The 115343-nt window shown below is 48.6% G+C and carries 83 protein-coding genes (2 of these 83 cut by a window edge); 54 read left to right on the top strand and 29 right to left on the bottom strand.

What is annotated here, in order from left to right; all coding sequences use genetic code 11:
• Positions 1-18 carry the 5' end (the start) of a Si-specific NAD(P)(+) transhydrogenase gene (gene sthA / locus Enr17x_RS06185; protein ID WP_145306895.1) on the bottom strand. The gene continues 1479 nt to the left of window position 1, outside the view, so the window shows 18 of its 1497 coding nt (coding positions 1-18); it begins with the start codon at positions 16-18; the stop codon falls past the left edge of the window.
• A gap of 318 nt (positions 19-336) precedes the next feature.
• Here sthA and msrP point away from each other — a divergent pair, with 318 nt between their 5' ends.
• Complete coding sequence (gene msrP / locus Enr17x_RS06180) at positions 337-1344, top strand: protein-methionine-sulfoxide reductase catalytic subunit MsrP (RefSeq protein WP_145306893.1); 1008 nt, start codon at positions 337-339, stop codon at positions 1342-1344.
• A gap of 311 nt (positions 1345-1655) precedes the next feature.
• Here the strand turns inward: msrP and Enr17x_RS06175 are convergent, their stop codons facing one another.
• On the bottom strand, positions 1656-2393 hold the full coding sequence (locus Enr17x_RS06175; RefSeq protein WP_232100967.1) for a Bax inhibitor-1/YccA family protein: 738 nt from the start codon (positions 2391-2393) through the stop codon (positions 1656-1658).
• A gap of 324 nt (positions 2394-2717) precedes the next feature.
• Between Enr17x_RS06175 and Enr17x_RS06170 the strand changes: the two genes are divergently transcribed.
• The 3 genes from Enr17x_RS06170 to Enr17x_RS06160 all read left to right on the top strand — a co-directional run bounded on the left by Enr17x_RS06170 (position 2718) and on the right by Enr17x_RS06160 (position 8107).
• Positions 2718-6557, top strand: coding sequence for a hydantoinase B/oxoprolinase family protein (locus Enr17x_RS06170; RefSeq protein WP_232100966.1), 3840 nt, complete (start codon positions 2718-2720; stop codon positions 6555-6557).
• Positions 6558-6767: 210 nt separating this feature from the next.
• Positions 6768-7304, top strand: coding sequence for a peptidylprolyl isomerase (locus Enr17x_RS06165; RefSeq protein ID WP_145306889.1), 537 nt, complete (start codon positions 6768-6770; stop codon positions 7302-7304).
• Positions 7305-7309: 5 nt separating this feature from the next.
• Complete coding sequence (locus Enr17x_RS06160; protein ID WP_145306887.1) at positions 7310-8107, top strand: putative hydro-lyase; 798 nt, start codon at positions 7310-7312, stop codon at positions 8105-8107.
• Between the two features lie 21 nt (positions 8108-8128).
• On the opposite strand, the gene Enr17x_RS29475 is transcribed toward Enr17x_RS06160, so the two are convergent.
• Complete coding sequence (locus tag Enr17x_RS29475) at positions 8129-8416, bottom strand: hypothetical protein (protein ID WP_198000991.1); 288 nt, start codon at positions 8414-8416, stop codon at positions 8129-8131.
• A 339-nt stretch (positions 8417-8755) separates the two neighbouring features.
• On the opposite strand from Enr17x_RS29475, the gene Enr17x_RS06155 reads away from it, so the two are divergent.
• From Enr17x_RS06155 to Enr17x_RS06140, 4 genes are all read left to right on the top strand, one after another.
• Positions 8756-9676: a dihydrodipicolinate synthase family protein gene (locus tag Enr17x_RS06155; protein WP_145306885.1), complete on the top strand. Its 921-nt coding sequence runs from the start codon at positions 8756-8758 to the stop codon at positions 9674-9676.
• 61 nt (positions 9677-9737) lie between these two features.
• The gene (gene mch, locus Enr17x_RS06150; protein ID WP_145306882.1) at positions 9738-10688 is read left to right on the top strand and encodes a methenyltetrahydromethanopterin cyclohydrolase; all 951 of its coding nucleotides are present in this window, start codon (positions 9738-9740) and stop codon (positions 10686-10688) included.
• Positions 10689-10723: 35 nt separating this feature from the next.
• Complete coding sequence (locus Enr17x_RS06145) at positions 10724-11641, top strand: ATP-grasp domain-containing protein (RefSeq protein ID WP_145306880.1); 918 nt, start codon at positions 10724-10726, stop codon at positions 11639-11641.
• Positions 11642-11676: 35 nt separating this feature from the next.
• The gene (locus Enr17x_RS06140) at positions 11677-12597 is read left to right on the top strand and encodes an inositol monophosphatase family protein (RefSeq protein ID WP_145306878.1); all 921 of its coding nucleotides are present in this window, start codon (positions 11677-11679) and stop codon (positions 12595-12597) included.
• Here Enr17x_RS06140 and Enr17x_RS06135 read toward each other — a convergent pair.
• A complete protein-coding gene (locus tag Enr17x_RS06135) occupies positions 12585-13343 on the bottom strand; it encodes a class I SAM-dependent methyltransferase (RefSeq protein WP_145306877.1) in 759 nt (252 codons plus the stop codon). The two genes, Enr17x_RS06140 and Enr17x_RS06135, sit on opposite strands and share 13 nt — an antisense overlap.
• 384 nt (positions 13344-13727) lie before the next feature.
• Between Enr17x_RS06135 and Enr17x_RS06130 the strand changes: the two genes are divergently transcribed.
• The 8 genes from Enr17x_RS06130 (at position 13728) to Enr17x_RS06095 (ending at position 21994) form a co-directional block, all read left to right on the top strand.
• Positions 13728-14837: an arsenate reductase/protein-tyrosine-phosphatase family protein gene (locus Enr17x_RS06130; protein WP_145306875.1), complete on the top strand. Its 1110-nt coding sequence runs from the start codon at positions 13728-13730 to the stop codon at positions 14835-14837.
• 311 nt (positions 14838-15148) lie between these two features.
• The gene (gene rpiB, locus Enr17x_RS06125; RefSeq protein WP_145306873.1) at positions 15149-15604 is read left to right on the top strand and encodes a ribose 5-phosphate isomerase B; all 456 of its coding nucleotides are present in this window, start codon (positions 15149-15151) and stop codon (positions 15602-15604) included.
• A 297-nt stretch (positions 15605-15901) separates the two neighbouring features.
• Positions 15902-16288 (top strand): glycine cleavage system protein GcvH, encoded by a 387-nt coding sequence (gene gcvH / locus Enr17x_RS06120; RefSeq protein ID WP_145306871.1) that lies wholly within the window; start codon positions 15902-15904, stop codon positions 16286-16288.
• Between the two features lie 166 nt (positions 16289-16454).
• A complete protein-coding gene (gene gcvPA / locus Enr17x_RS06115) occupies positions 16455-17810 on the top strand; it encodes an aminomethyl-transferring glycine dehydrogenase subunit GcvPA (RefSeq protein ID WP_145306869.1) in 1356 nt (451 codons plus the stop codon).
• Positions 17811-17876: 66 nt separating this feature from the next.
• Positions 17877-19349, top strand: coding sequence for an aminomethyl-transferring glycine dehydrogenase subunit GcvPB (gene gcvPB / locus Enr17x_RS06110; RefSeq protein WP_145306867.1), 1473 nt, complete (start codon positions 17877-17879; stop codon positions 19347-19349).
• A gap of 51 nt (positions 19350-19400) precedes the next feature.
• Positions 19401-20177 (top strand): lipoate--protein ligase family protein, encoded by a 777-nt coding sequence (locus tag Enr17x_RS06105; protein WP_145306865.1) that lies wholly within the window; start codon positions 19401-19403, stop codon positions 20175-20177.
• A gap of 436 nt (positions 20178-20613) precedes the next feature.
• Positions 20614-21453, top strand: coding sequence for an FHA domain-containing protein (locus Enr17x_RS06100; protein WP_145306863.1), 840 nt, complete (start codon positions 20614-20616; stop codon positions 21451-21453).
• Between the two features lie 328 nt (positions 21454-21781).
• On the top strand, positions 21782-21994 hold the full coding sequence (locus tag Enr17x_RS06095; RefSeq protein ID WP_145212514.1) for a hypothetical protein: 213 nt from the start codon (positions 21782-21784) through the stop codon (positions 21992-21994).
• Positions 21995-22135: 141 nt separating this feature from the next.
• Here Enr17x_RS06095 and Enr17x_RS06090 read toward each other — a convergent pair whose 3' ends face one another.
• A complete protein-coding gene (locus Enr17x_RS06090; RefSeq protein ID WP_145306861.1) occupies positions 22136-22555 on the bottom strand; it encodes a hypothetical protein in 420 nt (139 codons plus the stop codon).
• Between the two features lie 83 nt (positions 22556-22638).
• Entirely contained in the window at positions 22639-23586 is a 948-nt protein-coding gene (locus tag Enr17x_RS06085) for a DUF1559 domain-containing protein (protein ID WP_145306859.1), read from the bottom strand.
• Positions 23587-24126: 540 nt separating this feature from the next.
• Between Enr17x_RS06085 and Enr17x_RS06080 the strand changes: the two genes are divergently transcribed.
• The 4 genes from Enr17x_RS06080 (at position 24127) to Enr17x_RS06065 (ending at position 28064) form a co-directional block, all read left to right on the top strand.
• Complete coding sequence (locus Enr17x_RS06080) at positions 24127-24684, top strand: RNA polymerase sigma factor (protein ID WP_145306857.1); 558 nt, start codon at positions 24127-24129, stop codon at positions 24682-24684.
• Positions 24671-25381: a hypothetical protein gene (locus Enr17x_RS06075; protein WP_145306855.1), complete on the top strand. Its 711-nt coding sequence runs from the start codon at positions 24671-24673 to the stop codon at positions 25379-25381. Before Enr17x_RS06080 ends, Enr17x_RS06075 begins: the two co-directional genes overlap by 14 nt.
• 73 nt (positions 25382-25454) lie before the next feature.
• Positions 25455-27278, top strand: a complete 1824-nt coding sequence (locus Enr17x_RS06070; protein ID WP_145306853.1) for a DUF3352 domain-containing protein — start codon at positions 25455-25457, stop codon at positions 27276-27278.
• Between the two features lie 468 nt (positions 27279-27746).
• Positions 27747-28064 carry a hypothetical protein gene (locus tag Enr17x_RS06065; protein WP_145306851.1) on the top strand — a complete coding sequence of 106 codons (318 nt, stop codon included), beginning with the start codon at positions 27747-27749 and terminating at the stop codon, positions 28062-28064.
• Positions 28065-28165: 101 nt separating this feature from the next.
• Here the strand turns inward: Enr17x_RS06065 and Enr17x_RS06060 are convergent, their stop codons facing one another.
• The 6 genes from Enr17x_RS06060 to Enr17x_RS06035 all read right to left on the bottom strand — a co-directional run bounded on the left by Enr17x_RS06060 (position 28166) and on the right by Enr17x_RS06035 (position 42091).
• The gene (locus tag Enr17x_RS06060; RefSeq protein ID WP_145306849.1) at positions 28166-29860 is read right to left on the bottom strand and encodes a SpoIIE family protein phosphatase; all 1695 of its coding nucleotides are present in this window, start codon (positions 29858-29860) and stop codon (positions 28166-28168) included.
• A gap of 40 nt (positions 29861-29900) precedes the next feature.
• On the bottom strand, positions 29901-31583 hold the full coding sequence (locus Enr17x_RS06055; protein WP_145306847.1) for a SpoIIE family protein phosphatase: 1683 nt from the start codon (positions 31581-31583) through the stop codon (positions 29901-29903).
• A 114-nt stretch (positions 31584-31697) separates the two neighbouring features.
• A complete protein-coding gene (locus Enr17x_RS06050; RefSeq protein ID WP_145306845.1) occupies positions 31698-32978 on the bottom strand; it encodes a glucuronate isomerase in 1281 nt (426 codons plus the stop codon).
• Between the two features lie 197 nt (positions 32979-33175).
• Positions 33176-36469 (bottom strand): c-type cytochrome domain-containing protein, encoded by a 3294-nt coding sequence (locus tag Enr17x_RS06045; RefSeq protein WP_145306843.1) that lies wholly within the window; start codon positions 36467-36469, stop codon positions 33176-33178.
• 93 nt (positions 36470-36562) lie between these two features.
• On the bottom strand, positions 36563-39289 hold the full coding sequence (locus Enr17x_RS06040; RefSeq protein WP_198000990.1) for a pre-peptidase C-terminal domain-containing protein: 2727 nt from the start codon (positions 39287-39289) through the stop codon (positions 36563-36565).
• A 270-nt stretch (positions 39290-39559) separates the two neighbouring features.
• Positions 39560-42091: a DUF1549 domain-containing protein gene (locus Enr17x_RS06035; RefSeq protein ID WP_232100965.1), complete on the bottom strand. Its 2532-nt coding sequence runs from the start codon at positions 42089-42091 to the stop codon at positions 39560-39562.
• Between the two features lie 625 nt (positions 42092-42716).
• On the opposite strand from Enr17x_RS06035, the gene ribA reads away from it, so the two are divergent.
• Complete coding sequence (gene ribA, locus Enr17x_RS06030) at positions 42717-43967, top strand: GTP cyclohydrolase II (RefSeq protein WP_198000989.1); 1251 nt, start codon at positions 42717-42719, stop codon at positions 43965-43967.
• 2 nt (positions 43968-43969) lie between these two features.
• Here the strand turns inward: ribA and solA are convergent, their stop codons facing one another.
• Both solA and Enr17x_RS06020 read right to left on the bottom strand, forming a co-directional pair.
• On the bottom strand, positions 43970-45106 hold the full coding sequence (gene solA, locus Enr17x_RS06025; protein ID WP_145306839.1) for an N-methyl-L-tryptophan oxidase: 1137 nt from the start codon (positions 45104-45106) through the stop codon (positions 43970-43972).
• A 541-nt stretch (positions 45107-45647) separates the two neighbouring features.
• Positions 45648-45923, bottom strand: a complete 276-nt coding sequence (locus Enr17x_RS06020; protein ID WP_145306837.1) for a carbon storage regulator — start codon at positions 45921-45923, stop codon at positions 45648-45650.
• 471 nt (positions 45924-46394) lie between these two features.
• Between Enr17x_RS06020 and rpmB the strand changes: the two genes are divergently transcribed.
• The 4 genes from rpmB (at position 46395) to gatB (ending at position 50091) form a co-directional block, all read left to right on the top strand.
• A complete protein-coding gene (gene rpmB, locus Enr17x_RS06015) occupies positions 46395-46655 on the top strand; it encodes a 50S ribosomal protein L28 (RefSeq protein WP_145212473.1) in 261 nt (86 codons plus the stop codon).
• Between the two features lie 30 nt (positions 46656-46685).
• A complete protein-coding gene (gatC, locus tag Enr17x_RS06010; RefSeq protein WP_145306835.1) occupies positions 46686-46976 on the top strand; it encodes an Asp-tRNA(Asn)/Glu-tRNA(Gln) amidotransferase subunit GatC in 291 nt (96 codons plus the stop codon).
• Between the two features lie 100 nt (positions 46977-47076).
• Complete coding sequence (gatA, locus tag Enr17x_RS06005; protein ID WP_145306833.1) at positions 47077-48534, top strand: Asp-tRNA(Asn)/Glu-tRNA(Gln) amidotransferase subunit GatA; 1458 nt, start codon at positions 47077-47079, stop codon at positions 48532-48534.
• 72 nt (positions 48535-48606) lie between these two features.
• A complete protein-coding gene (gene gatB / locus Enr17x_RS06000) occupies positions 48607-50091 on the top strand; it encodes an Asp-tRNA(Asn)/Glu-tRNA(Gln) amidotransferase subunit GatB (protein WP_145306831.1) in 1485 nt (494 codons plus the stop codon).
• Between the two features lie 102 nt (positions 50092-50193).
• Here the strand turns inward: gatB and Enr17x_RS05995 are convergent, their stop codons facing one another.
• From Enr17x_RS05995 to Enr17x_RS05970, 6 genes are all read right to left on the bottom strand, one after another.
• Positions 50194-50580 carry a metal-sulfur cluster assembly factor gene (locus Enr17x_RS05995; RefSeq protein ID WP_145306829.1) on the bottom strand — a complete coding sequence of 129 codons (387 nt, stop codon included), beginning with the start codon at positions 50578-50580 and terminating at the stop codon, positions 50194-50196.
• A 100-nt stretch (positions 50581-50680) separates the two neighbouring features.
• Positions 50681-50998, bottom strand: coding sequence for a non-heme iron oxygenase ferredoxin subunit (locus tag Enr17x_RS05990; RefSeq protein WP_145306826.1), 318 nt, complete (start codon positions 50996-50998; stop codon positions 50681-50683).
• A 36-nt stretch (positions 50999-51034) separates the two neighbouring features.
• On the bottom strand, positions 51035-52384 hold the full coding sequence (sufD, locus tag Enr17x_RS05985) for a Fe-S cluster assembly protein SufD (protein WP_145306824.1): 1350 nt from the start codon (positions 52382-52384) through the stop codon (positions 51035-51037).
• A gap of 123 nt (positions 52385-52507) precedes the next feature.
• Complete coding sequence (sufB, locus tag Enr17x_RS05980; RefSeq protein ID WP_145306822.1) at positions 52508-53932, bottom strand: Fe-S cluster assembly protein SufB; 1425 nt, start codon at positions 53930-53932, stop codon at positions 52508-52510.
• 139 nt (positions 53933-54071) lie between these two features.
• Entirely contained in the window at positions 54072-54869 is a 798-nt protein-coding gene (gene sufC, locus Enr17x_RS05975) for a Fe-S cluster assembly ATPase SufC (protein ID WP_145306820.1), read from the bottom strand.
• Between the two features lie 76 nt (positions 54870-54945).
• A complete protein-coding gene (locus Enr17x_RS05970; RefSeq protein ID WP_145212447.1) occupies positions 54946-55569 on the bottom strand; it encodes a helix-turn-helix transcriptional regulator in 624 nt (207 codons plus the stop codon).
• 463 nt (positions 55570-56032) lie between these two features.
• On the opposite strand from Enr17x_RS05970, the gene Enr17x_RS05965 reads away from it, so the two are divergent.
• Positions 56033-57736: an alanine/glycine:cation symporter family protein gene (locus Enr17x_RS05965; protein ID WP_232100964.1), complete on the top strand. Its 1704-nt coding sequence runs from the start codon at positions 56033-56035 to the stop codon at positions 57734-57736.
• A 94-nt stretch (positions 57737-57830) separates the two neighbouring features.
• Positions 57831-58268, top strand: a complete 438-nt coding sequence (locus tag Enr17x_RS05960; RefSeq protein WP_145306819.1) for a universal stress protein — start codon at positions 57831-57833, stop codon at positions 58266-58268.
• 44 nt (positions 58269-58312) lie between these two features.
• Here the strand turns inward: Enr17x_RS05960 and Enr17x_RS05955 are convergent, their stop codons facing one another.
• Positions 58313-59095: a 3-keto-disaccharide hydrolase gene (locus tag Enr17x_RS05955; protein WP_145306818.1), complete on the bottom strand. Its 783-nt coding sequence runs from the start codon at positions 59093-59095 to the stop codon at positions 58313-58315.
• Between the two features lie 425 nt (positions 59096-59520).
• On the opposite strand from Enr17x_RS05955, the gene Enr17x_RS05950 reads away from it, so the two are divergent.
• The 7 genes from Enr17x_RS05950 (at position 59521) to Enr17x_RS05920 (ending at position 67911) form a co-directional block, all read left to right on the top strand.
• Entirely contained in the window at positions 59521-60579 is a 1059-nt protein-coding gene (locus Enr17x_RS05950; RefSeq protein WP_145306817.1) for a DUF3500 domain-containing protein, read from the top strand.
• 589 nt (positions 60580-61168) lie between these two features.
• Positions 61169-62056 carry a sugar phosphate isomerase/epimerase family protein gene (locus tag Enr17x_RS05945; protein ID WP_145306815.1) on the top strand — a complete coding sequence of 296 codons (888 nt, stop codon included), beginning with the start codon at positions 61169-61171 and terminating at the stop codon, positions 62054-62056.
• Between the two features lie 289 nt (positions 62057-62345).
• Positions 62346-63059, top strand: coding sequence for a PTS sugar transporter subunit IIA (locus Enr17x_RS05940; protein ID WP_145306813.1), 714 nt, complete (start codon positions 62346-62348; stop codon positions 63057-63059).
• Positions 63060-63439: 380 nt separating this feature from the next.
• Entirely contained in the window at positions 63440-64171 is a 732-nt protein-coding gene (locus tag Enr17x_RS05935) for a PIG-L family deacetylase (RefSeq protein ID WP_145306811.1), read from the top strand.
• Between the two features lie 166 nt (positions 64172-64337).
• A complete protein-coding gene (locus Enr17x_RS05930; RefSeq protein WP_145306809.1) occupies positions 64338-65078 on the top strand; it encodes a PP2C family protein-serine/threonine phosphatase in 741 nt (246 codons plus the stop codon).
• A gap of 84 nt (positions 65079-65162) precedes the next feature.
• Positions 65163-66746, top strand: coding sequence for a hypothetical protein (locus Enr17x_RS05925; protein WP_145306807.1), 1584 nt, complete (start codon positions 65163-65165; stop codon positions 66744-66746).
• A gap of 313 nt (positions 66747-67059) precedes the next feature.
• The gene (locus Enr17x_RS05920) at positions 67060-67911 is read left to right on the top strand and encodes a hypothetical protein (protein WP_145306805.1); all 852 of its coding nucleotides are present in this window, start codon (positions 67060-67062) and stop codon (positions 67909-67911) included.
• Positions 67912-67919: 8 nt separating this feature from the next.
• Here Enr17x_RS05920 and aroH read toward each other — a convergent pair whose 3' ends face one another.
• A complete protein-coding gene (gene aroH, locus Enr17x_RS05915; RefSeq protein ID WP_145306803.1) occupies positions 67920-68291 on the bottom strand; it encodes a chorismate mutase in 372 nt (123 codons plus the stop codon).
• Positions 68292-68707: 416 nt separating this feature from the next.
• Here aroH and lpxD point away from each other — a divergent pair, with 416 nt between their 5' ends.
• Together lpxD and Enr17x_RS05905 are read left to right on the top strand one after the other, a co-directional pair.
• Entirely contained in the window at positions 68708-69805 is a 1098-nt protein-coding gene (gene lpxD, locus Enr17x_RS05910) for a UDP-3-O-(3-hydroxymyristoyl)glucosamine N-acyltransferase (protein ID WP_145306801.1), read from the top strand.
• A 44-nt stretch (positions 69806-69849) separates the two neighbouring features.
• Entirely contained in the window at positions 69850-70740 is an 891-nt protein-coding gene (locus Enr17x_RS05905) for an LpxI family protein (protein WP_145306799.1), read from the top strand.
• An 18-nt stretch (positions 70741-70758) separates the two neighbouring features.
• Here Enr17x_RS05905 and Enr17x_RS05900 read toward each other — a convergent pair whose 3' ends face one another.
• On the bottom strand, positions 70759-71184 hold the full coding sequence (locus Enr17x_RS05900) for an FHA domain-containing protein (protein WP_198000988.1): 426 nt from the start codon (positions 71182-71184) through the stop codon (positions 70759-70761).
• Between the two features lie 628 nt (positions 71185-71812).
• On the opposite strand from Enr17x_RS05900, the gene ppdK reads away from it, so the two are divergent.
• Positions 71813-74545 carry a pyruvate, phosphate dikinase gene (ppdK, locus tag Enr17x_RS05895; protein WP_145306797.1) on the top strand — a complete coding sequence of 911 codons (2733 nt, stop codon included), beginning with the start codon at positions 71813-71815 and terminating at the stop codon, positions 74543-74545.
• A 420-nt stretch (positions 74546-74965) separates the two neighbouring features.
• Positions 74966-77110, top strand: a complete 2145-nt coding sequence (fusA, locus tag Enr17x_RS05890; RefSeq protein WP_145306795.1) for an elongation factor G — start codon at positions 74966-74968, stop codon at positions 77108-77110.
• 29 nt (positions 77111-77139) lie between these two features.
• On the opposite strand, the gene Enr17x_RS05885 is transcribed toward fusA, so the two are convergent.
• Positions 77140-78072 (bottom strand): dihydrodipicolinate synthase family protein, encoded by a 933-nt coding sequence (locus tag Enr17x_RS05885; RefSeq protein WP_145306793.1) that lies wholly within the window; start codon positions 78070-78072, stop codon positions 77140-77142.
• 164 nt (positions 78073-78236) lie between these two features.
• Here Enr17x_RS05885 and Enr17x_RS05880 point away from each other — a divergent pair, with 164 nt between their 5' ends.
• The 3 genes from Enr17x_RS05880 to trxA are packed head-to-tail and all read left to right on the top strand — an operon-like array spanning position 78237 to position 80553.
• Positions 78237-79139, top strand: coding sequence for a triphosphoribosyl-dephospho-CoA synthase (locus tag Enr17x_RS05880; protein ID WP_145306791.1), 903 nt, complete (start codon positions 78237-78239; stop codon positions 79137-79139).
• Positions 79136-79633 (top strand): 6-pyruvoyl trahydropterin synthase family protein, encoded by a 498-nt coding sequence (locus Enr17x_RS05875; protein ID WP_145306789.1) that lies wholly within the window; start codon positions 79136-79138, stop codon positions 79631-79633. The genes Enr17x_RS05880 and Enr17x_RS05875 overlap by 4 nt, the downstream gene beginning before the upstream one ends.
• Before the next feature lie 56 nt (positions 79634-79689).
• Entirely contained in the window at positions 79690-80553 is an 864-nt protein-coding gene (gene trxA, locus Enr17x_RS05870; RefSeq protein ID WP_145306787.1) for a thioredoxin, read from the top strand.
• 6 nt (positions 80554-80559) lie between these two features.
• Here the strand turns inward: trxA and Enr17x_RS05865 are convergent, their stop codons facing one another.
• From Enr17x_RS05865 to Enr17x_RS05855, 3 genes are all read right to left on the bottom strand, one after another.
• Entirely contained in the window at positions 80560-81714 is a 1155-nt protein-coding gene (locus tag Enr17x_RS05865) for a hypothetical protein (protein ID WP_145306785.1), read from the bottom strand.
• Position 81715: 1 nt separating this feature from the next.
• On the bottom strand, positions 81716-83911 hold the full coding sequence (locus Enr17x_RS05860) for a hypothetical protein (RefSeq protein WP_145306784.1): 2196 nt from the start codon (positions 83909-83911) through the stop codon (positions 81716-81718).
• A gap of 67 nt (positions 83912-83978) precedes the next feature.
• Positions 83979-85457 carry a MotA/TolQ/ExbB proton channel family protein gene (locus Enr17x_RS05855; protein ID WP_145306782.1) on the bottom strand — a complete coding sequence of 493 codons (1479 nt, stop codon included), beginning with the start codon at positions 85455-85457 and terminating at the stop codon, positions 83979-83981.
• 584 nt (positions 85458-86041) lie between these two features.
• Here Enr17x_RS05855 and Enr17x_RS05850 point away from each other — a divergent pair.
• The gene (locus tag Enr17x_RS05850) at positions 86042-90034 is read left to right on the top strand and encodes a hypothetical protein (RefSeq protein WP_145306780.1); all 3993 of its coding nucleotides are present in this window, start codon (positions 86042-86044) and stop codon (positions 90032-90034) included.
• Between the two features lie 83 nt (positions 90035-90117).
• Here Enr17x_RS05850 and Enr17x_RS05845 read toward each other — a convergent pair whose 3' ends face one another.
• Both Enr17x_RS05845 and Enr17x_RS05840 read right to left on the bottom strand, forming a co-directional pair.
• Positions 90118-92229, bottom strand: coding sequence for an elongation factor G (locus Enr17x_RS05845; RefSeq protein ID WP_145306778.1), 2112 nt, complete (start codon positions 92227-92229; stop codon positions 90118-90120).
• Between the two features lie 401 nt (positions 92230-92630).
• Positions 92631-93911, bottom strand: coding sequence for a DUF4013 domain-containing protein (locus tag Enr17x_RS05840; protein WP_198000987.1), 1281 nt, complete (start codon positions 93909-93911; stop codon positions 92631-92633).
• Between the two features lie 311 nt (positions 93912-94222).
• Between Enr17x_RS05840 and Enr17x_RS05835 the strand changes: the two genes are divergently transcribed.
• The 12 genes from Enr17x_RS05835 to Enr17x_RS05780 form a co-directional block, all read left to right on the top strand.
• The gene (locus Enr17x_RS05835; RefSeq protein WP_145306774.1) at positions 94223-95860 is read left to right on the top strand and encodes a DUF1549 domain-containing protein; all 1638 of its coding nucleotides are present in this window, start codon (positions 94223-94225) and stop codon (positions 95858-95860) included.
• Between the two features lie 3 nt (positions 95861-95863).
• The gene (locus Enr17x_RS05830; RefSeq protein WP_145306772.1) at positions 95864-97132 is read left to right on the top strand and encodes a DUF1501 domain-containing protein; all 1269 of its coding nucleotides are present in this window, start codon (positions 95864-95866) and stop codon (positions 97130-97132) included.
• A gap of 184 nt (positions 97133-97316) precedes the next feature.
• Positions 97317-98591 carry an outer membrane protein assembly factor BamB family protein gene (locus tag Enr17x_RS05825; RefSeq protein ID WP_145306770.1) on the top strand — a complete coding sequence of 425 codons (1275 nt, stop codon included), beginning with the start codon at positions 97317-97319 and terminating at the stop codon, positions 98589-98591.
• Between the two features lie 120 nt (positions 98592-98711).
• Entirely contained in the window at positions 98712-99593 is an 882-nt protein-coding gene (locus tag Enr17x_RS05820) for a prephenate dehydrogenase (RefSeq protein ID WP_145306768.1), read from the top strand.
• A gap of 73 nt (positions 99594-99666) precedes the next feature.
• Entirely contained in the window at positions 99667-102582 is a 2916-nt protein-coding gene (purL, locus tag Enr17x_RS05815) for a phosphoribosylformylglycinamidine synthase subunit PurL (RefSeq protein ID WP_145306766.1), read from the top strand.
• 349 nt (positions 102583-102931) lie between these two features.
• Positions 102932-104008 carry an AAA family ATPase gene (locus Enr17x_RS05810; RefSeq protein ID WP_145306764.1) on the top strand — a complete coding sequence of 359 codons (1077 nt, stop codon included), beginning with the start codon at positions 102932-102934 and terminating at the stop codon, positions 104006-104008.
• Positions 103974-104885 (top strand): DUF58 domain-containing protein, encoded by a 912-nt coding sequence (locus Enr17x_RS05805; RefSeq protein WP_198000986.1) that lies wholly within the window; start codon positions 103974-103976, stop codon positions 104883-104885. The genes Enr17x_RS05810 and Enr17x_RS05805 overlap by 35 nt, the downstream gene beginning before the upstream one ends.
• 57 nt (positions 104886-104942) lie before the next feature.
• Positions 104943-107210: a BatA domain-containing protein gene (locus Enr17x_RS05800; RefSeq protein ID WP_145306762.1), complete on the top strand. Its 2268-nt coding sequence runs from the start codon at positions 104943-104945 to the stop codon at positions 107208-107210.
• Positions 107207-109663, top strand: coding sequence for a VWA domain-containing protein (locus Enr17x_RS05795; RefSeq protein ID WP_145306760.1), 2457 nt, complete (start codon positions 107207-107209; stop codon positions 109661-109663). Before Enr17x_RS05800 ends, Enr17x_RS05795 begins: the two co-directional genes overlap by 4 nt.
• Before the next feature lie 64 nt (positions 109664-109727).
• A complete protein-coding gene (locus tag Enr17x_RS05790) occupies positions 109728-112208 on the top strand; it encodes a DUF4229 domain-containing protein (RefSeq protein ID WP_145306758.1) in 2481 nt (826 codons plus the stop codon).
• Positions 112209-112421: 213 nt separating this feature from the next.
• A complete protein-coding gene (locus tag Enr17x_RS05785) occupies positions 112422-114170 on the top strand; it encodes a hypothetical protein (protein WP_145306756.1) in 1749 nt (582 codons plus the stop codon).
• Between the two features lie 40 nt (positions 114171-114210).
• Positions 114211-115343, top strand: the 5' portion of a protein-coding gene (locus Enr17x_RS05780) for a hypothetical protein (protein ID WP_145306754.1). It continues 4 nt past the right edge of the window; 1133 of the gene's 1137 nt are visible here — the first part of the coding sequence; it begins with the start codon at positions 114211-114213; its stop codon lies beyond the right edge, outside the window.

Raw genomic sequence — 115343 nt, 5'->3', positions numbered from 1 at the left:
CACAATGTCGTATTTCATAGCACCAATCTCTATGTGACCGATTTAATTCTTCAACATCAGATCGTTTCACCATAATGTTAATCCAAGAAGTCTGAGTAGACTTTTCCGTGTAATCAACCTACTCTTTCTTCGTCCCTCGGATTGCTTAGAGAAGATATAAAGATTGAAGCAATCCTTGAAACAAGCTATTTTGCGTATGTGTTGACGGTTATACTGATTGTCTCGCTCAAGGAAACACCTCACTAACGGGGAAATTCCTCCCGTCAGGAACAACGAGTGCTCCTGTCTGGCCTGAATACTGTTCCGCGTTATGATGACCTGCAAAGGGAACTGCTGATGAACCATCTGAACCGTAAGATCTGGGATGTACCAGAAAACGAACACACACCTGAAGCGGTCTTTCAGAATCGCAAAGCACATCGTCGTGAATTCTTGAAACTCATGGGATATGGATTGGGCATCGCTGGTTTTGCCGACCTGCTCTCTGGTTGTGAACAGGCCACGCAGGAAGAAATCGAAAAAGCGGGCGCCGTTGAGCCACTGCCAGATGCGCTGCAAGGAGTCTATCCGGCTCCGCGCAATGAAGCCTTCAAATATGGACGTCCCGAAACCAAAGAAATCGAAGCCGTCGAGTTCACTAACTTTTATGAATTCACAGGGCCAACGTCCAAGGAATCCTGGAAATACGTCGGGAAGTTCGAAACCTCTCCCTGGGCGGTCACGATCGAAGGAGAATGCGCCAAGCCGCGCACGTTTGACATCGATGATCTGTATAAAGAGATGAAATTCGAAGAGCGGGATTACCGCCATCGCTGCGTAGAAACCTGGGCCATGTGTGTTCCCTGGACCGGCTTTCCCCTGGCAAGTTTATTAAAACTGGTCGAGCCCAAGACAACGGCAAAATTCGTTGCCTTTGAAACCTTCGACAAACCTAAACAGGCCCCTTACATGGAATCCAGCGGCACTGGTACCTGGCCCTGGCCTTACACCGAGGGGTTAAGTATTGAAGAAGCGATGAACGACCTCACATTTATCGCGACCGGCCTGTATGGAAAACCGCTCCTGAAACAAAACGGGGCTCCCATTCGACTGGTCGTTCCCTGGAAATACGGCTTCAAGTCCGGCAAATCAATCGTGAAAATCAAACTGACTTCCGAGCAGCCGAAGACGTTCTGGAACACCATCAATCCTAATGAATACGGGTTTGTCGCCAATGTAAACCCCGACGTATCCCACCCCCGCTGGAGCCAGCGCACCGAATGGATGCTGGGAACCGAAAAACGCTATGACACCAAGATCTATAACGGCTACGGCGAATATGTTGGCGGGCTGTATAACAGCTAAAACAGCTTGGAAATCTAAGTAATAAAGAGTTCTTTCATCACTCGCGAACGAAACAAATCGTCGTAGGAGAGGTGCCTGTGTGCTTGCCCGCCTGGTGAGTTGCTGTTGTTATGGTTCTTGTCATGGGACCGGCGAAAACTTCGCACGTCATTTCGCTTTCAACGTCGATACCGCGGGTCGCCACACAGGGCGACCCCTACATTAAATAAATGGCCATTAATCAACATCGCGCACTAAAAAAGCCGGGGAGGAAAAATTCTCCTCCCGGCTTTGATCGTTTTTTAAATTGCCATCAGCCGACGACAACTGGCTTAGTCGTTTGATGAGAACATCATCACAAGCCGCAGCACATACCAGAAGAGTGTCGCAACAGCAGCAAACAAAGCCAATGAGGCCGACACGTATTGATTGGTTGAGTAGTGATGCAGAATGTTCGATGTGTCATACAGAATGAAACCACTCATCAGAAGGATCATCGCACCGGTAAAGAAGAGTCCCAATGAGAAGCCGAAAAAAGCACTGCCGATGGCAATTCCAATTGCGGCAAACATAGCGATCGTCAGAAAACCGCCCATGAAGGAGAAATCTGCTCCTGTCACAAATACATAGGCAGTCAGTCCACCGAAGATACAGAGAGTCACGACTGCCGCTACCGGAATAACATGGGCCTCAGGGTTAAATTGACTTGCGATCAGTAGGATCGGTACAAAAATGATCGCTTCCACAAAAATATACAGCCCCAGACCAGCATATTGAGTGCCCAGTGATTTGGCACTCGAAGCCATCGAACTGGCAAGCCAACTGGCCCCCAAGAAGGCGATTAGAATCATCCATGGACTAACACTGAACAGTCCCATAATGGGCTGCACTAAGGCAGGCGTATTAAGGATCACAAATTCCAGCCCCATAAAGGCCAGAATCGCCCCTGCCAGGTGCATGTAGGTCTTACGGATAAATGTGGCGCGTTCGGAAGCAATTGCGTCAATGGCAAACATGCCGCCGCCCGCCGTTGTGTCCTGGTCGTAATAATCAGGATTGTAGTTATTCATTGACAGTCTTCTCCAGTATGTGAGATGGGATGTTCCAGACGAACACAGTTTGGTCATCAAATATTATAGTGTCGCGCTCAACAGCTGCATACAAGCAGTTTCCGCGAGGCACGACAATTATAGGTCGCGGTGCACATAATTCAAGCACCAGCTGATTTACTTAAGCTGTTTTGCAGTTTCCAGTGCGACTGACACTCCCGCCGGAGCAACCTGTGGGTTTGTTGTGCCTGCCTGCAAGTTCTGGTATGTCATACAATAGTCTACGTCAGAGATTCCAACGAATTCTAGAAAAATCGTGTGAAAGCTTACGAAATTTTTGATGAAATGAACGATTTAAATTCAAGAAAAAGCAACCAAAAGTGGGAATTCTGGATCGATGTGGGCGGGACATTTACGGACTGTATCGCCCGGTCTCCGGAAAATGAGTTCACTCCCTTTAAGACTCTTAGTTCGGGCATTACCAAAGGGCGAATTCAACAAATCTGCGATCCGACTACAATTGTCGACCCCTCCCGCACCGGAGACCCGGCAGAGTTCTGGCAAGACTATCAAATCGAATTTCTGAATGAAGAGGGACAACCCATTCATTCGGCACAAGTGACGACCTTTGACACCACAACCGGCACTCTCGCGTTGACTGCCCCCCTGCCTGCGACAGTCAAAGAATACGCCGGCTACGAACTCTCGTCAGGCGAAGAAGCTCCGGTCCTGGCAATTCGCTGGATTCTCGGCCTGAAAAAGTCAGACACGATCTCCCATGTCAGTGTCAAACTGGGAACCACGCGCGGCACCAATGCCCTGCTCACCCGCAATGGCGCCCGCACCGCATTCATCACCACAAAGGGTTTTGCCGATGTCCTGTTAATCGGTAATCAAGACCGCCCCCGTCTGTTTGATCTTGTCATTCAGAAACCGGAGCCTTTGTTCGAAACTTCAGTGGAAATCGAGGAACGCATTGACGCGGAAGGCACTGTGCTTCACGCCCCCAATCCTGAACAAATTCGTCAACAACTTCAGGATCTCAAAGCAACGGAAGTAGAATCACTGGCAATCTGCCTCTTGCATTCCTTCGCCAACCCCGACCACGAAGAACTGGTTGCCCGCATTGCAGAAGATATCGGCTTTGAGGAAATCAGTGTTTCCAGCCGTCTCTCCCCGCTGATTAAAATCGTCTCCCGCGGCGATACGACGGTCATGGACGCTTATCTGAATCCGATCCTCAAAGACTACATCAAAAAACTCCGTGCGCCACTTCAGAACTGCGATCTCAAACTGATGACCTCCGCCGGTGGTCTGGTTGATGCCGCACATTTCGTTGGCAAAGACAGTATTCTCTCCGGCCCTGCGGGGGGGGTGATTGGATACTCCCGCGTGGCAGAAATCGCCGGGTTTCCAAAATCGATCGGCTTTGACATGGGAGGCACCAGCACCGATGTCTCGCGTTTCGACGGCACATACGAGCGCGAATTTGAAACCCGTAAAGCGGGTGTGCGTATCGTAGCTCCGATGTTGAGCATCGAAACTGTCGCCGCGGGCGGCGGAAGCATCTGTGGCTTCGACGGCATCAAACTGCACGTCGGCCCCGACAGTGCGGGTGCAAATCCGGGACCGGCCTGTTATGGACGAGGCGGGCCGCTTACCGTAACCGACCTGAATCTGTATCTCGGCAAAATTATCCCCGCCCGGTTTCCTTTTGCCCTGGATCGCAGTGCCGTCGAACAGCGACTCACACAGCTTTGTGAGGAAATCGCTGCGTCCCCCATGGGGAAAACCTACACGCCCCTCGAACTGGCCGAGGGTTTTCTGCAAATCGCCAACGCCAATATGGTTCGCGCCATTCGGAATATCTCCGTGGCCCGCGGCTATGATCCGGCTGACTATGTGCTGGTCAGCTTCGGCGGTGCTGGCTCTCAACACGCCTGTGCGATTGCCCGGGCACTGGGAATCCATGAAGTTCTGATTCACCCCTATTCAGGAATTTTAAGCGCTTTTGGAATTGGACAAGCCGACGTGCGACGGTTCGGCCAACAGTCGGTCCTGAAGCTCTGGTCGGCTGAACTCAAGCAGGAACTGAAGGCCCGCTTTGACACACTTGATCAAAGCGTGCACGAAGAAGTCCGCGTCGAAGGAATTCCCCCCGAACGCATCAACGAACCAGAACATTCGCTCGAAATGCGTTACCTGGGCACCGACGCCACGATTCAGATTCGCTGTCAGGCAGACGCGGATGAATTGACGGCCTTCGAGCAGGAACACCAGCGGCTCTATGGCTACATTCACAAAAGTCGCGCCGTTGAAGTCACCGCACTGCGAACCGAAATTGTGGGACAGATGGAAGAGCCGAACCTGCCTGCTGCGGAACTGATTTCGCGGGTTCCAACTCCACTGGAAACAGTGGAGACCTGTTTTCAGGGAACACTCCAGCAATCGGCCGTCTATCTGCGAGATGAATTGCAACCGGGCGACCAGATCTCCGGACCTGCCATCATTTGCGAGGCGATTTCGACTGTGATCATCGACCCCGGCTTTGATGCCGAAATTTTAGCACGCGGCGAAACGCTGATTCGTGAGACCTCTCAAAACACAGGCACGCATCACGACATCAGCACCGAAGCCGACCCGGTGATGCTGGAGATTTTCAATAATCTGTTCGCTTCGATCGCCGAACAAATGGGGATCACACTTCAGAAAACCTCAATCTCCACCAACGTAAAAGAACGACTCGATTTCAGTTGCGCCGTCTTCTCATCGAATGGCGATCTGGTCGTGAATGCCCCGCACATTCCCGTGCATCTGGGCGCGATGAGTGAAACCGTGAAACGCATCATCGCCGATAACCCGGATCTTGCGACCGGCGATGTCTTCGTCACCAACGATCCCTATCGCGGCGGGTCGCATCTGCCTGACGTAACCGTTATTACTCCCGTGCATCATCCGGAAACCAGCGAGTTATTATTCTTTACAGCCAGCCGCGCCCATCACGCGGAAATCGGGGGCATCGTGCCCGGCAGTATGCCCCCGTTCTCAAAAACACTGGCTGATGAAGGGGTGTTGATTCGCAATTTCAAACTCGTCGATCAGGGTGTTTCGCGAGAAGACGAACTACGTGCATTACTTCAGTCCGGCGAGCACCCGTCCCGCTCGATCGCAGACAATCTGGCTGACGTCTCCGCACAGGTCGCCGCTAATAATTGCGGCGTCACTCTGCTGAACGATCTGGTTCGCCGCTATTCTCTGCCGGTCGTACAGGCCTATATGATTCATATCCAACAGGCGGCAACACAAAAGATGCAACTGGCCCTCGATCAGATTGAAGACGGCGTTTATTCCTTTACCGATCATCTGGATAACGGCGCCCCGCTCTCAGTAAACATCACAATCCAGGGGACATCCGCTACTGTCGACTTTACCGGAACGGGTCCCGTACTCGAAACCAATCTGAATGCAAACCGGGCGATTGTGAATGCAGCGGTGCTGTATGTGTTTCGTTGCCTGATTCAGGAAGACATTCCCCTCAATAGCGGCGTGTTGGCGCCCATCAAAATTATTCTGCCTGAGTGTTTTCTGAATCCCCCTGAACGAGAGACGCCGGCGGAATGTGCAGCGATGGTCGGCGGTAACGTGGAAACTTCACAACGAACGGTCGATACTTTACTGGGTGCCTTGAACAAAGCAGCCGCCAGCCAGGGTACGATGAATAACCTGACGTTCGGCGACGAGACCTTCGGCTATTATGAAACGATTTGCGGCGGCAGTGGCGCAACGGCAGATCATGATGGCACCGATGCGGTACACACTCATATGACCAATACCCGGCTCACCGATGCGGAAATCATCGAACGCCGTTATCCGGTCCGGCTGCACGAATTTTCGATTCGCAAAAACTCAGGAGGTGCAGGACACCATCATGGCGGCGATGGCATCATTCGTCGGATTGAATTCCTCAAGCCTTTAAAAATCTCGCTGATCTCTGAGCGACGCGGTGAATATCCTCCCTTTGGCCTGGAAGGCGGCTTGCCTGGACAGATTGGAGAAAATCTGCTGCAGAAAGCGAACGAAACGTCCCAGGAATCTCTGGGTGGCAAGTTCTCGCTCTCAGTGGAAGCCGGTGATACACTGACGATTAAAACGCCCGGCGGCGGCGGGTTTGGAAATCCGGAATAAATTGCGGGCACTTGCCCCTGGCGGGTTCAACAATTTGTTCACCGGATCAGATCGACGAGACTCGGAATTGGGGTTGTGAATTATGTGGTTCGAGACATTATTGTCCTGATCAGCTTTGTGATTTTCGCTGACAGGCGGTAAGGTGACATTGATCGTTGTAAAACAAATTACTAACCGTTTATATTAATAATCCAAAGAAGGAACAGTACTGTGTCTGAAAACCGTCGCGCAGAAGTCGATGCCGCGTTGGCCGATGTTGATTTCGACAAATTCAATTACCAGGTCGTCTTCGAAACTTCAAAGGGAACGATCAAGATGGACTTGTATCCCGATGTCGCACCGGAACACTGCCGCAATATTATCGGCCTGACCAAGATCGGCTTTTATGATGGAATCATCTTCCATCGCGTGATTCCCGATTTCGTCGTTCAGGTCGGCTGTCCTGAGGGAACCGGAACCGGCGGACCGGGTTATACTATTGATGCCGAGTTCAACAATATTCCCCACGAAACCGGCGTGTTGTCGATGGCCCGGACAAACGATCCCAATTCGGCCGGTTCACAATTCTTCATCTGCCTGGGTCGTGTGCCTCATCTGGATAATTCTTACACGGTCTTCGGAAAGACCAGCGATGCGGATAGCGAAGCCGTCGTCCTGGAAATTGGAAACGTCGAAACCAATCACAGCGATCGTCCGCTGGAAGATGTGAAAATCATCTCATCTGAGGTCATCGCGACTGAAAAGTAAACACGATGAATGACATTCGTTCTTCTCTACACACAGGCGCACTTGTGCGACGGGCATGTCGTGAAGGAACCATCACCGGGCAAACGTCGGGGCTTGCCCCCGGCTTTGCTCAGGCGAATCTCGTGATCCTCCGCGAACAGGATGCCTTCCCGTTTCTCCGCTTCTGTCAGAAAAATCCCAAACCGTGCCCACTGCTGGAAGTCACGGAAGTCGGCGATCCTAGTCCTCACAACCTGGCAGAAAGTGCCGATCTTCGCACGGACCTGCCCCGCTATCGTGTCTGGAAACAGGGAGAGCTCGTAGAAGAACCGACTGACATCAACCACCTCTGGCGGGACGACCTGGTCTCGTTTCTCATTGGTTGTTCGTTCACGTTTGAATCCGCGTTGATCGAAGCGGGACTATCTGTCAAACATGTTGACCTCGGCGTCAATGTGCCCATGTATCGCACGACCATCGATTGTGAATCGGTGGGCATGTTTTCTGGACCACTGGTTGTTTCCATGCGTCCCCTTAAGCCAGCCGATGCGATTCGAGCCGTGCAGATCACCGGCCGTTTCCCTGCCGTACATGGTGCTCCCATCCATCTGGGATTTCCCGAACAACTGGGAATTACCAATCTGGAGCAGCCCGATTTTGGCGACGCGGTCCCCGTTGAACCGGGAGAACTCCCCGTCTTCTGGGCTTGTGGCGTGACTCCTCAGGCAGTATTGATGCAAGCCAAACCGGAATTCGCAATTACGCATAGCCCGGGATGCATGTTCGTCTCAGACCTTAAAGACAAAGATCTGGCGATCGCCTGATTATAGATCAGAAGAATCAACTCACGAATGCGATTCGATCTCGGATGATTCTCTGGCAGTCGCTTCCTGATCAGGTAAATGAATCGAACGGACGCGATAGTCTTCCCACATCAGGGAATAAGCAAAACAAGGCTCACGATCGAGAGTGAAGGCAACAGGCTGACTTTCCCAGAAGCTCATCAGGTTTCCCTGCGGCGGATTCGTATAAAGACGTCGTTTGCACTGCGGACAAACCATCCCAAAAGGAGTGGCTTGATCTTCAGCACACTGGTGCTCCAAACAAATTGTCTTCTTAGGTTCATTGCTCATACGTAACAATTATATCCGGTGGAGGAGACTCCCCTCCAGCTTATTTTTTGTTTCTCGCTCTGGAATTTACGGAAACCGAGCGAGAGCCCCACCTTTTTCAGAATTTCCCGTAAGCTTCGAAACCCCTGCATTCCTTTCAGGCCGTAAAACCCCTCTAAATGTCATGATTCCATCCGAGTTGAGAGGCAACACGGCCCGATTCCTGTAGTCGGGCCCCTTGAATCATCGCATCCTGGAAACCAGTTTGGTATAAAATATGATCTGACTTCAAGTTGCTTGTTGTGTTAGAAAAATCGCTCGTTCCTCACTTTTTGAAATACAGACTCTGGTACACGATTCATGGCAGTCAATCTCTCCGAACAATTAAAGGGTGTTCTCCCTCCCGTTATCACTCCACTAACCCCCGAACGCAGACTTGATCCCGTCTCAGCAGAATCGGTGTATCGTTTTATGCTGAAACAGGGTGCCCATGGGATTTTTCTGTTCGGAACTTCGGGCGAAGGTCCTCTGCTTCGAGAAGACGATCGGCAACAGGCAACAGATATCGCCGTTAAGGTCATCGATGGTTCTGTCCCACTCCTGGTCGGAGTGATTGCCCCAGGTACAGAGCAGATTATTGAACAGGCCAAGGTCGCCAAAGAACAGGGAGCCGACGCCATCGTTGTCTGCCCTCCCTTCTATTACCCGGCAAGTCAGAAAGACATGCTCGTCCATTACCGCACGATTCGCGAATCAGTCGACATCCCGATTTTTGCGTACGATATTCCCGTGATGACAAAAGTCAAAATCGAAATGGACACGTTAATGACGCTGGGAAAAGAAGGCACCATCATCGGCGTCAAAGACTCCAGCGGCGACGCTGTCAGTTTTCATCGACTGGTCGCCAGCAAGCCGCCGGGAATGAAACTGTTTACCGGAGCGGAAATGCTGGTGCATGCAGTCGTACTGGCTGGTGCAGACGGAACCGTTCCCGGCCTGGCAAATGTCGGTCCCGAACTGTTTGTCAAACTGTATGAAGCAGCCGCTGAAAACAATCACGAAGAAGCAGTGCGACAGCAGGAAGCCATCGTGCGTCTGTTTGAAGTTTTTGTCTGCCCTGATGGCACCATGAATGTGGGCTATATTATTGGCGCGATGAAAACGGCCTTGCGACTGCGTGGCGTAATTGAGCACGATACACTGTTCCATCCGTTCCCGGCCTGCACGCCTGAATTGATTGCGCGTACCCAAAGCATCATGCAAGAAGTAGGCTGCCTGTAACAGATCGAACCGGTGCATCGCACACTTTCACTCCCTGAACTGTTGAATTGAATTAAAAATCATGAGCGGAGTTTTAAACGAACGAGCGTGCCAACTTACAGAACACCTGCTGGCGAAAGCGGGTGAACTGAAAGTCATTCCGCATGCATTGGAGAATGGCGCAATCGTAGTCGATTGTGGAATTGAAACTCCTGCAGGAATTCAGGCCGGTCTAATCCTGTCTCGAATCTGTATGGCCGACCTCGGTCAGATTCAACTGGTTCCCGGCACACTGGAAGGACAACCGCTGCCTTATCTACAAGTACAGACAGACCATGCAGTCGAAGCCTGCCTGCTGAGCCAGTATGCCGGCTGGAAAATCGATGTCGAGAAATTTTTCGCCATGGGATCCGGGCCGATGCGGGCAGCCGCGGAAGTGGAAGACCTGTATCGCATCCTCGCATTCGGTGAGTCACCGAAAAAAACGGTTGGCGTGCTCGAAGCGAATACACTTCCCGGCGTGGCAGTAGTCGAAAAAATCTCGAAAGCAACGGGGATCGAACCCCGCAATATCGTTTTGCTTGTAGCCCCCACGTCGAGTATCGCCGGTAATATTCAGGTGATCTCGCGTTCGGTAGAGACCGCCATGCATAAGTTGTTCGAGTGCAAGTTTGATGTGCACCGAGTTCAAGCCGGGTTCGGAACAGCACCATTGGCCCCCGTCGCGAAAGATCATCTGACTGGCATCGGGCGCACCAATGATTCCATTCTTTATGGTAGTGCGGTCACGCTCTGGGTGACCGGCGATGATGCATCACTGCAGGAAATCGGGCCGACGATCCCTTCTAACTCGGCTGCCTGTTTCGGTAAACCATTTCTGGAGGTTTTCGAAGAAGCCAATCACGATTTCTATGAAATCGATCCCAGTTTTTTCAGTCCGGCAATCGTGAATTTTCAGAATCTCGATACGGGGAATATCTTTCAGTTCGGGCAAATGAATACCAAACTCTTACAGCACAGTTTCGGTTTCTAATTTTTCTGCAGACCTCTTTTTGGCGGAACAGTTTCGTGCGGATTGCCATTCTGGGAAATCAGGAAAGCTGGTACTGCGAACAACTGAGTCAAGCCGCCCATTCGCGTGGACATGATGCACGCAAAATCGAATTCCGCGACCTGGCTTCTTTGATTTCGGGAACTGCGCCGGAGCAGTGCTTCAGTTATGACGCCGCCCAGAACCAGATCGAATTGAACCAATTTGATTGTCTGATTATCCGCACGATGCCCCCCGGCTCATTGGAGCAAGTTGTCTTTCGTATGGATCTGTTGGGCCGACTGGAACAGGCAGGCGTCACCATTTTCAATTCGCCCCGCGCCATCGAGTGCGCGGTTGACAAGTATCTGACCACATCCCGCCTGGCTGCTGCGGGCTTACCTGTACCGGCGACCGCCGTTTGTGAATCATCTGAAGCTGCGATGCAGCACTTCGAGACTTTGGGAGGCGACGTCGTCGTCAAACCGCTGTTCGGCTCGGAAGGACGAGGCATCTTTCGCATCAGTGATCCCGATCTGGCCTATCGTTCTTTCCGAACCCTCGAACGCACGCAGGCCGTCATTTATCTCCAAAAGTATATCCCGCATCCTGGCTACGATCTGCGAATTTTGATTCTGAACGGCAACATAATTGGCGCCATTCGGCGGCACGGCATGAATGATTTTCGTACCAACATTTCGCGTCAGGGACAGGCAGAATCTTACCAGCCTTCTGACCAGGAAGTGGAACTGGCCGTCCGCGCTGCGGAGTTGACTCAGGCGACATTTGCCGGCGTCGACCTGCTTTGTCCAGCCGATGCTCCTGAAAATCTGTCTTTGCTGGAAGTCAACGCAGTCCCGGGCTGGCGCGGCTTTCAATCTGCGACAAATATCGATGTCGCTGCGCTGGTGATTGAATATCTGGAGCAGAAACGAAACAATAGGCCTACTGTATAACCATCAATTTTGAGTATTCTGAAAAGACCAACGACATGGAATTAAACGCACTGTTAACCGCCCTGCAAACACATCTGCCCGAGATCCTCCGCTGGTCCGGTGCCATCGCCAAACGTCTGCGACACTTCAATATCGCCGTCGAAAACAAAACGTCGGGAAGTGCGTTGACCGATGCACTTACCTTGGCTGACCTGACGCTGCAGGAATTAATCGTAGCTGCACTACGTGACCGTGATCCGATCTTTCTGCAATGCCGAATCGAAGCTGAAGAAAAGACCGGAGACCTCAATCGGTTTTCAGAAGACGCGCCTTATGTACTCTCGATTGATCCGATTGATGGCACAAAACAGTATCGCGACAAAACAGCGGATGGCTACTGCGTGATGATTCACCTGCGTGACAGTGAAACCGTTCATTATTCACTCGTTTATATTCCAGAAACCGGCGAACAGGGAACCTGGGTCGAAGCCGTTCATCAGCGCGTGGTCTGTGGTCCGGATGATTTCAGCCGCCCCGCCCGTGACGTACTGGATGCAATGCCTGCGATCGATCCCAAATCACGCCCCGATTCTTCTCAGATCTATCTGATCGGATTTCAAGACGAAGATACTTCCAACGCGCAGCTTGTGACAGAAGCCGGTCTGAAGGGAGTCCCCCCGGAAGAAATGCCGGGGAGCATTTACGATCATCTGGCAACCGGCGCATTTGGTGGCTCATTGATTCATACTCCCAACGTTTACGACTTCCCCGTTTCGTTGCACATCGCCCGTATTCTGGGAGGCGACGCCGTCTGGGTACATAATGGGGAACCAGTAAATTTCCACGAACACTGGCTGGATGAGCGGGCCGACATGTTACGGCTGCCGGGGATCACCGCCTGTAGTGCGAACCCACAAACGTTGAAAACACTCTGTGAACTGGCAAAAGACTGGAGCCCGGTTCGTTACAAAGATTGAATGGCTTCTGCCTCCAGAGGCTTGGTAGCTTCAACAATGATGCCGCCCAGCCTGAGGAACTGATGGATTGGCGTAAACCAGTGCTGCTCTTTCCAGGGCAATCCTGAATCTTCAAATGCCTGCTTCAGTTCAACCCGATTGTAAGTACGGCATTTCCAGGTTCGACTATTTAACATGCCTGAGAATTTATCTTCAGTCGCCAGCAGAAACAGACTGCCTCCCGGTTGCAAAACACGATAGATCTCGGAGAGCCCATCGCGAGGATCGGAAACGTATTCCAGCACCCAACCACATGTTACACAATCAAAAGATTCATCACGAAACGGCAGCTTGGTCAGATCGGCTGAAAGATAGTTCGGTCGCGCACTATCCATTCGATTTCGCGCACGTTTCAGCATCTGGTGCGACAAATCACAGGCAACCAGGCGTGCCTCAGGATGAGTTTCACGTAGTAAGTGTCCGAGAATCTGGCCAGCCCCAGACCCGATATCCAGGATGCTGCGAAATTCTGTAACATCAAATCGACGGGTTTTGATAATGCGGCCAACCAGCGGATCGTGTAGCGATAATTTACTCGCCAGATATAACACAGCTCCCGCGGGACCATCATAAAGTTTTCGCGTGGTTGATTGAAACTGGTTTTGATCAATTTGATCTCCACCACCAAACTCAATCAGAGATCGCAAAGATTTTTTTAAGCGTAACCGTTTGGGATTGGGTTTTTCAGGAGAACTTAATGGAGCCATAGTTCGTGATACTTGTGAAACCTGGAGAAAAATTTTGTCGAATAAAAATGAATTTCGAAAATCAAATCGAGATCATCTTAACCAACGGGTCACCAAAAATCGTGATGATTTCCCGAATTCTTAAAAATCGCTAAAGAACACATTCTTCATAAGCATCATAAATGCTCCAATCATAATAACTTAAGAGGGGGTATTATTCCAGCAGCTTGAACAATGCAAATTCGCCGGTTATGATCACTCATATTGAGACATTTTTAAATCAGTCGTTCCCAAGCTGTTACACCTTTATCGTGATTCGTTGCGGGCCTGAAAATCTTATCTTTTTGACCGTTGAATTGCGCCAGATACACAATTTCTGCAAGAAATTTAAGGCTCAAATTGTTCATGACCGAACGGATCAATCTAAAACAGACTGACGATATCCGCGATGTGATTCACCTGGCAGTGCAATACCTGGCAAAAGGCGGGTTAGTCGCTTTTCCGACCGCTACAGCGTATGTGATTGCAGGTCAGTCTCTTAGTACCTCGGCTATGTCGAGTCTGCGTGCGTTTTCCCAGACGGATGAACCATTGGTCCTGTGTGTTAAAGGCTTTGATGAAGCACTGGATTATCTGCCGGATATGCCCCCTATCGGGCGAAAACTGGCAAAACGCTGTTGGCCGGGTCCTGTTGTCATGGATATGGATCGCCCCGGTCCGGACAGTCTGTTCTCTCAATTACCAGAAGAAGTGCAATCGCTGATTTGTCCGGGAGATCGTATCCGTCTACGGGCCCCCGCGCATGAAATCATTTACCAGACTTTACGGCTCTCGCCTTCACCGCTGGTCCTGCTGAATGAACAATCAAAATATCAGACCGCAGATGCCCTCATGGAAGATTTTGAGGACCAGGTCGCACTGATTATTGACGATGGCCCTTCCCGGTTTGGCGATCAATCTACCATTATCTCTATTACCGACAATCAATGGAGCATCCTTCAACCAGGCGTCGTAACGGAAACTACCTTGAAAAGACTATCCAGCGAAATCTATATGTTTGTCTGCACAGGTAACACCTGCCGCAGTCCCATGGCCGAAGGCTTATTCCGCAAAATGCTTTCTAATAAGCTTGGCTGTCAGGAAGATGAATTATCAGATCACGGTTTTATTGTTGGTTCTGCGGGCCTGGCAGCAGCTATGGGGGCTCCCCCCAGCCCAGAAGGCGTGACCATCCTTGCTGAACAGGGAATTGATATTCAGGCCCACGAAAGTCAGCCTCTCACAGAACGTTTACTTGAGCAGGCAGACTATCTTTATATAATGACCCAAGGCCACCGTGCTGCCATTCTGGCGGAACGCCCCGATCTGGAGTCGTCCGTAAGGCTGCTTTCTCCCGAAGGAAAAGACGTTTCGGATCCGATCGGGGGAGGCTTTCAATGCTATGTTGAATGCAAAAAAGAAATTGAGAAATATCTGAAGACGATTATTTCTCAGATCAATGTTCCCGGGAAATAGCAGCCTGTTTTTGTCCTTCTGACTGAACAAATTGTTTTTTCAAACAAAAAAATCGCTATCTGCTATAAGAGCACACTTGCTATAATAGTCTGTAAACCATTACTCTTTACGAATATGAAGAAACTGTTAACCCCCTCTCTCACTTGAACGGGAAATGTGTGTAGCAGAAACCTTACCAGCAGCGCTACACCGCAGAGCTGAAGCCATCGCGATGGGGGATGAGGCCTGAAAATATCAGACAATTATTGAGCACAGGGCTCAAAGTCTTTAGATTCCAATTTCGATCTAACTATCTATACAAAAGAGTTTCGATGAAAATTGCAGTTGCCAGTGATCACCGAGGGTTTGCAACCAAGGTCAAAATCCTCACACTTTTAAAACAATTGGGACATGAAGCGTTTGATTACGGTCCTGAAGACGGAGAAAGTGTGGATTACCCGGACTATGCAATCAAAGTGGCGAAAGCCATCACTGATAAATCCATCGACCGCGGTATTCTGATTTGTGGTACCGGAATGGGAATGTGTATTGTCGCCAACAAGTTCCCCGGCGTGCGAGCAACTCCCTGCCATGACGATATCACCGCACAAATGAGCCGCCTGCATAATAATTCGAATGTGCTCTGCCTGTCTGCGGACCTGCTCGGCGATCGACTCGTCAATCGGATGATTGAAATCTGGCTGAAAGAAGAGTTTGAAGGTGGCAGACACGCCCGCCGACTGGAAAAATTGAACAAAGTCGAAGAAGAAAACATGCCACCTCACTAGGTTACGTCACCGCCTGTGAGTCTAAACGGATCTTCCCTTCTCTTTGTCGCCAAGAAACCAGCGAGCGCCCTCTCTACCACGACTCCCCTACCCGGCCCTACTGCAACTGCGCCCTGGAGCGGGATCGATAAGATATACCGCGGTAGTCATGGAATTTCCCTCACCGATTCCTTTTCAAACCGAACAAATCTCTGTATCGTCAACCAAGAGGAATCAGGGATTTTTTGACATCTTTTCTCAAGGTAGAAGCTGTTCACGACCTTTGAGCAAAGAAATAGAACAGAGGGTTTTGCAAACATGGATCAGGGCAACTTAAAATTCACCAAAACTCACGAATGGGTCAACGTTGATGGCGAGACGGCAACCGTGGGGATCACCGATTTTGCCGTCAATCAATTAACCGATCTGGTTTACATTGAACTTCCAGAAGTTGGCTCGAACTGCGAAGCCGGCAAAGTGTTCGGCGAAGTAGAAAGTGTGAAAGCCGTTAGTGATTTATATTCTCCGGTCAGCGGAGAAATTGCTGAAGTTAATGCGGCACTTGTTGATGATCAGGCACCACTTTCAGACGATCCCTTCGGCGCTGGTTGGATCACAAAAGTCAAAATGTCAAATCCATCAGAGTTAGATCAGTTTATGAATGCTGACGAGTACCAGAAATTCTGTGAGTCGGAAGCCCACTAAATGAAGCCCGGCTCAAGATTTTCGGGTGTTCAGACTGCGGCATGCGATAAATTCCTGCTGCGTTCGAAATAACGGTAAAAAGAGAGTTCCAACGTCTCTCCCGTGACTATAATCAAAACAGTTGAATCACAACGTCCTCAATATCACGCTTATTAGCGAGTGAACCGTGCCTTACCTCTTTAACACATCAGAACAGCAGCAGGAAATGCTGCAAGCCATCGGCGTTGACTCTACGGAAGATTTATTTTCTAACATCCCACAAGAGCTGCGTCTGGATCGCCCACTGAATGTCCCCCCTGCCTTAACCGAAATGGAGCTGCAGGCACACGTCTCGAAGCTGGCAGCAGACAATGTCGGACCGGGCTCTCGTGTTTGTATGCTGGGCGGCGGAGCTTATGATCACTTCATTCCGGCTGCTGTCGATGAAATTGCCCGTAGAGGCGAATTTTATACCGCCTACACACCGTATCAGGCGGAAGCCAGCCAAGGCAGCCTGCAGACCTTCTTCGAATTCCAATCGCTAATCTGCCAGTTAACCGGCATGGATGTTTCCAATGCCAGCCTGTACGAAGGAGGCACCTGCGTCAGCGAAGCCGCCTTCATGGCGATGCGGGTCACCAATCGTCACGATCGAGTTGTATTACTCGGGTCGCTGCATCCGGAATACAGACAGGTCGTAGAAACCTATTTGAAACACTTAAACTGTGAAGTGGTCGTGGTTCCCTGTGTCAATGGATCAGTCGATCCGGCCGACGTTGATGCGGCGATGAACGATCAGACTGCATGCCTCGTCATCCAGCACCCCAACTTCTTTGGGACTCTGGAAGAAGCAGAACAACTGACGGAAATTGCACACAAATATGGCGCCTTGTCTGTTGTGTCCTATGATCCGATCAGTCTCGGAATTTTAAAACGTCCCGGTGATTATGGTGCTGACATCGCCATCGCGGAAGGGCAATCTCTGGGAACCCCTCTGCAATTTGGCGGCCCGTATCTCGGACTGTTTTCCTGCAGTGAAAAGTTTGTCCGCAGAATGCCCGGTCGTCTGATCGGTCAAACGGTCGACCGCAATGGAAAACGCTGTTATGTATTAAATCTGCAGGCTCGCGAACAACATATTCGTCGCGATAAAGCCACCAGTAATATCTGCAGTAATCAGGGACTGATCGCGATTCGCGCCGCCGTTTATCTCGCTCTGCTCGGAAAGCAGGGCATTCGTGAAGTTGCAGAGCTTTGCTGTCAGAAAGCGCACTATGCAGCCGAACAACTTGCTCAGATCGAAGGCCTCCAACTCCCCTTCCCGGAACGTGCCTTCTTCAAAGAATTTGTTTTAAGCTGTTCAGAGGGAGCGGATTACCTGCTCCGCAAGGCACGTCAGGCCGGCTTTGACCTGGGACCGGAACTCTCACGCTTTGAATGGACAGACGGCTCTGGCGCTGACCAGACCGGTGTCCTTGTCGCGATCACAGAACAAAGAACAAGGGAAGAAATCGACCGTCTGGTGACGGCCCTCAAAGCGTAGCTCCGCTTTTTAAATACCTTAATGCGTTTCACTTAGTCCAGATATTTCGAAGCAACAACCAATACCATGCGAAATCAATTGGCCACCGAATCATTGTTTGCTCTCTCTCAACCCGGCCGGCGCGGTGCCGAGCTTCCCGAAGCGGACGTCCCTGTCAAACCGCTGAATGAACTGCTTCCCACAGCTGCGCTGGCGATAGAACCCACGGGACTTCCCGAAGTTACCGAACCTGACATCATCCGGCATTTCGTCAATCTGTCGACATTAAACATGTGTGTCGATACCCACTTTTACCCGCTGGGAAGCTGTACGATGAAGTACAATCCCAAACGGCACGAGCGGCTGGCGAGCCTGCCGGGAATTGTCGACTTGCATCCTTATCAAAATCCGTCTGACCTGCAAGGTATGCTGGCGTTGCTTTATGAGACACAGGAAATGCTGGCGGAAATTTCAGGCCTGCCTGCGGTGTCACTACAACCTGCCGCTGGTGCCCAAGGTGAATTTACAGCACTCTTGACGGCCAAAGCCTACTTTGAAGATCGAGGCGAAAAACGGACCAAAGTTCTATTCCCTAACAGTGCACATGGAACAAACCCCGCCAGTGCCGCGATTGCCGGATTCGACTGTGTGCAACTGGCAAGCAGTAAAGCCGGACTCGTCGACCTGGAAGACCTCAAAGCCAACCTGGATGACCAGACCGCCGTCTTCATGGTCACAAACCCCAATACACTGGGACTGTTCGAAAAAGACATTAAACAAATCGCAGACATGGTTCACGAAGTCGGCGGACTCGTTTATATCGACGGCGCAAACATGAACGCTATTCTCGGCTATACGCGCCCCGGTGATTTTGGCGGCGACATGATGCATTACAACGTTCATAAAACCTTCACCGGTCCACATGGTGCCGGCGGCCCCGGTTCAGGCCCCATCGCTGTGCGTGATTTTCTGTCTGACTTCCTGCCTGGTCCCGTCATCAAACGCAATGAAAATGCGGGGGAAAATGGAGACCAATACACGCTGGAAAACCCTCCCAAATCCATTGGACGCGTCCGCACCTTTTACGGCAATATTGGAATTGTGGTACGAGGCTACTGTTATCTGAGAACGCTGGGAGCTAAAGGCTTGAAAGCTGTCTCAGAAAACGCGGTTCTGAATGCCAACTACCTCAAGGCAATTTTGAAGGATGTGCTACCTGTTCCTAACGGCGACCTGTGCATGCATGAGTTCGTCGCGTCAGCGTCAAAAATCAAAGCCGAAAATGGGGTCACGGCAATGGATATCGCCAAGCGTCTACTCGACTTTGGTTTCCATGCCCCCACCGTTTATTTTCCACTGGTAGTACCTGAAGCCATCATGGTCGAACCAACGGAAACAGAATCGAAAGAAACATTGGACGCGTTTGCCGAAACGATTCGGAAAATCCTTCAGGAAGATCCGGAATATTTACACCAGGCGCCGCATAGCACCGCGATCAGCAGACCGGATGAAGTTGTGGCGGCACGTCATCCGATTCTCCAGTGTTGCGAACCCCAATAGGGCGACCCGCACACTTTCTGGCCTGTGTCATTCTCTAATCTGGTTCCTGGCATGACTCAATCTTCAATACCGGATCACTTCAGACTGATCATTGAACCAGCGCCATTAACGGGCAGCTGGAATATGGCTGTTGACGAAGCCCTGCTTGAGTCAGCCGCGGAAAACAATCTCTGTTCGTTACGCTGGTATCGCTGGGATCAGCCTACGATCTCCCTCGGCTATTTTCAGAAAAATGAAAACGAAGAACAAAATGAATCCTGGAAAGGATTACCTCGTGTACGTCGCCTGTCAGGCGGAGGTGCTATCTTACACCACCATGAATTAACCTACTCCTTCGCGGTACCAGCCAGTCACCCCCTCTCAAAATCACCCCCTGATCTATACCTGACAATTCATCAACCACTGATTGATGTTTTGGCCTCACATGGCCTGCAGGTTGCGTTTCGCGGAGTCTCGTTCAAATCGCAAAATGAACCGTTTCTTTGCTTTGGACGGGGCGATGAACGGGACCTGGTTTATGAGGGAAACAAGGTTCTCGGAAGCGCACAACGGAGAAGGCGTGGTGCAATAGTTCAGCATGGCAGCCTGCTACTGCTGACCTCTGAATATGCACCTCATTTTCCGGGATTGCTGAATCAGGTTGAACAAACCAGCATCTACCAGGCACAATTTCTGACCCAATTGGCGGAAGAATTCTCACAAGCCATTAGCCAGGAGATTCAACTGCCTTTGGAGTCTCAAAAACTGACTGACGAAGAAATTCAAATTGCCCGCCAGCTGGAAACGGAAAAATACTCGCGTGCGTCCTGGACTTCGCGCCAAAAATAAGCTTATTGGTTAGTGGATCAGGAGTTATCAAAATCAAGTAAATTTTATCGATTTATTAATAAATCATTTACACAACGGATGTATCTTTTATCCTTATTGACATCGTGTCATCTGCCTGATAGCGTTATCTATAGATAATCTGTTTTTATTCTAGATTTATTAAGTGTTACGGAAAATAGTAGTGGATTTTTACTTACAGTGAAGTGAGTCAAACCACACAATGCGGGCCATAAGAGCATTGTAATTTGCTCCATTCATTCAATGACGAGAAGTTATTTCACTCATTTCTGTTTCTTGTTCATTTTACGCTTCTTTCTTCCAATCTACTGACCAAATGAAAACAAGTCACCGGAAATAGGATGGCGAGAATACTCAGCCATACCATGTTCCAGAACTTTTGGCGTGTTCTGTATGAAACCTATGGAGTGAACGATTTATGTTGCAGCTTTCGTTGAAGGTAATAGGCGGTCGTCATGATGGAAAACAAATTCCTATCAAAGGCAAAAAGTTTTTAATCGGCCGGGAAGAAGATTGTCACCTGCGCCCTAACAGCGACATGGTCAGCCGGCATCATTGCGTCTTCACCGTCGATGAATACAGCGTACGTTTGCGCGATTTCGGAAGCACAAATGGTACGCTCGTGAATGACAAACGTATCAAAGGTGAAGTCCAACTCTCACATGGAGATAAAATTCAGGTCGGTAAACTCGATTTTGAAATAGTGATTTCGCATAGTGCGAACGCAGAACAGGCCGCTTCTGCACCAGAAGCAGCCGCGGAAGCAGCCCCTAGTGGTGAAATTCTTACCGGATCGGATACCGTGTTTGATATTCCCGTTCACAAACCAGAAGAGTCTGCAGCAGCCGAAACGGCACCTGCTCCGGAAACACCAGCCCCTGTCGCGCCCGAAGTCTATGAAGGAGATACCCAGATTCTGTCTGCCGAACAGCAACAGGCAGCACAGCAAGCTTATGATCAGGCCGCACAGCAAGCTGGTTATCCACCGCAGCAATACGGCTATCCTCCCCAACAGATGCAGCCAGGACAGCAATACCCTTATCCGATGCCACCACAATACTATCCGCAACAGGGATATCCACAGCAGCCAATGCCAGCGTATCCACAACAATACCAGATGCCGCCACAGGGTTATCCTCAGCAGCCCCCACAGCCGCAACCAGAACAGCAAAACGAACAAGGCAACTCTGCGGCTCCAGAGTTGCCACCAGTAACTCTGCCACCGCCTGGAGAAACGGGCCTCAAAAACAAAGAATAACTCTGGCTCTGGCTTCGAACACGCCGCTCACTGCCTGCATCGGTTTACATGAGTCGGAGTGCCTTACTCTGTCATAAGATTTGTTTGCTGGTTTTGAAAAGGACCGAATCCAGACATTGCTCATGGCAATCTCCTTAGTTCCCATTGCTTTTCTGAATTGCCTTTGAGAGAATCAAGGTAGAAGTAGCGAGAGCAACAAGGTTTGATCTATGGAGTCCGCGGGCCGAATTCAGTCACGGATAACAGTCGATACCAACTCAAACCTACCATCAAATTTCAGTTTCATTTTACGTAACTATGATGCAAGAAAAAGAGGGAGACGCTTTCAGTGAACGATTCAGCCAACGCCAGCAGTGATATTCAGCGACGGTACCGTGAGTTTCTCGACCTTCTGCCTCTTACCTTATCACTGGCAGGGCTACCCGAAAGCGACCATGGCAAGTACTACACCGAAGAGCAGGTTGAAGCCCGGGCATTTACAGTAAAGCATGCATTCAAGCAGGCACGCATCCTGGCACGCGAATGCATTCAAAAACAATAACAGCAAATATAAAGATTGCTTCGAAACGCCTCTCAGAACTACAGGTTGAGACGCGACACAGTACCAGCTAGAAGTTGCAAAAGTAAAAAACAAGCCGGGTTCATTTGGACCCGGCTTGTTTTGTAATGCCTCTCAAGAATTCTATTTGCTCTTCAAATCGAATGTGAATTCATTTGCTCCCGAATCACTGACACCAGCTTCCAGAGTCGTCTTTTCATTGTAGGTATCTGGAATATACTGCTCAATCGCAGGCACCGGCGGCTCATCTGGAGCGCCACCCACAGCAGTTTTTCCTGGAACTTCACGTGTCGCGGTAATCACAACTGCTTTTTTACCGGCAACCGCCTCAAATGAGAATTCACCATTCTCGATTTTCCCAGCAGCGCTTGCTGCTTTTCCAGCGGCATCACGAAAAATAATATTTCCTTCCGCCAGGGGCTCGCCGTCCAGTGTCACATTACCGGAAACAGGATATGTTACTGGTGCATCACTGGCACCACCACAACCAACAAGCATTCCGGCAGTACACATTAAAATCAAACAAAAAGAGAGTGTTTTCATTGAATCTTTCCTATGGGATCAGACCACCCCCGGCAAAGATACCGGGGGTGATGGAAGATCGATAATTCTACGTATTCAACAACTTAAAATTCACCAACGACTTCATCACCAGAGGTAGTCGCGATTGCCCGGAATGTACCGCGGTCAATGTTTTCTGAAATAAACCGCACGGCACCATCGGCCATACCCGCATGCACACCTCCGACATGCTGACTGCGGGCATAGTTCCATTTATCCGTCTGATTTACAACACAGGGAGCATTTATATCAGTTGTACTTTTACAAAGATAATTCTGGTCTGCCGCTGAAGTATTGGGAGTCTCAAAGGCAGAGAATGTCACTTCACCATGAGCACCACCAATCCAATAACACCCTGCACATCCCCAGGAAAAACCGGTCGGCACAGCCACACGCTGTACCCCTTCACTCAACATCATTGTGTTTGACGTTCCATCTGTAATATCGCGCATTTTTGTCTTCGTCTGATATCCAAACATGCCGTTATCCGTACCAGTCGAACGGTTATTTGCCCAACCAATACAACCCAGATAGCTACCACCCCAGCGAACTCCAGAAGGTTCAGCAAACCCTGGCCCTATATCGGAAGGGCACATGAATGCCGGTAATGGTGTGCGAACAAAAATCTGACTGCTCGAAATGTTATGCACATGATTACTCGTGCTCGCAGACACATTCGCACAGTCAGCTTCATAGTTATTATACATCGGTGCCTGATCTACATAAGGTAGAATACGATGGAACCAGGTATCTCGATTATGGCAATACGTCGGATAGGCCCCGCCACCACCACGGTGCCCATAAGGAAACGTACTATGAGCACTCTCATAATTATGCATTGCCAGACTGATTTGCTTCAGATTGTTTTTACAAGTACTACGTCGAGCTGCCTCACGTGCCTGCTGCACGGCTGGAAGTAACAATGCGATTAGAATTGCAATAATGGCGATCACAACCAGCAACTCAATCAGGGTAAACCCTCGCGATCTAATAGAAGTTCTCAAGTGCCTCATCTTGAACATCCTTAAAAAAGAAAACATAAAAAAGTATCAATTCGTGCTGTTAAATAATGAACCGTTAATGACAGAATCATTAATTACGGAATTATACTAAGTATGTTTCACCTTCTATGGACTGTCAATCTAAACACTTAAACCATAGATACAAAAAGACTTACTGAATACAAACACCACAATATACATTTACTTACTTAATTTTCAAAACATATGGTATTTACCTCCTAGCACTCTATTTTATCAGAGAGCATCTATTGAACTTTTACTTGTAACCTGACAATTTCATGAGGAAACCAAAGCATCCTCATCCTGTCCTTTATGGGAAAACAATACTAAACATTACAATACATCACTAACCATTCTCAATTTTCTTCATCCGCCTGAAACCTCTGCCCGAATAAATTGGTATATTTAATTGAATGGCCTGAGGTTTTGATTCAAATTTCAGTAGTACGAAACGCCGTTTCGATTGCAGCCAGAAAAGGAGTCGCTGCCATCTGCGGCCGCAACGAAGAATGACAAAAACGGGATTTCTCCGTGAATGAAGAAGATGCGGCGCAAGTCCGAAGTTGCCTGGAAGGTAATAGAGAGGAAATGCGCGCATTAGTAGCGCGATTCCAAAGCCCGATTTTTGGACTTTGTTATCGTATGCTCGGACATCGACAAGACGCCGAGGATGTGGCGCAGGAAGTCTTTGTACGTGCATTTCGCAGTCTTCATCAATGGGATCCCACCCGAACATTGAAACCCTGGTTATTGACCATCGCCGCCAATCGATGCAGAACATTCCTGAGTAAACGGTCCAAACGGCCCGTCCCCACAGAGTTTGCTTCCGAGCTGGCAGTCAGTCAATCGCCGGAACAACTGCAAGATCTTGGTGAAGAACTTCAGAAAGCCATCAACCTGTTACGTGAAGATCATCGCACGTGTTTTATTTTATTTCATCAGGAGAATCTGAGCTGTCAGGAAATCGGAGACATTCTGGAGAGACCGGAAGGAACCATTAAAACATGGTTACACCGCTCCAGGCAGGAACTGGCGTCTACACTCAGACAGCGTGGAATTGTACCAGAGGTCAGACATGAATCTCGTTGAATATCAATCCGAACTAGAGAGCATGGTCGAAATGCGAAATTTTGACCAACGTCCCAGACTGGAAAATCTGGCAATCTCATCGCCGGAACACCAGAGAGTCTGGGAAGACTACCTGATCGTTGAACATGCATTACCTGCCTGGAAACAGGCTCTACCAGAAATCGATCTGGTTGAGGCAGTCATGTCACAACTTGATAACACAGACCGTAACAACCTGAATTCATCGGCTCTCAGCGAAGCATCTTCTATCACAGGTAGAAGCACACATGCATCTGCACGCTGGTGGTATGGCAGTCTGCTCACGGCCGCAGTGATACTGGTTGCCGTGTCCCTGAATTTTCCCGGGGATCAACCTGATGTAATCCCCCCCAATACCATCGCCACCAATACGCACCTCTTCCCAGAAACTCAAACACCTGATAGCAAAGCAAATACCCCCAATCAAAGTTTCAACCAGTTGTTGCGCAATGCAGGCGCCGCTTCCTGGGGACTGGCACAAAGCACTGCTGGCACGATGACTGAAGCCGTCAGTCTGGTTCCGGTAACACGTCCCCGCCCTGAATCAACAAGCGTCCTGCCAGACGAACCTCACTGGGTTGATGATATCAATCATGAAATGCAACCACTGAAGAACCAGATCAGCCATGCCTGGAATTTCATACTGCATTCCGTTCCCGAAGAATCAACGAAAATTTAAAAGCACTCAGTTCCAAAATAAGATATGTTTTCCTGATACCAATATTTAAGACCTGACGGGAGTGCTCCCAAGCATGCAGCCTATGAAACAATATCCAGCACAACTCTGCCTGACTGTTAAGAAATCAACAATTCTCGCTATGGTTTTGGTATCAGTGGTCTTTATTTCTCTTGGCAGTGCTGCTGCCGTTGCAGAGACTCCGCTCAGCCAACTGGTTGATGATAAGGCAGGCGTCTATGTTGAAGCCTCAGATCTGAACGGGCATCTGAAACAGTTTCTGGTTTCTCCTGTGGTAACCCGCTTCCAACAGACACAAGTCTTTCAGTCCTGGCTTATAAGTCAGGATGTAAAAAATCTCAAGCAGGGCTTGCGCGATGTCGAATCGGTCACAGAACAACGTCTGTTTCCGTTGCTCAATAATCTGTTTGGCGAATCGGTGGGGTTAGCGGTATTTAACAATGGTCCAAAACAAACCCCTTCCCCTCTCCTGCTCGCCAGAGTCAAAAAAGCGAGTGCTACGAAAAGTCTGTTCGAAAGCTGGTTCAAAAAGACCGGTGTCACTGTCACTTCGATCAATTACCAGAAAGTTCCCTGCTTTATCGCCAGCCAATCAGGAGCCGACAGCGACACAATCCCCCAAATTTATTATACCTTTCTCGAACGCACGCTCGTGGTGACGGAAAACAAACATATTCTTCAGTCGACCGTAGACCTATACGTAAAGCAGACTCTCCAAAAACAGCCTCGCGACGCCCAAGCCAGCCTATTCAATTTAAAAATCTATCAACGAGCGCAATCAAAATTATCTCCGAATGTCACCGGCTCATTATTTCTTAATCCACGCATCTGGGATGAACATATCAAGCCCCCCAAAAATGAAGTTGAGAAAGGCGTCGTCAACTGGTGGCATAAAACTGGAGGCCTAATCGTCGGGCTTCATCTTAAAAACACCGTCGCTTTGGAAACGGTTATCCTGTTTAATTCTGAAGCGATCAATCTGCCATTACTGGATGCCTTACAGGTTCCGACAGAAATTCCGGAGAAATACACGCTGGTTCCGAAAAAAGCACTGGCAGTCCTCTGTGGCCAACTTAATATCCATTTATTGACTCAAAAAGTCGTTGACTTTTACGCGAACAAAAATCCAGAAAAGTGGCAAAAATTCCACGCCGTCTCCGTTGGTCTTCTGGGAGGACTCGACCCGGTCACTGAATTCGCAAAAGCCCTTGGCCCGAATGTCTTGTTTTATTCAGTGCCTCGAAAAGAACTTTCTTTCGATGCGATCTCGTTCGACGGACTTGTTGCCTTACAGATCACTAACCCCGATCAACCAGCAATAGGGGCAGACAAGTCACAATATCAGACCGCCCTCGAAAATGTCGCAAATTTTCTGATGAACAGTATGCTCGCACATCATAATGCGCATCTCAAACAAGATACTTCGGCCTCCATCTTAAAGATCGAAGATCATGAGCTGTTTCAGATGCGCTGGATCGACAGTATCGGCCCCTACCGCCCCGCTTACGGAATCAACGAGCAACAAATTGTATTTGCCAGCTCACCGGAACTGGTCAAAGAATTTTTCACGCTGAAATCGGAAGAAAGTCTTGCGGCACTTCCCTTGTTCCAGACCTGGAAAGAAACCTTCTTCCAGCAGGAAAAGCAACTCTGCTTTCTGAACATTTCCTCCATCCGAGCTTTCATCGATCAAAATTCCGACTTTCTGGCAAAGCAACTGGCGCAAGGACAAGACGGCGATATTGAGAAAGGCCGCAAAAAGCTCTCTGGTTTAAAAGGACTGCTTCAGTCGTTTGATGGGCTCTTCTTGGCAGCCGGGCTCCAGAAAACTCAGGTCCGCATCATTATGGGCTTAGGTTCTCTCGATCCGGTCAACTAATTCAGCACCGCGTGGATCACCTTGAACGAGCTATATGATTCGAGAGTTCAACATAACTCGTTCGTGATTATTTCGCTACATTCGCACTCAAAAGTTCCGACTGTGTACACAATTCTGAACATCGCCTCGAAATCCCTACCCTAAAATCAGAATAATCGGGATAACTACTCAACCGGCAATGTCTCTTATGCTTATCAGTGTTAATTATTTTAAACAAACTACCCAATCCGATTTTATGTGGAAATAATAGAGTAAGGTTAGCTCCACATTCTTTCCCTGGCCAGAAAATATTTGGTTTTGTGGATCAATTCTTCACAAATTGTTGTGAAGCTGAAATTGAAGACTCAGGGATAAAAATCGCAAACCACTAGATTGTGTATTCAGTTTCACATTGGTTTTTATCACTGTTCATTCCATAAAAATAATTTCAGGCAAACTTACTCCCCTCGAAAAAGGCAAAAATTAAACATGGTAAAACAACTTGATCCCCCATCAGAATTAGTCGTCGATCGTCGTCGTACGAGTAGAAGAAATGCGACTACAAAAAAAGACGCCATCCATGAAAAACACGAAGTTGTCGACCAGCGTAAAACCGAACGACGTCGGCAGATTGATCCTACAACGTGTGAACGCGACTATAGCGATCAGGAGATCGACTTCATGAAAGCTATGGACGATTACAAAAGACGCAGCGGACGCCAATTCCCTACCTGGAGTGAAGTACTCGAAGTATTACACAGCATGGGATACCGTAAAGTAGCAGAACCAACCGACATTTCCCTGTAGAGATTCACTTCTCAAAGGTCAGTGTTGAAAACGAAAAGTGAGACGCATTCCCCCCGCGTCTCACTTTTTTATGCGCCCGAATCTATTGAGTCCTGATGAAATCAGCCCTGATCTCTGCCGATGATCACGAGCGTCATATCATCATACTGCTCAGCTTGCCCCGCAAATGTTTTCACCGTCTGCAAAATTTGAGTGCCCAGTTTTCCGGAATTCAACTTGAACTTCTGAATCGCTGCTTTCAATCGTTCCATCCCAAATATCTCTCGCTCTTCATTCATCGCCTCGGTAATACCATCGGTAAATAGAATTAACTGTTCGCCAGGATTGAGCCGATGCTGAATTACCTGATATTCATAATCTTCCATCACGCCCAGTGGCACACTTGGCTGATCAGCGGCCAGTTCGATGAGCGTTCCATTTGCCTTTAACAGCAGGGGATTCAGATGGCCGGCATTGACGAAGGAAATCAAGTTCTGCGTGAGATCAATCTGTCCCAGAATAAACGTGATAAACCGCCCATCATGGGCGGCTTCGTCGATATGGTGATTCACCCGGTGCACGGCGTCTGTTACATCTGTCACAAATTCGACGGTACTGCGAACCGCACTGCACACACGCGACATCACCAGAGATGCTGGTACCCCCTTGCCGGCCACATCACCCAATGCAAACCAGATCAGATTTTCTTCCGGTTGAATAAAATCATAATAATCCCCGCCGACCGCGCGAGCTGCCTCGTAAGAGACAAAAAACTCATAGCCGGATACCTGAGGGATGTTTGCTGGCAATAGACCTTTCTGAACGCGGGCAGCAATCTCCATTTCATTATCGTATCGCTGTTTTTCCACATGCGAGATCATCAAGCGGGCACTCTCATACGAAAGCGCTGTCTGCCCTGCAATCACCATCAGAAGTTCCAGATCATCCTCGGAAAACATCTGGCCAGCCAGCTGCGTGTCCAGATTGATAATGCCAATTACACTACCATCCAAGCCTAGCATCGGTGCACATAAGATAGAGCGGATTGTCAGCGTGGAAACCGACTCGCTTTTTTCAAACCGTTCATCATTGGCAGCATCCGCAGAGAGCACCCCCGTTTTATTATCCGTGACCGCTTTCAGAACCGTTCGACTCAGTTGCAGTGCATCGTGATCATTCTCCCGCCGATGACGCACCGCTTTAGGAAAAAATCGTAGATTCTCTCGGTCTCGCAATAAAATACAACCCCGGTCTGCTGCCGGAAAAATATGAAATAATCCTTCCAAAACCTTCTCAGCCATCGAATCCAAATCTGACGCGGAAGCAATTGTGCGACTGATTTCCAGAATCGCTTTCAATTTAATTTCCGGCTTGATCTGAAACTGATTTAGATCACTGTTGGTTCCTGTCGCTCTCAAAATGGTCGATTTATCTTTGGCAGGAGGCCTGACCGAAACATTTTTAAGCGAAGGAATCAATCCGTATGAGGTCAGCAGACCTTCCTGCTGGTTGTTTTCGTATTCGGCATCGCTGGAAAACTCCAAGAGAAAGGGGCCGATGGAAATGGAATCGCCTGACTGCAGTGGAACTGGATCTCTCACCAATACGTTATTGACAAACGTCCCATTGCCACTGCCCAAGTCTTCCAGTTGATACAGGCCGTCCTCAACCAGCGAAATCCGCGCATGGTATCGTGAAACGGTGTTGGACTTGAGGCAAACCTCACAATCAGGATGACGCCCCAGAGTCACCTGCCTCCCTTTGAGCTCCAGTCTGGAAGAGTTGCCATTATTTTGCAAAAACAGGCTGGCAGACATGTTAAGGCCATCAGGTTGATTGAATAGAAAACAGCATTCTTCAGGAAACACGCCCGAATGTCATTATAGTGATATCATCATTCTGCGGCCGACCGTTGGCGTGCCGTCTGACATCCGCCAGAAGTGCCTGACCTAATTCCGCCGCATTCTTATCACGGTTAGATTTGATAAATTTTCTCATTCGATCCAGAGTATATAACTCTCCTTCAGGATTCATGGCTTCATCAACACCATCGGTAAACAGCACCACGATTTCGCCTGGCGCGAGATCCCGTTCTACGACTTCGAATGGGAAACCTTCCATCACCCCGATTGGCACACCAATACTCTCTTCCGGAAATTCATCCAGTGAGCCATCCGGCTTTAAGATCATCGGCGACATGTGCCCTGCATTGACCAAAGACAGGCGATGGTTACTCGTATCCAGGATCACCAGCACGTAGGTCACAAAACGGCCTTCCACCGCGCTGTCACACATATGATCGTTAATCGCTTCCACGGCCGGACCGGCCTCATGCACGAATCGCATTGTATTTTGAACACAACTTGAGATACGAGCCATGATCATCGCCCCGGGTACCCCCTTGCCTGCAACATCTCCAAACGACAGCCCGATTTTGTCGTCAGGCAGCTCAAATATGTCGTAATAGTCTCCCCCGACAGCTTGTGCCGAATGATACGAAGCGAAAAATTCGTACCCTTGCACTTCAGGCACCGAACTAGGCAACAAGCCCTGTTGCACACCACGAGCGATGTCCATTTCGTTGTCTTGTTTCTGCTTCTCCATATAAGAAGACATCAGCCGCGCACTTTCATAAGAGAGTGCTGCCTGACCGGCAACAGACATCAACAGATCCAGATCTTCTTCCTGAAACTGTTTCAGTGGATTCTGGGTATCGATATTGATAATGCCAATCGGTTCTTCAGAAAGTCCCAACATCGGCACACACATCATCGAACGGATGGACAAATTCGAAATTGATTCACTGGCATCGAACTGGGAGTCGCTGGCTGCATCTGCTGATAAAATCCCGGATTTTTCTTCCAGGACCTTATTTACAATCGTGCGACTCAATTTAACCGTCGCATCTTCCCCTTCGCGCCGATGCTTAAATGCGCGGGGAACCATTTCACCAGTCTCTTCATCTTTGAGCAATATACAGCCTCGGTCTGCAGCCGGGAAAATATTGAACAGCGTCGTCAATATCTGTGGTAACAGTTTTTCCAGATCGACGGTCCCGGCCAGACTGCGACTGATTTCAATCATCGCTTTCAGCTTGGCTTCAGGACGTACATCCAGACCTCCAAAGCCCCCACCACCAGAGATCGCTCCCATGATGGTTGCTGAAGCATCCCCTTCATCATCCGATGAATATCCAAAGTCGAAACTCGGATCCATAGCTGAGATGATGGAGCTCTTTTTTGCTTTGTTTTTTTGGTCGGCTTCAAAACGGAATAAAATGGGCCCGACCTTCAGGCGATCCTCATGTGTCAGTTCCGTACGGCCTTCAATTTTCTTGCCGTTGACGAACGTTCCATTTCCACTGCCCAGATCCTCCACGAAATACTGGTCCCCTTCACCTACCACCTGTGCATGACGGCGGGAAACCATATTCGAATCAAGCTGGATCTGGCAATCCGGATGCCTGCCAATTACCGTTTCCTCTCCGGAAAGAGAATAAGTGACGGCTTGACCAGCTTGTAACATGACCAGGGTAGCCATATATGAAACCCTTATGACGAAACGATGAAAGACGTGAGATAAAACGGGATATGTCTGCTATTTTAAAGCTCGCCTGCCCCTGATGCAATCTCGTTAAGACATGGAGCTTCCCGATTAGCAACCAAATATGGTCTCCACGTTCCCTCGCAAAACCAGTTTACCAAGATCTATGGCACGCTGTTCAGACCAATTCCGACCGATCACAAAATCGCTGGCTAATACATTCGCTAGTACTCGACGATACATACGAAACTTAGGCAAGGCAAATTCGAGCTTGTACATATCGCTGTAGTAACCGACCTGTTTTGTTTTGGGTACTGCTTCCAGACGGCTCTTACAGTCAAAATGAATAAATGCAGGAGTATTCGAATACCACCAGTGTCCATTAATGACGACGTTGGGAAAGATCCAGCTATAACTGACCAGTTCCTGATTACTGGTGCTCGTCAATACAGAGACGGGAAAAGTCACGTTCGGAAATGCGTTGAATAATTCCTTGTATTGGATCAGTGAAGTCCGTTTGTCGTAGAGATCCTGTCCCTGAAACACGCCCGCTTCATAGACCCGACGATTGACCCCGATCATCAGATCGAATGGCAAGCGATGGACGGCACAGTATTCTGCCAGAGTCCAGAACACAAACTGACTGACGATTTTCGACTCGTCACAGGTAAGCTCATTCCCGGCAAAGAGTGAACGAACAGCTGAATCGACTTGTTCTGCAGTTACGGCAACAGGTGAAAAATCGGGGGGTAATGAAATCGCACAAGCCCGCGCCCCTTTTGCAGTGAAATGCGTAAATAGCTCACCAATAGCATCTCTGAGGGTTTTGGAACAGCCAATGCCCATCTGAGTCGCCTTCGCCAGACGCTCACGTGTTTCACTTTTCGCCAGATGAAACACCAGATCGTCCGTCCGCAGACAGGGGATATACAGGTTCGTATCAAAGCCTTCCAGAGGATCATCGAAATCATTCGTCAAAAAGACCTGTTCGAGACCACTCTGCTTTAAGACCTGCTGCTCCCAGTCCGGTTGAGCCATTTTCTCGGCAGCGGTATCGTATAGCTTTTCCCAATTGGATTCCGTAATAGCGTCCTCTTGAAAATCGAAGAATTCGCTGCAGATTTCCAGCAGCCAGCTCAGCTGGATTGTATTATCCAAATCGTCCAACTGAGTGACCAGCCGCCCCACCTTTTCTTTGGGATCAATGCCCGGTTCTTCAATCAATTCTTTAGAGAGCCCGGCTGAATGGGCTAACTCGGTATAATAATGGTACCCCATAATGTCTGCTAAAGTAGTTGAAGCAGCAGAATGGGGATTGATATGTGTATGCGGGTCGATCAGCACAAGGCTTTCGAGTTCTGCGAAAAGGCGTTTACTTAACTGTTCAGACATAATGAGATGGTTCCTGCTGAATTCTAACAAGTTTCAAATGTGTCTGCGAATATAATCAGTCAGCAGGAACAGTGCAATCAGGTGGTAATTTTCAGCTGATCACATCAGTCAAAATACATAAAAAAGCGGCTGTACGACAAAATGTCGTACAGCCGCTCGAAGAAGACGTTTAACACATCTTAATATCCTGTGATAACTTACTTACCGGCACTAGCCTGCTGATTTCCAGAAACAGCAGGTGGATTAAAACTGTTTAGTAGTTTCCCCGTTTTTGCATCCCAGATTCGTAGGATGCCATCTTCACCGCCGGCAATGACAATCGCTTCATCCCGGCTGCCGGCCACGCTATACACGTAGTCGGTAGAACCACTCAGATTGCGGTAATTTTTCCCATTGGTCGTCAAGTGCATGCGAACCGTTTTATCCCCGCCACCACTGACAATGTTAGCTCCCAATCCGAGGAAGGAAATCGAGGTCACTTGTTTCGAATAACCGGAAATTGTGCGTTTCTGCTCGCCGGTTTCGATATTCCAGACCTTAATCACATTGTCGGCTCCCGCACTGACGATTGTGGATTCATCGGCTTTCCAGGCAACATCCAGCACGTGATGCGTGTGCCCTTCAAACGATTTGACAAATTTGCCGGTAGCTACATCAAAGATCTTCACGAACTTGTCAGCAGCACCAGTCAACAATGATTTTCCGGTCCGAGAGAACTTCAGTCCCAGTACAGTGTCACTATGGGCGTTCTCAAGCTTACGAACTACTTTTCCTGTCGCGACATCAAATAGAATCACTTCACCACTCCGCGAAGGATCGCCACCACCAACAGCCAACAGCTTTCCATCCGGACTGAAATCCAGACAAAGCGCCCGATTGGTAATTGGCGATCCGCCGACCTTCATAGGATCTTTGGTATCAGCGCCCAACTGGGCAATCAGTGACCAAACTGGCTGGAGGCTCTGAATTAAAATCGTCTTATCAGCACTGCCGGAAACGACGATCGTCTTAGATGTATATTCAACAGCAGAGACAGCAGCGGTATGACCGGCTAATGTATCCAGTTCTTTACCGGTCGTCGTATCCCATACACGGACCTGTTTACTGTCATCGCCGGTGACAACCTGTTTCCCATCTTCTGAGAAAGCTACCGCTTTGATGGGAGTTAAAACAGCGGCCTGCTTTTTGGCTTCCTCAAGAGCCGCGTCCAGTTTCTTAGCTGATGCATCCAATGCAGCTTTCTCTTTGGTACGCTCGGCTAGTTGCCCTTTGATTTTCGTCAGAGTTGTTTCTGCAACCTTAACGGAACGTTCTGAAGAGGTAATCTTCTTCTCTGCCGCAGTAGCCGCGTCGGCCAGTTTTTTCGCTTCGGCTTCAGCGTCAGCGACTTTCTTATCGATGGCTTTCGTATCAGGCTTGGAAGCAGCCAGCTTCGTGGCAGCTGTTACCGCAGCCGTCGCTTTTGCAACTGCCTGCTTTGCGGTCTGAATGGCCTGCGTTGCCTGTTTTTCATCCGTCGTTTTTTTCTGCTTTGCAGCACCCAGTTTTTTCTGTACTGCGTCAAAAGCGGTTTTTGCTTTTGCAATGGCGTCCTTCTTCTTTTGCTCAGCATCTTTATCTTTAGGATCCGGCTTGACCGCATTGGCATCATCCAATGCTTTCTTGGCCGCAGCTGCCTCTTTTTCAACGGCAGCAATCGCAGTCTGATTCTGCTGGTTGACTTGTTTCAACTTTGCATCAGCGTCAGTAACCGCTTTATCTGCAGCCGCCTTTTGTGCACTGGCTGCTTTAACAGCGTCTTCTCCCTTTTTCTTATGATCGGCCAGCAACTTCGCCTGTTCAGCCTTGGCTGCCTCCACTTTCTTAGTAGATTCGTCGGCCTTTTTCTTGGCTTCTGGCAATGCTTTTTTCGCTGCCGCTAGTTCTTCAGTTCTTTTTTTCAGTTCTGCTTCACGATCTTTTACATTTTTATCAGCTGCTTTGACAGCGGCATCTCCCAATGCCACTTTCTGCTTTTCAACGGTTTGTGCTTCGGTCGCCAGAATCAACTGACGCTCTTTTGCCAGATCGCCACGGAACTCTTTCAGCATTTTTCCGTCACTCAACTGCCAGATCTTTCCCGTCCCATTTACGGAGACCGAAACCAGATTTTTGGCATCGGGGCTGACATCAACATCTGTGACGGGAGCCCCATGATTGATTGACCGAATCTGTTTTTTGCCATTCAAATCCCAGACTCGTACAGTGCCGTCTTCACTGCCTGAGACCAATTGCGTGCCCGCAGGCATGACCAGTTTAACAGAGGAAACGGGTTTAGCATGCCCCTTTAACTCATACAGAGCGGCAGGAATTTCTGGTGCTTTTTCTCCAGCTTTGGGTGCGGGAATCGTCAGAGCCCATACATAAATAATATTGTTTGCAGCGCCCGCAATTACCTGTGCGCCATCCTTACTGACCGTCAATGCATTGATGACGGCCGGAGTTTTCATCGTGGAAATTTGCTTGCCATCGGCGGCATTCCAGACACGCAAACTTTGATCGGCAGAAGACGTAACCACTTTCGAACGATCCGGGGTAAAGGAAAGCCCTTTGATTTCACCAGCATGTCCTTTCAGATCGACCAACTTCTTTCCTTCCGGTAATTTCCAGAGAGAGGCAGAATTATCGGCTGTCGCAACAGCCAGAACACTACGGTCTGCATTCAGAGCCATGCTGGTGACCGCAGCTGGAAGATCGATTTTCTTAACGACATTCCCGAGAGACTTCTTCCATAGTTTAACAACCCGATAACCGCCTGAAGCAAGCAGGCTGCCATCTGAATTGAACGCCAGTGAATGTACAAAATCGCGATGTGCGGCTCCCTGTGGATAAAACGGTTTTCCGTCTTTTTGTAATTTTACCAGTGCAGGATCATTTAACGCAGCGACTTCGGTTCCAGAAGTCAGATCGTAAACAGCAATACGATTTGCACGTCCCACAGCCGCATAACGTGCCCACGGAGACAGTGCGGTCGCGTAAATGGAGTTCAAGCCGGGTGGCAGAGACTGCCAGGCAACACCTGCTTCAGCAGACTTCCCACTGGATTTGGCACCTTCAATAATCCACTGGCGCAGAATGCCAACCTGTTGAGGTGTTAACGCTTTGGCACCCACCTTATTCGGCAGCGGGGGCATAAAACTTTCTTCGACGCGGGCTGCGACATTGTAGAGATAGCTTTCGTCAGGTTTTCCAGGGACTACAGAAGCACCGCTGTCTCCACCTTTAATCAGATCTTTAACATTTTCCAGAACAAGCGAACCTTCTTTTTTGGCTACGTTATGGCAGGCAATGCAATTTGCATCCAAAATAGGAAATACATCTTTCTCAAAGCTGACAGGACGTCCCAACTCTACTTTCGCAGGTTTGATCGGTTTTTCTTCTGCTGCTGCAATACTTCCAGCAGCAAAAACTGCAGCTAACATCACACATAAATTAGCAAACCTGTTCCGCATAACGTGCCCCTCTGTTATCACTGTTGAAACAGTTGAAAAACTAACCAACTGCCATTGTACTAAATCTGAAAGCTTATCTTGAGTGCGTTTATCTTACTTGGTTACTTTTAGCTTGATTGGTGCATCGACCAAGGCTTCTCCCTGGAAGTCAGCTTTAGCCCGTACCACCATATTCGCCAGATCACCTTCAGTGGCGTCCGCAGCAGCCTTGATCGGAATGGTGACTTCGGTCTTATCTGCAGGAATTTGAACAGTCGTCGCGGTCACTCCCTTCACTCCAGGAGGAAGAGGCAACGTTAATTCGACAGGTCCTTTAAAATCATTGATCCGTTTTATTGTCGCTTTGACATCAATCGCCGCCCCTTTCTTCAATGCACCACCACCGGGAACATTCAAAGTCAGTGTGACTGGTGCCGGGTTGACGCGAATCACCAAAGGTGTTGAAGGAGCATATACCTTGACAGTCTTGGGAGCAGCCGCCTTTTCTGCAGCGGCCACTCTCTTATCAGCAGCTTTTTTCGCAGCATCGGCGGCTTTGACACTTGCCGTTGCCGCTTTGATTTCTGCTTCTGCTTTCGCCTGTTCTGCTTTCTTTTGCTCGGCTGTCTTGTCGGACGCTTTGGCAATCTCATCTCGTTTTTTCGTCACAGCAGTCAGAGCCGCTTGTGCATCAGTCAATTTCCTTGCTAATTCCGCTTGTTCTTTTTTGGCTTCGTCAACCTGACCGGGATTACGACGGTAAGAAACATCGACAGTTGATTGCAGGTAAGTCGTATACACGCCGGGCTTTGCATTGTTTTTCACAAAGACCTGAAATAGTTCGTCGTGTTTCCCTTTAGCGATCGTTTTATTCTGCGTTGTTATATTGCTGTTTTTGGGAACCCCGTTCCAGGCCAACGCTACGGCATTATCAAATCCGGTTCGTTTCACAATTTTAACGGGAACCAGAATCTGTCGTCCCTGGTTCACTTTCACTTCGGCGACATCTGCTACCACTTGATACGGGGCAACTTCATCAATGACCGATAAGCCCAGTGAACGTGCGATTCGAGACTCAGCACGAATATTATTTGCTACGGGTCGCAACACGGTCGCCGCACGAGCGACCCGCTCCATTTTTTGGGCATCCGATCCGGCAGCCTGACCGACAATTTCGATTTGGCCTGACCATTTTTTCGCTGTTTCATCGGCAGTAATTATCATCTCAGCAGTATTACTGCCGGAACCAATGCTGGCCGCTTTACAGGTGACGCCGGCCGGCAATCCTTTCACTGAAAGATCAATGGTTTGATTGAAGCCATCCCGCCTTAACGCCATCACGGAGATTTTGAAACTGTCCCCTTTTCGCAAAGCGATGGCAGCAGGAGCTCCACCAGTGTTGACGGCTTGCGGATGCAGAGGTAATGCCACCAGTCGATAATCGGGTTGAGGCTGTCGCAACACTGCCCGATACACCATGCGTGGATTACCGCGTGTTTCAAACTGAAGATCACGCAACGTCACTCGGTATTCTCCGTCAGCGGGAGCAGTAAACAGGTAGTAAGGATCATCGGATCGCGTATCGAATAACTTGCCGCCCAGATCTGGGAACACACTGGTTGCCCCCACATTGGCCAGGCGTTTGAATGTTTCTTTCCCCTCTTTGTCTTTGATCACCTGATCAACGACAATCACAGGATCCATCACAATGCCGTTTCGTTGTCCGAAAACTTCGATCGAATATTTCTCTTTGGCTTTGCCGGTAAAACGAAAGGTATCAACATCATTTTTCGCTTCAAACTGCCCGACAAACTCTCCAGGAATGCTTAACGTTTCTTCTTTTGTCTGTTCATCGCGAACAATTTTTCCGTCCGCAAAGAAAATCGTTACCGGATTTGAACTTCCAGCCGGTGATTCCCAGACATAGGAAAATCCGTCTGTACTCGCTTCATGTGGAAAGCCCTGCTCTCCCATTTCCAATGTGGTTGGTTTCGCAGGTAGTGCAATCGAAACCTGAACTTCCTGGAGAGGCTCATCGCCGATACTCCAGTCCGAGATTTTCCCACCCGGAAGGTTATAACCATACAGTGTGTAATTCGAAGTGGTCCCCGGTGCTCCTGAAGGTGGCATGATGAATTCAATGTGCGGTTTTTTATGCACACTTAACCGATAAATATGTTGTGCCCCACCCGAATAGGTCAGGTCGTATACTTTTACCTGATAAGTGCCATTTTGAGGCAGCGTCAGATTGATATAAGGATCGTTGCGAAAGGTATCGCGTTCGCTGGCAAGCCGTCGATTGTCAGGGCCATAGAGTTCAACGACAGCAACCATCGGAGAATCGATGCGAGCGGCTCGACAATCAATGGAGACTTTCTCTCCCTTTTTACCAGGGAACGAAAAATAATCTACATCGGTGGCCCCTTGCAGGCCTGCATTTACAACAGAGTCCATGGCCATCGGATTAACCTGGCCTGGCTTATTATTCGGTTCTGCTTCTGCCTTTTCGGGCAGGTCGCCTACCACGAACGAGCGTGGATTACTGAGTCCATACAGACCATGTGCTCTGACATCATACACGCCCGCGGGAACTTCTTTGCCAACGGTCACCAGAAAGGTATTGGCCACCGGTGTCTTTTTCCCGTTGCTTTCCTGTACTTTGGGAACGGCTTTGATTCCGGGATGGCTGAACCATAAAGAGTCGAGATTTTCCAGGTCTTTGCCGTTGGTCACGCGAACTTCCACAGTCTGACCTTTTTGACCTCCTGGAGGAGAAATTGCATACACGGTTGTTTGAGGCAACTGTGCCTGGAGGGACTGCATGTTCGTCAGACAGCACAAAGCTATTCCTGCTACAAGAAAACAAACAACCTTCGCAAATAAAAGACGTCGGTCAAAAAATCGCGTATGCATCATAATACTGCTACCAATTTTCTGGATGGAAGTTTCTGGGAGGAATTCAGGAGGGAGCCTGCAGGAGCTCCGGTACTTTATAAAAAAGAACCGGAGCCACAGACTATCTTAAGTTTATTGTAAAAAAGCTGACAACCATTGTCTAAACATAAAATAGCTGTCAGCTTGAATTTCAGAGACTTTTATCAGAATTCGAATTTAGTGGTTAAACAGGAATTCTTTGGTATTAATCAAAGCCCAGATAATGTCTTCGTAGGCAATCTGAGGTTTCTCTTTGTGCCGCTCAATGTAGGAAAGTGCAAATTTCATTTCCTGTTCCTGAGGTGCACGGGAGTAGACCCAGCGATACAGTTCTTTGACTTTTTCTTCGTTTGACCGCTTGGTATCTTTGGCAAGTATTGCCGCGCGGCTGCTGCCACCAGTAATCTTGTCCTGAACCTCTTTACTGTTCAGCAGATGTAGACTCTGAGCCAGGTTGGCACTCTGCGAACGTTCACACTCACAGGCGGTATCTGCCTGAGGCTGTCCGAATACTTTCAGAAAGTAAGGAGCCGAAGTCGCATCAGTAATCTGAATCGCTTTGGTTTCTGCAGGAAGCCCTGAGAACCGCTGCGTCGAATTCGTCACCTGATGGAAGACATCGTATAAAACTTCAGCCGTCAGTCGTTTGGGATAATAACGAGAAAAATTCTGTTTGTCTTTCAGGTTATATTCGTTCGGCAGCGAACTGAGCTGATAGGCATTTGATCGACAGATCGCACGAACCAGCTCTTTCAAATCAAAGCCGCTTTCAACAAAGTGCTTTGCCAGGCCATCCAGCAATTCGGGGTTCGCAGGAGGGTTGGTTGCCCGCATATCATCTTCGGGCTCCACAATCCCACGGCCAAAGAAGTGTTTCCAATACCGATTGACCAACGCTTTCGCAAAAAATGGATTGTCGGTACGAGACAACCATTGAACCAGTGCGACACGGGGATCACGTTCTGGACTGAGATCCAGAGGCTGCATTCCTAAAGCGGTTGGCTTGAGGTTTTCTCCTGAGCGAATATTTTTGGCCGTCGCCGCTCCTTCTTTATGGAAAATTCGCTTATCGCGGAAACCTCGTGTTCCAATGGATCCGGCAGTCGGATCTTTTGTTCCCACCCGGCTGAAGAAGGCTGCCAGACCATAGTAGTCATTCTGGCTCCATTTTTCGAAGGGGTGGTGGTGACAACGCGCACATTGAATACGCAATCCCAGAAATAGCTGCGCGGTATCTTCAACCTGCTCTTCAACAGTATTGACTTCACGATACCAGACCACAGCAGGGTTCTGTCGGAATTCACCGGAAGCAGAAAGAATCTCACCGACGAATTCGTTGTATGGTTTATTCTCGTAGAGACTGTTCCAGATCCATTGATAGAAGGCATTCGTACCAGCAATATCAACAGGCTGCAATTTTTTGTTCCGAAGAACCATATTCCATTTATTGGCAAAGTAATCTGCATATGCGGGGCTATCGATCAAACGATCAATCAGCTTATCCCGTTTGGCAGGATCTTTGTCGGCCAGGAATGCCTTGACTTCTTCTTCACTGGGTGTGGTTCCCGTGATGTCGATATAAACGCGTCGCATGAAAGTTGAATCATTGGCAACTGGTGAAGGTGGAATACCCAATACTTTCAGCTTATTGAAGACGGCTTCGTCAATCAAATTTTTCGATTCAGGTAACTTCGCAATCTCGATCCCCAGAGGAATCGTCGCACGGAATGTTGAGACCTGCCCCTGATAACGAGCCATGATGGCAACTTCACCAGACAGATTTAATGTTTTGACTAAACCGGTTTTATTGACTTCTGCCATTTCCGTATCGTTGGCTTCAAACAGAGCCATCCGCGTTACATCTTCGGTAGAACCATCGGAATAGGTGGCAATCACAGAAATCTGCTGTTCGGCCTCCTGTCCCATTGTACGGGTTGGAGGATAGCAGGAAATCGAAGCAACCGTGCGGTCTTTGTCACTTCCATAAGGCATTCCCTGTTCAATCCAGCGATAGAGTAGACGATACTCATACGAGTCAGGCTTAATCAATTTTCCACCACCGTGTGGCGTGACTCCCGTCCCCTTGGTTAACAACAGACTTTCAGCAGGCGATGTCGGAAACAGGCGGCGCCCCCGGCCTTCTTTGACCAGGAATTCAAAATCGTCTTCTGGATAAAAACCGAGCAAGGATAATTTAAACCCGTTCTGCCCACTGGCTTTTCCGTGACATCCACCACTGTTACAAGTCAACTTGGTAAAAATGGGAACGACCTGATTTTTGAAATTGATCGCATCCGGTGTCGCAATACCTTCAATTGTAACTGGAATGACGGCCGTCTTGCCATTCTTCGCAGTTACTGTCAACTGAGTCTGACCATCTTTGAAAGGCGTGATATAACCATCACTTGAAATGGAAGCAATATCCTGATTCGCAATCGTATATTTCACGTCCCGCGTCAGGTCCTGCAATTTGCCATTCTTTAAGACGCCGGTCACAACCACCTGCTGACGGGAGTCGGGACCTCTTAACAACAGCAGTTCTTTTTCACCTGGATTCGGGCCGATTTGAATTTCTTTAAAATCGACTTGGGGGGCAGTGGGTGCTGCCAGCGCACTTGTCGCAGCATTACCAGAAACAAGAAACAGTGTTAGCACTCCACATTGCATTAGGATCAGGGGTGTCCGAGAGCCTGTGATTCGGAAATCCATACATCAACTCCTGTGTAACTGGTTTCGTTTTTTACTTCAGGTCTGACTGCATGCTGTTTAATGCGATTACGAACAGACCTTTTCAAAGTAGCAAAATATTTGAAAACGCTTGTTATTAAATGGCTGGTTTGTAAGGGAAGATTTTTTAGGTAAGTTAACCAATCAGTATGTGACTGCCTGGTTGATTTTTGTGGAACAGTCGAAGTCCATTTATTAAATGAACTTTTCCTGATAGTTCAATGTATCAAAGTTTATTGAATTGTCAACGTTTTCGCCAGTCCGCCGAGAGAAAACTGCTATTTTGTCCACATTACACAAATGCGAATCGGACTCAACCAACCCGATACTCCATTGGTCTCAAGCTGAAATGACTGTCTAAAACCAGATAATTCCAAATTCCGGCACAATCATTAAAAAACGATTACCTCATTAATACAGCCCTTGATGCCATATTATTTGAAGGGAATCACACTGTTCTTCCAAAAACAAGATTTCTTTGATTGCCAGTGAAAGTCTCTTCTATAGAATAAAAGTTAGCACAGATTCTGCTTCAAGAGTTCCTTCCGAGGAATTTTTTGAAAATTCGCTTCATTACCTACTTCCCAAATGGCTTTAAAACATTCTCATGGCTGATCCTGCAAAGACCGAACTTCCTGTCTCCAACATCCAACATGTCTTCGAACGATTGAGGGCTGGCAAGCCTGTGATTGTGACAGACTCCAGCGAGCGGGAAAATGAAGGCGACTTTATTGTTGCCGCCGAAGCCATTACACCAGAGATAGTCCAGTTTCTGTTGCGGCATGGGAGTGGGGAATTATGCGTCTCCCTTCCGGATGAAGTCGCTGAGCGTCTGCAACTCAATCCAATTGTCGGCCCGGAAGAAAATACTGCCCCTAATCAAACCCAGTTTTTGATTCCCATAGATCACAAAGACAGTGGCAGCGGCGTAAGCGCTGAATGCCGTGCGATTACAATCCGTGCGTTAAGCGATGAAAACGCGCAAGCGTCCGACTTTGTCCGCCCGGGGCATATTCATCCCTTGCTGGCAAAACAGGGAGGCATCCTGCGTCGCGCCGGCCATACGGAAGCAACGGGCGACCTGCTGCATATGGCGGGCCTGAAGCCTGTGGGGGTGCTGATCGAAATCCTCAGCCAGGAAGGCTACGGAATGGCAGATGCTGAAGAACTGCAGGCCATTTCCAAGAAGTTTGACATTCCGATTATTTCCACAGCTGAAGTCATTCGCCATCGCTATATCAGCGAAAAACTGGTGCATCGCGAAGTGGAAGTTCCCATCAACACCAAAAACTACGGCACCGTTCAAGTCATTGGTTATTCGGTTGAACACGAAAGCCAGCAACCTGTGGCACTCGTCTGGGGAGATCTCTCTTCGGTCGAAGCCCCGCTGGTACGAATGCACTCGTCCTGTTTCACAGGCGACCTGCTTGATTCCCTGCGATGCGATTGTGGAGATCAGCTACACATGGCGATGACTGCCATCTACCAGGAACAAACAGGGGCTGTTGTTTATCTCCCACAGGAAGGAAGAGGGATCGGCCTGATTCCTAAATTGAAAGCATACGTCTTGCAGGATCAGGGATATGATACTGTCGAAGCCAATATCCAACTCGGCTTCAAAGCAGACAGCCGCGACTTCACTGTTGGAGTTCAGATCCTGAAAGACTTGGGACTGTCCAAAGTCCGCCTGCTGACCAACAATCCTAAAAAGACCGACTCCGATGTTTATACCGGCTTCGACCTGGAAGTAGTAGAACAAGTCCCCATCGTCGCGCCGCCGCATAAAGATCGCGAGTTCTACCTGCAGACCAAACGGGACAAAATGGGCCACATCCTGCCCACAACTCCCGCCGACTGATTTCAAAGTTTCTCAAACCGGTTCGCCGAAAGAAACTCGATCGGGTGCCTCGTATGCCCTTTGGTTGCCAGATCAGCGAGGATCTCACCAATGACCGAAGCAAATTTGAATCCGTGCCCGGAAAATCCCGCACCATACACAACCCCCTGATTCTGCGGGTGAGCATCAACGATAAAGTGTCCGTCAGGAGTGCGTGTATACATACACGCGGCATGCCGGACGGGGTCGGGTTTCAGCCCCGGCATCACTTCACTGATAAATCGGGACAGGGCCGGCACATCCGATTCCAATAATTCCCGGTTTAAAAGGCTTGGATCGGCCACCAGTTCACCGCCGGTATGCTCTGCCAGTTTGACTGTTACTCCATCCAGAGAGGGAAAGCCATAGAACTCTCCATAAGGCATATCAAAAAAGAAACCACCCTTCCCTCGATCCAGATTGTAAACCGGCTGTTTTACCGGGCTCCAGAACAAAACCTTTCGCACAACTTCCAGTGGTAGATTTAACGCCGACAGACAGGCACTGCTCCAAGCCCCCGCCGTCACAATTAGCTTGGATGCTGTAAAATGTTGTGCTTCCGTTTGAACTTCAATCACCTGGTCGCTAACCGTGACCGATTGAATCTTCTCATTGAAATAAACTTGTGCTCCCTGACGCTCTGCACATTCGATATGAGTTCGTACACAGTCTTCTACATGCAGAAAACCGGCCTCCGGCTCATACGTGGCTTCAAATCCGTCTGGAATGTGAAATCCGGGGAAGCGAGCTGTGGCTTCAGCAGCAGGCACCATCTCTACAACGACATCATATAACCGGGAAGCCAAATGCACGCCTTGAATGACTTCGCCTTCAGGAGGCCCTGCCACCATTAGGCCACAGGGATCGAAGAGTTCCTGTCCCGATTCCTGTTCCAGTTCACGCCATAATTCATAAGCACGCTGTAGTAAGGGAATATAATTAGGATGCTCAAAATATGCTTTGCGAATAATTCGGGTTTCGCCGTGTGAACTTCCCCGATCATGGGCGACTCCAAACTGTTCAATGCCCAGCACATTCAGTCCACGACTGGCGAGATGATATAAGGCGCTACTGCCCATTCCCCCCAGACCGAGAACCAGATAATCAACATGCACTGTCATGAAATAATCTCGTTCATTTTCTCTGCCAGACGATTCATTTTCGCGCCATCGAAACCTGCTATATAACTATATAAAGCGAGTTGATTATCGCCGGCGATGACCTCAGTCGTCAATGTCGTTTCGCATGTTACTAGACCCGGAACGGATTTCAGTTTTTCGAGAAAGCTGCTTTCGGAATTACACATGATAAAAAAATTACCGGGTGTTCTGAAAATGGCGGTCAACCTACCCCACATACACACTGACCACCAAATTTGAACACCCGGTAATTAATGACATCACAGAAAACCATCAAGGTAAGATCATTTTCTGTATTAAGATCTGCCATCACATCGCACGGCTTGCCACTTCACATTAACAACCCATACAAGCCCTGCTTGTTCTCGCAGAATCTGTTTTCGTCGCAGTTCTTCCTCACCGCACTGCGGGAAAGATCGAAATCTTCCCTGTTGTATTCGCCCAGTCTCAACCTGCCGAATTGAGAAATCCCCCCCTGGGCTCCAATAATTCGTCAGCAGCAGTTATTTGGAATCATTCGCATCTAACAAACCAGTCGAGCGGCCTCAACCACAGAAAGCGTACCCAGCGATGCCGAATCTGGCAGTCCATCACCGTCTCGATGTTCTTTCCGTCCCTTGATTACGGACTGACTTTCTTCCCCTTGCTCTTCATCAAACAATTCCCCTCTGACAACTCTGAGGTGGTCGGGAGCATCAATGCCGATTTTGATGGAACCTTTTCCGGTACGAATTACTTTCACCAGAATTTCATCGCCAATTCGAATTCCCTCAGCTAACTTCCGTGTCAAAACCAACATAATCGTCACTCCTTTTATCGTTAGATCCAATTTCAGATGCAGTATTTTGGTTTACCTTTGAGCAATTCTGCCTGTCCACAAGCCATTGCCCGGTCATATTGAATTAGTAATTGCGATTTGCGTGCCAATTCCATTTCTCCTAAATGAAATTTGTACTAAGCCATTACTATCATTCATCTTAAAAAACATACAATTCCTAAATCGTCTGAATCGCAGTGGATGCTTTTTCAAAAAACTGTCCCCAATAGTACAATTTTCAATCCCAGAGAATCATTTTGGGGACACATTTTTCAACTTTTCCAACGGCAGGAAACGATATCTGAGCGGCTTCGGTTGCAATATCAGGCAGGGCAAATATACTATTGGCTTCCTTGAATGGCCGAATCTTTCAAACTGCGGTCAATTTACGTCAATTGAAATCAGCATAAGCTGAGTTTTTCAGAACCCACTAGATAGTCAAAGAGTATACAAATGGGTCAGAAGTGTGATGCCTGTGGCAAGACTCCTGTAATTGGTAACCGAGTTCGCCAACGTGGTAAGTACAAATACCTGGGTGGTAACGGTCGACAGACAACCGGCGTTTCCAAACGCGTCTTCAAACCAAACCTGCAGAAAATTCGGGTTCAGGTCGGAGGCAGCGTACAAACACAACGTGTTTGCACCCAATGTATTCGATCCGGCAAAGTGACCAAAGCCGTCGCGAAAAAGCCGTTTACATTACCCTCAAATTAATACCGATTCCCGCTCTGAAGTAGATTGTCAATGAGTACTCAACTCTCTGAGCAAGACGTGCTGAAAGTTGCTTCACTCTCCCGCTTGAAACTTTCTGCAAAGGAAGTTGATGCGCTGGGGAGACAGATGGAATCCGTACTCAAATATATCGACATGCTGGACGAGCTGGATACCGAAGGCGTCGAACCCATGGCACATGCGATTGAGATTTCCAATGTCTTTCGCGAAGATCAGCTTAAAGAAAGTCTCCCACGAGAAAAAGCGCTAGCCAATGCTCCACAAACGGACGGGAGTTATTTCCTGGTACCCGCAATTCTCTAGTTGACCGGCGTCTTTACCATTGAGCACATAAAAGCAATAATCCAAGGCCCGGCTTGCTGACAAGTCGGGCTTTTAAACTTATATGGAGACTCGACATTCCATGTCTATCACGTCAGCCACCGCAAGCGAACTGCTCGCGAAAATGAACTCCGGTGAAATCAGTAGCGAAGAAATCACCACTGCCTGCCTAGATGAGATCTCCCGTCGCGATAGCAGTATCAATGCCTTTCTTTCCGTACAACAGGAAGCGGCCCTCGAAAAAGCGAGAGAAGTCGACCAGAAACGAAAAGCTGGCAAACCGCTGGGGAAACTGGCTGGCGTTCCTGTCGCCCTGAAAGACAATATCTGTGCCGAAGGTGTCGCTACCACCTGTGCCAGCAAAATGCTGGAAAATTTTGTTCCACCTTATGATGCCCACATCGTGGAGCAACTCAAAGCAGCTGACGCCATCCTGATTGGCAAGACCAACCTCGATGAATTTGCGATGGGCTCTTCGACAGAAAACTCGGCCTTCAAAACAACGACTAACCCCTGGAATACGGACTATGCCGCTGGTGGATCCAGCGGAGGCTCAGCTGCCGCCATCTCAGCCGGCTTTGCGCCACTGGCCTTAGGCAGTGATACAGGCGGATCGATTCGCCAGCCCGCCAGTTTTTGTGGTGTCGTCGGCCTGAAACCGACTTATGGCCGCGTTTCCCGATATGGTTTAGTGGCGTTTGCCAGTTCACTCGATCAAATCGGCCCATTCGCCCGCGATGTGACAGACGCTGCGTTAATCCTGGAAACCATCTCCGGGAAAGACCAACGTGACACGACGAGTCTGGATGCCCCTGTTCCGGAATTCACTGCGAACCTGGAGCAGCCTCTGGAAAACCTCAAAGTCGGCTATGTCAAACACCTGCATGAAGAAGGCCTACATCCCGATGTGAAAGCAGCCACAGAACAGGCACTCGACGTTTACAAATCGCTGGGCGCAGAGCTGGTTCCTATTGAGTTGCCGCACGCAAAATACTGCGTCGCCACCTACTACATTATTGCCCCTTCCGAAGCTTCCAGCAACCTGGCCCGCTATGACGGCGTGCACTACGGCCACCGTGCAGAGCAATTCGACAACATGATCGACATGTACGCAGCCAGTCGCGGCGAAGCATTCGGTGCGGAAGTCAAACGGCGTATCATGCTCGGTACTTATGCCCTTTCCTCTGGGTACTATGACGCCTATTACCTCAAAGCCTTGAAAGTTAGGCGACTGATTCGGAACGACTTCGAACAGGCGTTTCAAAACGTCGATATTATCGCCACACCAGTGACTCCCACACCTGCTTTTGCGATCGGTGAACTTGTGGACGATCCATTGGCAATGTACCTGGCTGACATATTCACGACCAGTGCCAATCTGTCAGGGATTCCGGGAATTTCGATTCCTGCAGGCATGAGCGAAAACAACCTCCCCATCGGCCTGCAGCTATTGGCACCGCCACTGGAAGAAGAACGGCTCTTACGTGCCGCACGCATGTTTGAACGCGAAACCGAATGGCACTTGAAACGCCCGGAATAAAAACCGGGGGATTCTCAACAATATCAAACAGACAGTAATCTTAGACATTGAAATAAAGGGTAGCGTGACATAATGGACTATACGGTCATCATCGGTCTCGAAGTCCACGTGCAGTTACAGACCAAAACGAAGCTCTTCTGTGGTTGTTCAACGAAATTCAACCCGGACCATCCGAACACACAGACCTGCCCGGTCTGCCTCGGCCTGCCCGGTGCGTTGCCGGTGCTTAACCGGGAAGCATTTCACTTGGGAATGAAAACGGGACTGGCGATCAACTGTGAAATCCCTGCGTTTACCAAATGGGACCGCAAGCAGTACTACTATCCCGATCTGCCGAAGGCCTATCAAATCAGCCAGTACGATCTCCCCATGAGCCAGAACGGCTGGCTGGAAATAGAAATCGATCCCGAAACCCGCGAAAAGAAGAAAATCGGGATCATCCGTGCTCACTTGGAAGAAGACGCCGGTAAAAACAGCCACGATGAATCGGGCCGTGGACAGGACAGCAAAGTTGACCTGAACCGCTGCGGAACACCCTTGGTCGAAATCGTGTCTGAACCCGACCTGCGATCAGCCCAGGAAGCCCGCACCTACCTGGAAGAACTGAAACTCTTACTGACCTACATCGATGTTTCCGATTGTAACATGCAGGAAGGCAGCCTGCGGTGTGATGCGAACGTGAACCTGCATGTGCCTCAGGAAAATGGCAACACCACACCGACGCCGATTGTAGAAATCAAAAACCTCAACAGTTTTCGCGGCGTAGAACAAGCCATCGAATATGAAGTTGAGCGACAATGGAAAGAATGGCAGAAAACCGGACTGAGCCTGAAAGACGTTCCTAAAGAGACCCGTGGCTGGGATGCTGACCGTGGGATTACCTTGGAACAACGCGGCAAGGAAGACGCCGCTGACTATCGCTATTTCCCCGACCCGGATCTGGCTCCTGTCATAGTGACCGATGCAGAACGTGAGCGTGTCACGAACGAACTTTGTGAACTACCCGCTCAGCGCAGAGCCCGGTTTGAAGAGAGCTATCAGCTGTCTGCTTATGACGCTGCTGTGATTATTGACCAGGGGCTGACAGTCGCTGACTATTTCGAGACAGTGACCAAAGGCTGTGGCAATGGTAAGCAGGCCGCAAACTGGGTCACTCAGGATGTGCTCCGTGAACTGAATGAACGTGGGTTGGCTATTTCAGAATTCCCCATTCAGCCGAAAGTGCTCGCGGCACTACTACAAAAAGTGAATGCCGAAGAAATCACGATTAAAAGTGGACGGACTGTATTTCAGGAACTGTTGAACTATTCCGACGGGATTCCCGGAGTAGAACAGATCCAGAGCATCATTGAGGACAAAGGACTGGCTTTGGTTTCCGATACCGGCAAGCTCGACTCGATCGTTCAGACAGTTGTTGAGAAAAACGAGAAAGCCGTCGCTGATTTTCAAAGCGGTAAGCAGGCTGCAGTGGGAGCTTTGATCGGGCAGGTGATGCGTGAGATCAAAGGAGCTGATCCGAAAGTCGTCCGTGAACTGTTAATCAAAAAAATGAGCTAACTGAATTGCAAGCTTACTGACATCGCTTCTGCAAAGAGTCTGCGACTCAACAGACGTAAAAAAAGGGCATCGAAATGCCCCACTTCAGAATCTCGAATTCTGCTAAAAAATCCCGAGTTCGTCGCGTGCATCTTCGGTCATTAATTCAGGCGACCAGGGAGGCGTCATCGTTAACTGGATACTGGCCTCGTCGACATCATCTAACCGTTCCAACGCCATTTTTGCCTGCGTAATAATCTGCGGACCGGCCGGACAGGCGGGGCTGGTTAACGTCATCGAGACCGTTACCTTCGCACTGTCTTCTTCCGTTCGTTGAACTTCATAGACCAATCCTAAATCAACAATATTAATATTTAATTCCGGGTCAATCACCTGCTTCAACGCATCAATCAGCGCTTCTTCGCCGCCGACACCCTTCAAAGCAGAGAACACGGGCAACTGCCCGTCACGCCCATTCTCCCCAGAATCATTATTCAATTCATCTGACATATTCTTGTCTCCCGATCTATTTGATGACGCCCATAATCAACAAAAAATAACTAAATAAATCACAAAAACTATTCACTTGAATATCAAAAATATATTTTATCTATTTCACCGCAGGCCGTGCAAAGATATTCCTGCCTCGGATTTCAATTTCAAATGTTTTAATCGGCTTCGTAGCCGGCATGCAAAGTGCTTTTCCCGTCACTAAATCAAACCGTGCACCATGACGAGGACACTTAATTGCCCCATCTTCAATACAGCCATTAGTCAAAGGCTGACCATCATGTGTGCATATATCCTCTATCGCCAGATACTGATCGTTAATTCGAATCAGCAGTGCAGGAGTATCGTCAATAAATACTTCCAGGCGATCGGCAGTGCCAAATTCATCTATGGCTGCAATTTCTTCGAAGTCAGGCATGTCTGTCTATCTTTATTGTCTTCAGACGGTCAAAAGTTACCGACCAAATCCTAACTTTTTAATGATTGCCTGATTCAGCGTCTCGCGGACGACTTCAACGGGAATTCTATCGAAGACGGTCTGGAAAAACCCTTCTACAATTATGTGCATCGCTTCATATTCGGACATGCCCCGTGACATGCAATAGAAGATTTGCTCTTCATCAACGCGACCTGCTGTCGCTCCGTGGGTACAACGCACATCATCGGCTTCAATTTCCAACCCCGGTATCGCGTCTGCACGACAGGTAGGAGAAAGCATCAGGGAATCATTTCGCTGATACCCGTTTGTCTGCTGACCTTCTGGTTCGACCCGAATCATTCCCCGCCAGATCGCACGTGCGTGATCTCGCAAGACTTGTTTATAAAGCAGATCAGATCGGGTCTCGGCAGCATTGTGCCCCTGCTGAGTATAAAACGAATGAACTTGTTGATCAGTTGAGAATGTCACACCGTTGACTTCTGCCTCTGCGCCACGCCCGTCCAGTACAACGTCTTGATGTATGTGAGCCAACTTGGCACCGATCCCACCAACGGTCCATTGCAGGAATCCGTTATTCTCAACGCGCCCCGCCTGATGTCCGATATGCCAGACTTTGTGATTCCAGTTCTGTAACTGGACATAACGCAACCGGGCATCTTTGGCCAAAATCAATTCGACAGCCCCGACATGCAGCCCCAGATTCTCTTCCGTAGTCGAAGCGGTTTCTTCCAACAAAGTCGCAGAAGCTCCTTCTTCGAGAATCACCAGGGTATGACTGAAGTCGGCTGCTTTCTCTGACTGAAGCGTAATCAGACTATGTAACGGAGCCTCGACCACGGTATTGCGTGGAACATACAAAACCGTGCCCCCCGTCCAAAATGCCGCATGCCATGCGGAAAATCGATCTGTTTTACTATCGACGGCTTTGGTCATGAAATACTTCTGAATTAGCCCACTATGTTCTCGCACAACAACAGCCAAGTCACCAAAGATGACTCCCTTCGCTGCCAGTTCTTCTGCTAGATCGTGTGAAGCCAGTTGTCCGTCGACATGAGTGACATGTCCGGCAAATTCAGCCCGCCCCTTCAACAGGGTCTCTGCAGTTCTACTGTTGGCAGTTGCCTGGGAAACTTCAGAACCGGTACTGAGCTGAAAACGATCGGGACGCAGAGCTCGTAAATCAACGCGACGCCACTCTTCCGGATCCAGCTCCGTTTCTAAAAGTTCACGATAGTGCTGAAAGGCCTGTCGACGTGACTGGGTTACCCAGTCGGGCTCATCACGTGTTGCCAGAAACGCTTCAAACGCGGCTTCACCAAAACCAGCAGGAATCACAGCAGATGTATTAACCGAGGGAGTACTCATACTATTATCTATAATGCCTTCAGTATGTTTGCGTGTAGTAAGTTTGGTCTGTTTGAAGGGGCTGCCTTCACCTGTTATGTCTGTTGTTCAATTCCATTGGATCACAGTAATAAAACGACTGCTTTACCCAATGGAACCTTCCATCTGCAATTCAATCAGCCGATTCATTTCGACCGCGTATTCCATCGGTAACTCTTTCACCAGTGGCTCGATGAAACCAGTCACAATCATCGAAGAGGCTTCCGCTTCGGTCAGACCGCGACTCATTAAGTAAAAGAGCTGCTCTTCGCCGATTTTGGAAACACTGGCTTCGTGCTCAATGGCAACGTCATCTTCTTCAATTTCAATATACGGATAAGTATCGCTACGACTTTCCGGGTCCAAAAGCAGAGCATCACAGACAACGTTGGACTTACAACCATGGGCTCCCGGATCTACTTTTGCCAGACCACGATAACTCGATCGACCACCATCTTTAGAGATACTTTTGGAGATAATACGACTCGATGTATTCGGAGCACAATGGACCATTTTAGCCCCGGCATCCTGATGCTGTCCTTTGCCGGCAAAGGCAATCGACAGCGTTTCGCCACGAGCCCCCTCGCCCATCAGAAAGATTGCCGGATACTTCATTGTCAACTTCGACCCCAGATTCCCATCAACCCACTCCATGAGTGAGTCTTCATAGGCAAAGGCCCGCTTGGTGACAAGGTTATAAACGTTATTCGACCAGTTCTGAATCGTGGTATATCGGAACCGTCCACCCTTTTTCACAATGATCTCGACCACGGCCGAGTGCAGACTGTTGGAACTGTAAGTCGGCGCCGTACAACCTTCGACATAATGGCAGGATGCTCCTTCATCGACGATCACCAGTGTCCGCTCGAACTGCCCCATGTTTTCCGAGTTAATTCGGAAGTAGGCCTGTAACGGAAACTCGATATGAACGCCGGGAGGAACATACACAAACGAACCACCCGACCAGACAGCGGAATTCAACGCAGCAAACTTGTTATCATCCGGAGGGATGATCTTGCCAAAGTATTCCTTGAACAGTTCAGGATGATCTCTTAAGGCAGAATCGGTATCGGTGAAAATCACCCCCTGCTTTGCCAGATCTTCCTGCAAACTTCCGTAAACCACCTCTGATTCATACTGAGCCTTCACCCCCGAAAGGAACTTTTTTTCTGCCTCTGGAATCCCCAGTCGATCGTACGTTTTACGAATATCATCGGGAACATCTTCCCAGCTGCGTTCCTGCCCCTCTGAGGCACGCACAAAATAATGGATATCCTGATAATTAATTTCGTTCAGATTACCGCCCCATTGTGGCGTCGGTTTTGATTCGAAAATCTCGAAAGACTTCAAACGAAAATCCCGCATCCAGGCAGGCTCATTTTTCATTTCCGAAATTTGAGCAACGACTGCGGCATTTAAGCCTTTCTGACCGGTAAACACATACTTGTCTGTGGGATCATGAAATCCATATTGATATTCTCCAATATCAACATTCTCATTTTCAGAATTGGTATCCAATCTGGTTGACATTTCAATTTCTCCCACTCTGTATTTCAAAATGCGCCCCAACAACAGGATGCACTTTTTTAATTGACTGTAAGTTTCTTAAGTAAAGAACCGACTGTTTTTTCTGAAACTATGAATGCAGCAGTCTCATACAAAACTAAACCTATACCGCTTCAACAACTTCTTCTGCTGCCGCTTCAGGATGACGCTCACGTATGCTGGAATAACCGTGTTCATGAAGTTCTGCAGCCAGACTGGCGTCGCCGGTCTCAACAATTCGGCCTGCCAACATGACGTGGGTAAACTGAGGTTGATTGAATTCCAACAACCGTTCGTGGTGCGTAATGATCAACACGCCCATTTCCGGACCTGACAACCTGCTCAAACCTTCGCTGACCACTTTGACGGCATCGCTGTCCAGTCCACTATCTGTTTCGTCGAGGATGGCAAATTTAGGCTGCAACATGGCCAGCTGAAGAATCTCCATCCGTTTCTTCTCACCACCAGAGAAGCCATCGTTCAAATAACGGCGGGCCATCTCCGGATCCATGCCCAGTTCGTTCATTCGCTCTCGGAGCTCTTTCCGAAACTCACGCATCGGAATCAACTTCTCGCCTTCTTTCCGATCAGGATTTCGAACATTCGACATCGCATGGCGCAGAAAATCAGCTACTTTGACACCAGGAATCACAACAGGATACTGGAATGCCAGAAACAGCCCCAGCCGAGCTCGCTCGTTTGGATCCAGTTCCGAAATGTCGGTTCCGTCGATCTCAACTTTCCCTTTGGTAATTTCATAACTCGGATGCCCGGCTAAGGCGTAGGCCAGTGTACTTTTTCCAGAACCGTTGGGCCCCATCAACGCATGGATCTCACCCTGATTAATTTCCAAGTTGACACCTTTTAAGATCGGTGTGCCACTGACTGATACATGTAGATCGGAAATTTTCAACAAACTCATTTTTCGTATTTCATCCTGTCATCCGGTTTTCTGAACGAATTCAGAAACATCAATTAAATTTACGGTATCTTCTCAGTTAAGTTGTCTCTGCCTGAAACTCACAACAATGATGACCATCCAGACAGCACTCTGCCAAATTCATCTTGGTCCCCAAAACCCGTTCGAACACACGTTGCTCCAGTTCACAGATGGAAGCATCGCCACTGGCGATATCGTGATAGGGACAGTTATGTTCGCGTAAGATCGGTAGAGGGCCTGAATTGTCCAGTTCCACAACAAACCCACGTTCTTCCAAAGCTTCTTTCAGTTGCTCCATGCGTCCGTTTAAAGAAGGTGCATCCACATTGCGGCCATACTGCTGCACCAGAGCAGTCTGGATTCGGGCTGCCAGACGACAACGAAGTTCCTCATTATCAATCCCTTTGAGCTCTTCCCAGAGGATGTTGGCCAGTTCGGCATAATTATCCCCCAGCAACCGCATCCCTAAAGGAGTCACGGAATACGTATAATGCGGACGCCCTCGCCCTTCCTTGACTTGTGTTCGTGCGATCAAATCCAGCCCCTGCAAACGGACCAGACGTTGACGAACTGCTGTAGCCGTCACGCCTTCCTGTTCACATATCTCGTTTATCGTTGCTGACTTAAGACGATTGAGCCCCAGCAAAAAACTGCGATCATGATCATCGATTGAAACACGCATAGATTGTTTTCTACTTGGTGAAAAAGGGTCTGTATCTGACGTTAGCAGCAACCTGATAGATCAAGCGCTACGACAATCTGCGTAATAGTCCTTATACCAGCATCCTAGGCATACCTGTCATTTTTGACAACCAATATTGTCAAAAAGAAACAATTGAGATCCAGTTTCAAAACCAGCGAACTTTTCATCGCTTTTTCAAGAATCACCTTGGAACGTAAACCTTTATTTGATAGTCTCATACAACAATTATGATAACAAATGATGATGATGCGCTCTCAGGGGTAATTACAATCCCCCCTGACTCACTCCCGTTAACCAACCCGATAAATCACAATTTCAGTAAATGCCTGTAACACACTGCGTTTTTTTCCGCTTTAGAGATTATCTGACTCACCAAAAGCTCGAACTCTGATTTGATGCTTTATCTCTGGCAACTGTTACTTGCGAATGGGAATCCAATTTTATGAATCTCGACCGGCAATACAGCCCCCTCTCTTTGGTAGTTCGTTCGGGACTGGTCACAGTTCTGATGCTCCTGCTTCTTAATTTAAGTAACATGACAGTGAATGCATCACAGGCACCTGCCTCGGCACCAGAAACAGCTAAGGAAGCCCCACCAAAAAACCAAGCCCCAGATCAAAAAACTACAAAGGAACCAGAGGCTGGTGGTTTTGCACAGATCGAGCAAAATATTGATGCAGTCTTTGGGCTATTCAACGGAGCGGTCGCCAGTGTGTTCTTTTTTCCTGTCCCTTTAACAGCCGATCAATTTCGCGCTGGAGATGGAATCCCCTTAGCAGTGCTCTGGCTAGTGATCGGCGCGACTTATTTCACATTCCGCATGAACTTTATAAATCTCCGTGCGTTCAAGCATTCCCTTTTGCTTGTACTGGGAAAATATGACGACCCGGAAGATGAAGGGGAAGTCACCCACTTCCAGGCATTAACGGCTGCCCTCTCTGCGACAGTCGGACTGGGCAACATTGCTGGCGTGGCCATTGCAATCGCCACAGGTGGTCCTGGAGCCATGTTCTGGATGATGCTGGCGGGAGTGTTGGGCATGACGTCGAAATTTGCCGAATGCACCCTTGCCCAAATTTACCGTCGTATCAACCCGGACGGACGTGTAATGGGTGGCCCCATGTGCTATCTCTCAGATGGCTTAAAAGAACAGTTTCCTGGAAACCCCTTTATGAATGGTCTAGGTAAAGTCCTCGCAGTTTTGTTCGCCGTCTTGTGTATCGGAGGCTCCCTGGCCGGCGGAAACGCATTCCAGGTCAAGCAATCATTGGGTGCCGTGGCAGAGACGGTTCCAATCTTAAGTGAATACAGCTGGGCCTATGGATTAATCATGGCGTTTTTCGTAGGCATCGTTATCATCGGTGGCATCCGTAGCATCGCACGCACGACTGAGAAAGTCGTGCCATTCATGTGTGGTGTCTATGTCCTGGCATGCCTGGCAATTATTATTATCAACATCGGTAAAGTCCCCGCATCGTTTCAGGCAATTATTGACGGCGCGTTCGCTCCTGATGCAATGTACGGAGGAATCATTGGTGTACTGATTCTTGGCTTCAAGCGAGCCGCCTTTTCGAACGAAGCCGGCGTGGGCTCGGCAGCCATCGCTCACTCAGCTGCCAAAACACAATATCCGGTTCGGGAAGGGATTGTCGCTTCGCTGGGACCATTTGTTGATACAATCGTAATCTGCACCATGACCGCACTCGTGATGATTATTACCGGTGCCTACAATGACCCTCAATACACGCATCTGATTGACAGCAATAATGGCGCTGCCCTGACATCAGAAGCGATGGACTCACAAATCCCCTACTTCCAATATGTCCTTTCGGTCTCGGTTATCTTATTTGCTTACTCGACTATGATCTCCTGGTCTTATTACGGAGAACGCTGCTGGGCCTTTCTGTTTGGCGATAGCAAGAAAGCCTCGATGTCTTACCGCATTCTATTCCTGGTCTTTGTAGTACTGGGTTCGATTGTCTCTGCAACGAATGTACTGGACTTTGGAGATTTAATGATTCTGGGTATGGCGTTCCCCAACATCCTGGGAGTATTACTGCTTTCAAACCGGGTCAAAAGGGAACTGGACATCTATTGGAATCGATATAAGTTGGGAGAATTTGAGAACCAGACCAGCTCATCGTAGTTGCATAAAATTACCAATGTTGGCTGACATCAAAATTTCGTACAATTCACAATGACGGCTGTTACTTGCCCCCTAACATAAGAAAGCAAACACCATGGGCTACTTCACAGGAAAAAAGATCCTTGTCCCTGTTGATTTCTCTGAGAGCTCACTCGAAGCCATCAAGAAAGCCATTCAAATTTCAGAAGCTCCAGCAAACGTGACCGTCGTGCATGTCATGGTGCCGCTGGATCTGGTTTCACCGGGTGTTCTGTTTGGAGGGCTGACCGATGAAAAACGCACAGAGCATGTCAAAAAATATGCCAAAGAAGAATTTGAAAAATATCAGATTGAAGGCGTCGGTTTCAAAACGCTGGTTGGCGACCCCGGGATCAAAATTGCCGACTTTGCAAAAGATAATGGCATCGATCTAATCGTGATCCCATCACATGGCTATACAGGAATCACCAGACTGGCGCTGGGTTCTGTTGCAGAACGTGTTCTCAGACATGCTCCCTGCCCGACCCTCGTTTTGCGTCAGCCAAAAAGCTGAGTTGAGAAAACACAGAAACGAGTCCACGACAATAAAATTCCAACCTAGGTTTTATCGGGCTTCTGTTGCGCGACAGGTTCCTTCTGTTCGACAGCCGGCTCCGGAGACAAAATTTCCACCAGTAGATTTCGAAAGTGAATTTCAGAGCCTTCGCTCTGAAGGGCGATTGCGCCTTTACTCGGATCACAGCCGGTAACTTCACCAAGCTTGACCCCATTAATCATCACAGAAATATTCCCCTGCTGGCACGTTAACACGCATTTATGCCACTTCCCGACTGGTAAATCCAAAGGCTTTGTCGGCGAGAGTTTATTTGCAGACTTGGCACCACTCCCTGGCGTCGGAAATACATAGCCAGCTTCCGGTCGATGCAACTGAACCTGAAATGCCTTAGGCCAGACTTTGTCGGGTTCAGCTGTAAACAGCAGGATTCCGCTGTTGGCATTCGGGTCGTTGGGATACATCCACTCCATACTAAACCGAAAATTTTCATATGACTTTTGCGTACGAATATAGCCGTAAGGTTTTCCGGAACAAATCAAAATGCTGGGCAGGTCCTTGCCACCGCCGACAACCTTCCAAGTCACATTTCGGTTTGCTTCTTTCTCTTCTTCGCTGAAATATTTCCAATGATCCCAGAAGTTTCCGCCGTTCAATAATTTTTCCGGACCGGGCAATGGTCGAGAAGAGGGAGCAGGTTTCTCTACTTTTTCACCCGTATCTTGTTTTGGCGGAGCCTTTGCGTCCTGCGCCATTAATGTGGCTGTCCCCAACACAAAGTAGGTAATTCCCCCCATCAGAAGCAGCGAAGAAAACCGGTTTCGCATATGCTTTTGCTTTGAACAGACAGACGCCTGCCTCCACTTATCCCAAAATCGATGATGAAAATTCAGCACGCTATTGTTTGCCCGAGATTGACTGTTAAAAGAACCTGACTATGGAAATGTAGGTAAGAGAATCAGATATTCTAAACCCATACTCATCAACATTCAATTATGCCCGTCATTCGTTCCACTAGATTTCACAAATGACCTATCCAGAAACAAGTGAACACAACATCAGACTAACACCACTGCGTGGGAGATACCAGCAATAACTCCAACTATTTTTCTGTCGATGAAAAGATCAGCCCTGCCACACACACCAAATCAATCCCTGTAAATTTTATTTGACGATCAAGCCAACTGATTGATAAACTAATTGAAAATCGGAACAGTACCAACCCTCCTCTAAAACAAAGATTGGTGTTCTCATGCAATTCAATCCGCTCGCTCTCTCGCAAAGTCTCACTCCCGACTCTCTGCCAGTCACACGACGGCATTTCGTTAAAACGGTGGGAGCCGCGATCGCAGGAACTCCAATCTTAAATACAGCGGGATTACTGGCAGGACAGCCCTCAGAAAAAACACCGCAGCCAACAGCTCCGGAACCACTCACTCGAAAACTGTATGAAAGCCTGACCCCTAAACAAAAATCAAAAGTCTGTTTTGGGTGGGACCATAAGGACAAACATGGACTGCTGCGTCAGCATGTTCGGGCGAACTGGAATATTACCGAACCGATTGTTAACAGTGACTTCTTCACCAAGGACCAAAAAGATATCATTGAGGCCATCTTCTTTGGTCACTTTGATCCCAGCTGGCATAAAAAAATTCGCAAGCAACTTCTGGATGACCAGGGCGGTTATGGAGAAGACCAATCGATAGCCATTTTTGGAACGCCGGGAACCGATCAATTTCAATTCGTCATGACGGGACGTCACACAACGGTTCGTAGCGATGGAGACAGTGCAGAACACCTGGCCTTTGGTGGCCCCATTTTTTACGGACATGCTGCGGACGAATTTAATGAAAAAGCCAACCATCCTGGAAATGTATTCTGGGAGCAGGCGTTAAAAGCAAACCATGTCTACAAAATTCTGGATGGGAAACAGCGCAAAGCTGCTCTGATTCCTCAGGCCCCTTCTGAAACCAAGGTCCATTTCAAAAAAACGGCCAACCAGATCACAGGTTTGCAGGTTGCTGACATGACCCGCGACCAAAAACAGGAGATGCAGAAAGTTCTCAGCTCACTTATCGAGCCGTTCCGGACATCCGATCAAAAAGAAGTTCGAAAATGCATCAAAGCCCAGGGCGGCTTGGATCAATGTAAGATATCCTTCTACCAGTCTGGTGATATCGGCAAGGATCAGGTCTGGGATAACTGGCGTCTCGAAGGGCCCGCCTTTGTCTGGCACTATCGCGGAGCACCTCATGTGCACGTCTGGGTGAATATTTCAGATGACCCCCACACACAAATTGTCACTAGTTGATTTTTGTTTTGTGCAATGATCCCTTGTTAAAAGTGGCTCAAAAAGACGAGCCACTTTTTTATGGATTCAAGTGAGTTACCTTTGAGTGACAATGAACTTCATACCTGCAAGATTTCTTGACCTGCATCAGACCCCGCGCGTTAATAAACCACAAAAGAAAAACGCTTTCGATTCAACATTGCAAGTAAAGCCTTCCTGAGCTTTTTGAACGTGAACATGCAATTTCAATATCGAACGAAAGTTCTTCCTTGCTTTGTTTTCGAATCGAGCTTCTCCATACAGAACGCAACATGAAAGTTTTTTTGAACTCTTTAAAACGTTGACTGATGTCGGTTGACTTTCTGAGTAGATAAGCAATATTGGTCTTTAGCAAAAGTTGTTTTCTGTTTTTGCTATGGAAAATTTTTTGTGATTACTTATGATACTTCGATAGACACATCCACAGATTTGAAATCGCAAGTTAAATCTGTAAAGTCAAATACATCCTGAGTAAATCACCCTGAATTTTATTTATTGTTATTGACAATTAGACCACTGAATCTAATTGAAAATATATACCTGATCTTCTCTCCAGACAGCAGGTGACCGAGTGACTAAAGAGCTTCTCTCACAGCGTAAAGTCAATTCGTTCTCTACTCCATCTTCCACTGTTGAATCAAAAAATAACGAGCATTCGTTTTCTCTGTCTGATCGAATTTCCGTAAATCAGATCACAACCTATCACTGGTCTTTCAAAGAGAGTCTGCTCGGTCTGCTGGCTGGCGGCATCCCGGCGATTGGTCTCTGGAACCGAAAAATCCTGGACCTAGAAACAGACCAGGCAGCAGAATTAGTGATTGATTCGGGGATCAAAGTTTCAACCATTACTCTCGCTGGTGGGTTTACAGGCTGCAATGAATACTCGTTTGATGACTCGATCGCTGACGCCATTGAATTGATCCAATTTGGCGGGCAAGTCAATGCAACTGCCATCCAGATTGTCAGTGGTCCCCGTGCAGGACACACTTTAAATCATGCACGGGATCTGACCATCGAAGCCCTCAAAAAACTAGGAGATACCGCAGCAGCAAATGGCACCAGACTGGCATTAAAATCTATGCCAGTCCCATTTGCCCGAAACTGGACTTTTCTCAACTCTCTGCATTCTTCCTTAGAGATCATCGACGCATGCGGACACCCGGCCGTTGGAATTTCAATCGACCCCGCTCAGCTTCAGCAGGAAGGAAAAATTCAGGAACTACTTCCTGAGATAATCTCACTAGTGACTGCTGTTCAAATTTCTAACTTTGACTCAAACACCACTTCACGAGATTCCTTCGCCAGCTATGACATGATTGAAGCCATCAATGATGCCGGCTATCAGGGTTTCTTTGATTTGGAAATCTGGTCTGAACAAATTTGGCAGTCCGACTATTCAAGTTTGCTCTCCCAACTTCAACTCGCCAGCCAGGCAGAAGCCCCCTCTCAATTCGGTTAGGCTCTGCATATTTCCCGCGGCCTTTTCTAAGATCTATCGCGAAAAAAGTCGCTCAAGATTGATTCTCTTTGTACTTTTGGGGTACCATATCAATCAACTTTAATACGAGTACGATTTTATCCTGCTCGTCTACCATCCACTTACTTCACCCCCTTGGTCTTGGCTGATTTCAGTTTCCAGTGAAACGAAATGATGAGCGTGTTCTGACTTCAGTAAATCGCTGTCCTTGGCGCGGCTTTTCACTGACATTGATTTTCTCCGATTTCTCACCATGTAATGGTAACCTCCCATGGCTCATGAACCTTTCAGCCTGAACGATTTATCAAAGCAACTGGGTAGAGATCGCCGCGAGCTTGAAAAGCTGGCGAATCGCGGACGGATTCCAGGCCGCAAAGTCAAAGGCGAATGGCAATTTCATCCAACAGAAATTACTCACTGGCTGGAAGAGGAAATGCGTAGTTACACTACCTCAGAACTGGAACTGGTCGAACAGACTAATGCCCCCACAGAGCTCGACTCAAATCACCTGATCAGTAGCTTAATGCCCGAAGAGTTAATTGAGGTTCCCCTGAATGCACGCACGAAACGGTCTGTTCTGGAAAGCCTGATCGAAGTTGCCGGAAGAACCTGGCAAATCTGGGAACCCGCAACTGTTCTGACTGCACTCCAACAACGCGAAGAAGCCTATCCGACCGCGTTTGAGAACGGCGTCGCCATTCCCCATCCCCGAAATCCCATTCCCGACGCGGTCGGCGAACCACTGATCGCTTATGGACGCACCCTGACTGGAATTCCCTTTGGTGCCCAAAACGGCAGACTCACTGACATTTTTTTTCTAGTGATCTGCTCCGACGCATCAACTCACCTTTCCGTCCTGGCCAGGCTGGGACGAATGCTGCAGCTGCCTGATTTTGTGGAACAATTACGTGAAGCGACAACTCCTCACGAGACCCACGAAATCATCATTGAAGCAGAAAATAAAATCGCCGAAAGCCAGACTTGATCGCACATGGATCCAAAATGTTCGGCTCTTGAATTTCCTGCTGTCCTGTCTCGCATTTCAAATCAGATCGAAAACTCGACATTCTCGCAATAGTAATTAAACCTAAGTTCAGCTTCCCCGGGTACTACCAGTTTCTGCTTTCCCGGTAACCCAAGTCTACAGATTATACTGATTCTGAAGATATTCGAGTTTCCATTGTTGACGAATGCTGGTTCAGCACAAAGAATGGCTTTCATAGCTCAGTTTCGAACCCAAACGGGCGCTCATCAATTCATACTTTATTCGACGGTTTTTGTTTTATGAAAAATGAGTGACCAGGATTTCATACAAATATTTGAAAACGCACGAGTGAAACCTGAGTGCGGTAGAGAACAGGCCCGATGAATACAGAACTTCCCGAACCACTTGACGTAATCGCCGTTGGTGCTCACCCTGATGATGTTGAGATTGCCTGTGGAGGGACCTTGGCAAAACTCGTTCATCAAGGGTATCGCGTGGGAATCATCGACTTGACCGATGGGGAACCAACGCCATTGAGCCCAGGGCCTGAATTTCGATTGGAAGAAGCCCGGAATGCAGCAGACATTCTGGGAATTCATGTTCGCAAAACATTGGAACTGACCAATCGTCGTCTGTTCGATAGCTTTGAAAATCGAGTTGCATTAGCCTCTCTCTTTCGCAAATATCGTCCTCAGGTTGTTCTGGGACTTGCCGGAAAAACTCCGATGGCTTCCCCCGACCACTGGCAAGCCATGCAGATTACTGATGCCGCCGTTTTTTACTCACGTCTGACAAAATGGAACGAACATTTCGACCATACCGAGCCGCACACGATCAAAAAACAGGTCTGGTTTCCCCTCGGCTTTGGATCATTGAATTACCCGGAGGGCAGCGGTCAGTTTGTGGTAGACATTTCAGATACACTAGAGCAAAAATTGGAATCGATTCGCGCTTATGAATCGCAGTTTCCTCCTGAAAAAGACAGGGTCTTCCGGCTTGTTGAAAGTCAGAACAAACTTCTGGGAACCAGTGCCGGCTTTGAAGCAGGCGAACTTTTCATCTGTTCTACCACGCTGGGAGTACGTGATCTGGTCCAGACGGTATGCCCCTGAAATTTATCTAAGACAAGAAAAAACAAGCAGATACAGCATTATTAAAATTTCCATCTCCTATAAAAGATGCTATGATGCTATGGAGAAAATGTTCGTTGAACTGGTATTGGGAGTTTGAGACATCGACCTCAGTTTAAAATATTATCGGCGCAAAACAGGCTAATTAATGGTTGCAATTCGTTACGGCAAAGTCAGCATTACCGGAAATTTCCGTGAAAATAATGAGGACAATTATTACGTTGATCCCGCAAACAAATACTTTCTGGTTGCAGATGGTATGGGAGGTCAGTGCGCGGGTGAAAAAGCCAGCCAGCTCGCGATTGAATTGATTCCCCAAAAACTGGATGAGTTAATTCGCTTTGAAGATTCCCAAACGGACAACGTGGTCCCTGCCATTGACGAGGCTGTCTCGCATGCGAATGTCGAAATCATGGCGCTGGGCGAGCTTGATCCTAACTGCCGCAGCATGGGAACAACAATCGTTTTTGCGATTCAGGTCGGCGGCAAATTTTTTATTGGAGGTGTCGGCGACAGTCGCGTGTATCTGTTAAGAAACAACAGCCTGCACCAGTTGACTACCGATCACTCTCTTACCCAGGCGCTGGTTGACGCCGGCACCATCACTGAGGAAGAGGCACTGACACATCGTTATAAAAATGTGCTCTATCGCTACCTGGGTACCAAAGATGGTAGCGCAGGAACGCAAGCACGACAGCTGGAACCTTCTCCCAAAGATCGGATCATACTCTGCTCCGATGGAGTCACCGATGGTATTTCTGATGAAAAACTAAAGGAACTTCTGGGACAATCTGATGATCCACAACAGACAGCCGAAGAAATTGTGAAAGCGGCTCAAGAAGGTGGCTCCAAGGACAATATCACCTGCATCGTTTTATTTATTGATTGACACATGATATTGGATCCTTTCGAACCACAAAAATTTACCATGCGTCGCAAGCTGTTATTTTCCAGTTTTCAATCTGGCTGATCAATGCGATTCCAAACTCTTTTACCCTTCCTGATTGCAACCACCATCACCATTGGCCTGTTCTGGTTCACACAGCTGCCTTTGGGTATTGCCGGAGAATGGACATGGGAACGTATTCCGTTTGTAGGACCTGAAATAATTCCCGGATGGATTGTTGCCGCGATTGTAGTCATCGTTTACCTGTTAGCAGTTCTGCTGGGCCTCTCACGCATCAAATACGCAAACCGCATTGAACTTTCTATCTGGCTGTCGGGGCTGGCAGTATCCGGAACTATCTTCTCTCTTCTGATACAGGACAGCCCCCCGGGAGAATACCGACTGACAAAAGCACCTTTCGTTTTATTTTATAAAGGCTCCTCAGGCTATTTTACCGAAGCACAAAAAGGTATCCCCGATCTGAAAGAGTACCTGGCAAATTATGAAAAGAAAATGAAACAAGGGGATGTGCTGCATGAAGGCACCCACCCACCCGGCTTACCACTATTCTACCGAACGTTGATCCAACTTTGTGAATCTGCGCCCGAGTTACAGTCAATCCTGCTGCAGACCCAGCCAGCTTCGTTTCAGGAAGCAACGGAAATTATCGCAAATTTCACTGCCTCAACGGAACACCCATTAACCGAACGCGACAGCGCTGTTCTCTGGCTCGCCACCTTAATTACGCTGGTGATGTCAACGCTGACAGTGATTCCCCTGTTTTTGCTATCGCGCGAATTCAGTTCACGCGAAGTCAGCTGGCAGGTCGCTGCATTCTGGCCGCTGGTTCCTGCTACGTTGATCTTTCAACCGAAATCAGATGCCCTATATTCGGTAATCGGAATTCTGTTTCTCTACCTTTGGGTCGTTGCCTGGCGCCGCAATTCATATCTCTGTTATCTGCTGTCCGGCTTTTTGCTCTGGAGCGGGTTCTGCCTGACTCTGGCTTTTCTTCCCATCGCTCTCTGCACTGCTTTATTTTCGGTTTTAGAAACCTGGCAGCTGCGCCATGACAGCAGCCTGCCCACCCCCGCCTGGAAACGCTTTTTGACAGCGTCTGTCTGCGGACTGCTGGGACTGTTAACTCCCACAATACTGCTGGGAATTTTTTACGAGATTAACCTGCTTCAGGTTTGGCGATATAACCTGCAGAACCATGCCGGTTTTTATCTGCAGTATCCCCGCAGCTATTGGAAATGGCTGCTGGTGAATCCGCTCGAAATCAGTCTGGCCGTGGGACTGCCTCTTGCCTGGCTGGCAGGAAAATCATTGTGCAGCCAAAAATGGTCGGGCACCAATCGAGAAGACCAGCCATTTCACCCTGGGTTTTCAAACCTGTCTCTCTCTTGTGTGATTGTCCTTTGCCTATTATGGCTGTCCGGCAAGAACATGGGTGAAGCGGCACGACTCTGGCTGATTTTTCTCCCCTGGTTTCTGATCATGACAATCCCATACTGGAAAACGATTCAAGTCGAAGCTACATTGAACGAATCACACCCACCTTCGTTTCTAAAACAGCAATCAACCTGGATTGTGGCACTGGTCGCTCAGGCGATTGTCTGCATTGCGACGGTGAGCCGCATTACCGGTTTTCATTTTCCCTCCATTTAGCCATACATAAACTGGCAAACGCACAATCCTCAAGTTCTCAACCAGTTCGTTATATCGCCGGATATTCGATACAATCCCCATATTCATAATTCCCGACATCAGGGTATGCAGAGTTGTTCGCATGCGTCGATAGAGCACTAAAGCGCGCACCATAAATCTGTTACAGCCTGAAACAATCGATGGTTCGCTTCCGAAGCCCCTAAAACGCGATAAAGGACCAGGATTCTAACAAGAGCGCAGTATACTTGATGTAGTCACAACACCATGACTCGAAACTCAAGAGAATTCGCAGACAGGTTTTTGGATTTTTTCAATGAACATCCTTAACAGCATCTCATTCCGAATCAGACTCTCTGCGGTCGGCCGCTACCTGAGTTGCCTGATGCTGGTCTTTCATGTTGGCTGCGCTGAAAACTCGCTCGACTACACTGAACTCAAACAGATTAATGAAAAGGTGACTGAAAGCGAACTGAAGAAATATCTCAAAGTAATCAAGCTTTTACCAAAAGACAAAATCCCAACGTTTCCTTCGGTTTATGCCCCAGCTCCTGCCTGGAGCCATATTCGATCGCTGCCGATTGAGGATCTGGTCAATAGCGAGCAGAATAATCTGTCTCAGCTATGGGACATCCAACGGATCAGTGATCACTTTGGAACTCGAAACCGGACCTTGAAAAAAGCACTTCACCGCAGAGATATGTCCAAAGATCAGTTCATTAGCTTTACCCTGGCACTGGGGCTTGCTGCGAGCCGAACACAGCTTCGCCCGGATCAAAATCTGGAAGAAATCATTCAGAAAGGCGAGAAAATTATTCATCAGTTGCAGCTGGACAAACGGCCTTTTTCTTCACTTTCTCTCGAAGAGAAGCATCGTACCTTGCACGAAGCGATGTGGATCGCCCGAGTCAACCGTGTCAAACAACTGATCCAGGTTCCCCCGGAAAATATCAATCTGGTAAAAAGCCATTGGGACGAACTGAAAGAAGTCCTGCCACCGGAATTCCTGAAAAACCCTTTGGGTGATCTTTCAGATACACTCGAGGAACGTGGGATTCCTTTCACCATCAACGAAGCAGAAGATTCTGATGAACTCCTGGAGTGGACGTCAATGAATGCAATTATCGGTACGGACGAACCAGATCCCAAACCAGAGAAAATTCGCTGACCCTACTCTCACTGGGCTGAAGCGACATCTGGCCGAAGCTTTTGTGCCTCATTCAGATAGACGTGTACCACTTCCGACTGCTTTTGATCGGAATTTACATGGATCATCACCCGAATACAACGCGGCATTGCCCCTTTGACCGCAATTTCGGAAGCACAAATCAATGGAACTGACTTCATACCAAGATCGCGTGCCGCCTCAGCAGGAAACGCCGAGACTAAATCGGGGGTCGTTGTAAAGAAAACGGAAACGATATCTTCGTAATTCTCAATCTGGTTTGCTTTAAGAAGTTGCTCAAGCAACTCTCGCGTCGCAGCTAAAACTTCTGCTGAAACATCCTGAGTCACCGTTGTTGCACCACGAATTCCACGTACCGACATTGCAAATACCATGCACCTAAAAGATTGTTATCAGACCAAACATCCAATCAAATCAAGACATTTCGATCTGCATCACCAGAAAAGACTATCATCAGCCAAAATCACATCGTAACTAATTCTTCGGCTGTTTGCCACCAGTTGCATTCCCGAATTCTGCCCTGTTCGAAACAGGTCAGCAAAGTTTAACTATAATGGTCATTACTACTTAACAATAAAAAGCAAACAGAACCGATCCATTACCTATTTTAAAAAATGGTCTTGCGTTACTTTTGCCTTATCAGGTAAAAAACAGTCTTATCAGCAAATCAGAGGGGAACAGTATCGCAAAAACCACCAGGAAGGTGAGTTCCTCTTCTTTAAGCTGCCTGTCTGACAATCAAACTTGAAAACGTGCATCTATCGGAAAGGACTCCTTGATGTCGACGACTGTTGAGTGGATCGCGCAAGAGCTGAATTGCCCTGCCAAAGGCAATCAAAGGCTGGAAATCCATGGCGCTGAATCTGTTCTGAAAGCGGGCCCTCATGACATTACTTTCGTCGGCGATGAGCTCAATCTGAAACGACTTAAATCGAGCAATGCCGGTGCTGTGATTGTTGAGAAACGACTGGAAGAGTCATATCAAAAGGCATTTGAGTCAGCTCCTTTTACTTCTCTGACTGTGGAAGATGCCCAGGCGGCGTTTATTAAAATTTTCCAGAAACTGCGTCCCCAGCGATCACTGCCCGATGTGGGAATTTCTCCCCAGGCAGACATCAGTGATCAAGTCACCATCGGTGAGAACTGTCACATCTACCCCCGGGTCACAATTCGTCCCGGAGTCCAAATTGGAAACAACTGCCGGATTTATCCCGGTGCCTATATCGGTGATGACTGTGTACTGGGAGATGATGTCACCATTCACGCCAATGTGGTTTTATACCCTGATGTCAAAATAGCCAATCGCGCGCTGATTCATGCTTCTGCCGTTCTAGGCTGCGATGGTTTTGGCTATCGTTTTGAGCAGGGACGTTATAGCAAAATCCCTCATCTGGGAAGTGTGCGAATTGAAGACGACGTTGAGATCGGCGCAGGCACAACCATTGATCGCGGCATGATCGGCGCCACTGTGATCGGTGAAGGAACAAAGATTGATAATCAGGTCATGATTGCGCACAACTGTGAAATTGGAAAACACAATGCATTCGCGTCACAAGTCGGGTTCGCCGGTTCGATCACCACTGGTGACTATGTCCGCTGTGCAGGTCAGGTCGGAATCGCAGACCACGTGCATGTCGGAGATCAGGCAACACTGGGTGCACGAGCGGGAGTGCATCGTGATATCCCCCCGGGAGAAGTTCATATCGGCACCCCTGCCGCTCCTGAAAAAGAACAACGAAAAATCGTGATGTCGATTCGAAAAGTTCCAGAAATGCGGAAACAGATTCGTGAAATGGAAAATCACATCAAGGAACTGACCCAACGGTTTGAAGAACTGCAAACACAACAGACGAACGACAAATCAGCGCTGACCTGAGTCTGTTCGTCCCTATCTCTGAAAGCGAAACGCTGTAGTAATCAATGAAAGCATTGCAAACGACCAACACGAATTCCAAACGACAAATCGGGCTGTTAGCCGGAGCGGGTCGCTTTCCGATTGTGTTTGCGGAACAAGCCCGACAACAAGGATATTCTGTCTGCTGCCTGGGTATCTTTGGAATGGCCAGTGACGAACTGTTAGACGTCTGCGATACATTCCACTGGATTCCGTTAGCTCGTATCGGCAGGGCGATCAAACTGTTTCAGCGCGAACATGTCAATCGGATCGTGATGGCTGGCAAGATTGAGAAGACCGTCCTATTCAGCCCCTTTCGAATTTTTAAATTATTACCGGATCTTCGCACGTTGCACATGTGGTATCGCTACGCGAAAAAAGATCGCAAAGACGACACCCTGTTGCTGGCTGTGATCAAAGAGTTTGAACGTGACAATCTCTTCTTTGAATCTGCCTTGGACTATTGCCCGGAGTTACTTGTGAAACATGGATTCCTGACCAAGAGACGCCCCACTCGTTCCCAATGGGAAGACATCAAAATGGGCTGGGATATCGCCAAACAAATGGGACAACTCGATATCGGACAGAGTATTGTCATTAATGATAAGGCCGTCATCGCAGTCGAAGCCATCGAAGGCACAGACCGGGCGATTCAGCGTGCCGGTCAACTCTGCAAACGCGGCGGTTTCACCGTCGTGAAAGTAGCCAAACCACAACAGGACCGCCGCTTCGACGTTCCCACCGTGGGTATCAAAACCCTGCAGACCATGCATGAAGCAGGAGGCCGCGTTTTGGCCATTGAAAGTAATCAGACAATTATGATCGACCAGCAGGAAGTAGCCGACCTGGCCGACAAACTTGGAATCGCTATCGTGTCACTAAATGAAGAAGAGCTCACGTTACAGCTTGCCAGTTAAACAAAACGATCGAATCGTTTACTCAGACGCCAGTTTCATTTCGCTACCACTATCCGAATCGAGACGTTCTTCTTCCACGTCAAGCTCCAGGTTAAATGCGGTCAGCATTTCTGTTCTTTGATTCGCTTCTGCTACTTCCTCGTCTTCTTCTTTGGGGTCCCCCGATAATTCGACCTCAAATTTCATAGAAGCTAGAGAGAGCTCATCCCCTGGTAACAAGGCACCGCGAGTAATTTTCTGGCCATTCACGCGTGTCCCATTTGTACTGCAGAGATCGCGTACAAACAACAGACCATCGGTTTTGATAATGACGCAATGAATCTTGGAGATGCTGTTCTTATCGATCTGAATATCACACAAGTCTGATTTTCGACCGACAACAGAGACATCCCTGGTAATTAAAATGGGCTGGCCTCCATTCACCGGAATCAATCTCGCTATCATGAGTGCAGCCCGTAAAAAGACATGAAAACACGTAAGTAATTATTCATAAGATATTTATTGTGTTTTTGTGAGATGTGCAAAGTCAACGGGAATTTTGAGCCCTTACAGGTCATGTTATCACAGCTGCAGCTAATTTCCATGCCAAATCATTCAGATCAAAGCAAACTCGCTTTCTAGCCCCGGTTTCGGGCAGGTTAACGGCTGAATTTGCCGAATTGACAGGCCCTTCAACTCGATTCCCTCCAGTCGCTTGACGGTGAGACGGAGCAATGGTAGTGTCCCTAGTAAATATGCTGCAAACCGATGGCTTAACGTACAGGATTTCAGCCGTAGTCTGTGAAATAGATCGGCTTGAATAAATCCTGCTGGAACCGAAGTCAAATCGGGTCAACGGGATATCAACCGCCAAAAACAAGCTGTCTTCCTGAAGACAAACTGCCGTTGGTAAATTCTTTACTAACAGCCGCGAGTTCCGAAAATAAGCATGAGAGTGGGTTGAACTTCAACCCCGCATCTTACCAGGGAAGCATTATGCTTCTCAAAACAATAGATATGTACTGGTTAGCAACCGGATTCTTTGCGTGAAGGAACCGAAGGTCTAATCGATTAACATTAAGAGGATTTAAGTATGTCAGGTCAAAAGTATGTGTACTTCTTCGGTGCTGGAAAAGCAGATGGCGACGCCACAATGCGTAATACCCTCGGGGGTAAAGGAGCGAACCTGGCAGAAATGATCAATATCGGCCTGCCTGTACCTGCCGGTTTCACCTTGAACACAGAAGTTTGTATTCACTACAGCAAGACGAAGGGAGAATACCCGGAAGGTGTAGAGGCTCAGGTCGAAGAAGCTCTGGCAAAAGTCGAAGAAGCCATGGGCGCCAAGTTCGGGTGTGACACCAACCCGCTACTCGTCTCTTGCCGTTCAGGGGCACGTGAATCGATGCCCGGTATGATGGATACCGTTTTGAACATCGGTCTGAATGACACGACAGTCCAGGCATTGGCCAAACAGTCCGGCAATGAAGCATTTGCTTGGGACAGTTACCGTCGTTTCGTGCAGATGTACGGCGAAGTTGTTATGGGTATGAAAGGTGGTGACGAAGATCTCTTTGAACACGCCCTGGAAGCCAAGCGGGAAGCAGCTGGAGTTCAATACGACTCAGAACTGAATGCCGAACAGTTAAAAGAACTGGTTGCTGAATTCAAAAAACTGATCAAAGAGGGAACCGGAAACGACTTCCCCACCGATCCCAAACAGCAGATCTGGGGTGCCATTGGCGCTGTCTTCAGCAGCTGGGATAATGACCGTGCTGTTGTTTATCGCCGAGATTATGGAATTCCTCACAACTGGGGTACAGCCTGTAACGTACAGGCAATGGTTTACGGAAACCTGGGAGACGACTGTGCCACCGGCGTTGGTCTGACCCGCAACTGCTCGACTGGAGAACCCGGATTCTGTGGTGACTACCTGATCAACGCTCAGGGTGAAGACGTGGTTGCCGGGATTCGTACTCCCAAGCAGATCGAATCGACTTTGAGCACCGACATGCCTGATGGCTACAAGCAGCTCGATGACATCGGTCGTAAGCTGGAACAGCATTACAAAGACGTACAGGATATCGAATTCACCATCCAGCGTGGCAAAGTCTGGATGCTGCAGACACGAAATGCAAAACGAACCGGCTTCGCAGCTGTTCGTATTGCCGTCGATATGGTCAACGAAGGTCTGGTCAGCAAGGAACAGGCCATTACCAAACGCCGTATTCCTGCAGACGACTTGAACCAGTTGCTGCAGCCAATTTTCGATCCCGCTGAAAAAGAAAAAGCCGCCAAAGAAGGCAATCTACTCACCAAGGGGATCAACGCTGGTCCAGGTGCTGCCTGCGGACACATCTGCTTCAGTGCGGAAGAAGCAGAAGCCATTTACAACCGTGACAACTCGGCAGAACTGGTTCTCGTTCGTCGTGAAACCAGCCCTGAAGACTTGCGAGGGATGCGTGTTTCCAAGGGTATTCTGACCGCTCTGGGTGGTGCCAGCTCACACGCTGCACTCGTTAGCCGCCAGATGGGTAAAGCCTGTATCGTCGGTGCATCAGAACTGAAAATTGACTCGGTCGCTGGAACGATTACAGCCGGTGACAAAGTTCTCAAAAACGGGGACTGGATCAGTATCGATGGTTTCACTGGAGAAGTCTTCGCCGGTAAAGTGGAAACGAAACCAAGTGAAATTGTGGAAGTGCTGATTTCAAAAACCATGAAACCAGAAGATTCAGAAACCTATCAGCGCTATGAGCAGCTGATGAGCTGGGTTGATGATATCCGCAAATTGAAAGTTCGTACAAATGCCGACCAGCCAGACCAGGCTGCCGAGGCGATTTCATTCGGTGCAGAAGGAATCGGACTTTGTCGAACCGAGCACATGTTCTTCCATCATCTGGCAGAAATTCGCGAAATGATTGCCGCCGGTGATGTCGAATCACGAACAAAAGCCGTTAACAAACTGCTGCCGTTCCAACGGGAAGACTTCTCAGGAATCTTCCGCGCCATGAATGGCCTGCCAGTAACGATTCGTCTGTTAGACCCACCATTGCACGAGTTCCTTTCAGATCGTCATCTGGAAGAAAACCCGACACTGGGTGAGGAACTGGCCAATGAACTGGGCGTATCCGTTGATTTTATTCGTCGTCGTGTCGAAGAACTGCACGAGTTGAACCCAATGCTTGGTCACCGTGGCTGTCGTCTGGGGATTGTCTATCCCGAAATCACCGCGATGCAGGCACGTGCCATCATGGAAGCCGCCTGTGACGTTCAAAATGAAGGCATCGATGTCTTTCCTGAAATCATGGTTCCTCTGGCCGGATTCAAAACAGAATTTGACAACCAGGCAAAGATCATTCGTGACGAAGCAGAAAAAGTGCTCGAAGAGAAAGGCGTGAAAGTCAATTACCTGGTCGGCACCATGGTGGAACTTCCCCGTGCTGCGATCTGTGCTGATCAGATTGCCGAAACTGCTGAGTTCTTCAGCTTCGGTACCAATGACTTAACTCAGACGACACTCGGAATGAGTCGCGACGACTACGGTACATTCATTGGGCATTACCGCGAAAACGACATCATTCCTTCCGATCCTTTCCAGACCATCGATCAGGATGGGGTAGGACGTCTCATGCAGACAGGTGTCGAACGTGGACGTGGTACCCGTTCCGAACTCAAAATCGGTATTTGCGGTGAACATGGCGGTGATCCTGCCAGCGTGATCTTCTGCCACGAACTAGGACTGGATTACGTGAGTTGCTCTCCCTTCCGCGTGCCAATTGCACGATTGTCTGCTGCTCAAGCGGTTCTCGAAGAGAATGCATAAGGCTTTTTATAGTAGAGACTTAAAACAGGGAGAGACTTACCAGGGTCTCTCCCTGTTTCTTTTTACTTTCAATATCAAACTGTTTTGTTTAAAATGAATACGTAATTAATCAATGAGTTTTCGGAATTTAACCAAAAACCCTCTTCCCCCCAAGACGATACAACGATAAGATTCTACGCTCACACCTGACGCTCAGATTGTCTACTTGCGAAATGTCAGTGATCCCTTGTTTATTAACCTGCCGGGTCAGCCATCACAACAGTAGCGTGATGCGATTTTGCAGGGCCTACCTCCCTGTGAAAGCTTGAGTGTTTCTTCTCAAAAAGTTCCGAAAAGAATAGAGCGCTTTAACAAGGTCGGTACGTTGCCGTCCGTTTTGTATCCATAACATATTATCCTTAGTAAACGTGCATCAAAGCCATGAAAAATCTGGACAAGTATCGAAACATTGGAATTTCGGCTCATATCGACTCTGGTAAAACTACACTTACCGAGCGGGTTCTGTATTACTCAGGACGTATTCACAAAGTACGTGAAGTTCGGGGCGGCGATGGTGGCGCTACGATGGATAGTATGGATCTGGAACGCGAACGAGGTATTACGATCGCCTCGGCCGCAACTCAGGTCACCTGGAAAGACACGACCATCAACATTATTGATACGCCAGGCCACGTTGACTTCACAGTAGAAGTCGAACGTAGTTTACGCGTACTCGATGGTGCCGTTCTGGTGCTTTGCTCTGTCGGTGGTGTTCAGAGTCAGTCACTCACTGTAGACCGTCAAATGAAACGCTATGGCGTTCCCCGTATCGCATTCATCAACAAGATGGACCGAACCGGTGCTGATTCCGCCAGCGTCATCAAACAGATCGAAGAGAAACTGCATGTTGTGCCTCTGCCACTGCAGATTCCAATGGGTGAAGGTGCCCAATTCGAAGGTGTCGTCGATCTGGTCACTATGCAGGCTGTTACTTACGAAGGTGAGCAAGGCGAAGATGAAGTCTTTGGCGAAATCCCGGAACAGTTCAAAGCCACTGCTGAAGAAGCACGTGCCGCGATGCTGGAAACACTTTCCATGTTCAGCGACGACCTGATGGTGGCTTTACTGGAAGAAGCAGATGTTCCTGTCGAAGAGATCTACAAAGTCATTCGCGACGCCACACTGTCCCATGAAATCACCCCCGTGATGATGGGGACGGCTTTCAAAAATAAAGGGGTCCAGACTCTGCTCGACGCCGTTGTCCGGTTCCTGCCGAGTCCGCTTGACCGGGGAATCTCTGCCATCGATCTGGATGCACAACAACAGGCAATCAAAGAGGGTGCAGAAAATACCGATAGTGAATCATTCCGCACGGAACTGTCTCACTCTTCAGACAAACCACTGGTCGCAATGGCATTTAAAATCGTCGATGAAACATTCGGCCAATTGACTTATATGCGTATCTATCAGGGTAAGATCGAAAAAGGCCAAAGCTACGTCAATACTCGAACCGGGAACTCCACCCGCTTCGGTCGATTGGTACGTATGCACGCTGACAGCCGCGAAGACGTCGATTGCGGTGAAGCCGGTGACATCATTGCTGCCGTTGGAATGGAATGTGCCTCTGGTGATACCTTCTGTAGCGATGGTGTGAACTATGCACTGGAAAGCATCTTTGTTCCCGAACCTGTGATTCGTCTTTCGATCGAACCACTCGACCGGGATGGTGCCGACCGTCTAGCCAAAGCCATCCAACGCTTCAACCGTGAAGACCCCACCTTCCATGTGATGACAGATGAAGAAACCAATCAGACCATCATCGCAGGAATGGGTCAGCTACACCTCGATGTTTACATCGAGCGTATCAAGCGTGAATACAAAGTGGAATGTATTGTGGGTGAACCGCGTGTTGCTTATCGTGAAACACCGACCATCCCCGTGGAATACAATCACAAGCATAAAAAGCAGACTGGTGGTTCCGGTCAATACGCTCACGTGGTTGGTAATATTGAACCAATGCCTGTTGAGAACGATAGCGAAACGTATGAATTCGTGAATAACATCAGCCAGGGACGCATTCCTCGCGAATACATTCCAGCTGTTGACAAAGGTTTCCAACGAGCTCTGGTTAAAGGACCTCTCTGTGAGTGCGAAGTTGTCGGCGTTAAAGCAACCCTCTCCGATGGTAGCTACCATGATGTTGACTCTTCGGAAATGGCCTTCAATGTTGCTGGATTCAACTGTATGCGAGATGCACTGAAGAAAGCCAACATGGCCTTACTGGAACCCATCATGAAACTGGAAGTCGAAGTGCCTGAAGAATATCAGGGGCCTGTTTCCGGTCATATTGCACAAAAACGTGGTGTGATCAATACCTCAGAAACCCGAATGGGAACCAGTATCTTTATCGCAGAAGTTCCGCTGGCAAGCATGTTTGACTATGCCAACGAACTGCGTTCGATGACACAGGGTAAAGGTGGGTTCAGCATGGAATTCTCCCGCTACGCCCAGGTGCCCCGCAATATTCAGGAAGAAGTGGTGGCCCGCCGCCTGAAAGAAAAAGAAGAACGAATGGCAACTGCCTAGTTCAACAAGAAAAGCAAAAAAGCCCCGTTTTACGAAACGGGGCTTTTTTGTTGCGCCAACTCAGCTTCGGTTTCCAGAATTGGCTCCATTAACTCACGAATCTCTGCTTCCTGTTCGGAAGTCAGGGTCCGCTGTGGTGGTCGCGGAGGACCAAAATTGGCCCCCGTTAAACTGATCGCATACTTTAACATGCTGATATTAAAACTGTCACCTGCTCTGGCCCGGTAGTCTTCAATCGGCAGAATCTGGTGTTGAATCCGCATCCCTTCTGCATGGGCGCCAGATGCAAAAGCAGCATGCATCGCCAGCGACAAATGCGGGCAGACGTTTCCTGCGCCACTGGTAAATCCACCAGACCCTGCCAGCATATAATAGGGGGCAAAGCGTTCTGCCGAACCACAGATCCACTCCAGGCCATGCTTGTCTGCACTTACCGTTGTCCGAAACTGATGCATCTGGTTCACTGAATATTTCACTCCGACCGACCGCCTGTCAGAGGCTAATTCCAATAATAATGCATCACTGGGAATCTCCGCTTTTTTGTAGAACAGAGTCGGGCAATCAGCGGCGTCCATCACACTTAGATAGTATTCTTCCGCCCCCCGATCACTCATATAAGGATGTGCGAACGGCATAAACATAATTCCCGTTGCCCCTGCTTCCATGCATTCAACGGCAGTCTGACGGGCGATGCCCACCTGATATCCGATGGGAGCAAAAATCAACGTATCCGGTCCTGTGACCTCGCGGGTTACCTTTACCAGTTTCACTATCTCGTCCGGTCTCAGGCTATGGAATTCACTCGTACCAGCTCCCGGCAGATAAACACGCATCCCGGCTTCATACAATTTGGCTGTATGCGCCGCCTGTGCATCCAGATTCAGTTGATCATTCTCATTGAATGCAGTCAGAGGCACAATATGAACGGTTTGCAGTTGTTGTCGCTCGATGGAAGGGCTCATAAATCAATTCCTGTTACCTGGGCAGATCAAGTTGCCGGAGACTTCATTTCTCCGAGACCATCCTGCAAAATTAAAACTCCCGACAGAAGCACAGCAGAATATTTAAGACTCTTTACATACTGTTGTACGCAGTTTCCTGCAGACCATCAATCAAATCGAGTCACATGAGTCAAAATAATCAAAAACTTGAATACTGGATCTACCTCGCCTGTCTGATGGAAGCAACCGCCAGAAAGCCGGGAAACGTACACCCAGAAGCATCATTTCCTGACTTAACCTATGTAGATTTTGTAAAATCAGCCGCAGTGATTGCCCCGATTCTGGCTCACACGACTCCAGACAAGATTGGCACCACCATCAGGGAATGCATCAGCGAAACCCAGCAAGTCATTCCCAGTAATTCGAATCTCGGCATGGTGCTTCTACTAGCGCCGCTGGTAGCGATCCCCTGCGAACAAACAATCGCCGCCGGAATTGACTCGATGCTGGATCAACTGACCGTTCAGGACGCCAGAGAAGTTTATGAAGCAATCCGGATTGCCAAACCGGGAGGCCTGGGGAAAACCGAATCGGAAGATGTCGCGACGGAACCAACGGGTACACTCCGCAACGTCATGTGCCTGGCTGCAGACCGTGACTCAGTCGCCAGTGAATACACCCATGCATTTCGCATCACACTGGAATCGTCTATACCAGCCCTGCAAGAGTTCTGGAACCAAGATGCCGACTGGGAAAAAGCAGTCATTCGCTTACAACTTCGGCTGATGTCAGAGTTTCCGGATACCCTGATCGCACGTAAATGTGGTCTGGAGGAAGCAGCGGAATCTGCTGCACGTGCGAGAGCCGTATTAGAGGCTGAGGACTACACAGCGAGCCTCTCACAATTCGATGCGTGGTTGCGCCAGAACGGCAATCAGCGCAATCCCGGTACCACTGCCGACTTGATTGTGGCAGCTTTGTTTGTTGCGCTGCGGGATGGTTTTATTCCAACGCCGGAGCTCGATACAATAACCAGACAGATTCCTTCGAAGTTGAAACCTGATTTGAAAAACGAATACCAACAATGAATCAAGCCCCCCAATATAAAGTACGCGTCACCAAAGATCATCTGGTCTTCAGCGCGGCACACTTTATTACATTCAATGGCACTATTTGCGAACGACTGCACGGACATAACTGGCGGGTCGCTGCTGAATTGTCAGGACCATTAGATGAAAACGGTTATGTGTTTGATTTTATCGCTTTAAGAGATCAATTACAAAAAACCGTGAACGCGCTGGATCACCGCGTCTTACTCCCCACACAACACCCCATGATTCAGGTCATCGAAGAGAACAACGAAGTCCAGGCAACATTTGAAGACCGACGCTGGGTTTTCCCCAGAGAAGATTGTATATTGCTGCCTGTCGCAAATACGACCGCTGAATTAATAGCGCATTGGATTGGCCAGCAACTGCTGACTGTGATAGGATCGCGTGAGTCCAGCCAGATCGATCTCGTACAGATTGAAGTGGAAGAAAACTTCGGGCAATGGGCCATCTGCCAGTTAAGAGTCTCCTAACCTTGAAACTTTTCAAATAACAATACAAACCGGCTTCACTGCCAAGGAATTCACTCATGCCAGCAAACTCTGCATGGATCATAGACATCACTGAAGAAAACTTTGAAACAGAAGTGATTAAGCAATCGGAACAGACACCGATTGTGATTGATTTCTGGGCTCCCTGGTGTGGTCCCTGTCAGCAGTTGGCTCCTCTGCTGGAAAAAATGGTCGAAGAATTTCAGGGAAAAATTCGTCTGGCCAAAATCAATATTGATGAACAACAAGGGTTAGCAGCTGCATTCCAAGTGCAGTCCATTCCTACAGTGGTTGCTTTCTTGAACGGCCAACCCGTTGATCACTTCCAGGGTATCTTGCCGGAAGAATCGCTGCGCGAGTGGATTACGCGACTCGTTCCTTCCCCCGTCGATATGCTGCTTCAGGAAGGACAAATTCTGGAAGAGTCAGATCCAACCTCGGCTGAAGCCAAGTACCGTGAAGCAGCAGATCTGGACCCTCAAAATGATATGATTAAATTACGGATGGCAGCCGTCCTGGCCAAGCTATCCCGATTTGACGAATGTTCCCAGATTATTCAGGAACTGGAAAAACGGGGATTTCTGGAACCAGAGGCAGAACAGCTCAAATCGCATCTGGAATTACAGGCAGCGGCCGAAGAAGCCGGAGGAGTCGAAACGGCACGAGCCGCTCTGGATGCCGATCCGGGGAACCCTGCTCTGAAAATCGCATTAGCCGATGCACTGGCTGTTTCAAACAAACACGAGGAAGCACTTGAGATTTGTTTGTCGATGATCGAACAGGACAAAGCGGGAGCCGGGGTCGAAGCCAAAGCGACGATGCTTCGTATCTTTGATCTGCTAGGTCCTCAATCCACTCTGACGAGTACATATCGCAGAAAGCTGGCAACCTTGCTGTATTAATCACCTTTATTGTCCGGCGGATCTGGTTCCTGCAGGAGAGCCTGCAATGGGAACACCAAAGGGCAACGGACGTCCGGCAACCTGATATCCCAGAGAATGCGCATGTTTCTGCAAGCTGCGATACAGTTCGAAACTGTCAGGGTAGACCCAAAACGTGAGAGTGGAGCCGGACCCGATATCTGTTAGCGCTCGATAAAACTGGGACTGAATCTGGAGTGCTGTTTCAAGGTCTTCTCCACTGACGTCTTCATTCTGATCAATTTCCCATTTGGTCACACCCACTCGGAATCCGCCGCTACCGCCATTTCTAAGCTGATCAATGGCCGAGAGCGCCTGGCGTTCGACCACATAATTCATCATATAACCACGAATCGGACCGACTTTGCCATGATGCTCCCGATACTTGGCAAGCCAGCTCCCCCGTTTCATTACCTGATCCTTCAAATCAGCCAGCAGCTCGTTGATGGGCACATAAGAGACACGGTTCTCTGACAGCAGAAAGTGCCATTCTTTGTCGGTTACCAGTTGACTGACTGGAGTTAAACGATGCTTCAGCTGTTTTACCTGTTCCTTAGGCGCGGAAACCTTTCGAGCCTGAGCGACAACTCGCTCTAACTCTTTTTTGGTTTCCTGAGTCTCTTTGACCAGCCCCAGCAATTGTTGATAGTCCTGCTCCAAGTGATCACTTTTCTGAGTAATTTGAGAGACGATGGTCTGAACTTCACCATTCACCGCCTGTTTTTGCAGTAATAATTCCTGCGTTCCGATTTTCCGATTCTGCATCGCCTGATCAAGGCGGATCAGCTCTGCTTCGAGCTTCTGCAATTCACTCAATAATTCTGGTGAGGGATGCTGGTAAATGACCTTCGGTTTTTGAGGTTCCAGCCGTTTCGTTTCCTGCTGTGACAAGATCAGAGCAGGCGGTTCCTGTAAAGGTGGCTCTGGCTCAATATTCGGAAGGAATGCCTCTAGATCGGCGTCGATCACTTCTGGTTGAGACGGGCTTGCTGGCTGATTTTCTGCCACGGTGACAGGAGCCTGACTCATACGGACGCCGGCAATCACGATCAAAATAATCAGAATCCCAACGATGTTGGCAACGATATCCAGAAACGAATCCGAACCAAAGCCGGCTTCTCCCTGCGATGTGCGACGGCTCATGTTACTGCTCCTTTCCAGACGAAGGTAAGGAAGAGACTGGCAAAGGATCCAACGTGTATTTTGCCTCTGTCTGCAGTCCCATTTTTTGAGCTGATGATTTCAACCGTTCGTAATACTGATTGCCACCAGGGCTAATGGTGAACTGAATCGTGGGAACCCAGTAAAATCCTTTGGGAGCAGGCCCCCAAGATTCGACGTATTGATCCATTACCACGATCATCGACTGTAATAACTGTTCCTGAGTCACTCCCTGATCGACTCGAACAACCTTTTTACCTCCGACTAGAATTTGCTCTGCGTCAACCTGAACGGAAATTTCTCGTTCAAAGCCAATTCCCGATCGGGATTGTGCAGGCTGCCACCGACTGCTATCAGAGGAATCAATGGTGGAGGAAGCGCCGGAGCGTTTTCTGCGGTTGAGTGATAACGTACTGGCATTCCCTGCTCCGGAAGCCGATCTCCCGGGAGGAATCCGTTCCAGACGAGGTTGGGATGTTGCATTCTGAGACTGTTGATCCGGCTGGCTGGTCCCAGATTGCGTTCCTTTTTTCAGGAAAGGATTTTCGACCATTCGTTTTTGAGAGGAAGCCGGAGACGTTCCATTTTCCTCTTTTCCCATCCCACGTGGATCGCGCGAATCAGTTAACTGCTTCCCCTGAGCTGCATCCAGAGGCACCAGATGTTGTTTTGCCAGTTCCTTGAGTTGATCACGGCCGATCACTTTGGCCCGTTTTAAATTCGCATCCTGCCCCCCACTCCAGCCTTTTGGTTCTTTCAAATCTGCCAGATCATAAACTTCTGCCCCTTGCCGACTGCCAGGGAGACTTTTCAGTCCTGTCGCTCGTTGTTGTGACTGTTCTGCCCTAGTGCCTGCCCCTGGCCCGTATTGTTGCGACTCGTTGTTTCCGCTATTACCAGTCCCCGAATTGGAAACAATATGCTTTTGATTGGCAACACTTCTCAAATGCTCTGCCCGCGCCATTTGCTGACGAGGGGTTAAGACATCACTGAAACGAGAACCGTTGGAAGCGTTCCCCGTCTTTTTTGTTGCCAGCTGCCCCGAACCGCGGGATGCCCCTGTTCCCGTACCAGTCCCTTCTTCAGGCTCGATCACGCGCACCATTCCTGTCCGCGCATCAAACTGTAATCGACGTCCCCCCGGTCCCGGCTGGCTGTTTTGCCGGAGTTGCGAAACCAGATTTTTCCGTTCCCTTAAGACGCGATCGATGGCAGACTGACAAACCTGCTCTGCATTCGAATCCTTTTCAGGCAACTCAAAGTCCCAGTCGGCATCAATCAATTCATAACCGGAATCAAGATCCAGATTATTCAATAGTTTTCGCGCAACATAATACCCCACACTTCCACTCGGACGGACCAGAATTAAAACATAAGGCTCCTGATCGGTGCGTCCATCTTTTGATTTCCAGTATTGAAACAAGGCCTGTGTCCCCGCTAAAAGCGGATTGTAACCTGGTGTAAACTCCTTGAGATCATCCGGGGTTAATGTGATCCCTTCCGGTAGAAAGGTCAGCCCTTTGTCTGTACATTCAATTAAAATCGGTCGTTTGGCTGTACCTGTCTGGCCATCATAGGTGATGATAGAATATTTACTGCGGGCCGTTTGATGCGACTGTTTTTTCTGCTGTAAAGTTCGCAATTCTTCCTGAAGCAGTTCCGCCACGCGCAATTTCTGATCTTTCAACTGAACCATTTTCTGACTGAGCTCAGCATCTTTTTCCTGAAGCGATTGAATCTGTTGTTTACTCTGATTCAAGATGGCTTCTGATTGAGTCAGCTCATTTTTTAAACGGAACAATTTCTGATTCTGTGCTTTCAAGATAGCGAGTTTTTTTGCTTTCTCTCGATTCAATGCATTTAACCGTGCTTCTTTTTCCAATGTCAGGTTAATGACTTTCGGCTCTGGCTCCGGAACAGGTTCGGGTTCCTGAAATTTGGTGACGACTGGTGCAGCAGGTTCGGGCTCGATCACCTCAGCAGCAAACAGAACTGGGGGATAGAGATCGTCTTCGACAATTTCATCTACAACGACTCTTTGGACCTCCATGATGGCTTGATGGCGAATGCGGCGTGTGGTAACTACCAACAGGAAAATCAAGGCTCCCATAGCACAAATGAGAACCGCTAAGAATGGAAATAGCGATACCGAACGTGCTTCGCGACCTTGTCTGCTCATGAATCAAACCGCAATGTTTCACTTCGTTCAGAAAAATATTTGAGAATCACAACAACCGTTTTCAAACTCAGGCAGCATTATTTCGACTGGATCGTGCCGTGAGTAAATGGACGGCGGCGCTCAGGCTGTGCAATGTTTCTTCAAAAGTCTCAGTCGCACGAATGGCATCCAGATTTTCCGCCAACCGTTTCTGTAATCCCACCAGATGCTCTTCCTGTCCCACGATTTTCAACAGATTCTCACTCTGTGAATTCAAAGCTTCAATCTGCAGTGAAGAAACTTCAGATGACTCTTTTAACAGCTGATTCCACTCTCTGACTTCGCCGGCAATCTCCTTGGTTGCCTGCTCAATCTGTGAAGTTTGACGGGATTGTGCAGAGATAACATCCTGGTGAACTTCATTCCAGATTTGCGCTAAATGGGTTGAGAAATCGCTGTTCGATTCTTTCTGCTGATCCTGCCAGCGAGTCAGCATCAATTCAATTTGTTCGCTTGTCGACTGATAGGCGGTCAAGAATTCATTGCGTATAGATTCCAGTTGAGATGAGTGACTTCCCAATGTATTGGACATTCCCTCCTGCAAGGAATCGTCAAAATTCACCTGTTGACGTTCCATCATCTCTGCCCAGCGACCGCGCAAAGATTCCAGATTTTGCTGCCAGAGCTCGGTCTGACGCTGAATCATTTCTTCGGTACGCAGGACCAGTTGCTGTGCCGCTTCTGCTTCCGCAGACTCCAGCGGGCTGGCTGAATTTTCTGACACACTCATACAAGAGGCAATATGTTGAATTCCAAATAATTCAATCTGCTCCAGCTGTTTCTGCTCCATACGTTCTACGATGAAGGTCGAGAAGACCAGGACCAAAGACAGTCCCAGAGCCAGAGCCGTCGTATCAAAAGCGACCGCCAGACCACCAGTGACTTCAGAGAGTGATGTGTCCAGTTGGTCGGGAGTGACATTCGCAATGGCGATGGTAATCCCGATCACAGTTCCAAGGAACCCGATAATCGGGACGGCCCAGGTAATTGTTCGAATAAGTGAATAACTGGCATGCACCTGCTCGGCGGCCAGTTCGGCCAGATATTTTAAATGCTCATCAAGATCTTTGACAGAATGACGGCTTTTCACGTAAGAAACCGTATCCTGAAGTCGCTTGCCGAGATAGGTCTCTCCAATCCACCCCGAAAGCGAATCCACCTGATCGGAAAAAACATCAATGCGATCATCAAGGTTCTCGATTTCGCCGATCGTCTCCCAGTCGATTTTTGTTTCCGTCAGTGACTTTTTCTGACTGAACATCCCCATGCCCTTCACGCCGATGATGGCCATCCCAATAAAGAACAGGGCTGCAGTCGCATATTCCAACGGGTGGCTGCAAAAATAGCGATCAATCAGTGATCTATACACTGGGAGATATGGAATCAGGGCATAAAAGCCAAATGTCGCAGCAGTCCCCCAAAACAGCGGAGACTTTAGAACTGCTTTTGACCAGTTTAACAAGTGATCTTCTTTTTCACTTTCCGGCAATGATTCCAAGTGTTCCATCTGTCCGTTCACATCCTTAAAGGCACATGTATTCTGTAAGTCGTTTAATTCAGAATCTGGCGTACATCCATTTTAATAGGCTCCTGGAGAACCTTCTTTGCTGAAATCTACGGTGAGGCAACCACGCAAGTTCATGATGAACCAGTAAGGAAAATTACCCGCTCATCATTGTTTACCAAGGTCAGCCTTGATCCCTTTGATTACCAGTCACACAATGAATGCTTACTTGAGTTGTACGCACATTCGTTATAATCGTCATATTATGACAGCCAAGTTGAAGAAAACTTTCACATCAAGTTGAGAAGCAGGAAGTAACCCAAAATATCCATACGAACACTACATTCAATTTGAGTCATAACCAAAGTACGGTCCACGTTTTTTGTGATAAAGTCTTTCGAAACTGGCAGTTAGAATTAATAGACAGGATTTATTTTTGACACGGGATTACTAAAAAAAATAATTGATTCGGGGATTCCTGTCTTTGAGACTGTTCAAGGAAGAAATAGCCTGTTTTACTGCAGTCGAGTCACCTGATTCACTCGTCTTATTTCTATAATCTGATTCAACCATCCACGTTTGCTAATATGACTGCATCGCGTAATAAAAAATCGGACCAGGACGGACTGCCCACTGTTGATAAGCACATCACAAGGGAAATCCTGGGGTATCTCAATTTCTCAAATGGAAAACCAGATACCAAATTTCGCTTCAACTGGAACCAACTCTTTTCCGAATGGGAATATCCACCAACCGCGCAAACGCTCGAACTGCTGTTGAATACGCATTTGAAAGAACTGGAAGGAACCACGGGGGCTTTTCAAGAAATCAATCAAGCGGAAAGTGTGATTCGGATTGCGTTTCAGGAATGTCTGCCACAATACAAACTGCATCATCGTGACCTGCTGTTTCATGTAACAGAGCAGGAATTAATTCAACCTTATTTTCTGGCAGTCCTGTTCGAAGCATTGCTGGAACAAGGAGGCCCCTGGGAGTCCACACAAGAAATTGTATCAGGAGCCATCGACCGATTAAATGACTTCGTCGGCTTCCGTCCCGTGGCGGTTCTAGAAAATGGCCGTCAGATGCAGGTTTATCCCCATGAAAAGTTCCGGCCCCTGCCCGTCTACTTTCGCGAAAGTGGTGTTGCATCAGGCGTTTATCAACGGCTGATCGAACAAACGATCAAAACATTACAAAGCACGCCCGATGACCTGCTTCATCAGGCTTACTTCAGTTTGAATAAGATGGATGAAATCGCCATCGACCTCCGCGCCCACGATCATCTGCATCCTGTTAACAAACGTACGAACTACATGTTTGGTGAGTGGGACCCACATGTCATTGATAATCAGGGGTATTATCGCCGCTTTGTGATTCGCAGATTAATTCTCGATTCGCTGTTAGCCTGGATTGATGAAAATAAAGACCTCCCGCTTGAGGAACGTTTACAGGATGCTGCTGCGGTTTTGAGCGGTACCATGCTGATGGCATCTTCCATCAGCGGTTCCGGGCCGGATACGCATGCCAGTGATACCAGCTTGACCTCATTGCTTCCCAAGGTCGCCCGTCAGCGAGACGACTATTATAATCGCTTGCTGGCTTCCGCTTCGGGCAAACGTGCTGAACGCCTGCTGAAGGAAGCCAAACAGTCCCAACAACCATTTGGTCACATCCGCCATTATCTGAATTTACATCTGGCCCGCTATGGCGCACAACAGGTTCAGCACCGTCAGCTCTCCCGCATTTATGCGCGGATGGGTTTCTCCACAGCAGCACGCTGTGAAGCGGCCGTCATTCCTTGTACTTCGGTGCGATTTGAATGTGAAATTCAATGGAGGATCACGATGGTCCACCTGCATCTGGAACGGTACGAGCTGGATCAGGCCTGGAAACTGATACCAGAAATTGAGGACCATCTGACCCGAGGCATTGAATGCGGTGCCTTGATTGATCCTTGGAATATTCTGGGATTTCAGGGACTGTTCCCACTGTTCATTTCCCGCGAAGACAGCATTCCCGATCAACGCAGCGAAGTTCTGCTCGATCTAATGGAAGAAACCTTCTCTGCCTATTCGGCAACGCTGAGTGAAGCCGCTGCGCAGGGGAACAATCAACTAAAACTGGAAATCTCTGACCGATTTCAAAAGCTGGCCGAAAAATGGGACCGCTACGCGACAACAACCGTAGAAGATCTACCACACGTTAACGGACAAGATTCCTTCGAGTCAGCCGCACACGTTTCTCAAATTCTGACCGAATGGAAGAACGGAGGGGAAGCCGTCGGAGATATTTCATTCTGGCGACAACACGTTGATCGTTTTGAATCTGCCAAAGCCTATGCATTGACCGTCGATGCCCTCCTGCAAAAACATGATCACGTAGCCGCCATCGGGCTGATCATGCAGTGGCTTAGCCAGGTCGATCAGACAGGACTTGAATCGGGGCCCTATTCGATACACGCCGTGCTCTTGCAATGGATCCGACAGTTAACGTCCAACATCGATCCTGAAGCGATTCCGACCAACAGCCATTCGATTCGTAAGATGTTCGACTACCTGGAAGCCAATGCTGCCGACTACTGGTCTGTACCCAACTTTGACGCCGTGTTACCTGTTCCTGAAAAAGAAATCGAAGATCCGTTTGAAATTGATCCAGAAGAACCAGACGAAGAAGATTCTCTGTTTGGTGCCGCTTATGAAAATGTCACATTTCGCGACAGCACCGACGATGGCATTCAAGGCGAGATGATGGACTCCGGATTTTCTCCTAGCAATACGGAAATCGAATCGATCAATCGTCAGCTGGAACCACGCCTCAAGTTTTTAAATACACTCTCACAACTCTGGCAATTGTCGGCAGCCTTTTTCTGTGAAACAGAAATTGTCTCTTCCGAGAATTCCGACAAACCCGCTGTCTTGAATGAGGAAACCAGAGAGTCCATTGCCGGCTGGATTGAACACACCGAACATTTACAGCAGGAACTGGTTGTTTTGCTGAATTCCATCTGGAATTACCGAATCCCCAAGCCAAGTGGCGACCACGACTCGAACATCGAATATGATCTGCAGCTCCAGACAAAATACTATTTGATGCACGCCATCATTATCACCACGGTCAATTGTCGCTCGGCTCGCTTGATGTTGCTCTCGACAATGCCACAGTCAGAAACGGAATCTGAACTCTCAGAAAATGAAAGTCTGCTGGTTCCCATTTATCGGGGAGTCCTGACACGGGATGTCGAGCTGATCAAAAAAGAATTCCCCACGTTCTTAAGCAATATCGTGGAAACTCCGCTGCTATATACTCCGATTGACCAGGGAGGCAAACCGAATGTGGTTTTAAAAGTCCGGTCGCTTCAAATGATTCTCCGTTTCCTGCTCTCACAACTTCCTAACTTGGGATTATTGCGTGAGACCTGGCAGTTGCTTAAAACTGCCTACCGTATGGAACGCAATTCGCGTCCGGAAGGAATCGCTGTCAGTGAATTTGATCGGTTATTCAGGACTGCACTCAGAAGTTCGCTTTCGGCCATTATCCGGTCTTCGCATTCATGGGAAACCGAACAACTGGACGATGAACAGCTAATTGACATTGCTGAGCAGTTGGTCGAGAAATACCGAGAACAATGGCTCAAGCACAGTCGCACGATGCGTCTTTCCACTGCCGAAGCCTTGAACCAGGAATTTGTCTGGCAGGAAGTGAAACAATTCATCGAGCTTTATGGAGCCGATCTGTTTCACGCCCAATACCTGACGCTAGGCAACCTGCGGACTATTCTGCATAACGGCATCGAACAATATCTGGATTATTTGGCAGAGTATCAAAACCCGGCCCAGCCGATGGCTTTGCTGACCGATCTGGAGGAAGGTAAACTCGACGTTGAAGAGGCGGTAACCAATCTCAAGGTCATTTTTGAATCTGTGATTGATAAATTTGACCGTTTCGTGGAATACAACAGTACCACCACTCAGTCTGACTATGGCGAAATGTTTTACTGCCTGCTCGATTTTCTGAGAATCGAAGCGGCTTATGAACGCGATGACTGGAAAATGGTGCCTCTGTTGATCGCCCACAAAGTCCTCGCACAACAGGATCGCAATGAATCAGCGCTGATCTGGGAAGCTGTCTTTGAAGCGACTTCGGAAGAGATGGCAAAAAAACATCTCAAGAAACTGAAACAGACGGAATCAAAATACAAAATCAACCTGCCGTTGATTTCCGATCATCTGAATGAGCGTTTTGTGAAGCCGCTGGCAGTGAATCGAATGATGGCACTGGTGCCACGCGCGATGAAAGACGCACAAAACGGAAATGAAGAGTCGGCTGCGTTTTCAATTCTGCAGGAAGAAATCGAACGATACCTGGCTTCAACCATTGGTTCCGGAATCGATGTGCCAGACTGGATGCGAAACCTGGAAGACGAAATCGATCGTCTAGACGAAAAAGTGACCAGTGAGCAATACGATATTGAAACACAAATCAAACTCTCGCCGGTTCCCATGTCTCTGGATGATATTAAAAAACAGTTGAAACAGTGGAATCAGCCACTCACCCGCAGTCGTAAAAAAAAGAAATAAGACGGGAAACTTGCACACGCCAGTTCAGCCTGCAGAAGAAACCATTTCCTCTGCAGGCTGAACTTTTCAATTGCTGTCACAAACTATTCATTCACTTTGGTGAGTATCTCAATGATTTTTGCCTGTTCGTTCGGCGGAATCATTTCATAGTGGCTCAGTTCAATGTCATAGGTTCCCCGCCCCCCCGTTAGACTGGAAAGCGTGCGGGCGTACGTCATGATTTCTGCCAGCGGAACCCTCGCCTGGATTATTTCATAGCCGCCGGGAGAGACCTGCAACCCTTCCATGCGTCCTCGACGACTGGAGAGATCACTGCTGATATCGCCAACACAGTCTTCAGGAATCAGAATTTCAATTTTGACAATCGGTTCCAGTAAGGCAGGTCGCGCTTTCTGAAACAGTTCGGCGAAACACTTGCTGGCAGCGATTTTGAATGCCGTCTCATTGCTATCCACGGGATGATCTTTCCCAAAGTAAACTTCGCAAATGAGATCCTGTACCTGACAGCCTGTAACCACTCCCTGCTTCATCCGCTCGCGAATTCCTTTTTCCACAGCCGGGATAAATTGATTCGGAATCGAGCCACCGGAAATTCTGTCCACAAACGCAAAATTGAGTTCGGGATCGTAATGATATGACCTCAGATGATCAAAGTTTGCTTTTGTGAAATACTCTTCCGGATTCAAGTCATGTGGCATAGGGGAAAGTCTGAGATGAACCTCGGCGAATTGCCCTGCCCCCCCCGACTGTTTTTTGTGACGATAACTACCTTCTACGGTTCCCATAATGGTTTCACGATAAGGTACCTTGGGTTGGTGCGTTACGACTTCTACTTTGTCACGATGTAGCAGTCGTTCCTGTACAATCTTTAAATGCAACTCACTCATCCCCTGCATGACCATCTCATGCGTCTCTTCATCATGAATCACATGGAACGTCTGATCCTCTTCTTCGATTTTGTGAAGCGCGCCAGATATTTTCTGCTGGTCATTCTGACTTTTCGGCTCTACCGCCAGCCCGACGACTGGATGTGGAAACTTGATTTCCGGCAGCGAAAGCCCATCGCCGTTCACATCGGCGGCTATTGTATCACCCAGCTTGAGATCATCCACTTTCGCAACGGCGAAGATATCCCCCACAGCCACTTCATCTACAGGTTCCTGTTTGCCGCCCTGCACATCCAATAGTTGATTCAATCGGACCGGTTTTCCGGTACGCACATTCACGACCGAGGAATCCTTGGATATTTTACCAGAAAAGACCCTCAAATAATTCATCTTTGAAATGAAAGGATCGATGCGGGTTTTAATGACTTGTGCGACAAACGGCTGGTCGGGAGAAGGATCTAGCATCACAGAACGCCCGTCTTTCGTCTGTTCCATACGTTTGATATCTTGCGGACATAACGTGTAGTTCGACATAGCTTCCATAAACTCGGCAACGCCAACTCCGGTTTTGGCGCTCATGAATAAGACGGGAATCAACGTTCCCGCTGCCATGGCTTTAGGAATATTAGCCCTCAATTCCTGAGCACTGAGCTCTTCTCCCTCAAAGAACCGTTCCAATAACGCTTCATTCGATTCGACAATGGCTTCAATCAATTCCTGGCGTGTACCTTCTGGATCTCCTAAAACTCCCGCTTCGGAAGCCTGTGCATTTTTCACAAGGTCATGCACGGCTTTAAAATCGGCTCCCAATCCAACCGGCAGGTTAATTGGTATGCAGTGGGAACCGAATGTTTCGCGAACGGAATTCAACAGGGAGTCGTAGTCGATATTTTCTGCATCACATTTATTCAATACAATCATTCGGGCAATGCCGGCTTCCTGTGCCATTTTGGAAACGCGTAATGCGTTGATTTCCACGCCATGCCCGGCATTTAACAATACCAACGCAGTTTCGACGGCACGTAAGGCGCCGGAAACCTGCCCGATGAAATCGGGGTAACCAGGTGTGTCAATCAGATTGATATGGTGGCCACCATAATCGAAGTGCACCAGAGTCGATGCGATCGAAATTCGATGATCAATTTCTTCTTCATCGGTATCAAGTAAGCTTGTGCCTTCATCGACAGACCCCAGTCGGGGAGAGGCACCAGATTGAAAAAGTAAAAGATCGGCTACAGTTGTTTTGCCAACAGCCCCGTGGCCGACCAATGCCACATTCCTAACGTCATCTACCTTGTATTCGTTCATCGCTCGTCCTGCCTTTCAAAAGAATGGCCAGGCGCAATTGTCCTCCGTTCCGTTAAAGGCAACACGCTTAGCCAGGAAATGATGCGAACGTGTGTGCCGGGAAAATAAGAACTTTTCCCCGCATATCCTTAAACCGGATTTCCGGATGAAACCCGGATCAATTCTGCGATTGCTTACGAATTGGGTGGTCTCTTTACTTTAATTCTATCCAATTTTTCCTCTCTCAAAATCATAACTTTTTGATTTTTAAAAGGCGAAAGGATTTTCTGAAAAATCGGGTTGCACTCTGGAATACAAAGCGCTGCGTTAAATCGGACAGTTGACAGCGAGCGGTCAATCTAGGGAGAGAATTTTCGCAAAGCATTCAGGCAGCGAGGCTTACCACTTCAGACAGGAAATTTTCAGTAGGGTATCGGTAACAAGAACACGTGGTGTTCTAAAAGCACGCCGCTTCCATGGATCCCTATGAACTGGGTAAAGAACAAGAGAAAGACATAGACAGCCAACAGCGGCAACACGATCGTCCGGCCTAACCAGCGCCATCCAAACCAGGCGTTTTTTGTCCGCGAAGAGGCACGGAAATAAACCCAGCCCAACAAGAGTTTCGTCGGATAGATCGTCGCCACAAAAATGAGAGTAATACCCCATACTGCATCCCGAGGTAGTGCCGCCACTTTAAACAGGTACAAAGGCAGAGACAAAACATAAACCACAATCAACGCCATCATCCACGCTAACGGAGCCCGTTTGAATTTACGACGAACGGTTCCCAGTTCAAACATCGCACGAAAACGATTCTCTGCAGCAAAATGAGCCTGTAATAAAGGCAGCCATCCCAGCACAATTACCAGACTGAGCCCTCCCAGCAAGGTAATTAAAACAGGTGCTCCCTGCCCTCCTTCTGGAGCACTGGCAGCAGAAAACATTAAGGACGGAATAACCAGCCATAAAAACGCCCCCAGAAAGCCACGCAGTCCCAGTGAAAAATTCTGCCCCAGTTTGAGTGACGCCACAAAGTCACTTACATTCAAAGCAGCCTGCTCAAAGTAATCACCGGCACGAAGCTGTTTGAGAAACCAAAGAAGATTCTTGAGCGGTCGAATGAAACAGGAAAACGAGCCTCCTCGAGCTAATGCCAGACAGAGATGGATGGCAATCACAATCGAGGTAACACGGTTCAGAAAATGTAAGGTCTGATCACTCTGCCCCCCAGGATCAACCAGTCGCGCATCGGCGGCAGCACCTGCCAGAAGTAACAAGGGAATCAACCAGAGGCCGATTCCAATTACGATCGTTCCCAGCCGGGGCGCGATATCCAAAAGTGGAAACGCCAGACGGATTTTTCCTGTTCGTGCCACCCGGCCTTCGACATCGAGCAGATAACCCAATGCGATAAAGTTGACAATCGGAATGGCAGCAATCACTGCCAGAAAAAGAACCAGACAGGCGATACCAAACGCCATACGCATCAGCCAGAATGCCGCTTTGATCGGATGTCGAAACAGATGAGGAAAAGGGGGAATGTTTCCCACCACTTCATCAGGATAAAACTGATCGATCTCTGTCTTCGCTGATTCTGTTTCAGAGCCATCGGGGAGGAAGTCGCTCAGTTCACAGGCCGTCACAAAGCTGGCCCCTTGTGCCCCCTCAGAATCGTTCTCTTGTGTGGCGTGATCGGTCACAAGGTGCTCCAACTGGCTCCCAGAAACTCGGGGCTTTGATCGCAAATGAACTGCGTCCCCTGAATCAGCATGCATTTTCAAAGTACTACCTGCAAATAGGTAAGTCCAAATTATACCAGATTTTTTTGGTGTATCGAGCAGCAAAGACATCTTACTCCCGATCTCCCTGGTAAGTGATACTCGGAAAAAAGCACCAAGTTTCAAGAAATCACTGAAACTTTCGATTTACCAATCTGGTATGATTAACAGAACGCGTGAAAAAAAACGGTTCACGCTCTTTGGTGCCTTCACATTTATTCAGAGATGATTTCATGAAGCCAAGTTCCCACAACTGGAAAATCGCCTGCATCCCATTCTGTGTTGTGGGTCTGGTGGTTTCGCTCGTCGCCTGGGCTTCCAGCAGTCCTGTCGCCATCTCACCCAAAGCACCTGCTCTGACAGTAGACAATTCCATGACCAGTACTGTCGAACAAGTTGATCAATTTTTTGAAAAGCAGTGGGCCAAGCAACAAACTACACCTGCTGATATTTCAGATGACTACCTGCTGCTCCGCCGACTCTCGCTGGCCTTGCATGGCACGATTCCTTCACTTGAGGAACTCCGTGAATTTGAAGCGATGCAGGGCGCAGATCGAATTCAACGCTGGACCCAAAAACTCCTGGAAGACCGTCGATTTGCCGACTATTTTTCCGAACGATTCACACGAGCTTATGTTGGCGTGGAACAAGGTCAGTTTATTATCTTCCGGCGCGATCGATTCAAAGCCTGGCTCAGCGAACAAATTCAGGCCAATACACCGTATGATGAACTGGTCCGCACGTTGATCTCAGCCGAAGGCCTCTGGACCGGTGATCCTGAAACGAATTTTATTACCTCAGCGTCAGCTGATGGAAATCTTGATCGAAACAAGTTAACCGGCAGCACAGTGCGCGCCTTTCTGGGGCAGCGTATCGATTGTGCCCAATGCCATGACCATCCCTTTGACCATTGGAAACAGAGTGACTTTGAAGGATTGACTGCCTTTTATGGGCAGGTCGAAATTCAAGTTCTCGGAGTGCGACAAAATGAGGAATTGAAATACGAAGTGGAAGACCGAGAGACTCTAAAAAAACGTACTGTTTCTCCGCAGGTCCCTTTTCTGAATGAGTGCCTGCCTGAAGAAGGGACTCTGCGGGAGAAACTGGCGACGTGGGTGACGCACCCTCAGAACCGCAGATTTGAACGAGCAGCCGCCAACCGGTTCTGGGGCTTAGTCTTTGGTGTTCCCTATTTCGATCCTGTGGACGATCTGCCTGCTCCGACCGATTTGTCTGAATCGGATCCAGATGTACTCGACATTCTCGGACAGGACTTTCGCGAAAACGGATATGACATCAAACGCATGATCCAAACCATTGTCGCATCAAAGCCATTTCGCCTGTCATCCACATCGCAAACCGATGACAACGAACAGATTGAGCGCGCCACAGATGCCTGGGCGCTGTTCCCACTGGTCCGCTTGCGTCCCGAACAGATCATTGGCTCCATGCTGCAGGCTTCGTCGTTAAAAACGATCGATCAGAATTCGAATCTCTTCATGCGAGGACGCCGCTTTTTCTCTGAGCTTGATTTTGTTCGAGAGTACGGTGATCTGGGTAGTGACGAACTCAATGATTTTCCTGGCACGATTCCCCAGGCTCTACTCAGAATGAATGGCGAATTCGCCAGAGACAACGGCTCTGCTTCAATGTTAAATTCGGTCGGGCGTGTTTCACAGCTGGATATCTCAGACAAAAAACGGGTGGAAACCTGCTTCTTAGTCTGTCTGACCCGCTTACCCACTAACCTGGAACGTGACCACTTCCTGAAACAATATCAGTCTGCTACGAACCCGAAACAACGTGAGAAAATCACCGAAGACCTGTTTTGGGCTCTTTATAATTCACCTGAATTTTCCTGGAACCATTAAGCCATGTTTGATTCCACATATTTATCGTCCAAATTCAGCCGCCGCGACTTATGCAAAGTCGCCGTGGGGAGCACGCTCTCTTTCATGCTGCCCGGCTTCGATTTGAAAGCAGCACAAAAACGAGGTCCCGAACGCCAGAAATCGGTCATCGTTCTCTGGATGGGAGGAGGCCCCAGCCAATTGGAAACCTGGGACCCACATCCGGGAACAGCCATCGGCGGACCGGGAAACGCGATTAAAACCGTTGTCCCCGGACTCCAGATTTCCGATATGTATCCCCTACTGGCAGAACAACTCGAGGGAATGTCGGTCATTCGCTCTATGGTTTCCAAAGAAGGAGATCATGAACGTGGAACCAAATACCTCAAGACAGGCTACCGTCCTGAGCCAACAACCGTCTACCCGGCACTGGGTGCGATCATTATTCATGAGAGACCGAATAAAAGTCTTGAAATCCCACAACATATTTCGATGGGTAACACGCAGTACCCCGCCCGCGGCGGATACCTTGGCGGATACCTTGACGCATTCCGCGTACAGGATCCAGGAAAGAACATTGGCAACATGCGTGCTGGAGTCGGTTCGCCACGACAGAATCGGCGGCTGGAGAACTTAGATATCGTCTCTCAAGCATTTCAAAAAGGTAGAACAATTCAAACAAAAAAAACGTTGCATCAGTCAACGATCGACCGTGCTTTAACCATGATGAGTTCTGAACAACTTCATGCATTTGAAATTGAGAAAGAACCCGATTCGGTTCGCAAGGCTTATGGAGATTCTTCCTTCGGTCGAGGCTGTCTGGTGGCACGCAGGCTGGTTGAGCAAGGCGTGCATTCCATTGAAGTTAACCTGAGCGGCTGGGACAGCCATGCCAATAACTTTACTGGTCATCAGACCCAGGCAAAGATGCTCGACCCTGCTTTTTCCAGTCTGCTCAAAGATTTAAAAGCCAGAGACCTGCTCGATTCCACGATCGTACTCTGCATCGGCGAATTCGGGCGCACTCCCAAAATCAATCCGCTTGAGGGCCGCGATCACTGGCCCACCGGCTTTTCCTGTATTGTGGGAGGCGGAGGCTTGAAAGGAAATGTAATCATCGGAGAAACCGATCCGACCGGTAAAGAAAAGAAACCGACCGAACCAGTTCAGATCCAGGATCTTTACGCTACGATTCTGCAGAATCTGAAGATCGACTATAAGAAAGAGCTGATTTCTCCCATCGGTCGCCCGCTGGCTCTCAGTGACGGTACCCCCATTGAAAAGCTGATCTGATACACAAAGCCGGACTCACTGCCACCCTGTCCACCGGAATAAATCAGGTAGAATCAGGAATAATGCTTGCCTGGGAGATTAAAACACTCTAATTTGATGAAACAGCGAAACCAGCCTCGGCTGTCGTTGTTTCATTAGTGAGTCAACTTTCTCCCCACCTTCGATCTTCCAATGGAACTTGAACATGAGCCGCATTCTTTCCGCAGTGATTCTGTTTTTGGCTTTCGAGACAACAAATCTGACTTCGCTCCCGGCAGCAGACTGGTCACAATTCCGTGGCCCTTCCGGAAATGGGATTTCCGCTTCCACGGGCCTCCCGACAGAGTGGAGTGCCGAGAAGAATATCGTCTGGAAAACCAAACTGCCCGGTCATGGATCTTCCAGCCCGGTCCTGTTCGGCAATCAAATCTTCCTCACTGCGTATACCGGGTATGGCTTAACCACTGAAGATGATGGGAACCCGTCTGATTTGCGTTTGCACGTCATTTCCGTCAATCGACAGAACGGCGACATTATGTGGGATGAATCAGTTCCTCCCTTGAATCGGGTTCAGAAAATCACCAAACGAATTGTCGACCACGGTTACGCCAGTGGAACTCCGGCCTGTGACGAGACCGGCGTGTATACCTTTTTTGGTACCTCGGGTGTCGTCGCTTATGACCTGAAAGGAAAACTCAAGTGGCGATCCGACGTCGGCGAAGGAACCGCGGGATTTGGTTCTGCGTCGTCTCCGATTCTGTATAAAGACTTTGTGATCGTGAATGCCAGTATTGAAAGCGATACTGTTTACGCGTTAAAGAAAAGCAACGGCGAGATTGCCTGGAAGGCAGAGAATATTGTCCGTGCCTGGACCACTCCCTCAATTGTGGATGTACCGGGCGGCAAACAGGAACTGGTCGTGAACCAGAAAAACCAGATTCTGGGCTTTGATCCTGATACAGGTAAAAAACTCTGGACCTGTGAAGGCATTCAAGACTACGTCGTGCCCGTTGTTGTTCAGAACGAGGGAATTCTGTACTGTCTGGGCGGTCGCAGCAACCGCAGTATTGCCGTTCGTCCAGGAGGCCGTGGGGATGTCACAAAAACTCACAAGTTATGGGAAGTCAACGTTGGTGCAAATGTCACCTCTCCCGTTTTTTATAAAGATCATCTCTACTGGGCCAGCGATCGTGGCATCGCCTTCTGCCTAAATGCGAAGAATGGAGAAGTGGTCTACAAGAACCGTCTCCCGACCAAGTCCCGGCTCTATGCGTCCATCGTTTTCGGCGACGGGAAACTCTATATCACAACCCGGGACAATGGCGTGGTCGTTCTCAAAGCCGGGCCTGAATATCAGGAACTGGCGCGAAACGAAATCGCGACCGATGAGGACTTATTCAATGCCTCTCCTGCTGTCAGTGAAGGTAGTATCTACCTGCGAACAAACGGCTACCTCTATCGAATCTCAGATAACAAATGAGACTCATCACAAAAGATAACGATTAAATAACTTACAGCGTCGTGAGACTTTTCGATCAGCTCGCTGATACTGCCTTCGAGCCGCTGGAAATCCCGATTCGGGGCTTCTACAATACGAGGCATGACTGAACCAACGACAGAAAATACCTACCTCTTCAAAACGATCGGCATCATTGGCGTCGGTCTGCTGGGAGGTTCAATTGCAGCGGCAGCGCGACGCCGCAAAATAGCCAAAACAGTCCTGGGAGCAGGGCGGAATCCCTCTCGCATGCGCGCGGCCCAACAATCCGGCTTACTGGACCGTGGCACGACGAATATCGCTGAGACATCAGCCCAGTCAGATCTGGTCATCGTTTGCACCCCCGTCAACCAGATCGTGCAATTCATCCGAACGGTGGCGCAACATAGCCGCCCGGGAACCATCATCACCGATGTAGGCAGCACCAAACAGAAAATATGCGAAGAACTTTATGGAAGCCTTCCTGAAGGAGTGACGTTTGTCGCCTCGCATCCCCTGGCAGGTTCTGAAAAAGCCGGTTTTGAATTCGCAGACCCCAATCTGTTTCAGCATCGCCCCTGCGTGATCACACCAGACGCTTCGCTCCCCACAGAGGCAGTCGCCAAAGTCAAACAATTCTGGGAAGCTCTGGGGATGCATGTTCTGGAGACTTCTCCTGAGAAACATGATCAAATCCTCGCTGAAACCAGCCATCTCCCACACGTGGTCTCTTCCGCATTAGCCATGTCCCTGACGGCAGAAAACAGGAAGTTTACCTCAACCGGATTTCGGGACACGACCCGGATTGCCGCCGGCGATCCCTCAATCTGGATCGATATCTTACTCAGTAATAGTAAAGCCGTTGTGAATAGTATTGATAAATACACTCAATCACTACACCGATTAAGAGATGCCATTGAAAACCATGATGAAAATCTTCTGCGCCAACTTCTGGAAGATGGCAAAAAGAACCACGATGCATTAAATTCAGCCCGTCCACAATAGCGTATACCTGGGGCGATGCTGCAATCGAACAAATTCATTTTCCTGACTTGATTAAACAGTAACTGGAATTCACATGCTTTGCGAAGTTGAAATCAAACCTGCCGAGAACCAGATCGACCGTGAAGGTGCCCGGATTCTGAAAGAATGCCAGGTACTCGGCACCAGTTCCATTCGCTCGATACAGGCCGCACACTCATATTTGCTGGAGGGTGATCTGGATCAAGCCGACGTAGAAAAGATTGCCCGTTCCCTGCTCTCCGATCCGATTGTCGAAACGTTTGAAATTCGCATGCTGTCGAGCAATTCATCCGAATCGACCGAAACCGAGCCGCTTCTTAATGTTTTGTTCAAGCCGGGTGTGACCGACAATGTCGCCAACAGTGCTCGAGAGGCAATCTGTGATTTGGGACTGTCAATTGATAATGTCGCCACCTGCCGCAAGTACTGGGTCAACTCCGACGCGAGCTCTGAAGAAATTGACCGGATGGCAGCCAAAGTCCTTTCGAATGAAGCTATTGAACACGTAGTTCGTGGACCTCTCAGCATGGACACCATCAAGCTGGGCAGTGAATACACGTTCGAACTGGTCACGATTCCCATTCGTTCCATGAGCGATGTGCAACTGGAAAGCCTCAGCCGTGAAGGTCAGCTTTATTTGAATCTGACAGAAATGCGAACTATTAGAGATTACTACGTCAGTCAGGAAAAAGACCCCACAGACGTCGAACTGGAAAGTATCGCACAAACCTGGAGTGAACACTGTTCGCACAAAACGCTGGCTGGACGAATTCATTTTCGGGATGAAGAACGCGACCTTCATTTTGAGAACATGCTCAAGGAAACCATCTTTGCCGCCACTACAGAAATTCGTAAATCTCTGGGCGAGAAAGACTGGTGTGTCAGCGTATTCGCCGACAATGCAGGCGTAATTACTTTTGACGACAAACAGGATGTCTGCTTTAAAGTAGAAACACACAACCACCCCTCTGCCCTTGAGCCTTACGGTGGTGCCAACACCGGACTGGGGGGCGTGATCCGCGATCCACTGGGAACCGGACTCGGAGGCAAGCCGGTTTGCAATACAGACGTCTTCTGTTTTGCTCCGCCTGAAATTTCTTACGACGAGCTTCCAGCCGGCGTGTTACACCCCAAAGCCGTTGCCACCGGTGTTGTTTCCGGCGTACGTGATTACGGCAACCGCATGGGAATTCCGACTGTCAATGGCGCAGTTTACTTCGATGAGCGCTATCTCGGGAATCCACTTGTCTACTGTGGCAACGTAGCGATGCTACCCGTAGGAAAATCAGCCAAGCAACAGGCTCAACCCGGCCATTATATCGTTGCTGTCGGCGGTCGCACCGGACGGGATGGAATTCACGGCGCAACGTTTTCTTCCGCTGAACTGACTTCCGAAAGTGAAATGCTGTCTGGTGGCGCTGTGCAAATTGGAAACGCGATTACCGAAAAAATGACCATGGACGTCATTCTTGAGGCACGCGACAAAGAATTATTCTCAGCCATTACCGACTGTGGTGCCGGCGGTTTTAGTAGCGCTGTAGGCGAAATGGGAGAAAACACCGGCGCTGAAGTCTGGCTCGATAAGTGCCCTCTCAAGTACGCCGGCTTGTCCTATACCGAAATCTGGATTTCCGAAGCGCAGGAACGAATGGTATTGGCTGTCCCCCCCGAAAACTGGGAAGAATTCGAAGCGATCTGCGCTGGTGAAGGTGTCGAAGCATCGGTGATTGGCAAATTTACCGATACCAAGCATCTGGTCCTCAAGTTTCAGGAGCAAACCGTGGCCGACCTGGAAATGTCGTTCCTGCATGATGGCCGACCTCCTGTGATTCGCGAAGCCATTTATAAAACGCCAAACTTTACCCCTCTGATTCCTCCACAAAATGACGATCACACAAATGACCTGCTTTCGATTTTAAGCTCACTGAATGTCTGCAGTAAAGAGTGGATCATTCGACAGTACGATCAGGAAGTGCAGGCTGGCAGCGTGGTAAAGCCGTTAGTCGGGGTCCAGAATGACGGACCTTCTGATGCAGCCGTCGTCCGCCCCGATCTGACTTCAACACGCGGTCTGGTGATCTCTTGTGGTATGAATCCCCGCTATGGAGATTTAAGCACACACTGGATGGCGGCCTCTGCCATTGATGAAGCCATTCGAAACTGTGTCGCGGTGGGAGCAGACCCCACAAAGATTGCAATTCTCGATAACTTCTGCTGGGGTAACACCGACCGACCGGAAACGCTGGGCAGTCTGGTTGCGGCAGCACTTGCGTGTCAGGAATTCTCGATTGCCTTCGGCTCTCCCTTTATCAGTGGGAAAGATAGTTTGTACAATGAGTACTCATATGAAAATGAGCAAGGGGAAAAAGAGACTGTCGCTATCCCTGCTTCGCTCTTAATCAGCGCCATCGGACAAATTGCCGACGTCAGTAAAGCAGTTACGATGGACTTGAAAGCACCCGGTAACCGGATTTTCCTGGTTGGTTCGACGCAGGATGAATTGGGAGGCAGTCATTTTGCACTCGTCAATCAACTGGAAGGGGGACAGGTTCCTCATGTCGATAAAGATGAGGCGCCAGAAATTTTCAAAGCCATGCATGCTGCCATTCAGAAGCAACTCGTGAGAAGCTGCCACGACCTGAGTGAAGGCGGTCTGGCTATCGCAGCGGCAGAGATGGCCTTTGCAGGCGGATTTGGTATGAAGCTTGATCCGACGCGACTTCCCGAAGCCCTGGAGCTTTCAACACCCAGTCTGCTGTTCTCGGAAAGCAATACCCGCTTTTTGATCGAAGTCGCTCCGGATAAAATCGAGGCATTACAGGACTGCTTTAAGGAACTGCCTCTGGTCGAGATCGGGGAAGTCATCAGTAGCCGCCAGTTCAGTGTGAAAGGCAATTCGGGGAATGTTACGATCAATGCCAGCCTGGATGAGCTGAAAGCCGCCTGGAAAAACCCGTTAGCCTGGGACTGACCGACTCGCGCCACCTGTGTGTACAACCCGGTTTTTCTAATAGAAATTGCTCGGTTAAGACCGGTGTAACTGAGCCTTTCCGGTCAATATCGCTGGGAAGCTTCAAAATAAGGCTTTCCCACCCATCAGGGTCGAGTAAAATAAGCAAGAAGGTCCGGAAGTTTATTTCTTGTATTGGAGGGTAACCTTCAGAGAAAATCCTGCCTTTCGTGAGTGCTCGCAGATTGGAAGGAAACCCCTGTAATTTCTTGGTTTATAGTCGCAAAGTCCCTTCACAGGCATTACGATAGACCTTACGGAACTATCTGTGCTAAGCAGTGTTTACCTTTGTAGAAAGGTGTGAAAACGGATGTCGGAAGAGAAAAATAATGTAACCGGATCTCCTGAGCTCGAAATCACTCAGGAATCAATAGATAAGCTGAGTAATGCCTATCAGCAGATCCACGGACAGATGTCGAAAGTCATTGTGGGTCAGGACGATGTCATTGAGCAGCTTTTGATCGCGTTATTCAGTCGTGGTCATTGTTTACTTGAAGGTGTCCCAGGACTTGCCAAAACGCTGATGATCAGTTCGCTGTCGCAAACACTCTCGATGTCCTTCAGCCGCATTCAGTTTACTCCCGACTTGATGCCTGCCGACATCACAGGCACCGACGTCTTACAGGAAAATCGTGAAACCGGCGAACGAGAATTCCGTTTCATCCCTGGTCCTTTGTTTCATAACGTGGTTCTGGCAGATGAAATTAACCGGACGCCTCCCAAAACACAGGCCGCTTTGCTGGAAGCGATGCAGGAGCATCAAGTCAGTGTCGGGCAGACGCGACATCTGCTGAGTGATCCCTTTTTCGTTTTGGCGACGCAGAACCCGATTGAGCAGGAAGGAACCTACTCTCTGCCGGAAGCCCAGCAGGACCGGTTCATGTTTAAAGTTTACGTGCGATATCCATCATTCCAGGAAGAACGGGAAATCGCTCGTAAAACCACGTCCGATACAAATCAGAAAATCGAACACGTCTTGAACGCTGTCGATGTATTGGAAATTCAAAAAATCGTACGACAGGTTCCTGTTTCGGACCATGTGATTGATTACGCACTGGCTCTCGTCAGACAAACCCGCGTCAACGAACCGGGGACTCCTGAATTTATTAATGAATGGTTGAGTTGGGGCGCAGGCCCTCGCGCCGTCCAAAACCTGTTACTAGGTGGAAAAACACGAGCGTTACTCAATGGTCATGCTCACGTCTCAACGGATGATATCAGCGCTCTGGCCGCCCCCGTGTTACGGCATCGAATCGTAACAAACTTCTCTGCAGAGTCTGAAGGCATTACTTCAGATCGTGTGATTGAGCGATTGATTGAAGAGACTCCGTCTAAGGAAGGCGAACTGACCAGTGACCCAAGATTACAGAAAATATTTGCTGCCTGAAGCAATTTCCCGAATTTCACGATTGGAAATTCGGGCGCGTTCGATTGTCGAAGGGTTCTTATCCGGATTGCACCGTAGTCCTTTTTTTGGCCAATCGGTGGAATTTGCTCAACACCGCGAGTACGCACCCGGGGATGATGTACGCAACATCGACTGGAAGGTCTGGTCGAAAACAGATAAGTACTACATCAAACAATATGAAGAAGATACGAATTTAAGAACGACTCTGCTGGTAGACGTCAGCGAATCGATGCAGTTCGGCACGGGGCCGCTCAACAAATATGAATACGGCTGTACCGCAGCAGCAGCACTGGCTTACCTGCTATTGAAACAGCAGGACGCCGTCGGTTTGATTTCTTTTGATGATGCCATTCGTGCCCGCGTGCCCGCGTTGAGCAAACGAAATCACCTCAATGCCCTGCTAACCGCACTAGCTGCAGAAAAACCAGCTAAAAAAACCGACATTTTTGACGTACTAAAAGAAGTCGCCGAAACGCGATCCCAAAAAGGCACCATAATCCTTATTTCCGATTTTTTTGTCAACCGGGAGAGCCTGTTCAAAGGACTACGTCTCCTGCAATATCGCGGCCACGATATTATGTTGCTGCATATTTTGGACGATCAGGAGCTCGACTTCGATTATGCGGGAACAACCCGTTTTGAAGGCATGGAAGAAACGGGAGAGCTGGTCTGCGATCCCCGCTCATTACGTGAGGGTTATCTCAGTGCCATGCATGAGTTTTTGAATGAAATCAGAAGGCAATGTGCCAAGAATAAATTTGACTATCAAACAATCAGAACCAGCGAGTACCTTGACGCGGCACTGGCACATTACCTGAATCATCGAATCGGTATGCAGCAGTCGATTCGCCAGTAAACAACGACTGGATCCCTACCATTATCATCCCAATAGAATGAACTGACACGACAACTTATGGAAGCCTGGTTAACTCAACATTTTGTGAATTCAGCACTGGTTTATACCGGTGCCGCGATGGTTGCTGCGCCCATCATCATTCATTTAATTAACCGGTTTCAATACAAGCGAGTTCATTTTGCAGCAATGGAATTTCTGCTTCAGAGTCAGCAGACCAATCAGCGACGCGTGTTGCTGGAACAACTACTACTGCTGTTGCTGCGAATTCTGTTGATTGTCTGCCTGTTGCTCCTCATTGCACGTCTGATTCTGGACCCAAACCAGTTATCCATGTTCCATGGTGCCAAGTCACATCACGTGATCGTGCTCGATGACAGTGGCTCCATGCAGAATGTCTGGGGCGAACAAAGTGCCTTTGATGAAGGCCTGCAGGTTATCCGGAAGATTGCAGCAGAAGGGACCAATCGTCCTAATACTGAGAAAATGTCACTCATCGTCCTCTCACGCGCCGATGCTCCGCTGTTTCTGCAACGGGACATCAACGAAGAATTAATCAACGAACTGGATGCCAAACTGACCAACCTGTCCTGCTCTCATCAAAGCCTGGACCTCAATCAGGGATTGGAGGCGGCAGCAGACCTGCTGAATGAAGACCGGGCTGTGATCAAAACACTGCACCTGATCTCTGACTTCCGCAAGTCAGATTGGCAGGAGAAAAAGGGGGTTGCGGACACGATCGAAAAATTGAGCCAGAGTGATACCGCAATCAATCTGGTTAAAACAGTTCCCGATTCCCAACCGAACCTTGCGATTACAGAACTTTCGGGAGCAACAGAAGTCGCAGCCGTGGATGTACCGCTCCGTCTGAGGGTGAGTATCAAGAACTTTGGAGATCAGGTCGCTCAGGATGTGCGTGTGGCAGCATTCGTCGATCACAACAAACTTCCAATGAGTATTGTGTTTGACAAGATTGAAGCCGGAAGCGAAATTTCGCAGGATTTTGATGTGGTGTTCAACCAACCAAATCTGCATCAGATCAATGTCAGCCTGACGAACGATGCACTGGACGGCGATAATACCCGGTTTCTGGCAGTGAATGTGAAACCGTCTAATCCGGTGTTGATTATCGACGGCAACCCTTCAGGGAACGAGTGGATGTATATCCAAACCGCGATCGCTCCTGACGCTTCAACTACGGGCTTTGCCCCCTCTGTAGAAAGCGTTGATTATCTGCGCCGGCATCCATTAAGTCAGTTCAAAAACATTTACTTGCTGAATGTAGCTGAGTTACCGCTGGATGCGGTGGCCGCTTTAGAATCATTTGTTAAGGACGGCGGCGGCCTGATCTGGTTTGCAGGTCCTTCGATTCAACCCGCATTCTATAACGACAAGTTATACAAAGAAGGAAAAGGGCTGTTTCCTGCGCCACTGGAAGTCTCGCCGCGCGATCTTCCTGCCCGTGAGACAAACACAATGGTCGACATGCAGGTCGGCGATCACCCTCTGTTTTCCGTGTTTGCCGGTCAGGACAATCCATTGATTGAAGCCGTCACAATTTCGAAATACTTTCCCCTTTCACAAAAGTGGCTCCAAACTGAGGCCGCCAATGCCTCGGGTGTTAATGTCATCGCGACTCTTCGAAATCAAGCCCCGTTTATTATTGAACACCGTCTGGGCAAAGGCCGCATTATTACCTGTCTGACTTCAGCCGGGCCAGTCTTGACGAATGAAGGCGAGCCATGGAATTCCTGGGCGCTCAATCCAAGCTTCATTGTCTTCCAACTAGAACTGCAAAAGTATCTGGTTCAGTCCCGCTCGCACGATCAGGCAGAAATTGTCGGCCAACCGATTGAATTTGCTCTCGATGCAGCTGCGTTTTCCGATGAAATCGAAATTCAAACACCAATCGCTCAGGGAGAACGAACCGTACGATTAAAGGCCACACCCGGGCAGTCAGGTGAAGCGTCTGAAAATGACTCATTGAAGTTAATCACCGTGTTTCGTGAAACGGATCAACCAGGCGTGTATTCCGTACAATTAAAACGTCAAGACCAGACCGTTGAACCACAAATGTATGCTTTTAATTTTCCTGTTTCAGAAAGTAATCTGGCACTGGCCTCTTCCGATGAATTGAGAAATGAGTTTGGGAACTCTCCACTCATTCAGATTCAGGAACCCGGTGAATTCCAGTGGATTCAAGGGCAGGAAGCGGGCCGGGAAATTACCAATTCCATTTTAGTGATTCTGTTCCTGCTATTGATTTGTGAACAGTTACTCGCGTATCGATTAAGTTATCATCCCAAGATGGCGGGTGCAGCCGCATGAACTTGTTTTCAACGATCTCTAACTCCCTGATCCTGGCCGCCGACGAAACGACCTCGTTTCGTTCGATCGAATACGATACGCCCGATTCAGGCTGGGGGTGGCTGTTACTCTTGGGATGCCTGGGAATCATACTGGCACTTTCCTTTCGAACCGTCTGGAAAGATTCAGTTCAATTACCCCTGTTCTGGCGTTGCTGGCTGACGGGATTACGGCTTTCTGTTTTTGCCGCCTTGATCGTCATTGTCTTCAATCCGCACGAACGAACACAAAAAATGTCATTTCGCCCTTCACGTGTCGCCGTGCTGGTCGATACCTCGCTTTCGATGCGGCATCCCAACCAACAGGTTCCAGTTAACACCAGCTCTCCTGCCAGTCAAAATGTACCCAGCCGGATGCAGGCAGTGGAAAAATTACTTGCTGAATCACCGTTAATCAAAGACCTGCAAAAGAAACATCAGGTAAGCGTTTACACCTTCGACCAGACCTTAACCGGACCACATCACGTCTTCCAGAAAACACAGTTGTCTGAGGAGTCGACGGCGAATGCAACTACTGAACCAGACCCTAAACCCCAGGTTCAAGTCGACTGGAACAGTCTCTTACAACCACAGGGTCTGGAGACCCGCTTGGGAGAATTACTGGGGCAACTCATCCGCGAAATCAATGGTTCAACACTCTCCGGAATCATCATCGCCACAGATGGTGCATCGAATGCAGGCACCGATCTACTCTCTGCCAATGAAGCTGCGAAAGACTCTAAAGTACGCTTAATCACCCTAGGTGTAGGCAGCCCCAAAAAACCTGCCAATGTGCAAATTTCGAAAATCATCGCCCCCACTGACGTGCAATTTGGCGACGCGTTTGAAATCACCGCCTTACTGCAAGCTGTGGGTATGCCTGGAAAAAATATCACCCTTGAACTCCTGAAAAAAATTGAAGGCGAAGCGCAGCCAACCTTAGTAGAATCCCGCGATCTTCTATTGCCAACAGAAGATGGGCTCCCCATCGATGTCAAATTTGAACGCACCCCCAGCGAAGAAGGTGAGATCAGCTACCTGATTCGAGTGCGAGGCAATCAACTGGCACAGGATGCCAACGCGATGGACAATGAGCTGGAACATAGCGTGAATGTATTCAGTCGCCCCACACGCGTACTGGTGATCGCAGGAGGGCCGATGCGAGATTACCGTTTCGCCCGCACGATGCTCTATCGCCATCCTTCGATCAAGTCGGATGTCTGGCTACAAACAGCGCCGCCGGGTGTCTCTCAGGACGCCGATAAACTGTTATACGAATTTCCCGATCGCACGGATTTGTTTGAATACGATGTAATCCTGGCATTTGATGTCAACTGGGAACTGCTCTCACCAGAGCAGATGCTGACATTAAATGAGTGGGTTGCTACTGGAGGTGGCGGAATCGTGCTGGTTGCCGGTGATGTCTACACACCCCGACTTGCCCAGGATGCGGAACGCTTTCAACCTATTCTCGACCTGTACCCCGTTTCCATTAATTCTTTTGTCCGCGACTACCTGGATCAGGAAGCCACTCAGATCCGTCGGATCGAATGGACACAGGCCGGTCTTGATGCCGGTTTCCTGATGCTGACGGATAACCCTGCAACATCAAGAGAACTATGGGAAAACTTTCCCGGCGTCTACCGCTGTTATCCGACCAATGGCCCCAAGGCAGCGGCTACTGTCTATTCGCATTTCCCGGATCCCAAAACGCAGACAGAGTTCGGCTTCTCGATCTTGATGGCTTCGCAGTATTACGGCGAAGGCCGCTCCCTTTATCTGGGCAGTCCTGAAATCTGGCGATTACGGTCTATTGAAGAAGATTACTATGACCGTTTCTGGACCAAGCTGATTCGTAATGTGGGACAAGGTCGTACGAAACGGGGTACGAAGCGAGGCACCCTGATTCTTGAGCGGGATGAATATCTGCTCGGCCAGACTGTTTCCGTACGCGTCCGTTTACTCAATCCGGAATTTAAACCACTGGTTCAGGAATCCGTGCCGATGGAAGTCATCGACCCGCGCGGCAGACCTCTGGTTCCCAACCTCTTATTGATGCATGATCGTAATCGGCCCGGAGAATATGTCGCCAGCTTCCGCGCCAGTCTGCCCGGAAAATATCGCTTTGAACTCACTGTTCCCAATTCGAAAGGCCAGACTGTCGAGGGTAACTTGACGGTGCTACTCCCTCGACTGGAAGATGAGTCACTAAGTCAGAATATTAAAGGGCTCAAAGAACTCTCCCGTGATACCGGCGGCGCCTATCTTGCCATTGATGAAGCAAAAAATATCACATCGCTCCTGCCTGATGCAGGAGAAGAGTTTCTCGTTGACGAACGGCTGAAAACACTCTGGGATCAGGCGTGGGTCTTCTTTCTGTTAGCAGGCTTACTGGCAACGGAATGGTTGACCAGAAAACTGTTTAAACTGTCATAATACATTGAGTACAAATGAAGAAAAAATAACACTGGTCCTTAGATCCGCAGTGTGAATCAAACATATGAACAAACCTTCTCAATCAACCATACCTCAGGAAATCACCGAGCTACTCAATCGGTTGCGGGGGAAAATCCGCAGATATATCCTGCTGGAAGGAACAGCCAGACTGCTGGCCGTCATCGGCGTGATTTTCTGGGCCAGTTTCCTGGTTGACTGGACATACTTTCAACTTAGCCATCTTGAGTTACCGGTCTGGTTTCGTGCTTCGTTTGTGTTGATTTCTCTCGCCGTGATTCTGGCTCTGGCTGCCAGTTTTCTCCTCTTTCGGCTCATGAAAAAAATGAGGCGCAAAGCGTTAGCCCTGGTACTGGAACGACGTTTTCCTGAACTAAATGACCGGCTGGCGACGGCAATCGAGCTTCATGAAACACACGAACCTCAAAATGCACTTACACGAGCCATGCTCGAACGCACCGTACATGAAGTCGCTGAGGGCAGTCGGGATCTTCCACTAGAAGATGTATTCGACAAACGCCCCTTGAGGCGTGCCTTTTTCTTTGCGTTTGCACTGACGATCTCGATTCTAACTCTGGCGATTATTAATCAACCTGCGATGGCTCGCTGGGCGAAAGGGTATCTGGAACTCCGTAGTGATTACTGGAATCGGGAAACGGGACTGATTGTGAAAGTCATCGCTCAACCAGGCGACCGCATCAAAGAATTTCATAACCAGACCTACAAGCATGGTCTGGGAACAGACCTGACACTGCTTGTTGAAACCGTTGACGGTAAAAAGATCCCGGAACGTGTGCAGCTGACCTACCGCATGCAGAATGGACGTGGCGGGGGACGCACTGTAATGTCGCGGATGGGAGAAGGACGATTCAAACATACGATTACAGATTTACTGGATGGCATTCAGGTCTGGGTCTCTGGAAATGACTTTACCAATCCCGAACCCTATCTGGTCGAAATCGTCGAAACCCCCGTCTTGGACCAGATTCGACTGGCTTGTCTTTACCCCGAATATACCGGCCTGAATCAGACAGATAGTGAAACAGGCACGCGGCTGCCAGATCTACAAACGGTACAGGGAACACAAATCTCTTTACCCGTCAACACTGAATTTGAAATGGTCTCAACCGCCAACAAACCGATCACACGTTTTTCCTTTGAGACAGATCAATTCAATCTACAGTTAGAACAAGCTGCGGAAGATGTAACAACCACCGCCGAGAACTTCCTGGCGTGGAAAAACCCTGAGGGAGAAATCGTGCAGCAGGTCGCATTGACGCCACAGCTCCTGGATCAGATGAGAGGCACAGATGGCCGTACATTTAGAATCCCCTTTAAACTCATCACAGAAAACCAGGAGACTGTCGCTTCGAACGCTGACCCCCTTCCCCAGGTTATCCCGTTAATAGCAGACCAGCCGATTCGGATTTATCTGGAGGATGCCGACGGGTTACTGGTCACAGAACCCATTCGTTTGAGCATTAATGGCATCGTTGATCAACCGCCTAAAGTCGATACCCGACTGACGGGCATTGGGAAATCGATTACTCGCAAAGCCACGATCCCCATCGAAGGCATGATTACCGATGATTACGGAATCCAGGCCGCCCGTTTTGATTTTCTTGTCGATCAGGACAAAAACTTCAGGCCACGTCCATTCCGTAAAAAACCATCCGACAGACCTAAAGAATTTACTCTGCAACGAAGTAATGACGAAATCTGGGAACGTTTTGAAGTTCTGCCACTCGATTTAAAAGTGGGACAGAAAATCAACCTCACCGTTCAGGCGGAAGACGCCGATAATCTGAGTGGTCCGCACCAGGTCCATGGCGAAACCTATCACTTCGAAATTGTGACTGATGAAGAATTACTTTCAATCCTGTACTCCAAAGAATTGAATCTGCGAAAACGCTTCGAACAGATTCATAAAGAAGTCTCCCAGACGCGCGATGATCTCGCACAGCGAGTTGAACAATTAAAGCAAGCACAAACCATCAAAAACAAACAAAAGCAGGGACAGTCTGATCCCCGCTGGTCTGAAACGTTGACGGAAATTCAAAATGCAGTCGCCGTCTCGGCTGACCGGTCCTTATATGGAACCCGAAAAAACGCGACCGAGACCGCTTCGATTGTTGAATCCTTCTATGATATTCGAGAAGAGCTGGTCAACAATGGCGTTGCCACCGCACAAATCCTGGGGCGGATCGACGACAAAATTCTCAAGCCACTCACAATCATCCACGAGCAGGACTTCCCCAGTGTTGATCAACGCTTGGGCCTGTATCGGCTGGCAATGGAAAAGAACAGTGACCCCCTAGCCGAAATCCAGTCCAGTATTGAACTTCTGGACGCGATGCTGGTCCGAATGAAGAGTGTCCTCAATGAAATGCAGGATTTATTAGAGTTTCACGAAGCAATCGAAATGCTGAAAAATCTGATTGAACGAGAAAAAGAACTCTCAGAAGAAACAAAAAAGTTTCGCAAAAACAAGCTTTTGGATCGTCTCAAAGGGTTAGGACTGGAGTAATCCCGCTCGAACAAAATAATCTCTGCTTGAAGTGATTCACTGCACCTTGACACCTGAACACAAAAACACACTTCGAACAGAGTCTAGTACTTGATATAATAGGCCTGATGGCTTTTCTCTGCGCGCTCAATTATCAGAGGGACACTCATCTTACATTTACCCACCTTCATCAGTTCTGAGAACAAAATGGAAACTTTGGCAGGAGCACCACGCATGTTGAATCGTCCTCGGGCCGCCGTTCTGCTGATCGCTTTGATTGTCGGCTTGCTCTGCCCTCATTTCGTCAGTGCACAGAATCAGGACCCACAGCCCAAAACCAGCAGTCCCAATGGTCAGGATCGGGATCTGACTGATAAGCAGGAAGCAATCTCTCAGCAATTCAAACGATTCGAATCGACTCTCCATGATCTGGGAGAGTACATGAAGAAAACCGATCCTGCCCGCGCAGACCTGTTATTTCGCGCATTTGGTCAAAGCAAACAAAACCAGATGACCGTAGAAATGCAGCAAGTCCTACAAATGCTGGAAAAAGGGCAATTGGGTGATGCAGTAGAACGACAGGAAAACCTGGTCAAAAATATGCAGGCACTCCTGGCGTTGCTTCAAAGTGAAGACCGCATGAGCGAAGTCGAAAAAGAGAAAAAACGAATTCAGGATCTGCTCAAAGACGTCAACCGGCTGATAGGACAGGAACGTGATGTCAGAGCAGCCACGGAGCGGGGTGGTAACCCGGCTGACTTGAAAGAAAAACAAAAACAGACAGCGCAGAACGCAGAGAAACTGATTGATAAAATCGAGCAACAAGATGCTGAAAAGAACGATTCTCAGAAGTCAGAACAAGATCAGAAGGGAGAAGCTTCCGATAAAAAATCAGACAAGAAAACTGATGGCGAAGAGCAGGATCAAAAGTCAAAAAACGGAAAATCAAATTCAAAATCCGAATCCGAATTTGAAAAATCAAAAGGCTCTGAATCGAAAGGCAAGACGCCACAGGATGGTAAGTCTGACCCGAACCAGAAGGGGGCTCCCGAACAGAAGTCCTCGCAGCAGAGTCAACAGTCTCAGCAGCAACAGTCTCAACAACAGGGACAACAAAGTCAGTCTCAAGAAGGGGAAAACCAGCAGTCCCCAAATCAGGAGCAGAAGACTCCCGGGCGAGAAGAAATTGAGCAGGCTCGAAAGGAGATGGAAAAAGCGATTGAAGAGCTGGAAAAGAAACAGAAAGAAGCCGCTTCCAAACATCAGGACGATGCGATCCAGAAACTGGCAGAAGCCAAAGAAAAACTGGAAGAGATGCTGCGTCAGCTTCGCGAAGAAGAGCGTGAACTGATGCTAGCCGCTATGGAAGCCCGACTGCAGAAAATTCTGGCTCAACAAAAACGTGTCTATGCGGGGACACTAACAATCGGACAAGTTCCCGAAAAAGAACGAACCAGCCGACACACCGCAAGAGCCGTTCAACTATCGCGAGAAGAAAGCCTGATGGGACTGGAAATCGAAAAAGCGATTTTGTTGATTAAAGATGAAGGATCTTCGGTTGCCTTCAGTGAAGCGCTCTCCGAAGTACGCGAAGATGTGCAAACTGTCGCCTATCGTTTGAATCGAGCACAGGTCGATGAACTGACACAGGAAATCGAAAAAGATATTGTCAGTGCCCTCGAAGAAATGATCGAAGCCCTGCAGAAAGAAATGGAAAAATCGGACGAAGAAAAAAAACAGCAGCAACAACAGCAGCAGCAAGGTTCTCCCCAGGATCAGGCGTTGATTGATATGTTAGCGGAAATCAAAATGCTGCGGTCATTGCAGTTCCGTGTAAATAAACGAACCCGCCGGATCGAAAAGCTGGCGTTGGAAAAAGATGCCAATCAGGCAGAGATCTTTGAGCAACTGCAACAGCTTTCAAATCGCCAGACGCGGATTCAAAACGCAACTTATATTCTGGCGACAGGTAAGAATAAATAATCATTTCGATTGAAGAATCCTTAAAAGGTCACAAACTGACATGAAACATTGGTTCCCATCGACTCAGAAAAAAACAGTCGTCGAACACCGTTTGCAACGGTTTGTGGTGATTGTTTGTGCTTGTGCACTGTCAACCTCTTTGTTAGCACAGGAGCCGATCCCCGTCCCGATTCCGCTTAAAGAACCAGTGGCAGAAAAAGCAGAACCAGTCGAACTACTGGCGCCACCATCAGGTGTTGACCTTAAACTACAATTGCAAAGCTGGGTTGCCGAACAAAAGGTCAAAAACCCGGCCCAGCTAAAAATGATTGCCAATCTGTTGGTGAAACTGGAAGCCCCGCTTTCTGCAGAAGAGAAACTGAATCTGGCATTAGAAATATTTTCAAATGTGAAACCGAAAGCAAAACAGTTAATTAAAGACTACCGAATTTCTGATCAACTCCCTCAGCTTTCCAATCCTCCGATTTTAGTTGATGGAGAGGCAGATACGATTTACCTGGCGAACGTCCGCTATTATGTCGCCCGCAACTTAACCCAGTTCCGAATGGTTGATCGTGCTCTGAACATCTTTAACTCCATCCAGCCGAAAACACTGATCGACCCCGCCGGTTTTCTGTTTTTTAAAGCGGCCTGCGAACACCATTTATTACAGAAAAAAGACTGCGGCAAAACTCTGGACCAGTTGCTGAACCATACAGAAAGTGTACCGGAACGCTATCGACAGGTGGCAGTGCTGATGCAGGCAGATCTTGAAACCCTGAAAGAGGAAAGTCTCGACGAGATTTCACGGAAGATGAGTGATGTCGAACGCCGGCTTGATCTCGGCAACTCTGGGGAAAAAGTTCAGAAGGTCGAAGATGAAATCATCGCCTCGCTCGACAAACTGATCAAAAAAATGGAAGACCAGGCCAAGAACAGTTCGTCTTCAGGAGCCGGCGCCGGCAATTCGAGCTCGCCTGAGGGAGGAGCCGATGAAAGCCGCGTGAAAGGACAGATCGCGCCCGGCGAAATTGATAAGAAAAAATTATCGAATAATGGTGGGTGGGGACAGCTTCCTCCTAAAAAACAGGCTTCGGCCAAAAACATCATCAATCGTAATTTTCCTTCACACTATCGTAAAGCCATTGAAAAATATTTCAAAAAGCTGGCAACCCAAAAAGCAAATACCAATAA

The organism is Gimesia fumaroli, from assembly GCF_007754425.1.
Taxonomy (GTDB): domain Bacteria; phylum Planctomycetota; class Planctomycetia; order Planctomycetales; family Planctomycetaceae; genus Gimesia; species Gimesia fumaroli.
The sequence above is the reverse complement of the archived record's forward strand: the minus strand, read 5'-3'. Positions and strand labels throughout refer to the sequence as shown.

Bases quoted from the DNA above. Each gene is read 5' to 3' on its own strand.
- Enr17x_RS06160 (WP_145306887.1), top strand. From the start codon at position 7,310: ATGAATGACATTCGTTCTTCTCTACACACAGGCGCACTTGTGCGACGG.
- Enr17x_RS05810 (WP_145306764.1), top strand. From the start codon at position 102,932: ATGTCGGAAGAGAAAAATAATGTAACCGGATCTCCTGAGCTCGAAATC.
- sufB (WP_145306822.1), bottom strand. From the start codon at position 53,932: ATGTCAACCAGATTGGATACCAATTCTGAAAATGAGAATGTTGATATT.
- Enr17x_RS06050 (WP_145306845.1), bottom strand. From the start codon at position 32,978: ATGTCTGAACAGTTAAGTAAACGCCTTTTCGCAGAACTCGAAAGCCTT.
- Enr17x_RS05885 (WP_145306793.1), bottom strand. From the start codon at position 78,072: ATGAGCCCTTCCATCGAGCGACAACAACTGCAAACCGTTCATATTGTG.
- fusA (WP_145306795.1), top strand. From the start codon at position 74,966: ATGAAAAATCTGGACAAGTATCGAAACATTGGAATTTCGGCTCATATC.
- Enr17x_RS05990 (WP_145306826.1), bottom strand. From the start codon at position 50,998: ATGCCTGACTTCGAAGAAATTGCAGCCATAGATGAATTTGGCACTGCC.
- ribA (WP_198000989.1), top strand. From the start codon at position 42,717: ATGGCTGATCCTGCAAAGACCGAACTTCCTGTCTCCAACATCCAACAT.
- sufC (WP_145306820.1), bottom strand. From the start codon at position 54,869: ATGAGTTTGTTGAAAATTTCCGATCTACATGTATCAGTCAGTGGCACA.
- Enr17x_RS05905 (WP_145306799.1), top strand. From the start codon at position 69,850: ATGAAAGCATTGCAAACGACCAACACGAATTCCAAACGACAAATCGGG.
- Enr17x_RS05955 (WP_145306818.1), bottom strand. From the start codon at position 59,095: ATGCGAAACCGGTTTTCTTCGCTGCTTCTGATGGGGGGAATTACCTAC.
- Enr17x_RS05935 (WP_145306811.1), top strand. From the start codon at position 63,440: ATGAATACAGAACTTCCCGAACCACTTGACGTAATCGCCGTTGGTGCT.
- Enr17x_RS05795 (WP_145306760.1), top strand. From the start codon at position 107,207: ATGAACTTGTTTTCAACGATCTCTAACTCCCTGATCCTGGCCGCCGAC.
- aroH (WP_145306803.1), bottom strand. From the start codon at position 68,291: ATGTCGGTACGTGGAATTCGTGGTGCAACAACGGTGACTCAGGATGTT.
- Enr17x_RS05845 (WP_145306778.1), bottom strand. From the start codon at position 92,229: ATGAACGAATACAAGGTAGATGACGTTAGGAATGTGGCATTGGTCGGC.
- Enr17x_RS05865 (WP_145306785.1), bottom strand. From the start codon at position 81,714: ATGAGCCGTCGCACATCGCAGGGAGAAGCCGGCTTTGGTTCGGATTCG.
- Enr17x_RS05920 (WP_145306805.1), top strand. From the start codon at position 67,060: ATGAACATCCTTAACAGCATCTCATTCCGAATCAGACTCTCTGCGGTC.
- Enr17x_RS05785 (WP_145306756.1), top strand. From the start codon at position 112,422: ATGTTGAATCGTCCTCGGGCCGCCGTTCTGCTGATCGCTTTGATTGTC.
- Enr17x_RS05830 (WP_145306772.1), top strand. From the start codon at position 95,864: ATGTTTGATTCCACATATTTATCGTCCAAATTCAGCCGCCGCGACTTA.
- rpmB (WP_145212473.1), top strand. From the start codon at position 46,395: ATGGGTCAGAAGTGTGATGCCTGTGGCAAGACTCCTGTAATTGGTAAC.
- Enr17x_RS05995 (WP_145306829.1), bottom strand. From the start codon at position 50,580: ATGTCAGATGAATTGAATAATGATTCTGGGGAGAATGGGCGTGACGGG.
- gatB (WP_145306831.1), top strand. From the start codon at position 48,607: ATGGACTATACGGTCATCATCGGTCTCGAAGTCCACGTGCAGTTACAG.
- sufD (WP_145306824.1), bottom strand. From the start codon at position 52,384: ATGAGTACTCCCTCGGTTAATACATCTGCTGTGATTCCTGCTGGTTTT.
- Enr17x_RS06020 (WP_145306837.1), bottom strand. From the start codon at position 45,923: ATGTTGGTTTTGACACGGAAGTTAGCTGAGGGAATTCGAATTGGCGAT.
- Enr17x_RS06105 (WP_145306865.1), top strand. From the start codon at position 19,401: ATGACTCAATCTTCAATACCGGATCACTTCAGACTGATCATTGAACCA.
- Enr17x_RS06100 (WP_145306863.1), top strand. From the start codon at position 20,614: ATGTTGCAGCTTTCGTTGAAGGTAATAGGCGGTCGTCATGATGGAAAA.
- Enr17x_RS06140 (WP_145306878.1), top strand. From the start codon at position 11,677: ATGGAATTAAACGCACTGTTAACCGCCCTGCAAACACATCTGCCCGAG.
- Enr17x_RS06085 (WP_145306859.1), bottom strand. From the start codon at position 23,586: ATGAGGCACTTGAGAACTTCTATTAGATCGCGAGGGTTTACCCTGATT.
- gcvPB (WP_145306867.1), top strand. From the start codon at position 17,877: ATGCGAAATCAATTGGCCACCGAATCATTGTTTGCTCTCTCTCAACCC.
- Enr17x_RS05825 (WP_145306770.1), top strand. From the start codon at position 97,317: ATGAGCCGCATTCTTTCCGCAGTGATTCTGTTTTTGGCTTTCGAGACA.
- gcvH (WP_145306871.1), top strand. From the start codon at position 15,902: ATGGATCAGGGCAACTTAAAATTCACCAAAACTCACGAATGGGTCAAC.
- mch (WP_145306882.1), top strand. From the start codon at position 9,738: ATGAGCGGAGTTTTAAACGAACGAGCGTGCCAACTTACAGAACACCTG.
- gatA (WP_145306833.1), top strand. From the start codon at position 47,077: ATGTCTATCACGTCAGCCACCGCAAGCGAACTGCTCGCGAAAATGAAC.
- purL (WP_145306766.1), top strand. From the start codon at position 99,667: ATGCTTTGCGAAGTTGAAATCAAACCTGCCGAGAACCAGATCGACCGT.
- rpiB (WP_145306873.1), top strand. From the start codon at position 15,149: ATGAAAATTGCAGTTGCCAGTGATCACCGAGGGTTTGCAACCAAGGTC.
- msrP (WP_145306893.1), top strand. From the start codon at position 337: ATGAACCATCTGAACCGTAAGATCTGGGATGTACCAGAAAACGAACAC.
- Enr17x_RS29475 (WP_198000991.1), bottom strand. From the start codon at position 8,416: ATGAGCAATGAACCTAAGAAGACAATTTGTTTGGAGCACCAGTGTGCT.
- Enr17x_RS06075 (WP_145306855.1), top strand. From the start codon at position 24,671: ATGAATCTCGTTGAATATCAATCCGAACTAGAGAGCATGGTCGAAATG.
- Enr17x_RS05800 (WP_145306762.1), top strand. From the start codon at position 104,943: ATGGAAGCCTGGTTAACTCAACATTTTGTGAATTCAGCACTGGTTTAT.
- Enr17x_RS05860 (WP_145306784.1), bottom strand. From the start codon at position 83,911: ATGAGCAGACAAGGTCGCGAAGCACGTTCGGTATCGCTATTTCCATTC.
- Enr17x_RS06130 (WP_145306875.1), top strand. From the start codon at position 13,728: ATGACCGAACGGATCAATCTAAAACAGACTGACGATATCCGCGATGTG.
- Enr17x_RS05875 (WP_145306789.1), top strand. From the start codon at position 79,136: ATGAATCAAGCCCCCCAATATAAAGTACGCGTCACCAAAGATCATCTG.
- Enr17x_RS06155 (WP_145306885.1), top strand. From the start codon at position 8,756: ATGGCAGTCAATCTCTCCGAACAATTAAAGGGTGTTCTCCCTCCCGTT.
- lpxD (WP_145306801.1), top strand. From the start codon at position 68,708: ATGTCGACGACTGTTGAGTGGATCGCGCAAGAGCTGAATTGCCCTGCC.
- Enr17x_RS05970 (WP_145212447.1), bottom strand. From the start codon at position 55,569: ATGCGTGTTTCAATCGATGATCATGATCGCAGTTTTTTGCTGGGGCTC.
- Enr17x_RS06090 (WP_145306861.1), bottom strand. From the start codon at position 22,555: ATGAAAACACTCTCTTTTTGTTTGATTTTAATGTGTACTGCCGGAATG.
- Enr17x_RS05940 (WP_145306813.1), top strand. From the start codon at position 62,346: ATGGCTCATGAACCTTTCAGCCTGAACGATTTATCAAAGCAACTGGGT.
- Enr17x_RS06135 (WP_145306877.1), bottom strand. From the start codon at position 13,343: ATGGCTCCATTAAGTTCTCCTGAAAAACCCAATCCCAAACGGTTACGC.
- Enr17x_RS05965 (WP_232100964.1), top strand. From the start codon at position 56,033: ATGAATCTCGACCGGCAATACAGCCCCCTCTCTTTGGTAGTTCGTTCG.
- Enr17x_RS06175 (WP_232100967.1), bottom strand. From the start codon at position 2,393: ATGAATAACTACAATCCTGATTATTACGACCAGGACACAACGGCGGGC.
- Enr17x_RS06035 (WP_232100965.1), bottom strand. From the start codon at position 42,091: ATGGATTTCCGAATCACAGGCTCTCGGACACCCCTGATCCTAATGCAA.
- Enr17x_RS06045 (WP_145306843.1), bottom strand. From the start codon at position 36,469: ATGCGGAACAGGTTTGCTAATTTATGTGTGATGTTAGCTGCAGTTTTT.
- Enr17x_RS05820 (WP_145306768.1), top strand. From the start codon at position 98,712: ATGACTGAACCAACGACAGAAAATACCTACCTCTTCAAAACGATCGGC.
- Enr17x_RS06170 (WP_232100966.1), top strand. From the start codon at position 2,718: ATGAACGATTTAAATTCAAGAAAAAGCAACCAAAAGTGGGAATTCTGG.
- ppdK (WP_145306797.1), top strand. From the start codon at position 71,813: ATGTCAGGTCAAAAGTATGTGTACTTCTTCGGTGCTGGAAAAGCAGAT.
- trxA (WP_145306787.1), top strand. From the start codon at position 79,690: ATGCCAGCAAACTCTGCATGGATCATAGACATCACTGAAGAAAACTTT.
- Enr17x_RS05950 (WP_145306817.1), top strand. From the start codon at position 59,521: ATGCAATTCAATCCGCTCGCTCTCTCGCAAAGTCTCACTCCCGACTCT.
- Enr17x_RS06060 (WP_145306849.1), bottom strand. From the start codon at position 29,860: ATGTCTGCCAGCCTGTTTTTGCAAAATAATGGCAACTCTTCCAGACTG.
- Enr17x_RS05925 (WP_145306807.1), top strand. From the start codon at position 65,163: ATGCGATTCCAAACTCTTTTACCCTTCCTGATTGCAACCACCATCACC.
- Enr17x_RS05835 (WP_145306774.1), top strand. From the start codon at position 94,223: ATGAAGCCAAGTTCCCACAACTGGAAAATCGCCTGCATCCCATTCTGT.
- Enr17x_RS06070 (WP_145306853.1), top strand. From the start codon at position 25,455: ATGCAGCCTATGAAACAATATCCAGCACAACTCTGCCTGACTGTTAAG.
- Enr17x_RS05900 (WP_198000988.1), bottom strand. From the start codon at position 71,184: ATGATAGCGAGATTGATTCCGGTGAATGGAGGCCAGCCCATTTTAATT.
- Enr17x_RS05930 (WP_145306809.1), top strand. From the start codon at position 64,338: ATGGTTGCAATTCGTTACGGCAAAGTCAGCATTACCGGAAATTTCCGT.
- Enr17x_RS05850 (WP_145306780.1), top strand. From the start codon at position 86,042: ATGACTGCATCGCGTAATAAAAAATCGGACCAGGACGGACTGCCCACT.
- gatC (WP_145306835.1), top strand. From the start codon at position 46,686: ATGAGTACTCAACTCTCTGAGCAAGACGTGCTGAAAGTTGCTTCACTC.
- Enr17x_RS06055 (WP_145306847.1), bottom strand. From the start codon at position 31,583: ATGGCTACCCTGGTCATGTTACAAGCTGGTCAAGCCGTCACTTATTCT.
- Enr17x_RS05960 (WP_145306819.1), top strand. From the start codon at position 57,831: ATGGGCTACTTCACAGGAAAAAAGATCCTTGTCCCTGTTGATTTCTCT.
- Enr17x_RS06065 (WP_145306851.1), top strand. From the start codon at position 27,747: ATGGTAAAACAACTTGATCCCCCATCAGAATTAGTCGTCGATCGTCGT.
- Enr17x_RS05855 (WP_145306782.1), bottom strand. From the start codon at position 85,457: ATGGAACACTTGGAATCATTGCCGGAAAGTGAAAAAGAAGATCACTTG.
- solA (WP_145306839.1), bottom strand. From the start codon at position 45,106: ATGACAGTGCATGTTGATTATCTGGTTCTCGGTCTGGGGGGAATGGGC.
- Enr17x_RS05790 (WP_145306758.1), top strand. From the start codon at position 109,728: ATGAACAAACCTTCTCAATCAACCATACCTCAGGAAATCACCGAGCTA.
- Enr17x_RS05880 (WP_145306791.1), top strand. From the start codon at position 78,237: ATGAGTCAAAATAATCAAAAACTTGAATACTGGATCTACCTCGCCTGT.